Raw genomic sequence first — 115,343 nt, 5'->3', positions numbered from 1 at the left:
AAACTCAGCGGCCGCAGCCCTTTGCACTACCATGCCCTGCTGCTGGCTCCCGGCTGTATGCCCAACACTCTACCCAAGTTGCCCGGCCACGACCTGGCTGGCGTGCTGCCCTTGCGCTCCGCCCAGGATGCCGGACAGCTCCGGCAGGCCGCCGCCCAGGCCCGGCGGGTGGTCATCATCGGGAGCAGCTTTATTGGAATGGAGGCTGCGGCCAGCTTGGTAAGTGAGAAGCGGCAGGTAACAGTGGTAGCGCAGGAGGCCGAGCCGTTTGCCCGTATTCTGGGGCCAAAGATTGGCCGCATGTTCCGCAACCTGCACCGCCGCCACGGCGTGCGGTTTCGGGCTGAGGCGGAAGTGGTGAGCCTCGAAGGTGAAAACGGCCACGTCACGGCCGTGCGCCTGGCTTCGGGGCAGCGCCTACCCGCCGAGCTGGTGCTGCTGGCCGTAGGTGTGCGTCCTGCCACCGATTTTCTGACCCCCACCTTCGACCTGGAGAAAGATGGGGGCCTGCGCGTGGATGCTCACCTCTGTGCCGCCGAGCATGTGTACGCCGCCGGCGATATAGCCCTGTTTCCACTGCCCGGCGGCCTCGGCCAGCACCGCATCGAGCACTGGCGGGTGGCTCAGCAGCACGGGGCCTGCGCCGCCCGCAACATGCTGGGCCAGCATGTTGCTTTCCGGGAAATTCCGTTCTTCTGGACCCAGCAATTCGGTAAAAGCCTACGCTACGCTGGCCATGCTACCGTCTGGGACGAAATCATCTTCCACGGCGACGTGCGCCGCCATAAGTTCCTGGCCCTCTACGCCTACCAGAACCGGCTGGTGGCCGCCGCCGCCATGCAGCACGACGACGACATGATCTGCATCGAAGAGCTGTTGCGCACCGGCCGTATGCCCACGCCCACCGCCGCCCGCCGCAAGCTCAACTGGAGCAAACTACTGGCATAATGCAAGTTCCACCAATGAACCTACTGCCCAGAACGTCATTCCAGGCTTGCCGAGAAATATGGCGTGCTGAGGTTGCAGTGGTAGTCAGGCAGTGTCTGAAAATCCGCTTGCACTTCACTGTTCAGCGGGCTTTATCCGGCGTCTGCCTGTTGAAGCAGAACCGTTTTGAAGCTTTCAGACACAGTCTAACAAAGAGACAGAGGTAGTTCGATACGCGCAGATGGTATTCTGGTATTCCACCGCAAACACAAACGCCCATCCAACTTGGATGGGCGTTTGTGTTTGCGGTGGCAGATTGGCTAGTACTTGCCCTTGCCTTTTCCCTTGCCGTTACCGTAACCGAGCTTCTTAGCCTGGCCAGGGGGTAGGCCTTTTCCGCTTTCAAGACGCTTTACCTGGCCGGGGGGGAGGCTGGCTGGATACAGCTGGCGGTGCCGCCCGATGAGTACCCAGGGCTGAGCACCTACGTAATCAATAACCACCGGATGGAAATTGGCCGGATTATAGCCGCTGATGGTACGCACACGGGTCCAGCGGCCGTCCCGCTGCACAATGTACTGCTGGTCGCGCAGGTCGTAATAGCCCCCGTACTCGGGTACGTAATAGTACTGAGCAGTGGCGGGGGCCGCTGGCCCCCAGGAAGGTGGGTTTACATTGATGGTTACCTGCGCCTGGGCCGTTTCGGCCGCGCCAGCCAACGCCAGGGTCAGCAAGCCAGTCAGGGCAATTTTGGGAAGGAGCTGCATAAGGAAAATAGCGGTTTTGAGTGAAGGGTGGGAGAGGTACTGAACTGGTTGCAAGAACGGGGCCAAGTGGCCGTGGGTTTCTCATACAGTTCAGCTACAGAGTCCTGAACGCAGCCGCCTAACGTTTGGTTAAACGCTCACCTATTACCAAAAAAAGCGTCCGACTCGAAGCCGGACGCTTTTTGATTTCTGACAGGAAAAACAGGCTACTATTCCTGCACCCGGCCCCGACGGCCCCCGCCGTTGCCCCAGGCACCCGGTGCCGGCTGGTTCCCGTTGCTGGGCGCAACCTGACCCGGCCGGGGCGAATAGCCACCACCCTGGCTGTTACCGCCCTGGTTATCGTAGCGGCCGTTGCGGTTGTCGTCCCGGTCGTCGTTTCGGCCGTAGCGGTAGTCCCGGTCATTGCGCCCGTCCCGGTCGTTGCGGTAGTCCCGGTAACCGTTTTGCGCGTAGCCGCTCTGGCCGTAGGGACGGTTGCCATAGTAATCCGGACCATAGCCCCCACGTGGTGCGGCTGCGTAGCCGCGTCCGGGCCAGTTAGCTCCGTAATACCGGCCCGGGCGCACGCCCCACTGGTCGCAATACATTCGATGGTCGCGCAGGTAGCCCCAGGGCTGCCTGCCCACGTACTGAATTACCACGGGGTGGAAAAACCGCGGGTTGTAGCCGGCATACACGCGGGGCAGGACCGGCGAGCTGATCCAGGCTCCGTAGGCTGGGTCGAAAAACAGATACGATTGATTGTAGATATCATAATACCCGTCAATTTCCGGAATGTAGTAGTACTGTACGTTGGGAGGTACAGCGGGACCCCAGTAGGGAGTATGTATGTTCACCTGCACTTGCGCCTGGGCTGGGCTGCTGAACAGCAGAAATCCGAGGGCCAATACGAAGCCGGTTTTCAGGAGCGTTTTCATGGATCAGAGAGCAAAAGGAGTTCAGCTGCAGCCTGTGCAAAAGCCGCACCATAATGCGGCAGAAGTCGGTTGACTTCCCAAAGAACTTCAACTTCAGTCGGGACATTTCCGGCGTGGCCGTTGTTACGGACTATCTGCACCAGCCACGTTAAAAGGCGTGCTGGTGCAGGTAACGCTAAAATGACTGGCAATTAAACTAGTAAGGGTAGCCTGCCGGGCCTGTTTTACGTACTTTTGCAGACTTATCCGCTTCGCTGCCGCATGGCCAAGAAATCAACTGCTGCCTCTTCTTCCTCCATTGCCAAGCCGGCTGCCAAAGCGGCCCGGTCGGCCAAGGCATCCACAGCGGCTGCTCCGGTAGCATCCGAGGCTCCGGTTGCAGCTGCCGCATCCCGCAAGACACCAAAAAATACGAAAGCCCCAAAAGCGCCCACATCCACCGCGGCCGCCGTAGCCGATGGCACCAACCACCACGGCACCGCCGCCGTGCAGGCCGTGCCGCGCCAGGAGCAGGTGAGCGAGGCCGTGCTGGAAAACCAGGCCCGCATTACAGGGCAGCTGCTGGGCCCCGCCGACCTGGAAGCGCCCTACATCGAAGTATACGGGGCCCGGGAGCACAACCTCAAGAACGTATCGGTGCAGATTCCGCGGGGGCGGCTGGTGGTGTTTACCGGTATTTCGGGCTCGGGCAAGTCGTCGTTGGCATTTGATACCATCTACGCCGAGGGCCAGCGCCGCTACATGGAAACATTTTCGGCCTACGCCCGCAGCTTCATGGGCGGGCTGGAACGGCCCGACGTGGACAAGATTGAGGGCCTGTCGCCGGTTATCAGCATCGAGCAGAAAACCACCTCGCGCAACCCCCGCTCCACCGTCGGCACCATCACCGAGATTTACGACTTCCTGCGCCTGCTTTACGCCCGCACCGCCGAGGCGTTCAGCTACGCCACGGGCCAGAAGATGATCCGGCAGAGCGACGACCAGATCATCAACTATATCCTGAAAGAGTACGACGGCCGGAAGCTGGTGGTGCTGGCTCCGGTGGTAAAGGGCCGCAAAGGCCACTACCGGGAGCTGTTTCAGCAGGTGGCCAAGCTGGGCTTCACCAAAGTGCGGGTAGATGGCGAGCTGCTCGACCTCACGCCCAAGATGCAGGTGGACCGCTACAAAATTCACGACATCGAAATCGTCATCGACCGGCTGGTGGTGAAGGAGGAAGACCGGTTCCGCCTCTCCGGCTCGGTGCAGAATGCCCTCACCCAGGGCAAAGGCACCATGCTGGTACTGGATGCCGACAAGAAGAAGGACAACACCCAGTTCTTCTCCCGCTTCCTGATGGACCCGGCCACCGGTATTGCCTACGACGACCCGGCTCCCAACACGTTCAGCTTCAACTCGCCCTACGGCGCCTGCCCCACCTGCAACGGCCTGGGCGAGGTGCAGGAAATTACCGAGGAAACGGTGATGCCCGATAAGAAGCTCAGCATCAGCCGCGGCGGTATTGCGCCTCTGGGCGAGTACCGGGACATCTGGATTTTTCAGCAGCTGGGCCTCATCCTGAAAAAGCACAAAGCCAGCCTCAGCACGCCCATTGAAAAGCTGCCCGTTGACTTGGTGGAGCGGCTGCTGCATGGCGTGCCCGAGGACGAGGACGCCGACCCCAAAAAGGCCAATTACACCGAGCCCTTCGAGGGCATCATTCCGTTCCTGCGCCGTCAGATGGAGTCGGAGTCCGACAACATCCGGGAGTGGATTCAGCAGTACACCCAGGCCAAGGAGTGCCCCGAGTGTCACGGCTTCCGCCTCAAAAAGGAAAGCCTGCACTTCAAGATTGCCGACCACCACATCGGCGAGCTGTCGGTGATGGATTTGAGCGAGCTGGCCGCCTGGTTTGAAGGGCTGGAAGACCGCCTTTCGGAGCGCCAGAACCTGATTGCGCGCGAGCTGCTGAAGGAAATCCGCAAGCGCATCGGCTTTTTGCTGGAAGTGGGCCTCGACTACCTGAACCTGCACCGCTCGGTGCGCACGCTCTCAGGCGGCGAGTCGCAGCGCATCCGTCTGGCCACCCAAATCGGTACCCAGCTGGTGGGCGTGCTCTACATCATGGACGAGCCCAGCATCGGGTTGCACCAGCGCGACAACGAGCGGCTCATCAAGGCCCTACAGCATCTGCGCGACCTGGGCAACTCGGTGATTGTGGTGGAGCACGACAAAGACATGATCCTGCACGCCGACCACGTGCTGGACATCGGCCCCGGCGCGGGCATCCACGGTGGCCAGATTGTGGCTTCCGGCACACCCTCCGAAATCTTCACCAGCGGCTCGCTCACCTCCCAGTACCTCAGCGGGCAGAAGCACATTGAGCTGCGCAAGAAAAAGCGGGCCGGCGAAGGCAACGAGCTGGTGCTGCGCGGGGCCAAAGGCCACAACCTCAAAAATGTAACGGCCAAGTTTCCGCTGGGCAAGCTCATTGCCGTTACGGGCGTATCGGGCTCGGGCAAGTCCTCGCTCATTCACGATACGCTCTACCCGATTCTTAACCAGCACTTCTTCAACGCCAAGCGCGAGCCGCTAGCCTATGATAAGATTGAGGGCCTGGAGTTTATCGATAAGGTGATTGAGGTGGACCAGTCGCCGATTGGGCGCACGCCGCGCTCCAACCCGGCCACCTACACCGGCGTGTTCACCGAAATCCGCCAGCTGTTTGCCAACCTGCCCGAGGCCAAAATCCGCGGATACGGGCCGGGGCGCTTCTCCTTCAACGTGAAGGGCGGGCGCTGCGAAACCTGCGAGGGAGCCGGCATGCGTACCATCGAAATGAACTTCCTGCCCGACGTGCACGTGCCCTGCGAAACCTGCAAAGGCCGCCGCTACAACCGCGAAACGCTGGAAGTGCGCTTCAAAGGCAAGAGCATCACCGACGTGCTGGACATGACCGTGGAAAAAGCCGTGGAGTTCTTCGAGTTCCAGCCTCGCATCCTGCGCAAAATCCAGACCCTGAACGAAGTAGGTCTGGGTTACCTCACGCTGGGCCAGCAGGCCACCACGCTGTCGGGCGGTGAGGCCCAGCGCGTGAAGCTGGCCACCGAGCTCAGCAAAAAGGACACTGGCAAGACGTTCTACATCCTCGACGAGCCCACCACCGGCCTGCACTTCGAGGACATCAACCACCTTTCGGTAGTGCTGCACAAGCTCGCCGACAAAGGCAACACCGTTCTCATCATCGAGCACAACCTCGACCTGATCAAAGTAGCCGACCACCTGATTGATATTGGGCCTGAAGGTGGCGCGGGCGGTGGCACCATTGTGGCTCAGGGCACACCTGAGCAGGTAGCTAAAGCCGGCAAGGGCCACACCGGGCGCTTCCTAGCCGAGGAGTTGAAGATGAGCAAATACGCCGAGGTATAACTTGGACTATGAGTTGTGAAAGGGGCCGGAAAAATTTACTTTCCCGGCCCCTTTTTCTATGCTCTTATGCGTGCATTGCTGCTACCTCTGCTGCTGAGCCTGACGGCCAGCGTGCCTCCCAACGTACCCGCCGTGGGTACGCTTTTCAAGGGCAAAGTCCTTAATGGAATGAAAGGTGACAGCCTAAGCTTTGTGCTGGCACCCGATGGTAAAACCGTGAGCAACGTCACGTTTACAGGCTACTGGCCCTGCGACGGTAAGCTGGAGCAACAGAGGGCTGCTGGTCCTGCTAAAGGCACCTTTGCCGTAAGTGGTGGAACTATCTCAGGCCGCCTCTGCGAGCCGCCAAACGGTGGCGCTACGGCTTGGTGCTTCAGCCTGAGTGGCTAGGTTACCGGAAGAACGGCTAAAGGCCACTTCCGTATGAATATCAATGCCCTGCGTTGTGATTCGTATGAGTTGCAGTGGCAGGCAGTGGCAGTAGGGCCCGCGAAGTAATGAACCCAGGTTACGGGCTTTGCAGCCTGAGTCGGATTAAGCTGAGCCGGTACCGGCCGCAGTGGCTCAGGGAACGGCAGAATGAACAGTTTCTTATTGCTTCCTCAGATATTTCTATTTGGCCCGTAGCTAACCCTCTTGTTTATAGCAGACAGTTGGCAGAAGTCAGGATATTTTCTAGTTTAGGCCTTTCTCCCTCCCACGTTCCCGCGCATGAAAGTTCTCGTGTTTCCGGCACTGCTTGCCATTGCCATAGCTACCACCCCTCCCAAGCCATTTGCATCCGTCGAAACCGGCAAAGCCATAACCACCCAAACCAGGCTGCCTGAGGAGCACCGCGTCCCGCTTACCACTCCAACTGGCAAACACATTCATTCTCTTCCTGCTTCAACCTCCAGCTATACTGCCCGGCGCTAGGACAAACAGCCAGCTACCGGAACAAAAGGCCCCCCAGACACTTGGTCTGGGGGGCCTTTTGTTCCGGTAGCTGCTCCGGCATATTGGTAGTCAGGGTGGCACAGGCACACCACTGATAAGCATAGCATGGGTTACATGCCGCTGTGCTGCTTAAACATGGTCAGATGAGACTGTACAACGGGCAGCGTTTTGCCAATGAAGGCCTGTAAGTCAGCGTCCTGGGTCATGGTTTGATGGGCCACCATGGTGTTAGCCGTTTTTTGGTGGTCCAGTACCATCTGATCCATGTACTTTTTCTCCAGGTCTTTACCTGACAAGCTGCGCATCTGCTCGGCCAGCGTTTTGTGCTCGGCATCCATGTCAGTAGGAAGCGTTACGCCTTTTTTCTGAGCTATGGGCTTCAGATCAGCCGTTGATTTGGTGTGGTCGGTAATCATCTGGTTGGCGTGGTCTTTCGCCATACCAGTCACACCTTTTTCCAGGGCCAGCTTGCTGAGTTGAATTTCGTTCTGGTCGCTGTGCGCGGCAGATTGCATAAACTCCGCATCGGTAGCGTGCGGAGCGGTAGGACCAGCTTCCGTAGCCATAGCTGTGTCAGTGGAGGCCGGCATTTCGGTGCTGGTCGCGGTAGTGGTTTCAGCCGTAGTGCCCGAGGAGGTGGTATCGGTGGGAGTGGTGTTGCAGGCGCTAAGGCTAAGCAGGCCAATACACGAGACGGACAAAAGAATGCGTTTCATAGGAAAGTGGGTTGGGTAAGAAGCGAAAATGAGGGTAGGAAAAATTAGCGCGTGGCTGCTGAGTCGGCGGTAGCCACCGAATCGGCATCTGCCGTTACAGTAGGGCCGGCGTTATTATCAATTACCACTGCGTCGGCCTGTACACCGCCTTCATCAGCGGCTTTGTCCATGTCGCTTACAGCTTCGCCGGCTGTACCATCTGTGCGTTTCTCAGCGTCGCTGCAGCTGGCCAGCAGCAAGCCGGCACCAAGGGTGAGGAAAGGAAGGATGCGGAATTTCATGTTGGTTAAGAAAAGGTAAATGGAAAGAATAGGGGCAATCAGGGCGTAAGTTTATCGTGCAGTACCCCAGCGGCGCGGCCCAGGTCCTGAAGTACCGTCAGCTGCTGGGCCGCCAGCGTCCGGATGTCCGGGTCGTAGGCGTCGTCCTTCATATCATCGGCCGCATCTTCTTCCGTTTCCAGCAAAGAGCGTAGTCTCTTGCTGTATTCCTGGTCGAAAGCGGCGCCGGTGAGTCCGGTTAACTCGCCGGCCTGTGTGGCCTGCGTTTCCGCAAGACCAGTGGGAAGGGTAATATTTTTTTGCTGAGCCAGGGCTTTGAGAGTGGTCAGTAGCCCGGTAGTCTGGGCTGTTACATTCTGGGCGGTATACCTGGTATCGGCAGAAGTGGCTTTGCGTACGGCCAGCTGGCTGATTTCCAGCAACAGCATTTTCCGGCTGGCAGCATCTACCACAAACTCAGCGTCCCGGATCTGCCGCTTTGTAACAGCCTCCTCCCCGATCCGCCTCTCATTCTGGAATTTTGCTTCCTGTACCGGGTCTTTGTTGCTGGCCGCTTCGGTGCAGGCAGCCAGTGCAAGCAGCACAATAGCATAAATGCGCACGGAAACCAGCATAGGATCAGGGGGTTGGGTGGGGGTAGTTCCTCTTTCTATACGGGCGGGTAGGGGGTGGGTTGGGGAATAGATTTTTAAAAAAAGTTCCCATCCTCATTAAACTCTACAGTAGCTTTCTTCTCCAACCCAGCGAAAGAGCTCTTCACTACCCCATTTCGCCACGTCTTCACGTCTTACTTTTTTCTCTCATGAAACGCTCCGTATTCCGCACCCTCGGCTTTGCTGCACTGGCTTCTACCTCGCTTCTGCTGGCTTCCTGCGATAAATCCAACGACCCCCAATCAACCGTCGATGCGGCCGTATCGGCAGAAGACCAAAGTCTGGCAGAAGATGAAAATGCTACCGTAGCCGATCTGGTAGAAGCTGGCTCCCCCTCCGATGCCGCCGTATCCGGCAGCCCCGCCGCCGAACCCACCGACCTGAGCCGGGTGGCCGGCTCCTGTGTAACCCGCACTTATGATGCTGCTACCCGCACCCTTACGCTGGATTTCGGCACCACCAACTGCGTGGGCCCCAATGGAGTGGCGCGGCGCGGAAAAATTGTAGCGGTGTTCAATGGTGGCTACCGTCAGACCGGCTCTACAGTCACTATCACGCTGGTAAACTACTACCGCAACGATAATCTGCACACGGGTACCCGTACCATCACCAACCTGGGGCAGGGCTCCTGGAGCCTGGATGTGCAGAATGCCAGCATTACCACCACGGCCGGTACGCACTCCTGGACCTCCCAGCGTCAGTACACGCGCACCGCTGGTTTTGGCACCCGCACCATTGCCGATGATGAGTACAGCGTTACGGGGCAGGCTACGGGTACCAACCGCAAGGGCGTCAGCTACACGGCCACCGTGCAGCAGCCGCTGATCAAGAAGTTTCAGGCCGGATGCGCCCGCACTTTCGTGGCAGGCACGGTAAAGGTGTTGACCTCCAAGGAAAAAGAGCTTCTGCTGAACTACGACCCTACCGGTACCCAGGCTTGTGATAACATTGCCACTATTACGGTAAACGGTAATACGCGCACCATCCGGGTTGGCGGCCGACTGTAATACCACCAGTTACTGCGCCGCTAACAAAAAGCCGGCCCCATTCAGGGGCCGGCTTTTTGTTAGCGGCGCAGTAACGCTTCGGCCAGAAGCAAATCCTCCGGGGTTGTGATTTTGAGGTTGCGGTAGTCTCCTTCTACCAGATAAATAGGATGCAGATCTTCCACTACACTGGCGTCGTCGGTGAAAGTGGTTAGCTCCGGTAGCGTGTAGGCTCGCTGCAGGAGGCCCAGTTCAAAGCACTGTGGTGTTTGTACCAAACGTAAACGGCTACGGTTGAGCGCATAGGAACCCTGTTGGTTAAGTCCCCGCACCGAGTCTTTGGGTACAACTGCCGCCACGGCCGCGCCGTGGTTGTATGCCGCCTGGTAGGTGGCTTCAATAACAGGGAGTGGGGTAAGGGGCCGTACTCCGTCGTGCACCGCTACTACCCCGCCCTCGTGAGCGGCCAGATGTGCCAGGCCGTTGCGCACCGAAGCCCAGCGCGTAGCGCCGCCCGCCACTACCGCGTGCGGGATGGTTACCCGAAAGTCAGCACAAATACGCTCCCAGGCGGCAAACTGCTCCGCTGGCAGCACCACCACCAACTCCTGTACGCCTAGCTCGGGCGCCGCAAACCGCCGCAGCGTATGCACCAGCACCGGCTCCCCGGCCAGCTCCAGAAACTGCTTGGGACGGTCGGCGCCCATGCGCGTGCCGCTGCCTCCGGCTACAAGTATGGCGTATCGGTTTCGGGACATGAGGGTATAAAACGTGAAGAGTAGAGGGTAAGTCCGGGTCTGATCAGCAAAAAGCCCGGTCACCAAAGGTAACCGGGCCAGCCTAGCAAAACCGGACGAATATGCAGGTGGTTTGTCTTACAGAACCAGCATGGCGTCACCGTAGCTGAAAAACTTATACTTCTCCTTTATAGCCGTCTGGTAGGCTTCAATAAGCAACTCGTGCCCCGCAAAGGCCGAGGCCATCATCATCAGCGTGCTTTCGGGAGTATGAAAGTTCGTGAGCAGGCAATTAGCAATTTTGAAGTCGTAAGGCGGAAAGATAAACTTATCAGTCCAGCCTTCGGTGGGCTTCAGGCGCGAGTTGGCCGACACCGACGACTCCATGGCCCGCATGGAAGTCGTGCCGATGGCGCACACCCGCTTCTTGGCATCCAGGGCCTTGTTTACCACCACTGCCGACTCGGCCGGAACAATAAAGTTCTCGGAATCCATCTTGTGCTTGGTCAGATCTTCCACGTCCACGGTGCGGAAGGTGCCCAGGCCCACGTGCAGGGTTACCGGTACTACTTCTACGCCCTTGATTTCCAGACGCTTCATTACCTCGCGGGTGAAGTGCAAACCGGCCGAAGGCGCGGCCACGGCCCCGGTGTGCTTGGCGTAAATCGTCTGATACCGCTCTTTGTCGGCGGCCTCCGTTTCGCGGGTGATGAAATCTTTCGGAATGGGCGTCTCGCCCAAATCGTGCAGGGCTTTGTAGAACTCCTCGTCCGAGCCATCAAACAGGAACTTGATGGTACGGCCGCGGGAAGTGGTGTTGTCGATAACCTCGGCTACCATGTCCGACTCACCAAAGTACAGCTTATTGCCCACCCGGATTTTACGAGCCGGGTCAACCAGCACATCCCACAGGTGAATTTCCTTGTTCAGCTCACGCAGCAGAAACACCTCAATCTGCGCGCCGGTTTTTTCCTTATTGCCATACAGGCGGGCCGGAAACACCTTCGTGTCATTCACAACAAACACGTCGCCTTCCGTGAAATACTCCAGGATATCCTTGAAGGTACGGTGCTCGATTTTGCCACTGTCACGGTGCAGCACCATTAAGCGCGACTCGTCACGATTTTTGGCGGGATGCTGTGCCAACAGGTTTTCAGGCAGGTCAAATTTGAACTCAGAAAGCTTCATGGGCCAGACAGGGCAATAGGTGGGGAACCTAAGGGAAAAAATTGAGCCGCGAAATTACATAGAATAGTCGGAAGAATCGTTACTTTTCGCCCGAAATCTGCTTATTGCCCTTTCCACGCCCTTTCCTGACCCCCTTCGCCGCATGAAAGCACTGCGCCTCACGCTGGAAAGTTTTCGCTTCGCCTGGCAAGCCCTGAAAGCCAATCTGCTCCGCACCATTCTCTCGCTGCTGGGCGTTACGGTCGGTATTTTTGCCATCATTGCCGTATTCACCATCGTCGACTCCCTGGAGAAGAACATCCGCGACAGTATGAGCTTCGTGGGTGACAAGGTGATTTACGTGCAAAAGTGGCCCTGGGCCTTCGGCGGTGACTATCCGTGGTGGAAATACTTTAACCGGCCTGTACCCACGGTGCGGGAGTTTCGCGAAATCCAACGGACGCTGAACCCGGCCAGCCACAATGGGGTAGCCATTTTTGCGGCTACGGGAGGCAATACACTTAAAGCCGGCTCCAACTCCGTCAGCGACTGTGCCATTCAGGGTATCAGCTTCGATTACCGCCGGGTATCGGATGTGCCGGTAGCGGAGGGCCGCTATTTTACGCAGCAGGAGATGAATGCGGCTCGCAACGTAGCCATTGTCGGCTATGATATTGCGCACAATCTATTTCCGAACGGTTCGGCAGTTGGCCAGGTGTTCAAGGCAAAAGGGCAGCGCTACACCATTATAGGAGTAATGCAGAAGGAAGGCAAAAAGCTGCTCGATACGCCCAGCAACGATACGAACTGCTACATTCCGTTTACCTCTTTCACCAAGATCTTTCAGCTTAGCACCAATGGTATGGGCGGAGCGCAGCCAACCATTGCCATAAAGGGCCGCGACGACGACCCGGGGCTGCTGAATCTGGAGGCGGAAATTCAGGGCAACATGCGCGTTATCCGGGGCCTCAAACCCCGCGAAGACGATTCCTTTGCCCTAAACCGACCCGAGCTGCTGGCCAATGCCATTACCCAACTGTTCTCGGTTATTGGTATTGCCGGGTGGGTGATTGGGGGCTTTGCCATGCTGGTAGGCGGATTTGGCATTGCCAACATCATGTTCGTGTCGGTGAAGGAGCGTACCAATATCATTGGTATTCAGAAGTCGTTGGGGGCCAAAAACTACTTCGTGCTGTTCCAGTTTCTGTTTGAGGCAGTGTTTCTGTGTTTGCTGGGCGGCGGGGCCGGCATTTTGCTGGTGTTCCTGATTACGCTGCTGCCCCAGGATGCGCTGCCCTTGTTTCTGTCGGCCGGCAATATCTCCCTGGGCCTCACGGTATCGGTGGTGATTGGCGTGCTGGCTGGCATCATACCGGCTGTGCTGGCCTCTAACCTTGATCCGGTTATTGCCATTCGGGCGCAGTAAACGGTAATGTGCAGAATGCGGGAAATGTTCGGAATGTGTATCTAGTATTCTCACATTGAGTACATTTCTCTCATTCCGCACCTTGTTCACATTTCCCATATTCGTTTCTTAGCGCAGTGTTAACAAATTGTTAACTTGCCGGTCGCTACCTTGGGTCGCCCTCTTCTTCCGTGGGGGCGGCTTTCTTTTTGCCTTTTTTTCATTGTGTACCTGGTGCGGATAATTCCCACTCGGGCTGCCAGCGCCTGTGCGCAGGCGGCCGTCCGCGCCCAATTTTCACCAGTAGCTATTATGGCGAAGCTCAAAAAAACCAGTCGCACGAAGGTGGCTGACGAAGTCCTGAATGCTGGCAGCGGCCAGACCATCGTTCAGCCAAACGTTAACGATAACAAGGTTAAAACCATCAGTGATATCCGGGAGCAAACGCACGGCGAACGGACGGTACAGCTCGACGACGAGCAGCGCATTCGTAAGGCCTTCGTGGATAAGGACTGGAACGAAATCAAGATTGCCGACTCCTGGCAGATCTTCAAAGTAATGGCCGAGTTTGTGGAGGGCTTCGAGAAGATGACCAAGATTGGGCCCTGCGTGTCCATCTTCGGCTCGGCTCGTACCAAGCCCGATAACCCTTACTACCAGATGGCCGAAGAAATTGCCGCTAAGCTGGTGCGCCACGGCTACGGTGTTATTACGGGCGGTGGCCCCGGCATCATGGAGGCCGGTAACAAGGGCGCGCACTCCGAGGGCGGCAAATCGGTGGGCCTGAACATTGAGCTGCCCTTCGAGCAATTCCACAACGCCTACATCGACCCCGATAAGGTAATTAACTTCGACTACTTCTTCGTGCGGAAGGTGATGTTCGTGAAGTACGCTCAGGGCTTTATTGGTATGCCCGGTGGCTTTGGCACCCTGGATGAGCTGTTCGAGGCTATTACCCTGATTCAGACCAAGAAAATTGGCCGCTTCCCCATTGTGCTGGTGGGCACCAAGTACTGGCAGGGCATGTTCGACTGGATTCAGCAGGTAATGCTGGAAGATGAGCACAACATCTCGCCCGAGGATATGAACCTGGTGCAGCTGGTGGACGACGCCGAGTCGGCCGTGAAAATCATTGACGACTTCTACAGCAAGTATCTGTTGTCGCCGAACTTCTAATCACGGATTGAGACGGATTTATCGGATTGCACGGATTCGTTTTGGGCAGTCTGATTAATATGTCGGATGGACGTAAGAAAAAGCCGCTTCCAACGAAGCGGCTTTTTCGTTGTTCTTTAGTACCTCCCGTGTCGTATTGTGTGCTTCAATAGTCTGCTCCTCCCGTGTCTGCATCCGTGAAATCCAACGAATCCATTTCTGCCCGTGAGTTTGATTACCTGATTGTAGGCGGTGGGGCGGCAGGGCTGAGTCTGGCCTACCACATCAGCCAAGAGCCTCGGCTGACCAGCAAGCGGGTACTGCTGCTGGAGCCCGAGACGAAAAATCAGAATGACCGGACCTGGTCGTTCTGGGCCGATGCCCCCACGCTATTCGATGGTATTGTGGCTAAGGAGTGGACGCAGATTGCCTTCCGTAGCCCCACATTTGAGCGGGTAATTCCGCTGACGCGACACCGCTACAAGATGATTCGGGGGCTGGATTTCTACCGGTTTGTGCAGCGGGTCTTGGCCGATAATCCGCAGTTTACCTGCGTAGCTACCACCGTAACCGCTGTAAGCAATGTTGCTGGCGGAGCCGTAGCTCACACCCCGCAAGGCGAGTTTCGGGCACAATACGTCTTCGACAGCCGGCCGCCGGAACTGGCTAAGCTGCAGCGGCCGGAGCGGTACCGGTATCTGCTCCAGCACTTTGTGGGCTGGGAAGTAGAAACCGAGCAGGATGCCTTTGATCCGGAAACGGCGGAGTTTATGGACTTTCGGGGCGAGCAGCAGCGGGAGGCGCGGTTCATGTACGTGCTACCTTTCGATAAGCGCCGGGCGCTGGTGGAGTATACGCTGTTTTCAGCTGAAGTGCTGCCGAAAGCGCAGTACGAGGCAGAGCTACGCCGTTATCTACAGCAGCTATTGGGCGGGCGTACTTACCGTATTACGGCCGAGGAGGTAGGCGCTATTCCGATGACCGACCACCCGCTACCGGCCCGCGACGGTGCTCATATCATCAATCTGGGCACGCGGGCCGGGCGGGCCAAGGCCAGCACTGGTTATGCGTTCAAGCGCATTCAGGAGCACTCGGCACGGCTCATGGAGGCACTGGCTGCTACGGGCCACCCGCCCCAAAACCTCACCGGCGACAGGTGGCAATTCCGGCTGTTTGATACGCTGCTGCTGGATATTATGCAGCGCCAGGGCGAACAAACCCGGGAAATCTTCACCGACCTGTTCCGGCGCAACCCCGTAGAGCGAATTTTTGATTTCCTGGACGAGCGCACGTCCTGGATAGGCAATTTTCAGATTATGAATTCCGTCAAGCCTTGGCCGTTTCTGCGCTCCATTGGGCATGTACTACGGGGGCAGCCAGGAAAACGGTGAAGTGCTGAAATAGTAAGTGGTAACTGGTGACAGATAATGCTTCGGCTGCGCCTCTGCATGACATGCTTTACGTAACTCACTACCTCACCGCCAAGCTTTCCTCGCTTTCCAGGAAAGCACGCTCGGTCTGTACCGTGGCGGCCGAAAGCGGGAGCAGAGAAGGAGAGGGACGGGAAAGGTTGATGACGTAACCGGGCAGTTCCGCCAGGTTTTCCAGGTCGTGGGTAATGCAGAGGATGGTTTTGCCTTGCTCCTGCACCCAGCTTTCCAACAGGGCAAACACCTGCCGCCGGTAGTACACATCCAGCTGCTGGGTGGGCTCATCCAGCAAGTACAGGCTGGCATCCTGCAAACTGAGCTGAGCCAGCCACACCAGCTGCTGCTCCCCGCCCGAGAGCAGCGTAAAATCCTGCCGGGCCAGATGGGCGGCGCCCACGCGGGCCAGGGCCGCATCGGCCAGGGCGTAATCGTGGGCGGTGTAGGCTCCCAAAAACCGGTGGTGCCGGAAACGGCCCATTACTACCAGCTCGCGTACCGGCACCGAAAACTCCACGTTGGCCCGCTGGGGCAGGTGGGCCAGCAGACCCCCGGCCGCCGGCCGCCGGATGGTGCGCAGCTCCTGGCCTGCTACCTGCGCAGTACCCTGGTACGGGATGCGCCCGGTAAGCGCCCGGAACAGGGTGGTTTTTCCGCAGCCATTGTGGCCGATAACCGCCACAAAAGCCGGCCCCGGCACTCTGAAACACAAATTGCGGAGCAGGACGCGCTGTCCATACCCCGCAATCAGGTTATTGATGGCTAGTGCTTGGTGCATAGTGCTTGGTGCTTAGGCAAAAAGAGGCGTCACAACACTGCTAGGCACTAAGCACCAAGCATTAGGTACTAATATTCGTCTTCGTTGAACATGAAGTCTTCCTTGGTCGGATAGTCCGGCCATACTTCTTCGATGTTTTCGTAGGGCTGACCATCGTCTTCCAGAGCCTGCAGGTTTTCTACCACTTCCATGGGTGCGCCCGAACGGATAGAGTAATCAATGAGCTCGTCCTTGGTGGCGGGCCAGGGAGCATCTTCCAGGTACGAAGCAAGTTCTAGAGTCCAGTACATAGTCGTGTGTGCTACTAAAAAAAGTGGTCAAAAGGTGAAATGCCGACAGCAAAAACCCGGCCGATGCAGGCAGACTGACACCATTACCGGTTTCACGTTGCGCGGTTCGCTGTCGACAACGTAAAATACTGCGCAAGGTTGGGCTAGCCAACCTGCTGCTGCCGGAACATGGCAATCAGCTCGTTTTTGGTACGAATTTTTCGGTCGAACGCCCTGATTTTGCCCTCCAGCATTGTCCGGAAGGCCTCATTGCCGGGGGAGTCGTTGAGTTTGCCCAGATTCTCGCTCAGCACGTCCTGCTCCTGCTTGTCGTACTTGATGAACTCCTGCAGCGCCTGAATCCGCAGGGCGGCCTGGCTTTGCGTGGTGGCAGGCTCCGCCGATACCGGCCGCTTGCGCATGTAGTGCTCCAGGGCGCTCATCTCAAATACTTTGTCGCAGGCCAGGATAAACTGCTCCCATACCCGGTCCGATTCCTCTCCGCGCACGGGACCCACCTTTTTCCAGGCGGCCTGCAGCTCCTTGGCGCGGGACACGGCCTCCTGCATGGGGCGGTGCAGCAACGCCTGCGCCTCGGCCACCAGGGCCCGCTTGCGGCTGAGGTTATCCTCGCCGGTGGTGGCGCCGGGCGTGAATTGCTGTTCCTGCCGCTTGCTTTCGATGTGCACCTTCAGGCGCTCAAAAAAGTGATTGTGAGCCGCCCGGAAGCGTGTCCAGAGGTCGTTGGCTTGCTTGCGGGGCAGGGTGCCGTCAATTTCCTTCCACTGCTGCTGCAGCACTTTGAGCTTACGGGTGGTTTCCTCAAACTCAGTAGAATTCTGCAGTGCTTCTGATTTGTGGATCAGGTCTTTGTACTGGTCGTACACCCGGTTGGTCATGGCCTTCTTCTCGGCCAGAAACTCTTTCTTACGGGCAAAAAATGCATCGACTGCGCCTTGAAAGCGGGCCTCCAGATCATCAACCAGGTGCTTCTCCACGGGACCGGTTTTGATCCAGCCCTGGCGGAGGTCCTTCAGCTTTTCGCTGCCGGCCTGCCAGTCAATGGTATCGTGCAGCGCTTCCGCCTCCTGAATCAGCCCGATTTTGGTGGCCAGGTTCTTCTCCCGGTTGCGGTTGATGGTGACTTTGATGGATTCTTCGGCCTCGGTAAGACGGTGGTAGAGGCTCTCGAAGTCGCCCAGCGCATCGTAGCTGCCTACCTGCTCCTTTAGGTGCAAGGCTTTCATCAGGTAGGAGCCTTTGTTATCCGACTCCTCAATCTTCTGGAGCAGCTCTTCTACTTTGGCGCGAAAAAGGGAAAAGCGCTGGGCAAAATATACCAGCGACGCATCGGCGGATTCTTTTACCTGACCTACCTGGCGGGCTGGGAAGGTAAGGAGCGGGCGAAGCCACACCTGGTCGCCCTCGATGTAGCCATAACGGCGGGCTTCGGCCAGCAAGTGGTCTTGTGATTCCATAATCAGATAGCGGGGGAGCGAATAGGTGGAAAAGGTCGGAGTTCGGGCCGGAAAGATGTACAAGTTTACGGGTTGTCGGGTAATTCTTTGGCCGGGCCCGGGCTTCGGAATGTTAGCGCGGGCTACCTACCTTTGAGCGGGTAGCCTCCGGCCGCCGTGGCAGACTGCCAGATTGAGCACCGCGGTAATGGCCACCGTGGAGCTACGGACCACCTACCACCGCGGTTACCCTGGCGGAGCAGCCGGTTGCGCAGGGTAGCTATCCGTGCGCAACTGCCAACCGTTGGCCGTATACCATTCTGCAAAATAGAAAGCCCCGGCAAACCCGCAAGGCCACCGGCTCATATTCTGACTTCTGACACCCTTTCAACTATGTCTGACCAACCCACCATTATCTTCTCCATGGCGGGGGTAACCAAAGTGTACCCGCCTCAGAAACAGGTTCTCAAAAACATTTACCTCTCGTTTTTCTACGGGGCTAAAATCGGCGTGCTCGGCCTCAATGGCTCAGGTAAATCGTCGTTGCTAAAGATTATTGCCGGCCAGGACAAGCAGATTCAGGGCGACGTGGTCTGGTCGCCGGGCTACTCGGTGGGCTACCTAGAGCAGGAGCCCCAGCTGGACGCCACCAAAACCGTGCGCCAGGTGATTGAGGAAGGCGTGGCCGAAACGGTGGCCCTACTCAAGGAATTCGACGAAATCAACGAAGCCTTCGGGGCTGAGGACGCCGACTTCGATAAGCTGCTGGAGCGCCAGGGCACCGTACAGGAGCGCCTCGACCAGCTCGACGCCTGGAACCTCGATAACAAGCTGGAGCGGGCCATGGACGCTTTGCGCACGCCCCCCGAGGAAGCCATCATCGGCAACCTCTCGGGCGGGGAAAAGCGCCGGGTGGCCCTGTGCCGCCTGCTGCTGCAGGAGCCCGACGTGCTGCTGCTGGACGAACCCACCAACCACCTGGACGCCGAGAGCGTGCTGTGGCTGGAGCAGCACCTGCAGCAATACAAAGGCACCGTTATAGCCGTCACCCACGACCGGTACTTCCTCGATAATGTGGCCGGCTGGATTCTGGAGCTGGACCGGGGCGAGGGTATTCCGTGGAAGGGCAACTACAGCTCATGGCTGGAGCAGAAGTCCAACCGCTTGGCGCAGGAAGAAAAAACCGAGAGCAAACGCCAGAAAACCCTGCAGCGGGAGCTGGAGTGGGTGCGCATGGCTCCCAAGGCCCGTCAGGCCAAGAGCAAGGCCCGCCTGGCCGGCTACGACAAGATGGTAAATGAGGATTCCAAGGAGAAGGAGCAAAAGCTGGAGCTGTTCATTCCGGATGGTCCGCGCCTGGGCGCTCAGGTGATTGAGGCCGAGGGCCTGCGCAAAGCCTTCGGCGACAAGCTGCTGTTTGATAATCTGAGCTTCTCACTGCCCCAGGGCGGTATCGTGGGCATCATCGGGCCGAACGGCGCCGGTAAAACCACCCTGTTCCGTCTTATCACCGACCAAGTGCAGCCCGACGCGGGCACGTTCGTGGTGGGCCCCACGGTGCAAACGGCTTATGTTGATCAGCAGCACGACACGCTGGACCCCAACAAATCGGTATTCGAAACCATTTCGGGGGGCACCGAAACCATGCTGCTGGCCGGCCGGCAGGTGAACTCCCGGGCCTTTGTAAGCAACTTCAACTTCCGCGGTGGCGACCAGGAAAAGAAAGTGGGTAGCCTCTCGGGCGGGGAGCGGAACCGGGTGCACCTGGCCACCACGCTCAAGCAGGGCGCTAACCTGCTACTGCTGGATGAGCCCACCAATGACCTGGACGTGAATGCCATCCGGGCCCTGGAAGATGCCCTGGAGAACTTTGCTGGCTGCGCCGTAATTATCAGCCACGACCGGTGGTTCCTGGACCGCCTGGCCACCCACATCCTGGCCTTCGAGGGCGACTCGCAGGTGGTGTGGTTTGAGGGTAACTTCTCCGACTACGAGGAGGCTAAGCGCAAGCGCCTCGGCGACGTGGAGCCCAAGCGGGTGCGGTACCGGAGCCTGAACTAACCGGCTTTATTTCCTGTAAACGTCCTCTTCTGGCTCCGGCCGGAAGAGGACGTTTAGGTTTTGGAGGAGGGCGAAGGGAGATGCAACATCTTGCATCTTTCCTTCTTCCTCAGTGCGGCATGTGACTGATTTTAGCCTCGTCGAGGTCGAGTTGAGCTTCCTGGTGACGGAGCATTTCTTCCTCAAATACATCCTCACGGCGGAGCACAAACAGCTCCTCCCGCTGCACCTGCAGCACATCCAGCAGCACTTGGTGGTAGCGTTGCAGGGCCTGGCGCTTAGAGTCGTCGTAGTCCAGGGCTTCCAGCAGGTTGCCGGTGCGCTGGGCTTCGGCCTGCATACGGTGCTGCAGGGCGTTAATCATCTCATTATGTTGGATGTCTTCGGAGTAGTGCCGGGCCAGGTGCGCCAGAGCCACATGGCGCAGGCGGAGGCGGATACCGGCCTCCTGGGCGTCGGTGGGCATACGCTCTTCCTGGTGGGCCACGCCCGTAAAGCGAATGAGGGCCGGCAGCGTAAGTCCCTGAAATACCAGCGTAACCAAAATTACCACGAAGGTGATAAACAGAATAAGGTTGCGCTGGGGAAATGCCTCGCCGTTGGTGAGCAGCAGCGGCACCGACAGGGCCGAGGCCAACGATACCACGCCCCGCATACCGGCCCAACCGATAATCAGCGGCCCCTGCCAGCCGGGGCTGGCCTCCTGCGTACGAATGCTTCGGAACAGCCAGCGGGGCACAAACGCCGCCGGATACATCCACAGCAGCCGAATGAGGATGATGATGGCGCTGATGATGAGGGCATAGGCAATAGCCTGCTGCAGGGAGTAATTGCCCAGGCCCTGTACTGCCACTGGTAGCTCCAGCCCAATCAGAATAAATACCAGCCCGTTGAGGGCAAACCCCACACTGCTCCACACGCTGGTAGCCTGCAGGCGGGTGTCGGCGTCAAATATTCGGTGGGAGTGGTAGGACAGCATCAGCCCCCCGCTCACCACGGCCAGTACCCCCGAAAAATGAAACTCCTCGGCCAGCAGGTACATTACGTAGGGGGCCAGAAAGGTAAGCACCGTGTTGATGCTGGGCGTGGTGGGCAGGTGCTTATGAATCAGATAAAAGCCGTAGCCCACCACTAGTCCAATAACCAGGCCCAGGCAGCTGGCCAGCAAAAAGCTTGTAATAGCCTGGTGCCAGGAGAACGAGCCCGATACCACTGCCGCTAGCGCAAACCGGAACACAATTAGACTGCTGGCGTCATTAATCAGGCTTTCGCCTTCCAGAATGCTGGTCACGCGGCGGGGTACCTTGATGCCCTTGAGCACGGAAGTAGCCGCTACGGCATCGGGCGGGGAGATGATGCCACCCAGCAAAAAACCCAGGGCCAGCGTAAATCCTGGAATCATGGCCTGGGTTACGTAGGCAACAATGGTGGCCGTAAAGAACACCAGCCCAAAGGCCAGTAGCAAAATAGGTCGCTTCCAACGCCAGAAGTCCTGCCAGGAGGTGTCCCAGGCGGCTTGATAGAGCAGGGGCGGCAGGAAAATCAGGAAAATCAGGTTGGGGTCGATGATAAGAAGGGGCAGCCCGGGCACAAAACTGAGTGCCAGCCCGGCCAGCACCAGAAAAATCGGGTAGGAGATGCGCAGCTTCTGGCTCAGCATTACCAGCAGCAACATGGCAAACAGCAGCCCCAACACCAGCAGGATGGTTCCGTGTAAGTCAGTCTGGGGCATGGGCAGAGGCGGTTGGAGGGTGGCGGGCTGGTAAGGGCCCAAAGCCGGAAGGTAGCCGCTGCCGGGCAAAAACGCTACCGTTGTCTCAGAAGGGTAAACCGCCGGATAGTGGTAAGGTGGCCCCAGAGGTAAGGTTAGCGCGTAAATCAATACCTCATGCAGGATACAGGTGCATGGTTCTGGCTTTTACTGTTACTGTACCACCACTGAGCTTTATGCGCTTACCCACCCTTCGCGTACGGCCTGTACCACCAGTCCCACCAGGGTGCGGGCACCGGTTTTTTGAAGTAAGGCGCGGCGGTGACTTTCCACCGTGCGCACGCTCAGATACAGCTGATCTGCTATTTCCTGATTGCAATAATCCTGTACCACCAGGCGCAGTACTTCCAGCTCACGGCGGCTGAAGGCAGTAGCCGGACCACCAGTGGGAACTTTGCCTGCTATTTTCGGAGAACTAACCCCCGAAAGGTAAGGGCTGAGCACCTCCACAACCGACGCGGGCACTACGTGGCGGGGTAGCCAGGATAGCCACGGGCCAGCCTGCTGTAGGTACCGCCGCAGGGCTGGAGTCAGGCGTGGTCCCGTAAACAGCAGCAGGGGCTGGGTGCTTCGGATGGCTCGCAGCTGGCTCAGGTACAAGTCGGGTAGGCCATCCAGCAGCTCAGCATCCAGAATGACCACGGCAAAGGGCCGATGATACAGCAGTTGTGGTCCGCACTGGCTGTCGGTGGCCAGCGTAATGTGTATTCCCGGCCACGCCTCTCGTAGCATACCCTCCAACCCCTGCCGGTATAATGTGGGCGGCGCTAACAGTAGCACCTCATGCGACGGGACATACATAGCCTCCTGACGTAAAATGAATACGACACATTACACTAACCAGAACCGGCAATAGGAGGAGGGAGGCAGGGCCGGATAGGTGGCCCTGATTAGCATTAGCGCGAACAGAAGGCCAATATAGATTATTATTTATATAATTAATAGTATTTTTTTAATTCATACACACAATACCCTTGCAACCCAGCAGCCAATCAATGAGTTGTGGTATCTGGCGGAAGGCAGGAAGGCTGCAGTTGCTTCGGGTTGATGGAAGGTGCAAAAAGCAATAGCACTTCCGGCCTGATGGTGGGTTTGCGCACTTCAGGATAGGGTGGAGGAAGCTTATTGCACTCCCCGCACCTGCATGGGCAGCACGTACACCGCCTCGGAGGCGGTAATAAACAGGGTGTCACGCTTTTTGCCGCCGAAACATACATTGGCCGTCCACTTCTCGGGAATGGCAATCTGCTCAATCTGCTGGCCGGCGGGATTAAATACCGTTACGCCATTGCCGGTAAGGTACACGTTGCCTTGGTTGTCGATGGTCATGCCGTCGGAGCCTTGTTCTACGAACAGATGCCGGTTCCGGAGCTGTCCGTCGGGCGCAATATCGTAGCGGTAGGTCTTATTAGCTCCAATATCGGCTACGTACACATGCTGGCCATCGGGCGTACCGATGATACCATTGGGTTGCTGCAGGTGCTCATCCACAACTACGGCAGCGGTTTGTGACGCCGGCAGAAAATATAGCTTCTGCCCCCCAAGGCCAGGGTCGGGTGCCTGGCGCGTCCAGTAGGGCCGCTGGTAATAAGGGTCGGTGAAATAGATGCCACCGGTTGTGGGCTGTACCCACAGGTCGTTGGGCCCGTTGAGCGTGTGTCCCTGCACATCCCGGAGCAGTACCGTCACTTTCCCATTGGGGGCAATTGACCAGAGTTGATTGTGCTCATCGGCGCAGGCCAATAAATTGCCTTTGCGGTCGAAATACGTGCCATTGGCGCGGCCGGCCTGGTCCAGGAAAACGGTGAGCTTCCCCTTGGTGCTGTACTTCCAGATTTTGTTGTTGGGCTGATCGGTGAAAAAAACGTTGCCGGCTTTGTCTACGGCTGGTCCTTCAGTGAAGCTGAACTGTCGGGAAACAAGCTGGGGACGCGCTCCAGCGGCAACCACGGAGCTACCAGCACCCTGAGCGGGCTGCTGCGCCAGGCAGGTGGAGGTAGCAAAGCCTAGTATACCCAGCAGGCAACCGGTACACAGATAAGCAGGAGAAAGCATAAGAGCAGCAGAAACGAGTGAAACGGCCAGAGTCAGGCCGTTATCCTCCAAAACGGAAAACAGGGCGGTGGGATGCACCGCCCTGACGAATCCTTCCGGGTTCCCCGCATTTTCCTCGGCTGCCTGCTGCTGTAGCTAGCTGGGGTTGATGCTGCCTCTGCCGCCTATACGGCTGCCGGGCCACTGCTGCGAGCATTTTCGCCAAGGCATTCAGCCGTGAGTAGCACCTTAATCAACATACGATAGGTTAGGGTACCCCTGGCAAGCCTTGCTTCCAAGCGGCCAGGCAACCTACCGAAACAGCTCGTTGCGGCGCATTGCTTTGGCATAGGCCGATTCCTGCTGCCGTTTAGCGAACATCTTACCCAGTCCCTTCTTCTTGGCTGCTTTCGTTTCCGCCTTTGGGGGCTTGGGGACAGGGGCCGCTGTAGATGCGGGGGTATAGCAGCCAGCAGCTGCAATCAGTACCAGAAAAATAGCAGTAGCCTTCATAATAGTAAGCGTAACAAGGTGGAAACAGTACTAGCGCCGCGAGCGAAGACGCCGGTAAGCAGGGGTGTGGTGACGCTTTTTGCGCTTAAACCAGGTCGGTAGCTCTGAGGAATGTGCTTTGGCAACCGAAACCGTTACTGCACAGGCCAGAGGATTGATAGGAGTAGCAGTAGCATCAGTAATAACTAGCGCGGACACGACGAAGAGGGCCAGGAAAAGAGTTTTCATGGTTGTAAAGCGAGTTTTGATTGTGTTTGTGCAAGTATAAGTCAAAATATTTATTGTTAAAATTATAATTGAAAAAATACCATAAAAAAAGCCTCTCCCACGCGGGAGAGGCTTAGTACTGAGCAGCGTACGGCTAGTTCTCGTCGGAAGCGGCTTCGGCTATTTTGGCGGTAGCAAATACGGCCACGCTAGCCAGCACCGCAATACCAATAATCAGTTGCGTGGTGGTAAAGCGCTGGGAGGCTTTGCGCAATAAGGCCCCACCGTGCTTTAGCAGATCATCCAGCTGGTCTTGCTCCCCTTTGAATACGCTGTAGGCGCTTTGCAGGGTGTTAATAACATCTTCGGGAAGAATTTTTTCGACTTCCTGGGGGAGTTGGCTGCTCATAATAGGGAAAGGCAGAGAGGTGAAGAAATACAGTAAGCCGCCGGGAAGCGGCACCGAAGGCTCTGTACGGAGTTTACCAGAATTTTGATACTCTCCAGCTTACCCTATTATTTATTCATCTCTCCCGCCGGCCTTATTCCAGGGCCACCAGCTGCGAGCTGCTGCGACCCTCTTCCTGAATAAAGCAGTGGTAAGCGCCAGGAGCCAGACCGCTCATATCCAGCGGAAGCTCGCAGGCACCGGCCGGCAGGTTTCGGTCAAGCACCCGGGCCACCTCCCGGCCTAGGGCATCAAACAGCAGTACCTGTACGTGGCCCCCCTGGGCCTCAAATGCTAGTGTGGCCCGGCCTTCGCGCACCGGGTTTGGGAACACCCGGAAACCGGTTACGCTGAGGTGGGCCGGTGTGGTACCGTTGATAACACCAGGCCTAATCACGGGAACGTACGGGAAAGGGCCGCCTACCGACGGCAGCAGCGCGTTCAGGGTAGACTGTGGCACCTGAAACCAATCCTTCAGCAAACTGGCATATATAGCTCTGAAATCAAACTGAAGCGGAACGTTGTCGTTCACGCCGGCATTCTGGGGCAGTACCGGGTTGGTGCCATGAATGCGCGGATTTACGCTGGTGCCAAATACAAACAGCGGGGCTGCGGCCCCATGGTCGGTGCCTTTGCCGGAGTTGGCCTTAATGCGCCGCCCAAATTCCGAAAACGTCATGCCTACCACCCGATCCTGCACGCTGAGCCGCCGCAAATCGTCCTGAAAAGCAGCAATGGCCTCCGATACTTTGCCGAGCAGCGTGGCGTGGGTGCCGGTGGTAGTGCTGCCAGTAAGAGGTACTTGGGTTACGTGGGTGTCGAAGCCGCCTAGGTTGCACACGTACACGCGGGTTTGCAGGCCGCCGGCCACCAGCTGGGCCACAATCTTCAGCTGGTCGGAGAGGGAGTTCTGGCCGGCTGGGGGATAGAGCGGCGAGAGGTTGCGGGCCCGGCCGGCAGCGGCCTGAATTGCCGTAGTGTACACTTGGGTTTGCTGTACAACCTGCCGGATAAACGTTAGCTCGTGGCCGGCGGGCGTATTGGGCGCGGCGTCCACCACGCCATTCAGCAGCTGATAAAAGGAGGATGTACTGGCAATGGCCATACCCATGTTCACGCTGGGCCCCTGCACGCAGTTACTCACCACCGAGCCAATGCTGATAGCCAGCGGATCGGGGTTCTGGGCGTTGGGGTAGCCAGTGGGGTAGCCGGGGTACTCGCCGTTGAGGTAGCGCCCGGCCCAGCCCGAAGTAATGGTGACGTTGGAGTCGGAGCCGGAGGTCCAGATATCCGTAGCGCGGAAATGGCTGAAGTTCGGATTCGGGTAGCCCACACTCTGCACCACACCCAGCTGCGCATTATCGTAGAGGTTTTTCATGCCCGTCATGGCCGGGTGCAGACCCGTAAGGCTGGTAAGGCGTAAGGCCTGGGGCTCCGGAATGGCAATATCGGCCCGGGCATTCATCAGCGCCGAGTACTGATCCAGGGGCAGCACCATATTCAGGCCGTCATTGCCCCCGTTCAGCTGAATCAGCACCAGCACATGGTCGGTTTGCGTGGCCCCCCCGGTTAGCTCGTACAGCTCCGGCGAAAAACCATACGCCCCAATGGGCAGGCCACTCAGTAAAGCCGGTACTACCGTGGCCGCGGCCGTCGTCTGGAGGAAATGTCTGCGGTTCATTTTTTACGCTGTTAGCGGATGGCTCCGCGCGGTTAGCTGCGGCTACGTGGAGGGCAGGAGTAAACACTGCAGGAAAATGCCAACGGATGAAAAGCTAGCAGCCAACAGCCATCAGCCAAAAAACTAGGACAGATGATACTCCGCCAGGCCCATCATGGTGCGCAGCAGAGCCTGCAGCTTGGTTTGTACAGCGGCTTTCTTGGCGGTATTGGTGGGGTTGGCCACGTAATCCTGCCACTCCACGGTCCACTCAAAATCCGGCAGCCCCGGCAGCAGCACATCATTCAGGTAGCTGAGCTGGTTGGCCGTGAGCGGAATAGGAAACAGCAGCCGGGACAGCTCCCCAATCAAAAGGTTCGCATCAGAGGCAGTGGAAGCGGGCAGGGCCTGCACCAGCGCTACGGCGTCAATCCGGAGGGTAAAGCCACTGCGGGTAATGCCGCCGCTGCTAATAAGCGCATCCGTCAGCTGATTGCGGCGGGGCAGGGTTACTGCATTAATCCACAGCTCATAATACTGTGGTGTTTGCCAGTAAGCGGGCCAGCCGGCCACGTTGGGCGGGTCGCCCAGCACTTGCTGCTGCAGGTTAGTAATCCCGTTGATATAGTCCCAGACGCTGTACTGGGTAGGGAGGCTACTGCTAGTTGGGAAAGCAACCTGTAGCTGTCGGCCAACGGTAAGAGTAAAATCGAGCGGGCTTTTAATCAGGCAGCCCATGTTCACGGCATCAAAAAAATGCTCACTGCCCAGCAACGCCCGCAAGACCGGAGCCACCTCGTAGTTATTGCTGATGAGCAGCTGGGCCAGGGGCTCAATAATGTTCTGCTCAGTGGTTGCATCAATAACGTAGTACACAAACCACCGGTACAGCTTGCGGCACAGGAAGCGGGCCGTATCGGCCTGGGCAAAAATCATGTCTACCAGGGTTTTGTACTCCTGGTCGGCACCGTTGCTGATAACGCGGCTACCAAATGCGGCGCTGAACTGCTTGGTGCCGGTATCGTGGCGGCTGGCCGTAAAATAGCCCTGCAGGGTAGTGGCATTGTCGCGCCAGCCGGTGAGCACGCGGGCTGCCGCCTTCACATCGTCTTCGGTGTAAGTGGTGTAGTTGCCCGCACCAATCAGGGGGCCTTTGCCAATGGTAAATAGCTCCAGCAGCTCCCGGCCGTAGTTTTCGTTAGGCGCACCACCAGTGCTCTGGTTGCCGTTGAGGTAGCGGAGCATGGCCGGCGTAACGGTCACCTCCTTGGCCAGCTGGCGAATGTTTCCCAGTGCATACTGGCGCAGCAGGCGGCAATACTCGTAGCCGTAGCGGGCATCATTAATATCGCCCAGCTCTACTACAAAGTGGTTGTGCCAGAACAGCGTCATTTTTTCGGCCAACGATACACTCTGCTGCTGCAGCTGCCCCAGCCACCAGGCCCGCAGGGAGGAGCGCCGCACGCCCTCCACGTTCTGATCAAAGGGTTGCGTTACCCAGGTTTGCCCGATTGGTACGCTCGTATCCGTGGCCGATACGTTTACGGGTGGAGCCGGCGCAACTGGTGCGGCCAGCAACCCGTTGAGTACCTGCGTCAGCGACTGGCCAGCTGCGGTTAGAATTTCCTGCCGGGTGGGGCCAAACAGGCTGCGCCGCAGCAAGTGCGCCGCCTGCGAGTAACCCCAGGGCCCCGTGTAAGGAGCCAAGGTTGCCGTGGAGCGTGCGGTGCGCGGCAGTTCTTGGTTGGCAAAGCGGCTTATTTTCTCGTCGTCGCCCCCGCTGGCGGCCTCATACCGGGCCGCTGCTTCAGTGGGGGAAGCCGCAGCCAGCACCCCTGCAGCAGGTTTCTGAAGAAAAGCTCGGCGGTTCATGCAGGGTAGGAGTTAGGTCGAAGGCAGGCAAAATAATGAGAGAGGTAAGAAGCACATTTAGTGGAAGCAAAGCAACAGCTGCCACCAACTACTTCCGCCAATAAGCAGGAGGTAGGCTCTGTTTGTCAAATAGTTATAACTAGTTCTTGGCTTAATGCTGGGAAAGGTGCTCCCTGAAGCTGCCACTCCTTTGCCGGTGCGCCCGCTCTGGGTTACTGACCAACCTGAGCAACAGTGCCAGCACCGGTATAGTGCGGCGCTATAGCCACTAGGGTGTTCTACTTCACAGCGGGGCGCTTACCTGAAAAATAAGGGAGGAGTCTACGCAAAAAGCCCCGCCGTTTCCGGCAGGGCTTTAAAGTATTAGTGTTGCTAGCCAGGCTTATTCGTACACCTTCACAACAAACACGTAATCCTGAAGCTTACGGATTTGCTGGGGCCGCGAAGTGCCGCTAAGCAGGTTGGTGCGGGGCATGTTGTAGGGCTTACCCGCGTGGGCCGTGCCCAGCGAATCAACCAGCCGCATCAGGTACGACGACTTAGTGGCAAATGCGGCGCTTTGCACGTCCATCTGCCGGCCGCTGATAATACCAATCAGGTTGCCTTTATCATCCAGCAGCGGGCCACCCGAGTTGCCGGGGTTTACCGGAATGCTGATCTGGTAGAATCCCGTGTCGCCCTCAAAGCCGGAGCGGGCACTCAAAGAGCCGTCGTTGAACACCAAATCCTCGCGCGGGTAGCCTAGCGTGTACACCCGCTCGCCCAACTCCGACTGCCCCCGCTTGAATGCATAAGGCAGGCGGCCGAAGCCTTTAAAGCTTTTATCCTTAATCTGCAGAATTGCCAGGTCGTGGGCCACGTCGGTGAACACCGGCTCGGCCCGGTACCGCTGCCGCTCCCGGCTCTCAATCAGCAGCGAGTCGGCCCCCTGAATAACGTGGTAGCTGGTAACCAGATAGCCATCAGCCGTGAGGGCGAAGCCCGTGCCGCTGAACTTACCAGGATTGAGTTTGTCGGGCTGGGGCGCATCCATCTGGTTGAGGGTGCGGTTCATGCTGCGCTGGTTACGCTTGATGCGCTCCACCTCGCGGCGCAGCACCGTATAGCCATACAACGACGGTTTCTGGGAGGCCCGATACATTTCCATGCCCAGCAAAGTGGTAAACACAGCCAGCACCGCCACGGCGGCAGCTACCATCATGGTGGCCCGGTGACCCTGCCAGAACTGGCGCAGCTTTTCCTCGGTGCGCGAAATGCGCAATGCCGGCCGTGGAGCCCGGCCCGTGGCAAATTGCTCCAGTCGCTCGTCCTCCTCGGCCGCTTTGGCCAGGGGGGTAAGGCGTACGGCCCGCTCAGCGTCCATATCGGCATGGATGGCGTGGAGCTTACGGCGCAGGGCCAGCCGGCGGCCATAAGCCGTGAGCGTGCCCGTCAGTTCCTCAAACTCCTGGAGACGCCGGGCCAGTTCGGGGTCGGCGGCAAGGCGGTGCTCCAGGGTGGTGCGCTCCTCTTTAGCCAGCCCGCCGGAGCGGTAGGCGTCAAACAGAGCGTAATAGTCGGCTTCAGTTTTCATGTCTTCGAGAAGTGAGACGATGAGAAGCGAGAAGGAAGAGGATATTCAGGCGACACTTACGGTGGCCGAACATCGTCTCAGTTCTCATTTCTTACATCTCATATCTAAATAAGCTCCTGGTACTGATTGAAAAAGAGTTTTTTCAGGCGCACCAAGCACTTGTATTTCTGATTCTTGGCGTTGTCGGCGTTGGTGTAGCCAAACTCAGCCGTAAGCTGCTGCATCGACTTGTCGAGCAGGTAAAATCCTTCTAAAAGCGAGCGGCAGGGCTCCCCGATGCGGTCCAGGGCCTGGGCCATGGTGCCGAGGCGCCGGTCCCGCTCCTCAGCTTCTTCGAGGTCGGCTTCGGCGCCGGTTTCGAGGTAGGGCTCGTGGTCATCGAGGCGGCCGCCGAAGCGGGTTTTATCGGTGAGCCGTTTCAGCCACAAGCGGCGGCACACGGCGTAGAGGTAGGTTTTGATCTGGCAGCTCAGCTCTAAAGAACCATCACGCACCTTTTCATAGAATACCATTACGCCCTCCTGGTACACATCCTTGGCTTCGTCCTCGGTGCCGCTGTTCTGCAGCACATAGTGCGAAATCATGGGGAAGTGCAGCCGATAGAGCTGCGCCAGCGCCCGGTCGTCGTCGCGGCGGATGGCCGCTACAAACTCCTCGTCGGTGAAGGAAGGTTGTCCCTTACCCATTCGCTTTGTTGGTTAATACGTGGTGAGCGGCCGGGTAACCCGCCAAAAAAATATTTTTAGAAACTGGGTTACCATTTCCGGATATAGGTATCAAGGGCGTTTTTGGACAAAAAAATTTCAAACCTACTAGTACAATGAAGAACCTCCTGAAGGTATCCGCTCTGGCCGTTGTTTTCGCTGCTACCCTCGCTTCTTGCGAGTCGAAGAAAGCTGAAGAAACCACTACTACCACCGAAGCTACTTCGACTGAAGCTACTACGGCTACGACCGATACTACGGTTGCTGCTCCCGCTGCTGACACCGCTGCTGCTGCTACTGCTGCTCCGGCTGCTACCACCACGGAAGCTACCACCACTACCACTACGGCTACCGAAGCCAAGTAATTACGCGCCGGTGTAGCCGGCTTGTGCTTACGATAACCCGGATTTCGCTGCGGCGGAGTCCGGGTTATTTTTTGCCCGAAACCAGCCCGAAGATACGGCTATTCGACTTAGAGCTTTTCTTCCAGCCAGAGCAGCCCGGCTCCCGCCAGAAATACCAGCAGACCCACCCACCGTGGCCAGGTAGTGTGTTGCGCCCCGGCGGCGGCCCCAGCGGCAGCTCCGGCAACCGGCATGGAGTAGGGCTGCGCCGCCGCATACCAAGCCTGCTGTTGAGGCAAGTGCCAGGCCGCGGAATCAAACACGTAGAACCACTGCCGCGCGGCACCCAATCGGGCTTCGTGCCAACCAGCTACTGCCGGCCAGTAGGTAGCAGTAGCCCACTCCGGAATGCGGGCATCCTGCTGGGTCGCGGCCGTGGTGCCGGGGCCGGTGGGGCCGGTTACCGTGAAAGGACCTGCCCCCGCGCCCTCGGCCCGGAGCTGCAGCGGCTCGTTGGGCCGGGGGTAGGGCGTCAGCAGCCGGAGTTCCGGACCGCTAGCCTGGGCGGGGCGAATGGCCGAAAGTAAATGGCCCCAGTAGGCGGTGTACGCCGCGGTTTGCCGTTGCAGAAGCCAGGGAAAGGTTTCGGCGACGGTAGTAGCGGCTACCTGCCCCAGGCCCACGCGCCGCCCGGCCGCTACCAGCTGCTGGTTCGGGCCGGTAATCAGCGGCCGGAGCTGGGCGTTGGGTTGCAGCACGGCCGCTACCACAGAAGCCGGCCGCGGGGCATCAAGCCAGTAAAGAGCCATGGGCAGAGTGCTGGCGGCGGCCGGCCGCGGCAACACCCGGAAAGCCGCCCCGCCGGGCATAGACCGGGGAATAGCGGCGGCATCGGCGAGCAGGAGCACCCCGCAGCCGCCGCGCTGTACGGCTTGGCTCAGGGCCTGGCCTTCGGCGGGCGACAGGGCGGTGAGGGCTCCGGCATCGGCTATTACCACCTCAAAGCGAGCCAGCAGCTCCGGGCTGAGCCGGCTCAGGCTAAGCGAGGCCGGTAGGTTCAGTAGCTCGGTTTGGGTGAGGCCCCGGCTCAGACCAATACGCAGGGCTACGGCGTGCTGACGGGCGGCCAGTTCGTTTTTTAAAAAGCGAATTTCAAACGAGGGAGCTGCGGCCAGCACCAGTACGCGCAATACGCGGGTGGGCCGCACTTCCAGCGGTACCAGCTCCCGGGCCAGCAGCCGACTCTCGGCGCGGGCTTCCAGCCGGTACACGGCCCGGCCCTCGGCCCGGGGGGTAAAGCGCAGTCGGAAAAGCCCCCGGCCCGTCGGCAGCCGAACCGAGTCGCGGGGGGCGCCGGCCGCGTAGAGGCGTACCCAGACCGGTGCCGGTTGGGCCGACCGAAAGCTTCCTTCAAGAGTCCAAGCCTGACCCAGCTCGGGCTGGGTGGGCCAGCTGGCCAGCTGAAAGCCGGTCAACGGGGCATCCTGGTGGGGCAGCAGACGCAGACCCGCCAGCTCGGGCAGGTCGGCGGGCGGCAGGCCCTGGCCCAGCACATGCAAGGTGCGAAGCCGCGGAAACTGCTGCCGCAGGGCCGCCGGGCTACCAACGGCAGCGGTATCGGCCGACTCCGCTGGGCCGTAGCGCCGGACCGGAGTGGCCGGGCCGAGCTGGCGCAGCAGGTCCCGGAGCGTATCGGGGGAATACGAGGCGGTGAGCAGAATTGCCGTAGACGGCGCGGGTATCGTGGTAGTATGGGAGGGAGGAAACGCCATCAGCCCCAGCCCTAGTGCCGCTGCCAGCCCGGCTGCCACCCGCAAGGCCCGGCGTCGGGCATCGGGCCGCCGGAAAGCCAGCACCGTCAGAAGGGTGGCCAGCAGCAGGGTAAGGGCAAAAGCGTAGAGCATGAAAGAAGAGGACGAGAACAGTAGAAAATCAGCGACTTAACTCCTGCAAATACCGGCGGCTCAGCCGATTGCCGGGCAAGGGACGGGCTGTAGGCGCGGGGGATGGGGGCGGTAGCAACTCCGTTAGGGCCCGCTCGATACGGCCCAGATCCACTGACGGGGGAGGCTGCCCGGCCCGGATGCCGGATGCCAGCCGGCGCAGCTCCCGCAAGGCACCCAGATAAGCACCCGGCTGCCGCAGGGCCGCCCGCGCCAGCTCCTGCCCGGCCAGCTCCAGGGCCGCCGCGCTGCCCGCCGCTGCCCGGCCCGTGTGCTGGTATTGCCCCAGCGTGGCCAGCGCCGCCCGAATAGTGGGCTGCCGGGCCGGGGCTGGCAGCTGCTGGCGGCGGCTGGGGGCGGTGGCCCCGGCCAGCTCGCCGGTGAGGCGGGTGGTGGCTTCGGGCATGGGAGGGGGCGTAAAACCGGCTTTCTTGACGTAGGCCCGGGTTTGCTGCTGCACCTGTTTCAGCAGGCGCAGGGCGCGGTACTCGTAGGGCAGGGCCTCCCGGGGGCGGCCAGTACGCAGGCGCAGCTCGGCCTCCCACATTTCGCTCAGTACGGCCCGGAGCTTAGCCTTCACCGTGGGCTCCAGGAAATCGGCCGTTTCGGCATCGTCGTGATGATGGATGTAGGGGTCCATCAGCTCCGCCGTGAGGGCCTCGTGGTCGGAGGTGCCCGGGGCCACGGGCGGGGCGCCGTGGTCGTGGCCGTCGTCGGCGGAGTGCTGTTCGGGGGCGGCCGGGGTGGTTTCGGTGTGGTCCTCTGCTACCACCGAGCCCAAGCCCGGCTCCTCGGCGGGGGCATCGGCTACGGGCGGGCGGGTAGCGGCGCCAATGGTTTCATCGGCTTCTTCCCCCAGAAACTTCCCGTAGCGCATCCGCAATACTTTCTGATCGAAGCCAATGCCGTTGGAGCGGTCCAGCAGCACGGCCCCCGTCAGGCGCTTCTGCTCAGCCAGCAGCTTTTCGGTGTCGATGATAATCTGGCGCTGACTGCGGAAGTAGGCCGGGGCCGTATTCACGCCCAGCGAAACATCCAGCGTGCTTTCCTGCACGGTGGTATCTTCCCACTGCACCAGGTAGGTATCGGAGCGGGCGGCCTGCTGGTGGTTGTCCCAGGTCTGGAGGTAGAAGTACACCTCGTCGCCGTAGGTAAGGCCCAGGGCGGGCAGGTGCAGTACCGGGCGCAGCGTAGCCGCCTTGGGCTGCCCCGCCAGGCCGGCGCTTAGCTCCGTTACCACCTCCCGAAACTTCACGGCCTCGCCCTGGCCCTGGGCAATGGTAGCCACCAGCCGGGCACGGGTCAGGCCGTAGTCGTCGTGCAGCTGGGCCTGAATATTCACCTGCGGCGGCCGGCCAAACTCGACCAGCGTGTACGCTTTGGGGGTGATAATCCGGAGGGTAGGGGCTTGGTCGGGCTGCACCTCAATGGCATAATCGTCGGAGGTTTGCGCCCCCAGCCGCAGCCGGTACAGAGTGGTAGCCGTCAGCGGTTGGCTGACCATAAACTCGGTGGGCTGATTGGGTACCGGCTGCAGAGGAATGCGCCGGCCGCCCAGCTCCAGTACCGGGGCCTGGCGAGTGGCCCGGCTCACCGTTACCAACCACTGCACTTGGCTGCCCTGCGGGCAGCGGAACGAGGGCGTAGCGGGGCTAAACGCTGGCTGGCGGGTGTAGGCCGGCGGTAGCACCCGCAGCCGGGTTTGCCGGATGCGCGGCGCGGCGGCCGGTTGGGCCGGCTCTTCCGAAAAATGCAGGGCTACGGGGGCCGCCGTTGGTGCAACAGCTGGGGCAGTGCCCGGCCGCCCCCATCCGATACCTGCTGCCAGCAGCAGCAGCCCCAGCAGCGCCGCCGCTTCGGTTCGCCACCTGACCGGGAGCAACGGCCCCGCCGCCGCTAGTTCCGGCACCCGGGCCAGAAGCCGCTGCTGTTGCAGCTGCTCCAGCAGGTTTAGCTCGGGGGTAGGGCGCAGCAGCAGCGCGGCGCTGTCTTCCAGCTGCGGGTGCTGGCGGTTAAGGCGGCGCGCAATACCAGAAAGCGGCTCCTGCCAGATGCGCCAGAGCAGCCAGCCGACAACTCCGGCCAGTACCCCCGTCAGGCAACCCACGGCAACGCGGGCCGTGGGCCACACCAGCGCGGCCATCGCCAACACACTGCCTACCCCCAGCACCGGCAACAGCAGGACTACGGTACGGCGGCCTGCCCAGGCGCGGGCCGCCCTACGAATCGGCTCAGCAGTTGGGGCGGAAGTAGCAAGCAGGGGGCTCATTGCGGCGAGGATAAGGAGGAAGCTGCGGGTCGGCGGGCGGCCACCAGCCGTTCGGCCGCAAACAGCAGCCCGGCTACCAGCACCAGCCATGGTGCCAGCGCCCGGCGCGGCGCAGCCTGGCCCGCGGGGCCGTTAGGGGTTGCCGGGCGGGCACTTTGCAGTTGAGCTATAGCCAGAGGGCGGACATCCGGGGAGGGCGACGGGCCGGAGGAAGGCAATAGCAGCGGCAACAGTAGCCCGGGCAATTCCGGACTGTCGGCCAGGCCGCTCCAGGCCGGGTCGAGGCGGGTCCGGAGCCGGTATTGGCCCGCGGGCTGCTCCTGGAGTAAGGCGTGGCCCGAGGCGGTGTACCACCGGGTGCTGCCGGCCCGGGCAGTGGTATCGAGCCGCTGCACCGGTATTGGGTGCGGCAGGCCGGGGGGCTGAAAACGGGTAGCAAACACCGCTGCGCCGGCAGAGGCCTCCTGCCAGACTTGTGCCCCGGAAATAACAGGAGCCGGACCCTCACGGAGCCAGAATAGCCATTCCACCGAATCGGGGGGCAGGGAGGCAGAAACCGTGAGGCGGGGCGGCAGCGGCAGCGTTTCGCCCACGGCCCGCAAGGCCGCCACCAGCACCCGGGCCGAAGCGGTATGCGCGGCATCGGGGCTTACGTGCCAGCGCGGGCGGCGGCGAATGACGGCTAGCCGCTGCACGCGGCCTTGTTGGGTAACAAAGAGCTGCTGCGCCGCGTTGGTGCGCACCTCAACCCCGGGGGCTACCCGCAGCGTGCTTCCGGCAAAGGGCCAGCGCCGCCGAACCAGCTGCACCCGAACTCCGGCCTCGGTTCCGGTAGCCACCAGCACAGTCAGGCTGTCGGGCCGAGGCTGCCAGGCTGCTACCACCTGCCGGCTCGAATCGGGTAGGGGCAGGGGCAGCCACCGGACCTGGGGGGGCAGCGGTACCCGGGTGCCCGCAAAAGCCGCCAGCGTGAGCGGGGCTACTACCACCAACGGCCTTCCGGGCAGAGAGTCGGCCGCGGCTTGTACACTGTGCCAGAGGTTGCGGACCGGAACCGAATCGGGCCGCAAGGGCACTGTCTTGGTCGTGTCGCCGAGGCCCAGGCCCGACCAGGGTAGGGGGGCGCTTACCGGCTGGCGGGCGTGCAGCTGCCGTAGCTCGTAGCCTTGTTGCCGCAAAGAATCCAGCGCCGACTGCAGCGGCAGCAGGTCCGGGGCGGTGAGGGTGGGGGCCAGCAGTACCTGGCCCCGAAGCGGGGGCGGCGGCAGCAGCTGAAATGGCTCGGCTACGGCCAGTGCCAGCAGGGCCACCAGGGCCGCCCGCAGCAAAAATAGCAGGAGCTGCTCGGGGCGCAGGTTACGCAGACGGCGGTTGGCGGCAGCCTCCAGCCACCGCACGCTACCCACTCGCACTACCCGACCCGGCCGGCGGTTCCACAGGTAGATAGCCAAAGGCACGGCTACCCCCAGCAGGGCCAGCCAGCCGGCGGCGGCGTGCGAAAAAATCAGGAGAAGCAAACGGGGTGCAGGTTGAAAGTGCGGACGGGTTGAAGCCTCAACCTAATGAAGCCAGGCTACAGACACAACTTTCCCGGCCGGCGTTGCGGCAGCCCCATGCTCCCACTGGAAAGAACGTATACCCCGAACCTGTTTCGGCCGTCGTTGCCCTTGTACCCCGAAGCTGTGCTTCGGCTCGCACAAGAAGGTAATTAACGCAACTAGAAATTACCCTTTTACGCGGGCCGGAGCACAGCTCCGGAGTACAAGGGCAACGACGGCCGGAGCCCAGTTCCAGGGCACAACGGCTACGGCAGCGGCTGTTTCAGCCGTTGGCCAAGCGAGGCCAGCAGCGTCGTCATGGCGTTCTGAATACCCTGGCACTGCTGCACCATGCGGGGTTTGGGCTGGCCTTGGTCGGTGTACTGGTCGTAGTCGCGCAGCTCAATTTCCACTGGAGCGCGCCGGTTTTGGGCGTCCGTAGTGCCAATCTGGGAAAAATCGTCGGCGCGCTGCCAAAGGGCTAAGCCATTAACGGCCCGACCACTTTCAGCGCTATTCGATGCGTCGGTTTCAGGATAAGTAGGGTAGCTGATATCCGTCAGCTCGTAGTGCAGAGCGCCGGGCTGAGCCCGCAGCCGAAACCGGAACAGCAGCTTGAAGCTGCGGGAATCCTGGTTTTTCTGGGCCGGCGCCACGGCCCGCACTATGGCCTGCCCAATCAGCACGCCCCGGCCGGGGTCGGCCAGCTGCACCACCTCGGCGTAGTTTTCAAACTGTGTAGCCAGCCATTCCTGGGCCCGGCCGTACAGCTCGGCCTGGGGCACGCCTGGCACCACCAGATTTCCCTGGTAGCTGATTTGGTGCGTTACCGAGTCGATGGGTACGATGGGCAGAGGGCGTCGGTAGCCAGTAAGCAAGGGAGCAGTTTGGGCAGAAGCCACCGTCGGGAGGGTCAGCAGCACCGTAGCGAGTAGGATTCGAAGCATAGCAGAATAAGAAAAGAAGGAGACACCTGATTTTCCTGGCTGCACAACTATCGGGCCCAATTCGGGCACTCAGGCCGTAGCCCGCTGCTGCAAAAACCGGCGCAGGGCTCCGGTGAGGGGCTCAGCGGTGCTAAGCTGGTAGTAGTCGAAGCCGTGGGTGCGGGCCTGACGGGCCGTGTCGCGGAGCCACTGCTGCAACTGCTGCTGCCAGGCCCGGCGCTGCTGGCCGGCATCCAGCTGCAGCTGCTGCCCGGTCTCCAGGTCCTCGAAGGTAACGGCTCCTTTGAAGGTGAATTCCAGCTCGTTGCGGGCCAGCAGGTGCAGCAGCAGCACCTCGCCGGTGGCGGCGCGCAGGCGGGTGAGGAGCTGCTCAATCTCGCCGCTCTCCTCGTACAAGTCGCTCACGCACACCGTCAGGGCCGGCTGGCGGCGGGCCGTGAGCGGGGCCAGCGTAGCCGCATCCGGAAAGCGGCCGGCGGCTTCAATGCTCTCCAAAGTATGATAAATGCGGGGCAGCTGCCGGGAGTCGGCGCGGGGTGGCAGGTGCTGCAGGCCCTGGGGCAGCAGCACGGTAAGCGCCACGGCGTCGCCCTGTTGGGTAGCCACATAGGCCAGGGCGGCGCACAGCAGGCGGCCGTACTGTAGCTTGCTCAGGCCGTTGTCGTCCTGGTGGTTCATGCTGGCGGTAGCATCCAGCACCAGATGCACTACCAGACTGGTATCCACCTCCGATTCGCGCAAGTAGTACCGGTCGGAGCGGGCTGCCAGCCGCCAGTCGAGGCGGCGCAGGTCGTCGCCGGGCTGGTACGGGCGGTACTGGCTGAACTCCATGCCCGCACCCTTGCGCCGGCTGGCATGGGCCCCGTGCAGCACGCCCTCGGCCGCTTGCCTGGCGGCCAGCGGCAGATTATGCAGGGCATGAAGGTGTTCAGGCGTGAGCATGGGAAATAAGTTTCTGGTTTCTGGTTTCTAGTTGCTCGTTGCTGGTTATCAAGACTGAGCTAACAACCAGCAACGAGCAACCAGCAACTAAAACCCAGTAACACTTAAAGACTAATTCCTTTCAATAACGCTGCTACAGCATCATCCGGGGTCAGGCCTTCGGCTTCGGCACTGAAGTTCAGTAGCACGCGGTGGCGGAGCACGGCGGGGGCCAGGGCCTGCACATCGTCCAGGGTGGCAGCGAAGCGGCCGTGCAGCAGGGCCCGGGCTTTGGCGCACAGAATCAGGGCTTGCCCGGCCCGAGGGCCGGCCCCCCAGCGGCCATACTCCCGGATGAAGGCTACTTCGGAAGTGGCCGGGCGGGTGGCCCGCACCAGGCGGTTTACCAAGCTCAGCAGCTCAGCGCTAATGCTGACCTGGCGCGTGAGCAACTGCAGCTGGCGAATTTCCTCGCCGCCCAGCACCGGCTGCACCGCCTGCCGGCTGATGCCGGTGGTACCGCTGAGCACGGCCAACTCCTCCTGCTCGGTGGGGTAGCCAATGCGCACGTACAGCAGAAACCGGTCGAGCTGGGCCTCAGGCAGGGGGTAGGTACCGCTCTGCTCGATGGGGTTTTGGGTGGCCAGCAGAAAAAATGGCTTGGGCAGGGCGTGCTCCTGACCAGCGTAGGTTACGTGGCCTTCCTGCATGGCCTCCAGCAGGGCGGCCTGGGTTTTGGGTGGGGTCCGGTTGATTTCATCGGCCAGCACCAGACTGGCGAAGATGGGACCCGGATTGAACTTGAATGAACGGTGCCCCGTGCCGTGGTCCTCTTCCAGAATCTCGGTGCCCAGAATATCGGTGGGCATCAGGTCGGGGGTAAACTGGATGCGGCGGAAAGGCAGGTCGGTGGCCTGGGCCAGGGTGCGCACCAGCAGGGTTTTGGCCAGGCCCGGCACGCCTTCCAGCAGGGCGTGGCCCCCGGCCAGCAAAGCCACCAGCACTTCCTCCAGCACCTCCTGCTGGCCCACAATCACCTTTCCGATTTCCTGTTTGAGCAGCGGTATTTTTTGAAGCAGGCGGGTTACGTCTTGTTCAGTCACGGAAAACGGCGTTGAAAAGTCAGGGCGGAAGATAGAAGCAGAAGCGGTATAAAGTCAGCAGAACTGCGCCAAGGATGCTTGCGGCAGGAGTAGCTGCCGCATTTTTCTGCACCCCATAAAGTCTGAACCACCCGGAAGCTGGTTTGCCCCGCCCGCTGCCAACCGGCTACTTCAAGCCATGATACGCAACTCCTCCCGCATTTTTCGACCCGGCTGGTGGCTGGCCGCCTTGCTGCTCAGCGCCGTGCCGGCCCTACCCGCTCTGGCCCAGACGGCCCCCGATACCACCGCTCCGGCCCGGGTTGGCCTGCGGCACGCCCTACGGCTGGATGTAGGCGGAATACTGCTCCGTAATGTGGCGTATAATGCGCTTAATACCGATACCCGTTTGCTTCTGCCCGTATTGGTGGGCTACGAGCAGCAGCTGGGGCGGCGCAGCAGCGGCAGCGTTGAGGTGCTCCTGAACGGCGGGCAGCCCACTGAACGAACTTCCGGCGTTGCGCTACAGGGGCGCTACTACCTGTACCAAGGCCGCCAGACGGGGTTGGCAGGGGTGTACGTGGCTCCTACGCTGGGCTACCGGGGCGTGAAGCAGAATGCCTACTACAACGCCTACAACGAAAACCGGAAATTGGGCGGGGCAGGCGTACTGCTGGGCGCTCAGCTGCCATTGGGCCACCAGAGCCGCTTTCTGCTCGATGTAGCAGGCGGCATCATGACCTGGCGGCGCCTGAACAAGAGCCCCTACGCCGGCACACCCGGGTATTATGATACCGGCACGTACTACGAGGAAAACGGGGCTGTTTTTGATGGCCGCCTCAGCCTGGGCTACCGGTTCTAAGCCCCTACGCCGCCGGCCCGAAGAAGCGCGTCAGGTTTAGCTGAATGCTCCAGTTTTTGGCCTGAGGGCGGTAGCCGATGCAGGGGCTGGTGGCGTAATATATGGTACCGTTGTGCTTCTACGTCTATTATTATTTGGTGCAGTAGCCTTTCTGCGTGAATAGCAGCGCGGGCTGTACTGCCACCCTACATCCGGCTCGGCAGCAATGCCCGCCTGCCCGCCCGGATAGTTGGGCCGTAGCGGAATGTCCAAGTAATCAGGAGGTGGGCTAGTGAGCTTGGTCAGCTGCCCGCCTACGTGCACCCCGTACTCCTGCATAGACGCATGCAATGGGGCAAAGTTTACCTGTACCTGCGCCAGTGCAGAGAAGGCCAAGCCATAGAGAAGCTAAGCCGTAAGGGCGTATAGAATGATATTGACGCCGAATTTGGTGTTGTCTTCGGCTAAAAACCGCTTGTTGCGAAAGTCATAATCCCACTCGCAGCCGTAGTCTTTATTGGAATACAGCACCGCCAGCCGCCCGTTTATCTCAATGCCTTTCAGATAGTCATGCACCAGGTCGTCGCCCCAGCCGTTGAGCTCGAAGCCGGTGTTGGGCGGGCCGTCGGGGAACTTGAAAAACTGCGAGTAAATAGGGTGCGACTTGGGCAGCTTCTTTAGCGCCCCCGCCCCGAAGCACACCCGCATCTGCTCCTCAAACGAGCGGGCAAACAGCCCGTCGATGTCGTGGTTGCAGTCGTCCACAAACACGAAGCCCCCGCCCCGTACATACTGCTCGAAGTTGCGCCGCTCGGGGGCCGAAAACTGCACCAGCCGGTGGCCCGAGAGGTAGCAGAATGGGTAGCGAAACAGCTCCGGCGAGTCCAGGGCCACTACTTTCTCCTTGGCAATTACGGGCACTTTGGTGTACTGCACCAAGGAGTGAAGCAAGTTGGCGGGCATCCGCTCATCCACGGCGTCCCAGTCGCCGGAGTGGTATTGCAGGCGCACGAAGGTGAACGGAGCAGGCATGAAGGGGAGGAGAGAAAAGACAAAAATCGGGGCAAAGACGCAGCTACTTCCCTAAAGGTGGCTTGCCGCCTGCCCCAACCCGATGAATAGCCAGCCGGCCGCGGCCTCAAACAGGCATGATTTATGGCTGGTAAACATACACTTGAAACGCCGGTAGCCGTTAGCAGAGCCGGAGTATGTTGTTAACCCAGTGAGCCCCTGTTGTATGAAACGTTTTCTGTTCCTGCTGCCACTGCTGCTGTTGGCCGCGGCAGCCCACGCCCAGTTTGGTATAAAAGCCGGCCTCAATGCTGCCGTCCTTGATGGCGAGAACCTGGGTTCCACTTCCACCAGGTACAAAACCTACTACCACGCCGGCTTGCTGTATGAGGCCAAAGTGCTGGGCCCGGTTACCATTCAGCCGGAGCTGCTGTATTCCCTGCAGGGCAGCTCTTTCCGCACAGCCATTGGAAACTACGATGCCAAGCTGCACTACCTCAACCTGCCCGTACTGGCCAAGGTAACGGTAGGGCCGGTGTTTGTGGAGGCCGGCCCGCAACTGGGGTTTATGGTGTCCCGCCAGGACGATAATGTGGTGGGCGGCAACAGCAGCTACACCTTCAAACGCACCGATTTTACCCTGGCGGCCGGGGGCGGCCTCAAGCTGGGCAACCTGCTGCTGGGGGCCCGCTTCAATGCCGGCCTCAACGACATCAACGACACCCGCAACCTGAGCGGCCCCAACGACCCGCGCTTTAAGAATCGGGTGATACAGGGCTACGTGGCCTACCAGTTCGACAACGACTAGCTACCCGGCCGGACCGAGCTTTTCTGGGCGGCAGTGGCCCCCGATAGGGTGTTGGCTTGCTGGGCGTGAGCCTGCCAGCCTACTCCTAACAGCACCAGCATTCTGTATATACGCTTCATCAGCCAGATGAAAATGATATGTGGCCTCTGGTAACAAGCGTACCAGAGGCCACATATCTGCCACCAGGCCGGGTAGTTACACCGCGTCGGAGAGGCTGGTAAACGTGAAGTCCCGGATTTTTAGGGGCGGCACCAGGTTGCCGCCCAGGCGCACGGGCTTGCCAATGGCCTCCACGTTGTTGAGCATGATAATGGGCGACTCGTTGAAGCGGAAGTTCTTGATAGGAAACTTGATTTTGCCGTTTTCGATGTAGAACGTTCCGTCCCGGGTAAGGCCGGTGTACAGCAGCGTCTGGGGGTCCACGTCGCGGATGTACCACAGGCGCGTAACCAGAATACCCTTGGCAGTGCTCTTAATCAGGTCCTGTACGCTCTGGGTGCCGCCTTCCATGATGAAGTTGCCGGGAAAAGCCGTGGCTGCTTTGCCTGTTTTCTGGGCCCAGTAGCGGGAGTAGTACAGGTTTTTAACCACGCCTTTCTCAATCCAGTTCATGCGCTTCACCGGCAGGCCTTCGTAGTCGAATACGCCGCTGGGAGCCTGGGCATTGAGGGGGTCAGAGTAAATGGTAATGCGCGGGTCAAAGAGCTTGTCACCCAGCTTATTACCCCCACCTTTTTTGCTCAGAAAGGAGCGCCCCTCGTCGGCCTCCCGGGCCCCGAGGCTGTACATCAGGTTGTTGAGCAGCCCCTCATCCGATACCAGAGCGGCGGGCTCCAGAATCACGGTGTACTTGCCGGGCTCCAGCGCCCGGGCATTGCGGGAGCCGGCGGCCTTATCGGCGGCCAGCTGGGTGAGGCTTTTGGCGTTGAATTTGGCCACATCGGTGTAGTCGGCCACGGCATAACCCGAACCGGTACCATCGGGGGTGCGCACTGTCACCGAGAAATCCAGGCTGGTACTCTGCTGGTAGGCTTCCAGCCCCTTGTTGTTGCGCAGGGCCTGAAAGTAGGCGCCATCTTCGAGGTAACCAGCCGCCGTGAGGCTCTTGGCACTGCACAGCGCAATACTGTCGCCGGCGGCCTGGGCGCGCAGATCAGGGGTAATGGCAGCCGTGCTGGCGGCGTAGCTCACGGGCGTGAGGTACTGCTGGGGGCCCAGCAGGGGCATGTACTCGGGGTCTTCGGGGGCCAGGCGGGCAATTTCCTCGGCTCGCTGCACGCAGCGGCGTAGGGTAGCATCGTCGAACTCGTTGCAGGTGGCTATGCCCGAGCGTTTGCCAAACCGCGCTTCTACGGCCAGGCTCACGTTGTCCTGGGCCCCGGCCGTACTCACCGAGTTGCGGGCGTAGCGAATATTACCGGTGGTGCGCCCGTTCAGGTTGGCCTGGCACTCGTCGGCGGTGCTGAACCCAATGACTTTTTTGAGGATTGCCTGCGCTTCGTCTTTGGAAAGAATAGCCATGTCTTTTTGAGCTATTAGCTGTTGGCTGTTAGCCGTTAGCTGCTGGCTGATAGCTTCCTGCACGGAAGCGAACAGCCAGCAGCTAACGGCTAACAGCTTAAATTTTCCGGGCGGTGTTGATGACGTTGACCGAGTTGAAGCGGCTAGTACTGGAACCGTGGCTCACGGCCGAGGACTGGCTGGGCTGGCCCTTGCCGTCGTTAAAGAAGCCTGCAAACCGGTAATCCGACTGGTCGCACACGGCCGCACAGGAGTTCCAGAACTCCAGGGTGTTGGTCTGGTAAGCCACGTCCTCGAGCATGCCCGTAATTTTGCCCTTCTCAATGGCATAGAACACCTGCCCGCCAAACTGGGAGTTGTAGCGCTGCTGGTCGATGCTGAAGGAGCCATTGCCGGCAATGTAGATGCCTTTTTCCACGTTCTTCACCATGTCGTCTACGCTCAGCTTGGCTGCGCCGGGCTTGAGGCTGATGTTGGGCATACGCTGGAACTGCACATCCTGCCACGACTGGGAGTAGCAGCATCCGTCGGACTCCTGCTGGCCCACAATGTGCGCCTGGTCCCGGATTTTCTCATAATCCACCAAGATGCCCTCCTTGATGAGGTTCCACTCTTTGGTCTTCACGCCCTCATCATCGTAGCCTACGGCACCTAGGGAGCCGGGCTGCAGCTTGTCGGCCACAATATTCACTTGTTTGGAGCCGTAAGGCTGACCTTTGGCTTTCCACTCCAGCGTGGCGAAGGAGGTGCCGGCATAGTTGGCCTCGTAGCCCAGCACCCGGTCCAGCTCCAGCGGGTGCCCCACCGATTCGTGAATAGTGAGGCCCAGGTGGTGAGGGTCCAGTACCAGGTCGTACTTACCGGGTACCACGCTTTTGCAGGTGAGCTTTTCCTTGGCCTGACGGGCAGCCAGGGCGGCATCTTCCAGCATATCATAGCTGTACTTGTAGCCGATAACGCCCGAGCCCTGAGGGCCGGCCACTTTGTCCTCGGCCTTGGGCGTGAGGTACTCGTAGCCCAGGCCCATGGGCGAGCTGAGCGCCTGCCGACTCCGGAACTTGCCCGAGGCCCGGTCTACCACCGTCACCCCGAACGTGGGGAAAATGCGGTGAATGTCCTGGTCGATGTAAGAGCCGTCGGTGCTGGCAAAATACTTCTGCTCATTCACCTGAAACAGCACCGAGTTTACGAAGGAGGCCCCGTTTTCCAGGGCTTTGGCGTTGGTAGCCAGTAGCAAATCCACCTTGTCCTTGATGGGTACCTCGAAGGCATTCTGCTTGATGGGGGCTTTCCACTCTACCTCCCCGAAGCCTTTCTGGGGAGCCAGCTTCACCTGCTCTTTCTGTACTTTTGAGTTAGCCTTGGCAATCTGCACGGCCAGCTGGGCCGCTTTGGCAATACCGGCTTCGGTTACCTGGTTGGTAGAGGCAAAGCCCCAGGTGCCATTGGCAATTACCCGCACCCCCGCGCCGTAGCTTTCTGTACTTACAATGTTCTGCACCTGCTTCTCGCGGGTGAACACGCCCTGGTTGAGGTAGCGGCCAATGCGCACATCGGCGTAGGTGGCTCCGGCGGCTTTAGCAGCGTTCAGGGCCGCATCGGCCATGCGCTTCTTCAGGGCTACATCGGGGCCGGGTTCCAGCAGGCGCAAGGGGTCCACGGCGTCGCCAGCGGCGAAACCCGGCACGGAAGGCAGCCACAAGGCCCCGGCCGCCAGGCCGGTAATGCCCACAAAGTCACGTCTTTTCATATTACAGATAGTGCAGATGGTTCAGATGCCACAGATTCGTTCTGATGACTGGGAAAATCACAGATGGTGCTGATGCCGCCGCAGGTGCCGCAGATTCGTGCTGGTGACTGGGATGCCATAGCCAAGAGGGGTGCCAGATGAAATTATGCTGCTCTGCCGACTACACTTTGTTAGTCTTTAGCATCCTTTTTCATCCACCATCAGAACAAATCTGCGGCACCTGCGGCGGCATCTGCACCATCTATGATTTACACCGCGTCGGAGAGGCTGGTAAACGTGAAGTCCCGGATTTTCAGGGGCGGCACCAGGTTGCCGTTCACGCGCACCGGCTTGCCAATGGCTTCCAGGTTGTTGAGCATGATAATGGGCGACTCGTTGAAGCGGAAGTTCTTCACCGGATGCTTGATTTTGCCGTTTTCGATGTAGAACGTTCCGTCCCGGGTGAGGCCGGTGTACAGCAGCGTCTGGGGGTCGACGGGACGGATGTACCACAGGCGCGTAACCAGAATACCGCGCTGGGTGCCTTTGATGAGGTCGGCAGTGCTTTGGGTACCGCCTTCCATAATCCAGCCACCGGGCCGCGGAATATCCGGAATGCCAGCCTTCTGCGCCCAGAAACGGGAGGTATAGAGGTTTTTTACCACGCCCTTCTCAATCCAGGTAATTTTCTGCTGGGGGCGGCCGTCACCTGAGAAGGTAAGGTCGGCAATTTCCGGGTTCAAAGGATCGGAGTAGATGGTTACCCGCTCATCGAACAGCTTTTCACCCTTGCGGTTGCCGCCACCCTTCTTGCTCAGGAAGGAGCGTCCTTCGTCGGCGTTGCGGGCATCCAGGGCGCTCATCAGGGCCTGCATTAGCGAGGCGTCGGAGTTGGCTACCAGCGCGGCCGGTTCCAGAATAACGGTGTACTTGCCGGGCTCCAGGGCCTGGGCATTGCGGGAGCCGGCCGCTTTATCGGCGGCAATCTGAGTGAGGCGGCGGGCGTCGAACTTGCTGGCGTCGTTGTAGTCGGCGGTGGCGTAGCCTGAGCCGGTGCCATCCGGCGTACGCACCGTAATGCTGAACTCCAGGCCGGAGGTCTGCTGGTAGGCTTCGAGGCCCTTGCTGTTGCGCTTGGCCACAAAACCGGCCCCATCGTTGAGGAAAGCCGCCGAAGTCAGTTTCTTCTCGTCGCAGAGTTTCATGCTGGCCCCCACCTGAGCGGCCCGGTAGTCGGGCGTGATGTCGGCGGTGGCTTTGGCGAAGCTGCCTGGGGAGGCGAGGTACTTCTGGGGGCCCAGGAAAGGCATGTACTCGGGGCTTTCGGGGGCCAGACGGGCAATTTCCTCGGCCCGCTGCACGCAGCTGCGCAGCGTGGCGTCATCAAACTGGTTGCAGGTAGCTACGCCCGAGCGTTTACCGAACCGGGACTCTACCGTCAGGCTCACGTTATCCACGGCGCCGCTGGTGCTGATGGCGTTGCGGGCCGAGCGTACGTTGCCGCCGGTCTGGCCGTTGAGTGTGGCCTCGCACTCGTCGGCCTTGCTGAAGCTGAGCACCTTTTGCAGAATACCCTGCGCTTCGGATTGGGAAAGAATCATATCAAATGTGCGGAATGTGGATAAATGAGAGAAGAATGTGAGAAATGAATGGGGTGCAGACTTAAATAACGAGCCTAAGGGTCAGCCAATGCGTGGTCAAGACCAAGCACATTACTCACATTCTGCACATTTCTCACATTCAAATTCTATCCGATTTTGCGGGCGGTGTTGATGACGTTGACCGAGTTGAAGCGCGTGGTGCTGGAGCCGTGGCTCACGGCCGATACCTGCGGAGGCTGGCCTTTGCCGTCGAAGAAGGAGCCAAACAACCGGTAGTCCGACTGGTCGCAGATAGCCGCGCAGGAGTTCCAGAACTCCACGGTATTGGTCTGGTAGGCTACGTCCTCCAGAATGCCGGCAATTTTGCCCTTCTCAATGGCGTAGAACACGGTACCGCCAAACTGGGAGTTGTAGCGCTGCTGGTCGATGCTGAACGAGCCCCGGCCGGCAATGTAAATGCCCTTCTCCACCTTGCTGATCATGTCGTCCACGCTCATTTTTTCGGTGCCGGGCTTGAGGCTGATGTTGGCCATGCGCTGGAACTGCACATCCTGCCACGACTGGGAGTAGCAGCACCCATCGGACTTGGTCTGGCCCACGATGTGCGCCTGGTCCCGGATTTTCTGGTAGTCAACCAGCTTGCCATCTTTAATAATGTCCCATTCGCCGGTTTTCACGCCTTCATCATCGAAGCCTACGGCACCCAGGGAGCCGGGCTGGGTTTTGTCGGCAATAATGTTCACCAGCTTGGAGCCGTAGGGCTGGCCCTTGGCTTTCCAGTCGAGAGTGGCGAAGGAAGTACCAGCGTAGTTGGCCTCGTAGCCCAGCACCCGGTCCAGCTCGGTGGCGTGGCCAATGCTTTCGTGGATGGTAAGGCCCAGGTGGTTGGGGTCCAGTACCAAGTCGTATTTACCAGGTACCACGCTTTTCGCAGTGAGCTTCTCCTTGGCCTGCTTGGCGGCCAGGGCGGCATCCTCCAGGATGTCGTAGCTGTACTTGTAGCCTACCAGCCCGGTGCCGGCGGGGCCGGCAATTTTGTCCTGGGCCTTGGGCTGCATGTACTCGTAGCCCATGCCCATGGGCGAGCTGAGCGCCTCCCGAGTGCGGAACTTGCCTGAAGCCCGGTCAATGGCCGTAACTGAGAAATTGGGCCAGATGCGGTGAATGTCCTGGTCGATGTAAGAGCCGTCGGTGCTGGCGAAATACTTCTGCTCGTTGATCTGAAACAGGGCCGAGTTTACGAAGGAGGCCCCGTTTTCCAGGGCCTTGGCGTTGGCGGCCAGTAGCAGGTCCACCTTGTCCTTTACCGGCACCTCAAAGGCGTTTACCTGAATGGGCGTTTTCCAGGAAACCTCCCCAAAACCCTGCTGGGGAGCCAATTTTACGGGCTCTTTCTGCACTTTGGCGTTGGCCTTGGCAATCTGCACGGCCAGCTGGGCGGCCTTGGCCATGCCGGCTTCGGTTACCTGGTTGGTAGAGGCAAAGCCCCAGGTGCCGTTGGCAATTACCCGGATGCCGGCCCCGAAACTCTCCCCGCTGGCAATGTTCTGCACCTGCTTCTCGCGGGTGAACACGCTCTGGTTAAGGTAGCGGCCAATGCGCACATCGGCGTAGGTGGCTCCAGCCGATTTGGCGGCATTCAGGGCCGCATCGGACAGGCGTTTTTTTACGGCGGGGTCGAGGCCGGGCTCCAGCAGGCGGGCGGGGTCAACCAGGGAGCCGCCCAGGGCCGGCACCGAGGGCAGCCAGATGGCGCCGGCCGCCAGACCAGTCAGGCCTACAAAGTCGCGTCTGTTCAAAGAAGTAAAGGTTTGGGTGATGAGGAAGGAGTAAGCCGAGGAAGTTTAGGCAGAAGTGCTGCCAATTGCAACCTACCGACGTAAATCCCGTAGCGAGGCTGCATAAATGCAAAAAACACTCGGCTTTATTGCCGATTCGTTAAGCAGCCAATGCCAGCAGGGCGGCGGCAATCTGGGGCCAGGGCTGAGTTAGGTCCAGCGTGACGATACGAACCGGATGGCCCCCCAGCGAGTAGCGCACATCCAGGGCCTGGGTAGCGGCCGGATACAGCAGAATACCTTCCAGTTGCTGCCCGGGCAGTGCCGGCTGGTTCTGCAGATAGGCATATAGCTGGTACAGGTGCGGGGCAATCAGCTTTTGCTGATTATAGCGCTGGCGCAGGGCTGCCGCATAGTACTTGGTATCAAGGATAATTTTCCGCGTCGGACTTTCCAGGGTGGTATCCGTAATCATGGCGGGCAGCAGGTCCAGGCCGGTGGCGTCCTCGGCGGTAGCCTGCCACTGAATCGTTTCACTCAGCACCCGAAAGTGGCGCTGCTCCAGCCGGTAGAAGTTGCGCACAAACTGCTCGAACAGGCGGGCCATCAGCACCTCGTCGCGGCGAAAGTCGCGGAAGCGGCTGGTACCGGCTGCGTCGGGAGTGGGCAGGGCGCTTTGCTGAATCAGCTCGCATACGTTCAGCAGGAAAGCGGCAAGTCCGGTTGGGCGGTGCCGCCGCAGTGCCCGGAGGCCAGCGGCACTGGGCAGCTCCGGTAGCACCTCGGCCGGAAACCGGTGCACAAGGGCGCGTACCTCCTGGCGTAGCGCAGCGGGCAGGCTACGGGTGCGGGCAAGGAGCTGCAGCGTGCCCAGCAGCAAACGCGCCCCGGCCGTATTCGGGCCCAGCTCGTCGAAGGCGCACAGGGCCCGGCCTTGTTGGAGCAGGTTGCGGCGCAGGGTAGGGGTGAGTTGCAGGCGGCCCCGCAATTCCGTCAGCTCAGCCACGTGCTCCGTATAGGCCACGGGCAGGCCCTGGCGCAGCTGCCGGCGTGCCGCCACAAGCAGCACATGCGTGAGCAGCTCCAGGGGGCGGTGGAAGGCCTGTGGGTTCACTGCCTGGAGCTCCTGCTGGTCCGGCAGCCGGTTCCAGGCGTAGCAAAGCAGGTAGTACAGGTTTTGGATGGGAATCACCTGGACGGTTGAATGGGTAGACTGGTGAATGGGTAAATCAGCAAATGAGTTGGGCCCTGGCGCACCCATTCATCCAGGGCAATATTTACCCCAGCAGCTTTTTCTTCTGCTGGCTTGCTTTGGCCGGCTGATCGAGCCAGTAGTCTTCCAGCAGCGGGGCTATTTCCTGTTCCAGAATCAGCTGCAGCCAGGCCGGCGCATCGGTAGGGTGCAGGGGCGGCTGGCAGAAGTAGCTGTGGCCGATGCAGTACGCGGGCCCAAGCTCCGGGTCGTCGGTGATGACCTGGTTGAGGCCGGTGAGACGGGCCACCAAGCGGGCAATGGTGGCGGCCGGTACGCCCCGGGTCGCCAGAAACTGCTGCAAGGGCGGGCCAAATTCCGGAGCCAGCGCCACGTACGCAAACCGACGGCGCAGGGCATAGTCCAGGGGGGCTAGGCTCCGGTCGGCCAGATTCATGGTGCCAATGAAGTACACATTCTCCGGCACGAAAAAGGGGGCGCTGCCGGCCGGGGCATAGGGCAGGCGCACGGCCTGCGCGGGCCCGCGCTTATCGGCCTCCAGCAGGAGCAGCAGCTCCCCGAAAATACGGGCCACGTTGCCCCGGTTCAGCTCATCTATCAGCAGGAAGTAAGGCCGGTCCGGGTCCTGGGCAGCACGCTGGCAAAAGTTCAGCAGAATGCCGTTCTGAAGCTGGAAGGTGCCGTGGGCATCGGGCCGGAAACCCTGCACAAAATCTTCATAGCTGTAGCTGGGGTGAAACTGCACCAGCTCAATGCGGTGGGCATCGGTTGCCCCCAGCTCCAGCCAGGCCAGCCGCCGCGCCAGAAACGTTTTGCCCGTACCGGGTGGTCCCTGCAGAATCAGGTTGCGCCGCCGCTGCAAAGCGGCCCGGGCCGCCGCCAGCTGCCGCTCCGATACAAATAGCTCCTGCAGGGCCATTTCCTGGGTGTAGGGCTGGGGCGTCTGGTAGGTGCCGGCTGGTTCCTGCACGGCCGGCGGCGCCAGAGCAGCGGCCGGAGCACGAGCGGCCGTAGCGGCCCGCGCGGAACCGGTGTACAACTCCTGCATGGCATCCTGGGCAGCTACTTCCCCATCCAGAACCGGGGAACTGGCCAGGGTGGGACGCTTGGTGGTGATGGTAAAATCGAGGTGTTCCAGCACCTGGTTGGTGGGCGCCCCGGCGGGCAGGGGCCAAGTTGCAGCAGGCTGACCCAGCGCCAAGCGGTACGCCAGCTGTGCCACGGCCCGGGGAGCGTAGCGCTTCCCCCGGTATACCAGGTCATACACGGTACTTAGTGGCATACGTGGCCCTTCCTTATCGAGGTGGCGCAGGGCGCGGAGCACCTGCTCGCGGGTGAGCTGGGGAGGGTCGGGAAGGGAGGTGGCCATGCAGGTTAAATGTACGCGCAAAACCCGGGAAACGCCTGTTTAGCTCCCGCAGTTGTAGACAAACAGCAAACCCCTGAGAAATGCAGAACGAGGAAAATGCTATATAGAAGTTAATTTATTTTATACAGTACCTTGTTTTGCACAGTACCACTATATATGTTTGTAACGATGCTTTGCTACTGGGCATCAGGTTTCACTACTACCACTACCACCACTATGAACAAACTTCTCACCGTTGCCATTTGTGCGCTGAGCACAACGGCCCTGGCCCAACAAACACCCCCGGCTCCGGCCCCCGCAGAGCCCAAACCCTACCGCGCCTCCGCTACCAAAGTAAACGACCTGGTGCACACCAAGCTGGATGTGCGCTTTGATTATGCCAAGCGCTACCTCTATGGTAAGGAATGGGTTACGCTCAAGCCCCATGCGTACGCCACCGACTCGCTGCGGCTAGACGCCAAAGGCATGGATATCAGGAGTGTGGCCCTGGTAAGCGGGGAGCAGCTGCAGCCCCTGCAGTACGCCTACACCGACAATAACAACCTGCGCATTAACCTGGGTAAAACCATGGCCCCGGGTACCAGCTACGTGGTGTATATTGAGTACGTGGCCAAGCCCGATGAGCTGAAGGTAAAGGGTAGCGCGGCCATTTCCGATGCCAAGGGGCTGTACTTCATCAACCCCGACAGCACGGAGGCCGGCAAGCCCCGCCAGATCTGGACCCAGGGCGAGACGGAAGGCAGCTCCTGCTGGTTTCCAACCATTGACCGGCCCAATCAGAAAACCACTTCGGAAATCAGCCTGACGGTACCCAGCCGCTACGTGACGCTGAGCAACGGGGCCCTGGTGAGCCAGACGCCCGCCGGCGCTGGTTTGCGCACCGACACTTGGAAAATGGACCTGCCCCACGCCCCCTACCTGTTTATGCTGGCCGTGGGCGACTTCAAGATTACCAAGGACACCTGGCGGGGCAAGGAAGTGAGCTACTACCTGGAGCCTAAATACGCGCCTTTCGCCCGGCAGATTTTCGGCAACACCACCGATATGCTGGAGTTTTTCTCCAACCGCCTGGGCGTGGAGTTTCCGTGGAACAAATACGCCCAGGTGGTGGTGCGCGACTACGTGAGCGGGGCCATGGAAAATACCTCGGCCACCCTGCACGGCGAGTTCCTGCAGATGACGGACAAGCAGCTGCCGGACCGGGAGTACCAGACCGAATCCGTTATTGCCCACGAGCTGTTTCACCAGTGGTTTGGCGACTACGTAACGGCCGAAAGCTGGAGCAACCTGACGGTAAACGAGTCGTTTGCCGACTTCTCCGAGGGCCTCTACGCCGAGCATAAATACGGGGCCGACGTAGCCGATGCCCACAACCACCGTAACCTGCGCAGCTACCTGCGCAGCGCCCAGGATGCCCAGAAGCAGCTGGTGCGCTTCCACTACGCCGACAAGGAAGACATGTTTGACCTGGTGAGCTACCAGAAGGGTGGGGCCATCCTGGACATGCTGCGCACCTACCTCTCCGACGACGTGTTTTTTGCGGGCTTGAAAAAGTACCTCTCCGATAATGCCTTCGGCAATGGCGAAGCCCATCAGCTGCGCCTGGCTATGGAGGCCGTATCGGGCCAGGATCTGAACTGGTTTTTCGACCAGTGGTACTACGGCACCGGCCACCCCGTAGCCACCATCGACTACAGCTGGGACGCCGCCAAAAAAGTGCAGTCCGTGACCGTAAAGCAGACGCAGCCCGGCCAGGTGTTTCAATTGCCTTTTGCCATCGACTACTGGGTGAATGGCAAGCCTCAGCGCCAGCGCGTGCTGATGACCGGGGCCTCCCAGACCTTTACCATGCCGCTGGCTGCCAAGCCGGACCTGGTGGATGTGGATGCGGAGAAAACCCTGGTGTGGCAGCAGACGGATAATAAGCCCCTGGCCGAGTTTGCCTACCAGTACGCCCACGCCCCGCTCTATGTGGCCCGCCGCGAGGCTTTGGTAGCCGCTGCCGCCACCCAAACCACCGACCCCGCCGCCCTGAAGCTGCTGGTGGCCGGTTTGCGTGACAACTCATTCAACCTGCGCATGGTGGCAGCCGAGCGGCTGAAACTGGCCGATAAAGGTGTGGCGAAAGTAGCGGCCCCGGTGCTGCGCAAGCAGGCCGCCGCCGAGAAAGAGGTACACGCCCTGGCCTTCGAGCTGGCGGCGCTGGCCAAGCTGGCTGATAAGAAGGACGAAAAGCTATTCACGCAACAGCTGAGCAGCTCTTCCTACGCCGTGCAGGCCGCCGCCCTGAAAGCCCTGGCCGCCGTAAATCCGAAGCTGGCCCTGGCCAAGGCCCAGGCCCTGGAAAATACCGACGAAAACACCCTGGCCCAGGCCGTAGTGAGTGTGTATGCGGCCCAGGGCGGCGTGCCTCAGTGGTCCTACGTGCGGAATAAGTTTGATGCCGCAGCAGGTCAGGCTAAAGGCAATTACTTTGAAAGCATGGGCGCTATGCTAGCCCGCCTGAACGACCCCACCGCCTTTGCCGAAGATGTAGAGCGCATCAAAAGCCTGGCCATAACCTACAAGCGGTACGGGGCCGATGAGCCCGCCATTGCCATGATTCAGGGGGCGGTGAAAGCCCAGGCCGGTAGTGCCAGCGCCGCCACCAACCAGGCCGTAGCCGAAAAAGCCGTTGCCGAAATTCAGGCCGCCAAATAGGGTGTAACGGCCGCTTTTGCAGCTACACCAAGCCCTCTGAGCCAGGGCATGAGGACACGCATATTCATATAGAAAGAGCGTCATTCCGAGCGAAGCCGAGGAATCTCGCGTACTGACGTCAGGGTTACTGCCACAGCGTCAGCACGCGAGATTCCTCGGCTTCGCTCGGAATGACGCTTCCTTGAGGACAGTTTGCCACTTGTCCACACGCCCTGGCTCAGAAGGGCTGGTGTAGTTGAGCGTGGCAGCTGCTGACCTGGTTATTCACCAATTGTTACCGTCCGCTGAATACCCAGTTTTTTCATGCGCGCTTCCAGGGTTTTGGGGTTGATGTCGAGGAGCACGGCGGCACCGTTGGGGCCACTTACCCGGCCACCAGTGCGGCGCAGGGCCAGCATAATATGGTCACGCTCCTGCTCCTTCAGTGTCTTCACGGGGCCCGCTGTTTCTGCCAGCACCGGCGCGGCCTGGGCAGCAGCGGCAAACCCCTGGAACTCCAGGAAAGGGCCCTGGCTCACTATCACGGCCTGCTCTACCACGTGCTCCAACTCCCGCACATTGCCGGGCCAGCCGTACTGCTGCAAGGCCCGCAGGTCCCGCTCGCGCAGGCCCCGTACGGGCTTGCCCATTTGTTTGGTAAAGCGCTCCAGAAAGTAGCGCATCAGGGGTTCCACATCTTCGGGCCGCTCCCGCAGAGCTGGCAGCCGGATGGGAAACACGTTGAGGCGGTAGTACAAATCGGCGCGGAAACGGCCGGCGGCTACTTCCTCCTCCAGCACCCGGTTGGTAGCCGTAATTACCCGTACATCGGTCCGGATAACGCGGCGCCCCCCGATACGCTCAAACTCTTTTTCCTGCAGCACCCGCAGCAGCTTGGCCTGCAAATCCAGCGGCAGCTCGCCCACCTCATCCAGGAAAATAGTGCCGCCGTCGGCCAGCTCAAACTTCCCAATTCGCCGGTCGTGGGCTCCGGTAAAAGCCCCTTTCTCGTGCCCGAACAGCTCACTTTCTATAAGCTGTGCGGGCAAAGCGGCGCAGTTTATTTTGATGAGGGCCCGCTCTTTGCGCGGTGAAAGGTTGTGCAGGGCCCGGGCTACCAGTTCCTTGCCGGTGCCGGTTTCGCCGGTTATCAGCACGGTGGTATCGGTGGGGGCTACCTGCGCCAGGCGGGTATATACCTGCTGCATCACGGCGCTGCCGCCCACAAAATCGTCGAGGCGGGCGGCGGCCGTGGTGTTGATTTCGTCGATGAGGTAGGTGCGCTCCTGCTCCAGTTGGGCCCGCAGGGCGTCAATCTGCTCGAAGGCCAGCACGTTCTGAATAGCCAGCCGAATCTGGGGCACCAGCGTCTGAATCAGCTCCAGGTTTTCCTCGGTGAACCCAAAGGGCTCGTGGCTGGCCAGAATCAGAGCTACGGTGGTCTGCTCGCCGGTTTTGAGCGGAGTGCACAGCAACGACCGGGTGCCCCGCTCATCCCGGATGAAGCGCAGCAGCTCGTAACGCTGGGCCAGCGCCTCAAAATCGGGGCCCACGTAGATGCCCGGCGTCGCAAAAACTTCCAGCACGGCCTCCTGAGCGGCGGGCCAGTTGGGCAGCTGGTCATGGCGGTTTTCAGGCAGCAGGGCAAAGCTGCCGTCGGGCTGCCGGTTGAACTCAGCCAGGGCCCGTACCGGCGAGTCTGGTTTGCGCACCCGCACCCCAAAATAGTCGCAGGGCACTACGTGGCTGATTTCGGTAGCAATGGTGCGAAACAACTCCTCCCGCTCCTTAATGCTGAGCAGAGCATTGTTGAGAGCCAGCTGCATGGATTTTTCCTGCTCCCGCCGGGCCATGTCCTCGAAGGCCAGCGTGTTGGTAACAGCCACGGCTACCAGACTACCAATTTTCTCCAGCAGGTCGACATCCGTGGGCGAAAAATCCGGCCGCCGCCGCGCCACCAACGACATCAGCCCGATAAGGTGGCCCCCCGTGCGTAGCGGTACCACCACAAAGTAGCGCATACCTCGATCCAGCAAAGCGCAAAAGGGCAGGTACTGCGGGTAGGTTGCCAGCAGCTCCTCCAGGTTGTATTGGTGCAGGTGAGGCTGCCGTACAAACAGCTCAATGGGCGTACCTTCAATGGGCATCCGGCCCAGAGGTTTGTGCCCTGGCTGGTCGGGTAACAGCATTTCGCCCAGGTAGTCGCGCAGAAATACCCGGCGGTACTGATGCTCTACATCCAGGGTAAGAATGGTAATAGCATCGAACGGAAAAATCAGGCGAAGCTTCTCTGTTACGCTCCGGAATAGGTCCTCCTTGTTGCGTGTGGTGGCAATAGCCTCATTCAGATACAGTAGTAAGGAGTCGTCCTGGTCGGGCATGGCGGAAGCGTTGAATACAGGCTATTTTCCTCAAATATCAGGAGTGAATATGAGGATTTGCTGTTATATCAGGAATTGTGTGGAAGAGGGCGCAAACAATTTGGGGCGGAGTGGTAGCAAGTAATTAGTGTTTAGGGCTACTGGGGGCCGGTTTTAAGGCAGATTAAAATAATTTTAACGAGTTGGCACGGGGTTAGGTATAAGGCAGACACTCATAAGCCGTTGACCATATGCTTTTCCGACCACACTATTCCGTGCCACTACTCACAACCCTGGGGTTGTTGCTGGGTGGGGCGGTGCACGCGCAGGTGCCCATTGCCGCCGCTACTGCCGGCGACTCCCTGACGCTGGATACAACCGTTCGGGCGGTGCTGGATGCTAACCCGGCCATCAATGCCCTGCAGGAAGAAGTGAACCAGGCCCAGAGTCGCCTCGATGAAACCCGCACGTACCTGAAGCCGGTAGTAGATGGTACTGCCAGCTACACCCGCATCGACCCGGTAGTCAAAATTCCGCTGGGCGACGCTACGTTTCAGCTGGCTCCGGCCAACAACTACGATACCCACGTAACGGCTCGCTACACGGTGCTGGATTTCGGGCGGGCCAATGCGGCCATCAACGCGGCCAAATCCCGCGCCCTTACCGCCGCCGACCAAATCAATGTAACCCGCCGCGACTTGGCCTACGCCGCCGCTCAGAGCTACTACAGCATTCTGTTTGCCCGCGAAGCTATCCGGGTGCAGGATGCCCAGATTGCCTCCTTGCGGCAGCACCAGCGCGAAATGGAGAAGCGGGTGGAAGGGGGCGTAAGCACTAACTTCGACGTGACTACCACGCAGGTGCGCATTGCCCAGGCCCAGGACCGCAAAATTGACCTGCAGAGTCAGCTGCGCAACCAGGAAATTCAGCTGGCCCGCCTGCTGCACCGCCCCGAAAGCGCCGCAACGCCCGTACGGGGCCGCTTTGAATACAACCCCCAGTCCGTGGATGTAGCTGCCGCCCTGACCCGGGCCGCCGAAAACCGCCCGGAGGTAAAGCTGGCCAAGGATGCGGAGGAAACGGCGGCTTCCCAGCTGCGGGTAGCCGAAACCAGTAACAAACCCACCCTGAACCTGGTGGCCCAGGCCGGGGGCAAGAACGGGTACATTGTGCCCAATCTGGAGCGGTTTCGCTTTAACACGGTGGCCGGGGCCCAGCTCAGCATTCCAATTTACGACGGTGACCGGAACAAGTATCAGCGGGCCACGGCGCAGTCGGCTATAAAAGGAGCCCAGGCCCGCACCCAGGATACCCAGGAGCAGATACGCGCCGATGTGCTGCAGGCCGTGAACAACATGCAAACCAGCACCGCCCGCTACGACAACTCGCAGGTGCAGATTGCCCAGGCTACCGACGCGCTTACCCGCGCCAAAGCCCGCTACCGCTACGGGGTGGGCTCCAACCTCGATGTACTGGATGCCGAAACCCAGCTGGCACAGTCGCGCCTTTCGCGCCTGCAGTCCATCTATAACTACACCCTAGGCCAGTACCAGCTCCGCCGCGCCACCGGCGAGCAGATTTGGTAGCATCGGGTAAGCGGGTATGAAGGAAAGAGGGTAAAGGTTTTCAGGGGTCGACTTTGATTCCTTCCTCACTTCTCCTTCCGGACTCTTTCCCTCACACCCTACAACCCTCATACCCTAACTCCAGATGACCATCCTGTGCCCTGTTGACTTTTCTGCCGCTTCCGAGGCGGTAGTTACGTACTCGGCTGCGCTGGCGGCCGGTATCGGGGCCGAGCTCCGGCTGTTACATGTGCTGGAGCCGGAGCCCCGCCCCGCCGGGCTGCCCGCCCCCGATGTGGAGCTGGCCCGGCAGCTGGCCCGGTACCGGGAAGCGGCTCAGGCCATCGGCGCTCAGGTGAGTACTGCCGTTCTGGTAGGTAATGCCGCGCACGAAATTGTGGCCGAAGCGCACCGTCACCCGGCCGATATCATTGTAATTGGGGCGCACGGTCAAACCGGCCTCACCCGCTTTCTGATGGGCAGCACCGCCGAGACAGTAGTTCGGACCGCCTCCTGCGCCACGCTATTAGTGAAACCCGGACAGCCCCGGGCATACCGTCAATCAGCGTAATCTTCAAACATTCAGTTAGGTAGCTGCTTTTGGTAGCCGGCTGCCTGCTCTCCTCTCCTCAACTCCCGACAACGAACAACTTACTATGGCAACTCCCGTGCAACACGATCCGGCTGTAGCGCCCACCCAGGCTGCGGCGTACGAGCCAGCGGTGGAAGAACAAGAAGGTCGCTCCAAGCGGCCCATTATCCTCATCATTCTGGCCCTGGTACTGCTGGTGGGCGCGTATTTTGGCTGGCAGCGTTACCAGTTTGGCCAAACCCACGAAGAAACTGACGACGCTCAGGTAGAAGGCGACGTGTACCCGATTCTGCCCCGCGTGGCCGGCCCCGTGCTGGAAGTGAAGGTAGACGAAAACCAGCCGGTTAAAAAAGGCGACGTGCTGGTTACTATTGACCCCGCCGACCAGCAGCAGCGTGTGAATGCCGCGGAGGCCGCCCTAGCCGCCGCTCAGGCCAACGTAGTGGCCGCCCGCGCCGCTGTGGGCACGGCTGCGGCCACTGTAAGCACGGCTCAAACTACCATTGGAGTAAGTGAGGCCAACCGTGCGCGTTTGGAGAAAGACCTGAAGCGCAGCGAGTTTTTGCGCAAGGAGGATATCATTCCCCAGAGCGAGTACGACGCTGTGCAGGCCAACCTGAAATCGACCAGCGCCCAGCGCGCCACGGCGCAGCAGCAGGTGCGCGTGGCCCAGCAGCAGGTAACGGCCGCCCGCCAGCAGGTAGCCGTGGCGGAAGCCGTAGTAAAGCAGCGCCAGGCCGACCTGGATAATGCCAAGCTGCAGCTCAGCTATACCACCATTACAGCGCCCGGTACTGGTATTGTGAGCAAGAAAAACGTGCAGCCCGGCCAGGTAGTGGGTCCCAACCAGCAGCTGATGGGCATTGTAGCCAGCGGCAACACCTGGGTAATTGCCAACTTCAAGGAAACCCAGCTGGAAAACATGAAAGTGGGCCAGCCCGTGGAGGTAGAAGTAGATGCTTATCCCAATGAGGAGTTTCAGGGACACATCGAGTCGCTCTCGGCGGCCACCGGCGCCCGCTTCGCCCTGCTTCCTCCCGATAACGCCAGCGGCAACTTCGTAAAGGTGACCCAGCGTGTCCCCGTCAAAATCGTCCTCGACAAGGTTGACCCCGAGCACCCTCTGCGGGCCGGTATGAGCGTGACGGCGACGGTGAAGGTGAAATAGTGAGATGGTGAAGGGTGAAATTGTGAATTGTTCTAGCGGGCTTCCCTGACCTAACAACTTCACCCTTCACAATCTTGTCTTTGCCTTTTTGCGGATGCTGGCTAGGATAGATACGATTTCTTGGTACTCCTTTTCCAGATCTGCCAGACGCGGCTTGGCCATGATGCCTGCATCACCGAGGAGTTCCAGCCAGAACAGTGTTTCATCGGCCTCTTCCACGCAGATGCACAGCTTGGCATACCATTCGGCTGGTGAGCGGCCCCGGCAGGCAGCCCGAAAATTGGCTGCTACTGAAGTAGCGGAACGCAACAGTTGCTTGCCTAACACAGCGGCCTCACCCATGCGGGGCAGCTGCTGAAATAACCTGATTATTCGCAAAGACGCTTGTTTCGTTCGCACTCGGATGTCCTCGTTAAAAGACAGCTGAGCAGCTGATTGAGGTAGCTCGTCATTCATAACATGCTGTGGACTGAGAATAGCCGGTAAGCTACAAAAGCCGGTCATTTCACAACTTCACAACTTCACAATTTCACCGCATGGAAACCGGATTTACCAAGTGGATCATCGTCATTACAGTGGTGATGTGCTGCTTGCTGGAGCTCATTGATACCAGCATCGTGAATGTGGCCCTGACCCAGATGATGGGCAACCTCTCGGCCACGCAGCAGGAAGTCAGCTGGGTGGTGGCCTCCTACGGCATTGCCAACGTCATCGTCATTCCGATGACGGGCTTTCTGGCCGAGCAGTTCGGTCGCCGCAACTACTACCTGTTCTCGGTGGTGCTGTTTACCATTGCCTCCATGCTCTGCGGGCAAAGCACCAATATTTGGGAGCTGGTGGCCTTCCGCTTTATTCAGGGTATTGGCGGCGGGGCCCTTATGGCCACCTCCCAGGCCATCCTCATCGATACGTTTCCGCCCAAGCAACTGCCCCTGGGGCAGGCCCTGTTCGGCATGGGCGTGATTATCGGCCCCACCATCGGGCCCACACTCGGCGGCTGGATTGTGACCAACTACCAGTGGCCCTGGATTTTCTACGTAAACGTGCCGGTGGGTATTCTGGCTACTATTTTCACCGTGCTGTTCATCCGCGACCCGGAGCGCATCAAAAACGCCATTCCGCGCCCCCTGCGCGAAATTGACTGGCTGGGGATTTTCCTGCTGATTCTGGGCGTGGGCTCCCTGCAGCTGGTGCTGGAGCAGGGCGAAACCGAAGACTGGTTCGAGAGCCTGTACATCAACTTCTTCACCCTGATGTCGGTAGTCGGCGTGGTGGGCTTTATCTGGCGCGAGCTGACAGCCCGCCACCCTATCGTAGACCTGCGCGTGCTCACGCGCAGCCGCAATCTGGCCATCGGGGCGTTTCTGTCGTTTATTCTGGGGTTTGGGTTGTTTGCCTCGGTGTTTGTCTTCCCGATTTTCTGCCAGCGGATTCTGGGCTTCACGGCCGAGCAAACCGGCTACCTGCTGCTGCCGGGCGCCCTGCTCTCGGGCTTTATGATGCCGGTAGTGGGCAAGATGATTCAGAGCGGCGTGCCGCAGAAGTTTATCCTGCCGGTGGGCTTTGCTACTTTCTTCATCTTCTCGTACTGGATGAGCACCCAGATTTCGCCCACGGCCGGCGAGAGTGACTTTTTCTGGCCCCTGATTCTGCGCGGCTTCGGGCTGGCCCTGCTGTTTTTGCCCATTACCACTATGTCGCTCAGCGGCATCAGCGGTAAAGACGCGGGCCAGGCCGCCGGCCTCACCGGCATGATTCGCCAGCTTGGGGGCTCGTTTGGGGTGGCGCTGGTGGGCACTTACCTGGAGCGCTCCATTGCCCAGAACCGGGTGGGCATTGCCTCCCACGTGTCGCTCTACGACCCCGAAACCCAGCAGCGTCTGCAGGGCCTCACGGCCAGCTTCATGAGCAAAGGCGCCAGCCTGCTCGATGCCCAGCAGCAGGCCTACGCCGCCCTCAGCGGCATGATTATGAAGCAGACCTCCATTGTCACCTACGGCCAGACCTTCCTGATGATTGGCACTTTCTTCCTGCTCTGCCTGCCCCTGATTCTGCTGGTGCAGCGCCCCAAGCCCGGCGAGAAAGTAGACCTCAACGCCGCGCACTAAGTGGTGAAATTGTGGAGGGTGAAGTTGTGAAAAGCTGGTTTTGACCATATCATCACGCAAAAGCCCCGACCGTAGCTTACGGTCGGGGCTTTTGCGTGGTGCAATTCGGACAGATGTCATTTCACAACTTCACCCTTCACAATTTCACCGCTACTGATACTGAATGTACAGGGGCTTGGGGGTCAGCTCGGTTAACACCTCCTTGGGAGTCATGATGTGGTGGGGTTTGGGGCGGGCGTCGTACTCGTAGAATAGCTTGAAGCCCGTGTACTGCACCGGCTCGGTCTGGATGTAGTCGTGGTACGAGTCCTTTTTCAGGGTGGGCTCCCCGTGCCCGTCCATGTGCATTACTACCTGCACGCGCGGGTCCAGCTTGATGTTTTTGTAGTTGGTGAGCATCTTCCGGGTGAAACGGTGCACCGTCAGCACTTTGGGCGGCAGCTTGTTTTCGCTCACCAGCTTCGACAGATAGTTGATGGTCCAGTTCACGTCCTTAGCGTCCAGCGTGCCGATTTTCTGATTGGGACGTACGCCGGGCATCGTGGACAGCGAAAACTCCGGGTCGATGCCCAGGTGAATGTCGGGCTGTTTGAGGTATTGCTCCAGCTTGGGCACTTCTACCTGCAAAGTGCTGTGGCCAGGCTGCACGTCCAGAAACAGAATGCACTTATGCTCCCGGGCCCAGGAAATAACTTCCTCGATAGTGGCTTTGGAGTTCATCAGGCGCCACTTACCATCCTTGCCGGGCGTGCCCTGGGCCGTAATGGTGACGTTGTGCAGGGCCGGCTGCACCGGAATGGAGGGGTCGGCGGCCTGCCACTCCTTCAATACGCCCTCAAACTTGCGGAACATCTGCTCCTTCGGCTCCCGGCCCAGAATACCCATGCCCTTGGAGCGGATGTTGCCATAAAACGCAATAATGCGGTGGCCCGGCAGGATAGCGCCCGGCAGCTGCCCGTTCTTCTTGGCAATGGAGTCGGCCTTGAGCGAGTCGCGGCGCATGGCTTCCAGTTTCAGCTTCACCGTGTCTACCACAGCAGGCTTGGTGGTATCAGCTACGGCAGCCGGATTCTCAGTGTCAGTACCGGAGCGGGAGCCGCAGCCGGGAAGCGTGGTAAGAGTGAAGGCGAGGCCCAGGGAAGCCAGCGCGGGGGCCGTCAGGCGGGTGAAGGTCCGGAAATAAGACACTGAGTGGAAACAGGTTGAAGTCAGAAAACGCAGCGAAGGTACGGGTTTTCCCCCGACCCCTATTCGTAAATATTTCCGGGGCAACTGGCCGGAATCAGCGCCGAGGGCGCTATTTTTCGGAATCTATTCTTTGTAATATCATGTCATATTTGATTCGTGCCAGCGTGTTGCTGGGCACTGTGCTGGGGCTGGCACACGCTACACACGCCCAACAGGTAACGGTTGATAGTATTAAGCTGGCGCGCCTGGGTGGGCTGTATCTGCCAGCTTCCCATCGGGCCCTGATGTTTTCATTACAGCCCGAAACCGGCAATACCACCCGGCTCCGGCACTACGTGTTTGATGCCAGCCTGCGCCGCCGGGCCCGCCAGGATGTGTATCTGCCGGGGCGGGTAACCATGGTAAACGCCGCCACCAGCCGCCACCATTTGCTCTACCAGTTCCGGCGGCGCGGCACCGACTCCCTGCTGACCCTGGTAGTGGATACCACGGGCCGGGTGGTACACAAGCAGGCCGAGCGTCAGCGCGGCCTGCCCTGGCAGGAGCTGCGCGGTGCGCTGGCACCCCTGTCGGCAGGGTTTCTGACGGAAGAGCCCAGCCGCCGTCATGATAAAACCATGGTACGCTACCTAACCCCTGATTTGAAGCAACAGTGGGAGCATCGCTTTACCTCCACTCAAGGTAAAGTAGCCATTGAGCAGGCCGTGCTGGACAGCACCCACCTGTGGCTGGTGGTGAGCACCAATGCCCAAAGCCGCCGGGCCACGGCCAAAGCCTACTGCCTGGAGCTGGCCACCGGCCGGGTGCTGTGCCGTATGCCACTTGACTACAATAATGAGCGGCGGGTGCCGGGCGTGGGTGCCATGGGCCCCGGGCACAGCCTGCTGCTGGCGGGCTACACGTTTGCCGGCAACCGCCCCAGCCGCACTAGCACCGGCCAGCTGTTCTACACCCGCATCAACCCCGATAGTACCCGGCAGTTCGACCGGCGTATTGCTCTTTCGCAGGAAGCGCGGCTGCTTTCGGCCCAGGGCCGGAAAGTATTCTGGGAAGCGCTGCAGCCCGATGCGGCCGGCAACGTGCGGCTGGTGGGCGAAACCTACACCAGCACCTCGTTCGGCGGGCATATGGCCATTGCCATGGTTACGGCCTTTGCCACTCTGGGCATTGCCTACCTCAACACAACCACCCTGCGCCCCCGCGACGTAGTAACGCTGAAAATGATGGCCGATGGCCAGGTAGCCGAGGTACGGAGCCTGCCATTGCCTGAGGCGGGCAGCTACACCGTGGGTGGCTACCTGCAGGCCCGCCGCATGGCGGAGGCGGCGGCCCGGGCCGGCGTGTTCCGGCTGCGCGGCTTCACTCCCGACAGCAACCGCATTGTGCTTCGCTCGGCTCGCCGGGTGCTCACCTATGACCTGCGTACCGGCCAGCCGGTAACCGTGCGGGAGGTGCCTGCCAATGGATATTTTGACGTCTGGTTTGCGGAACAGAACCAGATGCTGCTCTACCACGAGCAGCGGATGCCCCAGCGCGTTACTCTGCAGCAGGCTGCTTATTGAGGCGGGAGTGGCTTGTGGAGTTCTGGTCACAGCCACCGCTGCGCCCCTGACGCAGTTGTATAAAAGGTAATAGGTTTCGAGCCGCCACGGGTGGGCATATTTGCTTACCCGTGGCGGCTCGAAACCTTTTGCCGACGTTTGCTCCGCGCACCTAGCACCCGCGTAATCAAGCCCGAACCAGTAGTCGGCTTCAACCCAAGCCCGTTAAACTCATCATCTCACCATTTCACCACCTCACTGATACTGCACGTACAGCGGGCTGGGTGAGAGGTTTACGACTTCCTGGGGCGTCATGAGGCGGGAGCCGGGGCGCTGGTCGTGGCGCAGGAACAGCTTGAAACCGGCATATTCCACGGGTTCCTTTTTGATGTATTTGCGGTAGGAGCTGCGCTTGATGCTGGGCGTACCCCAACCATCCATGTGCATTACAATTTGCACGCGCGGGTCCAGCCGGATGTTTTGGTAGTTGGTAACCATATCCTGGCGGAAGCGGTGTACCACCAGCACTTTCGGGGGCAGCTGGTTCTCGCTTACCAATCGGGCCAGGAAACTCCGGGCATAATTGATGTCGGTGGCATCAAACTCCCCCACCTCCGTACCGGGCCGCCGCCCCGATTTCATGGAAAACTCGGGGTCGATGCCCAAGTGTACGAAGGGCAGGCGCAGGTATTTGGCCAGAGGCGGCAGCTCGTGCTGCAGGTCCGAAAGGCCTACCTGCACATCCAGAAACACCAGCGTCTGGTGCTCCTGGCCCCACCGGATTACCCGCCGAATGGTACTGTCGGGCAAGGGTAGGCGGTATTTACCGTCGGCCCCGGAGTCGCGCTGGGCAATAACGGTAATCAGGTGCAGGGCGGGGCGTACTGGTAAGCTGTCGGCCTGCTGCCAGCGGGCAGTTTGCACGCGCAGGCGGCGCAGCATCTCATCTTTTGGGTACTGGCCCAGAATGCCCATGGTTTTGTACTGCGGGTTGCCATAGAACGCCACAATACGGCTGTCGGGCAACACGGCGCCTGGCAGCTGCCCGCCGGCCCGCGCCACGGAGTCGGCCCGCAGCGAGTCGCGGTGTATAAGGGTTGATTTCTGCCGGGCTACTTGGGCGGCACTAAGCTGTTGGGGTGCCTGCTCGCAGCCGGCCAGCATACTGCTCAGTAAAATCAGCCATCCAACCAGCCCCCAGCCAGCCCCCTTACCCGGAAAAATACGCACTTCCTGCTGCATTACATCACACATCAAGCAGCCAGACCAGCAAAAAACTGGTTGCCGCTACCCACTTATTTGCCCGCTACTTATCGGGCGCTCAGGCCTAATATACGGCCCGAAACGCAAAACCGCTGCCCACCCAGCGGTGCGCAGCGGCTTGAGAGATGGTAGGCAAGCGGTTTACTTCAAAGCAAACTGAACAGGTATAGTATAGCGGGTAGCTACGGCCTGCCCGTTGCGCTGGCAGGGTGTCCAACGACCGGGTAACGTTTTCACGGCTGTGAGGGCTTCTGATTTCAGCGCCTCCACTGCCCCATTGGAGCCACTGGGGGCTTTTAGTACCTCAGCATCCTGAATTCGACCCTGCTCATTTACTACAAACCGAACGAAGACAGTGCCGCTCAGTTTGGCTTTCTTAGCGGCCAGCGGGTACTTCAGCTGCTTTAGTACATCTGCCATCAGCTGTGCCTGCCCGCCCGGATAGCCAGGAGACTGTTCATCCGCGGTGTACAAAGCAGGTGGAGGTGGGGGTGGCACAAGAGAGGCTTCGGCCACGGTGGGCGGCGGGGGAGGAGGTAATTCGCCAGCTTTTTCGCAGGCGGCTACCCCGGCCAGCAGAGCCGTGCCTAGGGGCAGGAGCAGCCATTGCTTCCAGTGGCGTGCGGAGGAAGATTGAGTAAGCATACGGATACGGGCAAGAGTGAGGGACTGAGTAAAGGATTGGGTAAGCGGTACGTTGGGTTGGTAGGGGCGCAGGGCCAGGCGGGCCAGTAGGCTGGCATAGATGGTGGGTGAAGCCGTAGCCGGGGAGGTAGTGCGGAGGGCCTGGGCATCGGCCATAAACTCCTGCACCTGCGCCAATGCCCGCGGGAACAGATGTACAACCGGGTTGGGCCAGAGCAATGCCCGCACCAGCTCCAGGCGCAGCTTCTCGGCGGTATGGCCCTGCTGCACATGGGCTATTTCGTGGGCCAGCACTGCCTGGGCTTCGGCCGGGGTGAGCGGTACGGTTTCATCCCACAGAATCCAGCGCCCGAATGAGCTGGTGGGTAGCTGCCCGCCGGTGCGCACCAGCACGTAGCCAGTGCGAAGCTCCCGGGGCAGGTGGCGGGTGCGCAACCACAGGCGCAGCACCCGGGCCCCCAGCAAGGCCAGCATCAGCAGCACCCCGGTGTAATACAGCAGCGGCAGCCACTGGGGCAGACTGTATAGGGCGCTGCCCACGGCCTGCACCGTGGGGCCAGGTAGCAGCCCGCCGCTTAGCACGGCCCCGGCTTTACCCGAAGCGGGCTCGGCGGGCCAGTATTCCAGTCCTGCGCTTACTAGCCGGGGCAGCAGCAGGGCCAGCCAGGGCGTAAACTGCAGAAAGCGGCGGTTGTAATGAAAAAACCGCTCCTGTCGGAGCACGTAGCGGTACAGCAGCCAGCAGGCTCCCAGGCAGAGGGTGCTTTGCAGCAGCCAGCTCAGCAGGTCAGGCGTGGTGCTCGGCAGTAGGGTCGGGCTCATCGGCGGGTGGGGGTGAGGTAGCAGTCTGAGCGTGGCGCAACAGCTCATCCAGCTGGGCCGCATCCAGGTTTTCATCCTGGGCAAAAAAAGAAACCAGCCGGGTGAAGGAGCCCCCGAAATAGCCTCCCAGCAGCTTGCGCAAAGAGAAGCGCCGGTACTCATCCTGGGCCACCAGGGCGTGGTAGCGGTGGGTGCGGCCGAAAGCCTCGTGACCCACAAAGCCCTTTTGCTCCAGAATGCGGATGATGGTGGAAACCGTGGTGATGGCTGGAGTCGGTGGGGGTAGCGCGGGCACCACGTCCTTCACGAAGGAAGGGCCGCGCTGCCATAGTACCTGCATTACCTGTTCCTCGGCCCGAGTCAGTTCCGGGAAATTTGTGTCGGCCATTGATATTTTGGTATAGTAGTGAACAAGTATAACTAATTATTTAGTTAATAAACTAATTTTTTAGCTAAAATATTTCTCCTCGGCATAACTCTGGTTTTGCCCGGAACAAGCAACCCGGTTTATACTGTTGTACAGGCAGATTCAGGATTCAGCTAATCAACTGCTTGTGATATTGATTTCCCGCTTACGCCATCTGACGCACTTGTATAAGCTGGGCCTGCTGGGTCTGGTAACTACTTTACTGCTGGGTGCCGGCTGCCAAAGCTCTGCCACCCCTGACCCTGCACCGGCTACCACGCCCGATGTCACGGCTCCTGCTACGGTACTTACGGGCAGCACCCTGCTGGGTGAGTATACCCCGGCCCAGCTAGCAGCCCGGGTGCAGGATATTCCGCTGGTAGGCTCTCTGGCCCGCTACCCGGTGCGGGTGTACCGCCTCACCTACACCACCCGCAACCCCGATGGACAGCCGGTAACGGCTTCCGGGGCCCTGCTAGTGCCGGTTTCCTCTACTGCCCTGCCGGTCATCAGCTACCAGCACGGTACCATCAGGCCTGCTGATGAAGACCGGGCGCCATCCTATTACAGCCAGAACAGTGAGCTATGGTCGGCGGTATCGGTGCTGGCTTCCACGGGCTACGTGGTATCAGCCCCCGACTACATTGGGTACGGAGCCAGTAAGGCCCTGCCTCACCCGTATGAGCACGCCGGTTCCCTGGCCTCGGCTTCGGCCGATATGCTGCGGGCGACCCGGGAGTTCTGCAAAAAGGAGAATATCAGCGTGAATCAGAAGAACTTCCTGCTGGGCTATTCCGAGGGTGGCTACGCTACAATGGCCCTGCACAAGTATCTGGAAGAGAAGTACGCCACTGACTTGCCCGTTACGGCCAGTGCGCCAGGAGCGGGGGCTTACCATAAGTCGGAGTTTGCGAAGTACATCATGAACTCCACGCAGCCGCTCAACTTCCTGAGTACTTACGTGTGGGTGCTGGATACCTACAACCGGGTGTATAAGCTGAACCGGCCCACCACCTACTACTACCAGGAGCCGTACGCTACGCGGCTGCAGGCCAATCCTTTCAGTGAGGTGCCCACGCAAGCCACGGCGCTATTTGCTCCGGGTTTCCGGCAGGCAGTACTATCTGGGTCCGATGCGGCCTTGCGTGCATCCCTGACCGATAACGACATCTTCGACTGGAAGCCGAAAGCTCCCACAGCCCTGTTTCACGGCACGGCTGATGATTACGTACCGTTCTTCAACTCCCAGGATGCCTACAACGCCATGCGGGCCCGGGGTGCTGCGCAGGTAGAGCTACGGCCCATTCAGGGCGGCAACCACTTTACCTCCGTAACGGCCTACACGCTGCAGGCCTTTGCGTTCATCTCGCAGTTTTAGGAAAAGCAATCTGCCGAACCAGACTGTGTTTGAAAAGTTGGTTCTGATCCGCGAAATGTCCTGCTCATCTGGCATCCGCTTGTCGAAGCATCTCTCCCGCTTCGTTTAACGGCTCAGACGAAGCGGGAGAGATGCTTCGACTCCGCTCAGCATGACGGTTCTGGAGTTTTCAGACTCAGCCTAGTTAATGGATTATGTTCAGGCCTTTGCCGGGGCTGCGGGCCGGGGCGCAAATGCCCATCGGAACAGGGCGCCACTAAGCGCCGCCAGCCCGCCTGCCAGCCCCAGCAGCAGCCCGCTCACCAAAACCAGCAGCCCGGTATTGCCGCCCAGGGGAATGAGGGTAGCCACGCGGGTGGCCAGCAAACCGGCCCCATGGGTATTCAGCCATACCGCCGGCAGCCACCAGCTCAGGCCCGCACCCAGCAGCCCCGCCAGAAACGCGCCGCCAATAGAGGTGCTGCGCCAGGCCGCCAGCCCCAGGCACAGCGGTACAACGCTCCACCACGGCAAGAAAAGCTGCGCCAGCACAGCGGAAACCAGAATCAGCAGCAGCAGTACACTGAAAGATTTCATGGACGACAGAACGGGGGGTTAGTCTTGAATGGTGCCGGGCTTGCGGCTTAGCTCCGGTGCAGGCATCGGAATAATGACGCTTTGCCGCACGGCAATGGCCTGGCCGGAAGCATCGTGGGCGGGTGTCCAGGTGGGCATACTACGCACCAGGCGCAGGGCTTCTTCGTCGCAGCTGCGGCAAAGGGGACGCACTACTTCGGCGGCCCCGATTTTGCCATCGGGCAGCACCACAAAGCGCACTTCCACGGCTCCGCGTAGATTCTCTTTGGCCAGCACTTTCGGCTCCCGCAGCTTGGTGGTGAAATACTGCCGCAGGGCCATGCCGCCGCCGGCAAACGTAGCCTGAGTAGCGGCCTCGCGCGGCTCAAACACATGGGTCGGGCTGTAGAGCTGCACCAATTGGGTGGTTTGCACCCGCACAGCCTGACCGTTTTGCCGGCCGGGCTCCAGGCGTGGCAGCTTCGCCACGGCGGCCAGGGCGGCGGCGTCGCAGGCGGGGCTGAGGCTCCGGACGACTCTGGCCTCTTCCACCTGCCCCTCCCGGCCCACCACAAAGCTCACGTACACCCGGCCTTCGGTGGTGCCTTGTGCTACCTCTTTGGGCAGCACCACAGCTGCCTGCAGGGCCGAGGCAATGGTGGCATCAGTGGTGCCGGCCAGCCGGGGCATCTGCTCCACGTAGGTATATACTTTGTCCTCCGGTTTGGGCAAGCTAGGCACTGGCGGAATGGCCACACCCGGTGCCCCTGGCGTGGTTTGCAAACTGAATGTAACCGGCACCGTGTACGATACCGACACGGTGCGGCCGTTTTGCTTGCCGGGCTCAAAGGGCGGCAGCGCCCGAATCACCCGCAGTACTTCTTCGTCGCAGCCGGCTCCCAGGCCTTTTATGATTTCCGGGTTGATGGCTCTGCCGCTGGGCTCCACCGTGAATTTCACGAATACCCGCCCCTCCACCTTTTTCTCCACGGCCTCGGCCGGGTAGCGCAGACTGGCCTGGATATAGCTGATCAGCCCTTCCTGCCCGCCCGGAAATACCGGCATCTGCTCCACGTAGGTGTACACTTTGTTTTCTACTACTTCCACCACCACCGGGTCGCCCAGGCCGCTCAGCTCAACCGCCTCACTGTTGCCCTTCACGGTAACGGAGCGCTGTGGTTTGGGGGCTGGCTCAAACATCACGGGCAGCAGAACGCGGGCTGCTACGGCTTCGTTGGAGCGGCGGGCGGGGCGCCAGCGGGGCATGGCTTTCACCAGCCGAAGTGCCTCCGCGTTGCATTCGGCGCTCAAGCCCCGCAGCACAAACGCATCGGTCAGGCGGCCGTCGGGCTGCACGGTGGCGGAAATCTGCACCAGCCCGCGTACCTGGCCGCTTTGTACTGTTGGGGGCCGCTGCACTTTCGTGAGCAGATACTGCTGCAGCGCGTACTGGCCCTCTGCGTACTCCGGCTGAATCTGGACTTCGTATTGCTCATACACGCGCGGCGCGGGCACCGCCGGCCGGTCGGCACTTTTGGCGCTGGTTTTGGCGCTGGTTTTCTGCGCCAGCGCAGGTGCCGTCAGGCTAACTGCCAGACCGCAAAGAAGAATTGGCCGGGCTAACGGAGAAGCGGGAAACAACGACATTTCACAGAAATAGGGAACACGCAAGCGGGTGGGGTAGCTGACAAGTTACACAGGAAACGAAAGCATCAGTCCTCTTACTGCTCCAGCCGCCAGGCAGCCCGCAGGCGGGGGTGGTTTTCGTCGGCGGCGCGCAGAAACACCAGCTCATCCAGCTTGCCCACGCGCCAGCTTTCCAGCATATCGTCATAATAGCGGGAGGCCGGGTTGCCGCTTTGCCCGCCGGGGAAGATGCCGTAGGCCTTCACCTGCGGCCCCAGCGCCACCACCATGCGCCAGGAGGGGCCGTTGCGCGGACCGGTGGCATTCACGGTGCCGGGGCTGCCGGCGCACACAATATCCTGGTGCCCGAAGCCCGGCAGCTGGGCCAGGTGATTGATATCGGTGCTTTTCTGGTTGGCCCAGCCCCACTTCGGCCCCAGCGGGCCAAACTTGCGGGTCAGCGAATCCACGGCGAAGTGTAGGGAAGCTGCCAGCAGGTCGTGCACGTTTTCCTTCTTGGGGGTGCGCCGGTCGTCAATCCAGGGGCTGGCGGGGTAACTGCCGTAGCGTGCAGCAAAAGGTTGACTTAGCAACAGTTGATTGGTTCGGTCCCGCGAAGGATAGCGCATTTCCAGGCCGGTGGCAGCTTTGCTGAAATCATCCTCCCATAGCCGCTTTACCAAATCCTGGTACCACAGTTCGAAAATGGTTGCGGCTATAGCCTCGGTGGTATAGTGATAGTCCCAGTTTCTTAATACGCCAAGCGCTTCACCATTGGGTGTATTTGGTAACGGCGGTGGAAATTCTCGGTCTGTCATCTTATTACCAACCATCGTTTCCAGCATCCACGGCAGCATGGTCTGGGCGTTGATGCCGAGGTTGTCGTTCTGCAACAGGCGCAGCGTATCGGCCGTGGCGCGGCGCATTTTGGCCAGTTGCTGGTTGATGCGGTGGCCCCGGTCCCAGGGCGCGTAGTCCCAACCGATGTAGTAGGGGTAGTCGGGCCCGGCCGAGTGCTGGTTGGCCGATGATACAAAGCCCCGGGCCGGGTTCTGCACCCGCGGCGTCTGCGTCATCGGTATCCAGCCCTGCCAGTCGGCGCGGGCATCGGAGCCGTCCAGAATAAACTTGCCCTGCTCGGGCCACTTCAGCGGGTAGCGGCCGTTGGGCCGGATGGCAATGTCGTTCTGGTTGCTGGCGAAGATAAAGTTCTGGGCCGGGGAGCCGTAGGTATGCAGGGCCCGGTCATAATCCTGGTAGGTGCGGGCGTGGTTAAGCTTCACAAAGGCCAGCACCTCGTCGGCACCTTCGTGGGCGGTCCAGCGCATGGCGTGCTGGGTGGGCGTCTGGGGGTTGAAGGGTTTTTCCTGCTGGTCGTACACCACGGGGCCGTGGTGGGTGTAGAGCACGGTATCGAGGCGGTCGGGGAGGCCGCGCACCACAATGCGCTCCACCACCCGGCGCACCGGTTTCCAGCGCCCAGCGTGCCAGTACTCGCGCTTCGAGCTATTCTTGAATTTGAGCTGGTACCAGTCCAGCACGTCGCCGCCCACGTTGGTTACGCCCCAGGCCACCTGCTCCGTAAACCCGATAATGACGGCCGGCGCGCCCGGAATGGTTACGCCGTACACGTTCTGGCCGGGGGCGTGCAGCTGTACCTGGTACCAGATGCTGGGCAAATTCAGCTGCAGGTGCGGGTCGTTGGCCAGCAGCGGCAGGCCCGAGGCCGAGCGGCGGCCCGCCACGGCAAAGTTGTTGGAGCCCAGCTCGGCATCCGGCTCCCGCTGCGGCACCTTCCCCGACAGCGCCGCCGTGAACGAGGGTGGTGTGGCCGGCACCGGCAGCGGCTTGAAATCCAGGGGCGTACCCACGGGCACAATCGGGTCTTCACGGAAGGGGTAGTCCGGGAACAGGTCCCGCGTCACTTCCGATCCGTACTTGCTTAGGATGTTGCTCAGGCGCAGGTCGTCGGAGCGGCCGCTCAGGTCCCAGGCCATCAGCTTCAGCAGCAGGGCGCACTTGAGCGGCTGCCAGGGCTCGGGGGCGTAATCGAGCAGCTTGTACTCAAACGGGTAATCCTTGGGCGAAAGGCTGCTGATGTAGGCATTCACGCCCGCCGAATACGACTCCAGCACCAGCCGCGTCGTGTCGTTTTTCAGCATGGACCGTAGGGAGTTTTCGGCCCCAAAAGGTAGGCCCATGCGCCGTTGAAACCGGTCGTACTCCAGTGCTTTCGGCCCCACTACTTCCGAAATGCGGCCGGCCGCCACCCGGGTCATAAACTCCATCTGCCAGAGCCGGTCGCGGGCCGTGAGGTAGCCCTGGGCGTAGTACAGGTCGTGGTCGTTGAGGGCGAAAATGTGCGGCACCCGCCGGTCGTCGAACCGTACGCGCACGGGCTGGCGCAGGCCGGGCAGGTGCAGGGTCTGCTGCTCGGGGAAGTCTGCCTCCGTTTCGCCGTTCTGCCAGAAGCCCCGGTAGGGGCTCAGCAACCGGGCCACGGGCGGCACGTCGCCCTGCTTGGTATTCAGAACCCAGGTAAGAGTAAGCGTAACGAGGAGCACCAAGGTGCCGGGAAGAAAACGAAGCATATACAGGAAGCACAAAAGCCAGGTCAACATCCGACAAAAAAAGGCGGCACGCAACTACCCCGCGCGTTGCGTGCCGCTCAGATGCTGACTGCGGCAGATTGTGCTATCGAGTGGAGATGATGCTGCTTATTTAATGCTGGGTAAAAGTAGAGCAAACCCGGCCTGAACGTCAAGGTTGCCATTGGTGCGGTCAGGGCCCAGGGTGCTACGCTTGTAACCGGCAGTCAGCTCCAATGCCGCGCTCGGAGTGATAAAATAATTATAGCCCAGTCCGGCACCATACTCCTGATAATCTATCGTCCTTTCACGCCTAGTCTTATAGCGACCCGAATACGTGTTCTGTTGCCGGTTCCTTAGCCACCCCAGGCCACCTGAAATCTGCCCGAAGAACCGGTGAGAACCAGTGCCCGGCAGGTAGTACCGCACGAAGGGAGATACGCCAAACGTAACGTCACTGGCCGAGAACTTCTCGTCGGAGCCGATTGTTCCGGAGAAAACATACTCGTATCGGTAGTGAGAGTAGCCAAGGGGCACCTCTGCGCCTACCAGAAAGTTGGTAGTTATAAAGTGTCCGGCCGCTGGCAGTAGCGCACCACTAATGCTGCGAAAATTGTCTTCCGCCCGCTGAGTGTAGCTGATATTGCCCGCGTTGATGCGCAGGTAGGTAGTTCCCTGTGAGGTTTGCGCTTGAGCAGCGGCAGCTGTTAATAGTCCTAGTGCTAGTGTAGCCGGTATAATTTTCATGATTGAAATGAGACAAGGTATGGCTCATCAACGGTTCCCGTAAATAGCCTAGTATACAGTCGGACTGAACTATATAAAAACTCCGCTATTTTCTTGTGTATACCTTCTTTCAACCCTGCTACTTATCAAGCAGTACATAAAAGCAAAAAAGCAGCTGATCCAGAAGGATTAGCTGCTTTTTTTTTAAACAGAATAACTACTTACAGATTCTCGCCCTGGCGTACCAAACCAGCCACACCCACACGGGCCAGCCGGAGCCGTACCTCATCGGCCTCGGCCTGGGTGGCGAAGCGGCCCACCACCACGCGGTTCAGGGCCTTGCCCTCGGCGGTGGTAGTGGCTATGGTAGTTACCAGAAGCTTGGGCTCCACGCTCTGGATTTTGTCCATAATGGCGCGGGCATTGCGTGGGTCACCGAAGGTGCCAGCCTGGATAACAAAGGTGGCGGCAGGTTCCGCTTTCAGGGCTACATCGGCTGCTTCCGTTGCGCCGGCCTGAATATCGGTATGCACAGCGGCCAGTACGGTGGAGTCGGCGGCCAGCAGGGCCAGGTCCTCGGGAGCATCGGTGGGGCCGAGGGGAGTGGAGGGGTCAACCACCTGGGCCACTACCGATACTGCGCCGGCACTGATGATGCCCAGCGGGCGGGCCGCTACTTCGGCCAGGTCCAGAATGCGCTGGTGGCGGAACGGGCCCCGGTCGGTTACGCGCACCACCACAGCCTTGCCGGTTTGGGGGTTGGTAACCCGCAGTCGGGTACCGAACGGCAGGGTTTTGTGGGCGCAGGTATACTTGTTCCGGTCGAACCGCTCCCCATTGCTGGTGCGGTGACCCTGGTGTTCACGGCCGTACCAGGAGGCGCGGCCACGTAAAACAGTAGCCTTTTTAGCGGCCGCTGCGGGGGCTTTTTCATCGTCACATGCCCGCCGCAGGCGAGCCGAGGCCGAGAAGGCCGTCAGCAGCACGAGAAGCAGGCCCATCATCAAGCCCGAGAGATGCAGTCGTAGAGTCAACTTCATGAAGTCTCTTGGTTGGTGAGTCCGACAAATCTAGAAGCCGCCCCCCAAACCACTGCCCGGAAGTCAGGCGTACAAGCGGAGTACGCAGGGTAATAATTGACCTTTTTAAATAATTTTTGCATTTAAATTATTGAATGGTCCTTCGCGAAATGATTGATTGTGTTTGATTAAGATGGTTTTTGCACTCTTTTTATACGTATGACTGCAAGCGTAAAAAATTAGAATATCTGCCGCTTAAAAAATTTTGGCCTTTGCGCCCTCCCGGGGGATAAAAGCAGGTTGCAAAAGTCACGGAAATGTGCTAAGACCTGGAAGAGGTGGCCGGCTAAGTAGCACACGTTGAAGCAATAACCGTGGTCCTGTGTTTTGCCGTACCTTCGGGTATGGATTTTGGCCGTCTTTCCGACCTGCGTTACGTCAACTTTCGCCTGCCCCCCGACCACCCCGATACGGCCCGGGTACTGGCCCGGGCGCTGCCGGTCCAGCCGGCTCCGCCCGCCCTGTTTGTGGGTTGCCCCATCTGGACCAACAAGGCCTGGGTAGGCAACTATTTTCCGGCTGGTATCCGCGAGACGGATTACCTGCACCATTATGCCCGGCAATTCAATAGCATTGAGCTGAATACGACCCACTACCGGATTCCGGATGCGCCTACCGTGCGCAAGTGGCGCGAGGCAGTGCCCCCAACTTTCCGGTTCTGCCCCAAGCTGCCCCAATCCATCAGCCACGACCGGGCCCTCTACAATGCCGACGACCTGACCACGAGCTTCTGCCGGGCTATTGAGGGGCTGGGGCCTACGCTGGGCCACGCCTTTCTGCAGCTGCCGCCCACTTTTGGGCCTGAGCACCTGCCACGCCTGGAGCGGTATCTGCTGGATTTTCCGGACTATGTGCCCCTGGCCGTGGAGCTGCGGCATCCGGCGTGGTTTTCCGATAGGGGGCTACTGGATTCGGTAGCGGCTATGCTGGAGGCACTAGGCAAGCCCCTGGTGCTAAGTGATGTGGCTGGCCGGCGCGACGTGCTGCACATGCGCCTGACCTCTCCTGTGGCCTTCCTGCGCATTAATGGCCACGGCCTGATAGACTCTGATTTCAAGCGCGCCGACGACTGGGCAGCGCGTATTGCCAGCTGGCTGGAAGCGGGCCTGCATACGGCCTACGTGTTCATCCACCAGAAGGACATCCTGCATTCCCCCATCTGGGCGGAGCATTTTATGCGCCGCCTGCACGAGTTGACGGGTATGGTCGTGCAGCCGCCCCGCGTAATTCCGCAGGCCGTGCAAGGCAGTCTGTTCTAAGCCAGCCCACCCCCACAGATGGGGCCCCTGAACACTATTCTCGGGTGCCCCATCTGTGGGGGTAGTGCCTGCGGGTTAGTGACTGGTGAGGCGGCTGCCTAAACTAAACTTAATGCCCAACTCCGGGGCAAAGCCAAACCAGGCAGCTTGTTTGGTGGGGCCATAGTACCCGTTGTAGGTATACCCCGGCTCCCGACCGATACCTCCACCCACGTAGGCTTCAAACCAGCCATATTTACCAATGCGGCGTTGCATGCCCCACACTACCGTCAGGGTAGAATACCGATAGGTACGGTAGGCGTCGGGATTGAAGGTGGAGTTGCTGTGCAGAGCTAGGTAGTTGCCCTCGAAAGACCCGGTGACCCGGCCCTTCTGCCGGCGCTTTTCCTGGTTGTAGTAATACTTCACGCCCAGGTCAAGGCCGTAGTCGCCAATAAAGGATGTTGGGGGGCCGTCGAAATAAGTGCGGCGGCCAAGCTCCATTCCGCCAAAGGCATTGGCGTACACCGAAACCGCCGACGATACATGGTGCTCCAGGCCCAGTACCAGCGGTACCGAAAGGCCACGGTAGCCGCCCAGCTCAAACCCCCGGGTAAGGCCCGTGCCCAGCCGGACCAGGGTGCCCGACCCCGCTGCGGCGGGCTGGGCCTGCTGGGTGGCAGTGGTGGTGTCGGTGGTTTGGGCAGTAACCAGATGGGGGGCCAGCATGGCCAGCACAGCCGGCATAGCCGCGGCAGCTAAAGGTGCAGTACGCATAAGAATAGATGAAAAAGGTAGATGCTGCCAACAAGAGGCCAAGGGCCGAAGAACGGTTGCGCGGCATTTGGCAGAGAAGCGGAAAAAAGCGAGGCAGGCACTTAACCGGAACGCAATAATTGGAGTACCTTACCTGCGGCCCTGTTGGCCACTCCGTAGCCCTATGTACCCCAAAAATATCCTCTGGCTTCCTCTGCTGCTAAGCTGCGGGCTGGCTACCCTGCCCGCAGCCGCGCAGGTAGCTGCCTCCTCCGAAACGCACTGCCTGCTGCTGCCCCTGGACCCGGCGCTGCGGGCGGCCCGGGCCACCCGTATTGTAGAAGCACAGGTGCTGGACGCTCACAGCTTCCGGGGGCCCCAGGGTCGAATTTATACCCGGCACCAGCTGCAGGTATTCAAGCAGCTGAAAGGGCCTGCCGGGCCTACCCTAACCCTAGTAACGGAGGGTGGTACTCTGGGCCTGGAGCGGCAGGAGCTTACCAATACGCTACGCCTGGAGCCCGGAGAGCAGGGAATTTTCTTTCTGGAGCCAGCTACGGTGGCAGAAGGAGCCTGGCAGGCATATGGCAGCCAGCAGGGCTTTATCCGCTATGTGCTCACCGACGGAACGGCCACCGAACCCTTCCGGCAGTACCGGCAGCTCAACGCCGGCTTCTATCAGCAGGTTGGGCTGGGGGCACCCCGGCTGGTGCAGCCCAACCGGGCACTGGAGGCCGCGCTGCACCGTTTGGACCAGCCTGTGGCGGCGAAGGGGCAGGCGCCGGTAATTACCACCCTGGCACCAACCAGCCTCACGGCCGGTACCAATTCGGTCCTGACCATTTCGGGTACGGGTTTTGGCGCAACGCGGGGTGCCGGCAGCGTGGAGTTTCGCAATGCCGATGATGGCGGCGCTTCCTATACCAAAGCCAACGCCGATGATTACCTGAGCTGGTCGGATACCCGGGTGCAGGTGCGCGTGCCATCGTTGAGCGCCACGCGCAATCCGGCTGGTACCGGCACCGTGCGCATCACCACCGATGGGCAGGTGCAGGCCACCAGCCCCGGAATTGTAACGGTTGTATTTGCCGCCTCCAATGTGCTGGATACCAACACCGGCCAACGCGCAGTGCCGGCTCACCGCAACTTCGACGGTGCCGGGGGCATGACGTTTCGTTTTGAGTCCGACTTTGCCGCCAATGCTGCCGCCGCGGCCTCGTGGCAGCGGGCACTGGTTACCTGGCGTTGTCAAACAGGCGTGAACTGGACGGTAGGGGCAACCCGCACAAAGACCGGCGTGGCCGAAGACGGCGAAAACTCGGTGGGGTTTGATGCCAGCAGCCAACTGCCTACCGGGGTGCTGGGGCGCACCACCAGCTACTACCGGGGCTGCTACCGCCCCGATGGCACAGTGGTATTTTATGTGCAGGAGGTGGACACGCAGTTTGATGATGCCACCAACTGGCAGTTCGGCACGGCTTCTCCTTCGCTCACGCAGGTGGATTTTGAGTCGGTGGCGGTGCATGAGCTGGGACACGCCCAGCAACTCTCCCATCTGATTTTGCCCACCGCCATTATGCACTACGCCATTGCCCGGGGCCAGCGCAGCCGTACACTGGCTGCCGGCAGCGACGTGGCCGGGGGCCGCTACGTGCTGCGTACCCGCAGCTTCCAGACGGCTGTGTGCGGACCTGCTCCTATGCTGCCGGCCCCGCTCACTACCCAAAGCGCCAGCTTTGCGGCCGGGGCCGGCGTAACGGTGCGCTGGACCACCCGCGACGAGTGCCTAGTAAGTGGGTTTGTAGTGGAGCGTGCCCCGGCCGATACTACGGCGGGCTGGCAAACAGTGGCTACCGTAGCGGCAGGAGCAAGCAGCAACCAATATACCCTAACCGACCCCCAGCCTCTGGGAGGCATAAGCTACTACCGCTTACGTGTGCGGCGCCCCGATGCCACAACCGATGCCGCTGTGCCCATCGGTATTACCGACGATGCCTCGGCGGCCAACTCGGTGCAGCTGTTTCCCAACCCAGTGAAAGGCAATGGCCCAGTTAGCCTGCAGTTTGTAGGTGGGGCGGCAGCAGGGGGGCTAATCGTGCGCTTTTACGATGCCGTGGGCCGCTACCTGGGGGGCTCCCGCTCCGAATATCTGCCCGGACTAAACGTGTTGCGCGTAACACCGCCCTCGTTGCGGGCCGGCTATTACCTCATCCGCTGGACGGATACCAACGGCCGGGAGGGCACTACTCCGTTTGTAGTAGCCGAGTAGCCCCCGACCTGTAACGGGCTTGCTGGAGCGGTAGCGCCACGTGCTGCGCTACCGCTCCAGCAGCATGGCACCGTAGGAGTAGCCGCCACCAAATACCGTAACCACAATGTGGTTGCCGGGCTGCAGCTGCGGCCACATATCGGCCAGGGCAATGGCGGCACCGGCGCAGCCAGTGTTGCCCAGCTCTTCGATATTGGATACCCCTTTCTCCTCGGGGAGGCCCAGCTGCTGTAGCACGTTCCTGGTAATGCGCAGGTTAGCCTGGTGCGGAATCAGGTAAGTGACATCTTCCACCGCCAGGTTGTTCTGCTCCAGTAGCTGCTGGGTAACCCGCGTCATGTAGGTGCAGGCGTGCATAAACACATCCTTACCAAACGGCATGATAATTCCCCGCTCCACTGGTTTCAGTGTTACGGCCTGGTCGGCTTTGCCAATGTTGCCGGCCCCACCCGTGCGGATGGATTGTACGCGCAGGTCGGCGGGGCTGAGGCGCTCCTGGGAGATAAGCAGAACAGCGGCCCCGTCGCCCCAGAGGTGGCCGGCTACAGTATCCAGGTCGTTGTTATAGGCCGTATTATGCTCGCTTACAACCACCAGGGCGCGTTTCGATTTGCCTAAGGCAAAATAGCCTTCCACAATTTCTACCGCATTCAGCAGGGACGAACAGGCCGAAGAAATGCTGACAACCGGCACATCCGATACATTCAGCTCCCGCTGTACGGCGTGGGCCAGGGTATAGATGGTATCGTGCGGAGTGTAGGTGCCGCCCACAATCAGGTCTACTTCGGTCGGCTGAAAATCGGAGGTCTGGGCAAAGGCCCGACGGGTGGCCTCCAGAGCCATGGTATTGGTGTTTTCGCCGGGGCCGGCCTTGCGGCGCGCCCGGATGCCGGTACGTTCTGTTATCCACTCGTGGGACAGGCCATTCAGACGAGTGAAGTGTTCGTTGGTAACAATGCTGGTCGGCAGATAGGCCGCCACTTGGTGAATGTACACGGGAGCGAGTGGAAGGAGGTAGGCAATGCAGAAACTGGCGGGCAAGGTACGGCGTTCCGGGCAAGTTGCGGGCTGATCCGGCCCTGGCCCGCACTTTGCACACGCGCTGTTCGTGCAACGCTCGTCACAAAGTCAGATTCGGGGGCTCGTAAGGCTCCTGTTTACGTTGGCGCGTGAACTTAGGTACACAACAGCCGCATAATGCCCCGGCCCGCACCACCCGGCTGGCACTGGCGCACGATACTCTGCCCGCTCCCAGGCCGGGAATAGTGTCAAGCCTGTCTGTAGTTGAAAAGACTGGCACCGCCCTCAAGTATAGAGGTTTGCGTATCGAGGGCAGCCGGGCACCGTTGCCACGTCTTCGTTCAACGCGAGGACGTGGCAACGGCGCCCGGCTGCAAATCAGTACGTTACAAACCTGCTATACCGTTACGGGGCACCAGCATCCGCTATTCTGGTGCCGTGTCCAGCGGCGGCAGGGCCGAATTTGACTTACGACCGAAGGCCCAGTACAGCGCTGGCATACCCACCAGGTTGAGCACGGTAGAGGTAATCACCCCGCCTAAAATCACCACCGACATGGGGTGCTCGATTTCCGCGCCCGGCTCGTTGCCGGCCACGATAATGGGCAGCAGCGCCAGCACCGAGGTGAGGGCCGTCATGATAATAGGCGACACCCGCTCCAGCGAGCCGCGAATGATGAGGTCCTTGCCAAACGGGACGCCCTCCTCGCGCTCCAGGTGCTGATAATGGCTCACGAGCATAATGCTGTTGCGGGCCGCCACGCCCAGCACCGTAATAAAGCCCACGATGGAACCCAGTGACAGCACCCCACCCGCCAGAAACGCCGCCAGCAAACAGCCCGACACGGCAAAAAACAAACTCAGAATACCCAGCACGGCCAGCCGGATGGTGCCGAAATCGGTGTAGAGCACCAGGAAGATGCCGACGAGCGAAAGACACACCAGCAGGGCCATGCGGTTCTGCGAGGCCTGCCGCTCGGCGTATTCGCCCAGAATTTCGGGGTGGTAGCCGGCTCCGAAGGCCACGCCGTCCACCTGAGCCTGCACGTCGCGGGCCACCGAGCCCAGGTCCCGGCCGCGCACGTTCAGGGTCACGTCGATGCGGCGGGAAGAGGCTTCGCGGGTAATTTCGTTGGGCGTAGGTACGATGCGCACATCGGCCACCTCACGCAGGGGCACGGCCCCGCCGCCGGGCAGGCCCACCAGCAGTTCACGCACGGCTCCAAAGTCGGCGCGCACGGCCGGCTGGCCCCACACGGCCACATCAAAAATCTTTTGCTCTTGGTAGATTTCGCCCACCTTGCGGCCCTTCACCAGCGTGCTGATGGCTTGCAGCACCGTACCCGGGCTAAGCCCAAACCGGGCCGCTGCTTCGGGCTTCATCTTCACCTGAATCTGGGGCACCAGCGTCTGCTGCTGCACTTTTAGGTCCACTACGCCTTCCACGCCCTCCAGCTTGCTGCCTACCTCTTTGGCCTTCGTGTAGAGCTGGTCGAGGTCGGGGCCGAAGATGCGCACCACGATGGTGGCCGAGGTGCCGGTCAGCACTTCCTTAATTCGCTCCCGCAGGTAGGTCAGCAGGTCGCGGTACAGGCCGGGGTAGCCGTCCACCACGGTCTGAATTTTGGCCACCGTCTGCTCATAGTCTACGTTCGGGTCCACCGAAATCCACAGTTCCGTGAAATTCGGTCCTACCACTTCGTCCGCCACCTCGGCCCGGCCAATGTGGGCCCCGAAGTTGCGCACGCCCGGAATGGCGCGCAGCTCGTTGCTGGCCCGCACCGTAATGCGCGACATGGCCTGCAAGGATGTACCGGGCTTTTCCACCCAGTGCATCAGAAAGTCGTATTCCTTGAAGTTGGGCAGAAACTCCTGGCCCAGCAAGGGTACCAGCAGCAAAGAGGCCACGGCCACCCCCGTCAGCGACCAGGCCACCCGCTTGGGCCGGGCCAGCAAGCCGGGCAGCATACGGGCATAGTGGCGCTTCAGCCAGGCTACCACCGGCGCATCCTTCGAGGCCTTCTCGGCCGCCCTAGGCAGCAGAATCAGGGCCAGCGCGGGCGTCAGCGTCAGGGCCACGAACAGGGAGGCTAGGATGGCCAGCACGTAGGCAAAGGCCAGGGGCTGGAAAAATGCCCCCGACAGGCCCGGCAACAGGAAAATGGGCAGCAGGACCAGCGCCACAATAACGGAGCCGAAAATTACGGCCGAGCGCACCTCCATGCTGGCCTCGTACACCACCGCAAAGGCCGTTTTGGGCGAGCCGGCCGCGTGGTTGAGCCGCAGCCGCCGCATGATGTTCTCCACGTCGATAATGGCGTCGTCCACCACCTCGCCCAGGGCAATGATAAGGCCGGCCAGCACCATGGTATCGATGGTTTTGCCGGAGTAGCGCAGGGCCAGCGCCGCCGCAATGAGCGAGGTAGGTAAGGCCAGGGCGCTGATCAGGGCCGTACGCCACTCGTATAAAAAGAACAGCAGCACCAGCACCACCAGCACGCAGCCAATGAGCAGGGATTTGTTGAGGTTGCTCAGCGACATTTCAATAAAGGTCGCGGGACGGAAGATAGTCGAGTCGATTTCCAGGCCTTTCAGGCCGGGCCGCATGGCGTTCAGGGCCGCCTCCACTTGCCGGGTCACGTCCAGGGTATTGGCGCCGGGCTGCTTTTCCACGATGAGCAGTAGCCCGGGGCCGTCGTTAATTACCGCGTCGCCAATGGGGGCCGGAAAGCCCTCTACCACCTGCGCCACTTCGCCCAGCTTCAAGCTCACGCCGTTGCGAAAGGTCACGGGCATCTGGGCCAAATCGGCGGCGGTCTGGATGGCGGAGCTCTGCGACACGGCCAACCGCTGGTTGGGCGAATCGATGAAGCCGCCGCCGGCCAGCGCGGTAGCATCGGCGGCGGCCTTTTCCACTTCGGCCAGGGTAAGGCCCAGGGTGCGTAGCTGCTCGGGGTTCACCAGCACCTGCAGCTGCCGGTCGCGCTGCCCCCAGATGGCCACATTGGCCACGCCGGGCACGGCCATCAGCCGGGGCCGGATGCTCCAGCGGGCCAGCGTGGTCATTTCCACCTGCGTGAGGCTATCAGAAGAAACCCCAATTTTCAGCACCCGGCTGGTGGACGACAGCGGGGAAAGCATAACCGGGGGCCGGGCCACGCCGGGCAGCGTGGGCGCCACCCGCGCCAGCCGCTCCTGCACGGCCTGCCGGGCGTTATTAATATCGATGCCCTGCGGGAAGTACAGCACCACCGACGAGAGACCCAGCACCGATTTGGAGCGGATTTTCTTGACGTCGGGCGTGCCGTTCAGCGCGTTTTCCAGCGGCACGCTCACCAGGGCTTCCACCTCGGCCGTGCTCAGGCCGGGCGCCTCGGTCTGCACTTCCACGTAGGGCGGGGCAAATTCCGGAAACACATCCAGCGGCGTATTGCGCACCACTTGCAGGCCTGCCACCAGCAGTACGCCAAACAAGACCACCACCACCAGCCGCAGCCGCAGCGCCGATTCTATTATCCACTTCATAGGGTGAAATTGTGAAATGGCGAAAGGGTGAGTCTGCTGTTTTGGTGGCACGTTTTGCGCGAGGGACGCAGCTTGAACGATAACTCACCATTTCGCCACCTCACCACCTCACCGTTAGTGGCTACCGCCAAACTCTGTCCCGAATAGCTCTGCCGCACCATCCGTCACCACTTCGGCCCCTGCCTGCACGCCCCGCAACACAACCACCTGCTCACCTACGGCGCGTTGCACTTCTACTCGCTGGCGGGTGTACTGCAAGGGCTTGGTGCGCACGTACACCCACTGCCCGCCCGAAGCATCGTAGAGCAGCGCGGCGGCCGGTATGGTCAGGGCCGGGGTAGCGGGGGCAGGCTGGCCTGCGCCACCTACGGCGAGGTTGCCGCTACCCAGCGCCACATCCACGGCCACTCGCTCGCCCGGCCGGAAGGCCTGGTCGGCATTGTCCAGCTCATAGAATACATCGGCCGTACCCGTACCGGCCGTGGCCCCGAGCAAAGGTGCTTCAACCGGGCGGGCGGGGCGGGCCGGGCCACCATTCAGAGGGCGCACGGTTACCGTTTGTTCTTTTCCCAGCCGGCGCAAGTCGCCCACAAACAGCGGCACGCGCACCCACACTTTATTGAGAGCGGCCAGCTCCAGTAATACCGTGTTGGCGGTTACTACCGAGCCGGATGCCACATTCACTCGCTGTACCACGCCGCTTAGCGGAGCCTTAATGAGCAGGGCCTGGCCGCCATTAGTATTGCCGCTGAGTGCGCCCTGCCGGGCGCGGGCGTCGGCCAGGGCGCGCTGTGCCAGGGCCACGTCGGCGCGGGCATCGTCGCGGGCCCGTACGCTGCCCGCGCGGTCGGCCAGCAATTCCTCGGCCCGTTGCAAGCGGGCCTGCGCTACCTGCAGCTGGGTGCGGGCCTGGGCCGTGCCCTGGTTGAGGGTAAGCAAGTCGCGCTCCGGGGGAAGGGGCACCAGTTGGTAGAGTGTCTGGCCCTGGCTCACCTGCCGGCCAGCCGTTATGCTGGCCCCGCCGCGGAGTGTGCCCTGCACCGGGGCCACAATTGTTACGGCCTGACCTGGCACGGCCTGGATTTCGCCCCCCACTTCACGGGTAGCCCGCACGTTATCGGCTTTAATAGCCACCGTTTTGATACCCAGCCGCTTCTCGGCGTCGGCGGTGAGGGTTACGGTAGTCAGGTCCGACTCCTTAACCGGGTTTTCTATCTCGGCGGGGCTGGCAGGCTTCGGCTTTTCGGCCTTGCCGCAGGCTACCGCGCCGCCCAGCAAACCGGCCAGCGCTAGGCAACGCGAAACCGCCGGCAGAAAGAGGGCAACTTTTGATGAGTGCATAACGAACGAAAAAACGGCTACAGTTTAAAAACGCCCGCCCGCAGCATACCGCAACCGGGCCAGGGCGCGGCGCTGGTCGGCGCGGGCCTCGGCGGCGCGCTGCTGGGCATCGAGCAGCTGGCGGGTAGTTTCGGCCACCTGCACGTAGGGAAAGTCGCCGTTGATGAAGGCATTGGTGGAGCGACGCAGCGCATCGCGCAGACTGGGCAGGTAGCTCCGTTCCCACAAAGCCACGCTTTGGCTGGCCTGCTCGTACTGGGCATAGGCTTCGCGCACGTCCAGGCTCACGGTCTGGCGCAGGGCCAGATACTGCCAGGACGCCTGTTCCAGCTCCGCCTGCACTCGGGCAATGCGGCCCTGGTTGCGGTTGAACAGGGGCAGGCCAATGGTTGCCCCCGGTCCCAGGTGCACCGGGTTAGGGTTGTTGAAGCGGGCATCCAGCGAAACAATGAACGCAAACACCCGGCTCCGTTCCCACCGCAGCCGCTGGCCAATACCTTCAATGCTTACCCGCGCTGCCCATACGTCGGGGCGGGTTGCGTAGGCTGAATCCAGCAGGACCGGTAAGGAAGGTACTGAAACAGCCGCCGCGGGAGCGGTAGTAAACCGTACGGAATCGGCATTCACGGAATCCAGGCCCAGGGAGGCCAGCAGGCGCAGGCGGGCCACCCGGTTGTCGCGGCGGGCCCGGTAGTAGTCGTCTACGGCGCGCAACGAATCGGCGCTGGGAGCCACGGTTTCCAGCTCGCTGGCCTCACCCACCCGGTAGCGGGCCCGCACAATGCGCGCCACTTCGGCCCGCATCACAATGGCCTCGCGGGCAATGCGTACCCGCTCATCGGCCAGCGTAACATCAGTGTAAGAAACCTGCGCGTCGCGGCTCACGAGCAGGCCGCGGCTGACGAGGCTTTCGGCCACGCGCTGGGTTTCGAGTTGAGCGGCGCCCACCCGGGCCGGCCGCTGCCAAAGCAGGTCAGCAGCCAGATTGAGAGCCAGGGAGAAGGGTGCGGTGCCGTGGGCCGTCATCAGGTTTAGTACGGGGTTGGGCAGCAAGCCGGCATCCTGCAAATCGGCCTGGGCCAGGGCCAGGGTGCTAAGGTCGGCCTGAAAGGCCGGGTTGCGGGTCAGGGCCAGGCTCACGGTTTCAGCTTCACTCAGGCCGTCCTGCAAATTGGGCAGCGCCGGAGCCGGGGCGGCCGCCCGGCGGGCAGGGCCCAGTTCGTAGCCGCCGCGGCGCTGCAGGCGCCGGGCCACATGGTCGCGGGTATACACCGACTTAGTGCTGACGCAACTGGCGAGTAACAATGGCAAAGCCAGCAGCCAAATATGGCGCCGGCAACGTACAGTGACCGTAATATTTGTAAACTGATTCAGGCGGAAAAAAGTCACGGCAACTAAAATGAGTGCAACAGAGCGAAGAACGTAGAGTTAGCGCATATGGAGGTGGTAAACGGGAGTATTTATCGGCTGTCATTCTCTGCTCTGCCGTGAAAGTGCGAGGCAGTTAGGAGAGTGGCTGTTTAGGTAGTAATGAAGAATGCGTGAAGCCTGCATCGGGCACAAGAATACATTCTGTTTCTGAAGCAATTCTGAGTATACCGTTACCAGATAAAAACTATCTGCCACAAAACAAAGCAGTCCGTAGCCCGCCTGGAAGCGGGCTGCGGACTGCTTTGTTGGCGTAGATGCGGTGTAGCCGCCCACGCCGCTCCAGCCGCAGGCAGGCAGCAGCCAGGCGCTGCTGGTCGTAGGTGGCGGGGGCTTAGCTCATCGGGCAGACGGGTACGGGCGGTGAGGCCCATCATTGAGCTGAACTAAGGCGGGCGTTGTGGCCGTAGCGCGTAACAATGGTGCCTAATGCAAGCGGGAGAATAGGTTGGTTGGAGCTACTAGCTGCTGCCCTAAGCGGAATAGATTCTTCAGGGTAGTGCCGGCCCCCCAGATGCTACTGCCCCAACCCGGATGCGGCTGGGAAGTGAAGGATGCCTCCCGGCTACCCGGCCGCCGTTCCCGGTTGGAGCAGCCTGGTGCGGTAATGGAGCCGCCGGAAACCTGAGGCAGGCAATACATACGGTAACGAATACTAAAGGCTGATACGACGGTAAGCCCACCAATGGCTGCCAGGGCCGGACCCAGCCCAAAAGCGTCGGCCAACACGCCCGTGAGCAAGGCCCCGAGGGCATAGCCGGCGTCGCGCCAGAAGCGGAAAATCCCCACGCTGCGTGCCCGTTGTGGGGCCGGGGCGTACTCGCCCACTGCCGCCAGAAAGGTAGGGTATACCAGCGCCGTGCCCGCGCCCAGCAGTGTCGCCAGTGTCAGAAATGCGGAGTAGCTGCTGGTGAACAGCATGGCCAGCAGCACCGCTCCCTGCAGCAGCATACCCCAGAACAGCAGGGTTTTTTTGCAGAGCCGGTCGGCTAAGGGGCCGGTTAGCAGCTGGCCCAGGCCCCACACGGCCGGATACACGGCGGCTACGGTGCCAATCTGGATAAGGGTAAAGCCTTTGGAGGTCAGCAGCAAGGGCAGCAGGCCCCAGACCATCCCGTCGTTAAGGTTGTTGACCAGGCCGGCCTGCGTGACCGAACCCAGGTTGGGGTGCCGCCAGGTTACGTCCCAGAAGGAGAGGGAAGAGCCCGGGCAACCGGTTGGTATCTGCGCTGCTTCCAGCGCCAGGTGGTGGCGGGTATCGTGCACCAGCAGGCTGCTGAGCAGGCCCAGCACGGCCAGCACGATGCCCAGGTAAAATGGGTAGGGGCGCAGGCCGTATGCGGTGGCCAGCCAGCCGGAAGCAAATGCCGTGGCGGCCATGGCCAGGTAGCCCGCCGACTCGTTCAGGCCCATGGCCAGCCCGCGTTGCCTGGGGCCTGCGAGGTCAATTTTCATCACCACCGTGCTCGACCAGGCCAGGCCCTGATTCAGACCCAGCAGCACATTGGCGAAAATCACCCAGCCCCAGGTTGGTGCCCACAGCAGTAGTAGCGGCACCGGCAAACCAATGATCCAGCCGATGACCAGCAGGTTCTTACGGCCTACCGTATTGGCCCAGGCCCCCGCGTAGTAATTAGCCACGGCTTTTGTCAGGCCGAACACCACAATAAAGGCGAGAATAGCTGAGCGGGCCACCAAATGAAACTCCTGCTCTGCCAGCCGGGGCAGAATTGTGCGCTCCAGCCCTACCATGCCGCCCACGAAGGCATTTACCAGCACCAGCAGGCCGAACTGGGGCCAGTTTTCACGCAAACCAAGACGCGGAGTTGTCATTGCCAGTAGCCTAACAGTAGTGAAGTGCCGTTAAAAACAGCTTCCGGGTCAGCACGATGGACACCACCAGCACCAGCGCGGCCGTAACCAGCAGCAGCACCCGTACCAGCCCCGAGAGGCGCGCGACGATGGAGTCCTCAGAAGGCACCATAACAGGCGTAGGCTAGAAGATTGAAAAGTAAGGAACCGGTTGGCCAGCCAGTTCTACATGGGCAGTTTGTCGCGCAGGGCGCTATAGGTCCAGGTGCCGGCCAGGGCTGCCAGAATCAGCACCGCCGCGCCGGCCACCCCGCTGCCCAGCTGGGCGAACATGGGGCCGGGGCAGGCTCCGGTCAGGGCCCAGCCCAGCCCGAAAATGATGCCCCCGATCCAGGTGCCGTGGGTATACTTTTTGTCGGCCAGGGTAATTTCCTCGCCATTAATGGTTTTGAGGCGGTTGCGCTTGATAAGCTGAATGGAAATCAGGCCTACTACAATGGCCGAGCCGATGATGCCGTACATGTGGAAGCTCTGGAAGCGGAACATTTCCTGAATGCGCCACCAGCTTACTACTTCGCTTTTCGTGAGAATGATGCCGAACAGTACGCCCAGCACCAGGTATTTCAGGTTTTTCATATCAGGGTAGAAGAGGTTGAAAGTAAGCGCGGGTGCCCAGCAGGCGTACCACCTGGGCCGGCCCGGCATAGAAGCGGCTTTCGTGGAGTACCAGGCCTGACTCCTGGTTTCCGGGCAAGTGCAGTCCGGCAAATTCATGGGCCAGATCGGCTGGCTTGTAAGGCAGTTCTGCTGCCTGGGGGCCGCCCCCGGCCACGCCCAGCTGCCGGGGGCTAAAAGGAGGACAGGCTGGTTAAAACAGCATCGGGTAGAATACCCACGTCATGAGCAGGCCACCCACAAAGAAGCCGATGACGGCTACCAGTGACACCCACTGCAGGTTGGAAAGGCCCGAAATAGCGTGGCCCGAGGTGCAGCCTCCGGCGTAGCGCGTACCAAAACCCACCAGGAAGCCGCCCAGCACCAGAAACACCCAGCCTTTCCAGTTGGAAAGGTTTTCCAGCGCAAACAACTCTTTGGGTAACAGGCCCGAGAAATCGGTCAGGTGCAGCTGCGCTTTCAGGTCGCGTACCGTTTCCGTAGAAATGGCAACGGCATCGGGGTGGCCCAGCAAGTGGTAGCCAATAAAACCGCCAATACCGATGCCCAGCACAAAAAACAGGTTCCAAAGCTCGGTCCGCCAGTTATAAGTCAGGAAGGGGATGCCGGCAGGCACGCAGGCGGCGCATATGTGCCGCAGCGAGGAGCTGATACCCAGGGCTTTGTTGCCTATCAGCAGCAGGGCGGGCACAGTCAGCCCAATCAGGGGGCCCGCCACGTACCAGGGCCAAGGCTGGCGAAGTAACTCAAGCATAAAAAGCAGTCAAAGAAAAACACTAGGAAAAAAGGACGCCCGTGAGCGGCGGCAACTGGAGGGAAAAGCCCCGGAAAGCGCCACCCGCAGAAGCCACAGACCTTACTGCCGGACCAGCTTTTCGGGCCAGTCCAGTACACCGCCCAGCAGGTTGGCAACCTGCTCAAATCCGGCTGTGGTAAGCTGGCTGGCGGCGTTGGCCGAGCGGGCGCCGCTGCGGCAGTACACGTACAGCGGCCTGGTTTTATCCAGGGCCGCCACGCGCTGGGCGAAGCCGGGCGCAGTAACGTCGATGTTTATGGCTCCGGGCAGGTGGCCACCGGCAAACTCATCGGGGCGGCGCACATCCAGCAGCACCGCGCCGGGCTGGCGCAGTGCCTGCGCAAACTGGGTGGGAGTGAGATTTTGATACGCGGGCGTACTGCCCTGGAACAAACCAAACATGGCAAAAAGAAAAAGCAACTGGGTAAGAGGAAACCTGAAACAAGCCCGTTGGGCAACCGGAGCGCCGCCATATGCGGCGGCGCTCCGGTTGGCCGGCTGGGGGTTAGTGCTGGGCAGCTGCGGACTGGAAGGACTTGACCGCCTCGCCCAGGTCCAGCACCGGGGTGCCGGGCAGGGCCGGGGCCACAATGCTGCTGCCCGCGGCCGAGCGGTAACCGCCGGCACAATGCACTACCACTGGCTTGTCGGTAGGAATTTCGGTAGCCCGCTCCCGGAGCTCAGGCAGCGGAATGCTGAGGGAACCGGCAAACAGGGGCTCGTCGCGGTGCTCCGTGGCAGAGCGGATATCCACAATGGTATACTGCCCGGGATGCTGGCGAAACTGTTCCACGTCCAGCTTCGGCAGCGTAGCTTCCGCAGAAGGTGAGCCCACCAGGGCACCCTTAATCAGGGTTTCGTAGCCGATTTTAGCCGTTTTCTGGATCAAATCTTCCAGCGTGGCCTCATCGGCACCCACCAGGTAAAACGGCTCCTCAGGACCAATAATCGAGCCCAGCCAGGTTTCAAATTTGCCGCCCTGCTGAATGTTGAAGGCACCTGCCACGTGGCCCTTCTTGAACTCGGCTTCAGGACGGGTGTCAACCACTACTACACCAGGCGCCAGCGGGGCATTGGCGGCCAGCCGCTTCACCTGCTGCACGCTGGGTGCGTAGGCCGGGGCCCCGGCTTTGTTCAGGGCCACATCGTGGCCGAAATACTTGGGAATGAAAGGCTGGTCCTGGAGCAGCTCCTGCACGAATGCCTCTTCGCTGAGCTCCCGCAGCATGGGGTTGCCAAACTTCTCGTCGGCCATAGTGCTGCTGCTGGCCCCGCTCAGGGCCTTACCACAGAGGCTACCCGCCCCGTGGGCCGGGTATACGAGCACCTCGCCGGCCAGGGGCATAAGCTTGTTGCGCAGCGAGTGGTACATCTGCCGGGCCAGCTCTTCACGTTTGGCGGTGAGGTTGCCGGCGCTTTCGCGCAGGTCGGGGCGGCCTACATCCCCGATGAAAAGTGTGTCACCGGTGAATACGGCCACATCCTGGCCTTCGCGGCTGAGCACGATGCTGATGGAATCGGGCGAGTGACCGGGCGTGTTCAGGGCACGAAAGGTAAGCTTGCCGCTGGTAAAGGAGTCGCCTTCGTCAAACGCCTCATGCGGGTAGTCGGCTCCCAGTAGCTTACTCACGCGGATAACGGCCCCGGTAGTTTGGGCCAGCTCCAGGTGGCTGCTCACAAAGTCGGCGTGGGGGTGGGTTTCAATAACGCTGATAATTTTGGCGTCGTGGGCCTGGGCGTAGTCGTAGTAGGGCTGGGGGTTGCGGGCTGGGTCGATGAGCACGATTTCGCGGGCACACTCGCTGAAAATGGCGTAAGAGAAATGAGCCAGGCCCTTGTCTTCGAACTGTTCGATTTTCATGACGGGAAGCGGTTGGATGGTGAGTGGAAGCGGAAAAAGAGGATAAGCAGGGGTGAGCAGGGCACACAAGAAATACGGGGGAGCCAGTTACTCAGGGCGCGAAAACCATCTCTCGGAGCAGAATAAACCCGCCCATGGCCAGGATAAACCAGCCAAAGGCCGGCTTAAGCCTGGCCCCCGGAATGAAGCGGGCCAGGTAGGTGCCCGCCACAATGCCGGCTAAGGCAAAGGCCAGGAAACCGAGCAGAAAATTCCAGGCAATGGGAGTGCCCGCGCTGATATCTCCGGTAAAACCAATCAGTGAGTTCAGCGCAATAATGGCCAGAGAGGTGCCTACGGCCAGTTTCATGGGCAGGCGGGCACCCAGTACCAGGGCCGGAATAATCAGGAAGCCCCCGCCCGCTCCCACAAAGCCTGTAAGCGTGCCTACCACTAAGCCAATGCCCAGAATCAGGGGATACCTGAAGGTGTGCTGTTGGTGCAGCTCTTCGGCAAGTACCTCCTCGGCCTGCTTGCTGCGAATCATGGAGGTAGCGGCCACCACCATCAGTACGGCAAAGGCCACCAGCACCAGCCGGTCTTTGGTGAACACAAGATGGCCGATGGTAAACAGCTCATGCGGAATGGCGGGCATCAGCAGCTTGCGCACGGCAAACACGGCCAGCAAGGAAGGAAGCAGGAAAACAATGGCCGTCTTCAGCGAGACTAGCCCCTTGCGGAAGTAGCCCGAAGCGCCCACGACCGAGGTAGTGCCCACCACGAACAGCGAATAGGCCGTACTCAGCACCGGACTCACGCCCATCAGGTACACCAGCACCGGCACGGTAAGAATGGAGCCGCCCCCGCCCAGTATGCCGAGGGAAAGGCCAATGAAAATGGCCGCAAAGTAGCCGAGATAGTATAGCATGAATGAACGTATGTAGTTATGAAAAGGTGTTCATGTATTTTCGAAAAAAAAAGCAGCTTTCCTTACAGGAACGTGCAGCCGGCCAGGCACTGAATCACATCAACTACCTCACGCATCTTCAGCGCATAGAAGATGTTTTTGCCGTCGCGGTGGGAGCTCAGAATACCTTTCAGTTTCATGCCCGTCAGGTGATGGGAAAGCAAGCTCTGCTCTACGCTGAGCTTTTCACTGATGTCCGTCACCGACAGGCTCTCGTGGTTGGACAGCAGCTGCACAATGGCAATGCGCGTAGGATGGGCCGTAGTTTTCAGAATAAAGGCCACCTTCTCCATCTTCTCAGTGGTCAGGTTCAGATCGGGGGAGGTGGTTGTCGGGGCCATAAGATGTTGCAAATATATGATCATTTATTCATGTATACGAATTTATCCCTTTCTTTGGTTCCGAAATATTCCACATTCTCCTGCCGGCTCTCCTCCTGCTGGTAGTATTGCCAACTCAATGCGCATTTCGGGTTCCGTGGCCTTGGGCTCTCCACGGCTGCCAGCCGCATCGGGCGGTTGTCTGCAGTGCCAACCCCTTCATGCAGTTGGCTGGTGAGCTGCTACGCAAAGCCGCCGGGTGGTCAGTTAACGGCCAGCGCCCCAGGGTAGTGCAAACGAAGCGCGCTCAAGTCAGATACATGAACGTTTTTTCATTTGTTGGGTGTTGCCGGCATACATTCTTTGCCTATGAACCGTAAAAATCTGTTGCAGTGGTTGCCCTTGGCCATATTGGCCCTTGTTCTGTTTAGCCCGCTACGTACGCCGGTGCTGGGCGCCCTGCAGCGCGGCCTGCTGGCTACGGGCTTGTGGAAAGCAGATGCGCCTGTAGCTGCCTCATCCCCGGCGGCGGCCCCTGCTGTACCAACGGGTAGCAATGGGTATCCGCATAACCTGCCCTTAACCACGCTCGACGGGAAGTCGGTTAACCTGCGGGATTTAAAAGGCAAGGTGGTATTCGTGAATCTGTGGGCCAGCTGGTGTCCGCCCTGCGTAGCTGAGATGCCCGGCATCCAGGCTCTCTATACCAAAGTGGACCCCCGGAAGGTAGCATTCGTCATGATTTCCCTGGATGAGAATCCGGCCAAGGCGCAGGCTATGCTCAGGCGCCAGAACTACACGTTTCCGGTGTATTTCCCCGCCGGTCCGCTGGCACCGCCCTTCGATTCTAACTCGATTCCTTCCACGATTATTCTGGACCCGGATGGGCAGGTAGCCGCCCGCCATGATGGAATGGCCGAGTATGATACCCCGGAGTTTAAGGCAGCCCTGGAAAAGCTGGCCCACTGAGCTTTGCTGGCAGCCTACACTCTCCCCTCACATCTGCCCCTGCTACACCCGCAGGGTTGGGGAAAGTGCAGACTGGCGGCAAGCAGCCGGTTATCCGGCACCCTGGAATCTGCCGCTGATGGTGCCTCGACATGATGGGGTAGCAGCTCTCCGGACGCCCACCTGCGTTACTGTATTGCCCGGGGCATTAGGTAGGTTTCATTAACCCCAACCCAGGCCGACGCACCGTATTGATATGCAGCCGGTGAGGCGACTGGGGCTGCGTCACGCTGCATCCGGGCGTGGCAATCAGCTGATTATTTGGGAGGAGAAGCCTGTCCCTCTGGACCGCCCAGGCCACACAGTGCAGTACGGCCTGGGCAGTCCGGAGGGCCGGCCACGCTATTGTTTTACTTCCCGGCCGTCGGCATCAAAGAGCAGATCCATCTTTTGGCCGTTTCTTGTTACTTCGGCCTCGTATGTAGTGGCGCCCGTGCCGGCCGTTACAATTTTGGCCGCTTCCGTGACTTTATAGGTAGGGTAGGCGCGGGTCAGCCGGTCCCGCACGGCGGGCGGCAGTTGCGAAGGAGGTAATTCCGATTCAGTTTCCAACAGCTTACCGCCAGCACTCAGCAAGGCCGACATTGACACGAGGCCCTGCCTGAAGCCGGCTTCGTACTTGTCACCTTCCTTTTCCCATTCTACTTTCCTGACCTGAGGAAATGTTTGTTTAAATCCCGCTACAACAGCCGCGGGAACCTGAGCGGCGTTCAGTTTCTGGGCCCGGGCGGGGGCCGCCAACGCCAGCGCGAAGGCAGCCAACACGAGATACTGTTTCATGAGAGTGTTTTGCAAAGTGAATAGCCGAAACTACTCCCCGTTTCTGTCGATATTCTGAAATCAGGAACCATCCGCAAAAAAGGAGGCTGCCCGTACCCGTCCAGCTCCCATGGCCTTGGCCGCGTAGCGGGGCCGCCGCATAGTCGGGCTTTTTAGCCGACAGCTCGGGACCAAATGGTGCGCTTATTCCGGCTCCTGTGCCCACCTGCCCAGTGAAATTCTGCGGGCGGAACGGGCAGAGTGCCTGGCAGAAAGTGCTATAGCTGCCGCAACTTGGCTGGCTGGTAGCCGGCAACACCGGCCGATGCAGGTGCGCTGCCTTATCCGGCGGCCGGCGGTGCTGCCGGAGCCGGTACGGTGGTTGGTGGCGTAAACTCAACCCGCAGCGTGTGCAGGCTTGTTTCCGGCTCGAAATAATAGCGGGCCGCAAAGCCGTAATACTGGCAGATTTGCTGCACAATTGACAAACCCAGACCCGGCGAATCGGAGGCTGCATTGTGTTTGCGGAAACGCTCGAAAAAGCGGGCCGGGTCGCCGCTGACCATGGGGCCCGTATTGCACACCTCCAGGTGCGTTGGGGTCAGGGTCAGGTCGATAGTGCCGCCCCGGTGGTTGTGCTTGATGGCATTCTGCAATAAGTTATGCACCAGCGAGTCGGCCAGGCCGGGGTGCATGTGCAGGGCTGGTACCCCATGAATGTGGGTGCGTAAGCGTACGTGCCGTACCTCGGCCAACGACTCAAATTGCGCTGTTTTTTCGGCCACCAGTTGATCCAGCTTCACCGGGGTGGCATCTGCAAACTGGTGGTTTTCGATTTTGCTGAGCAGCGTGAGGGCCTGGTGCAGGCGCGAAAGGCGTAGCGTGGCCCCGTACAGCTCCGATACCAGGGTAGCCAGCACCGGGTTTTCCAGTTCCGGGAGTTGCAGCATCTGCTCCAGCTGGGCCTGCATGATGGCCAGTGGGGTTTGGGTTTCATGGGCGGCGTTGGCCGTAAATTCCCGCATGGCCTCATACTCAGCTACCAGCCGGTGGCTCAGCAAAGTCAGGGCCTGGTTGAGTTCGGCAAACTCATCGGTGCTCGTTGGCGGAAACGACAGGACCTGATCCTGCTGTACGCCGTAGTTGCGCAATACCTCCAGCGTGGTGCGAAACGGTGCCCACAGCCACTGCCCCAGCCACCGGTTCAGCAGAACAACGCCCAGGAGCAGCAGCCCCAGTACGCTCACCATCACCCCCAGCACCACCGCCAGCACATCTTCGGTTTCTACCAATGACTTGCGCAGCGTCACCCAAACCAGTTGCCCCTGTACCCGCAACGGAAACGTAAGCTGGCGGTGTGGTACCATTTCCTGTTCCTGCGGGTCCAGCAGCAGCGTATCGGCGTAGCCAACGCGCCGGGGCCGGGCACTTACTGCCATCTGGTACTCGAAAGGGGAAGTGGGTAGGTCGGCCCCACGTTGTACGCGCCGTTGCAGATATACCTGCCGGTTGAACAGCTGCTCCTCTACTTCGTGCTGCAAGGCACCATACAGCCCATAGTAGAGCAACGCGCTGGCCGCCACAAACAGTACCGTAGTCAGCAGCAGGTAATAGCGGTTGGTTTTGGTTAGTAGCTTCACTCGGTGCTGAGTTTATAGCCTACCCCGTACATGGTACGGATATAGTTGTCGGCTCCTTTTTCCTGCAGCTTTTTGCGCAGGTTTTTCAGGTGAGTGTAAATAAAGTCAAATGAGTCGGCGCTATCCACGGCATCTCCGCACAAGTGCTCGGCAATTGCTTCCTTGGTGAGCACCCGGTTGGGGTTGGCCAATAGAAACAGCAACAAGTCATATTCCTTGCGCGTGAGCACCAGCGGCTGCTCCCGCACAAATACCTCGGCCTGCTCGGGCCATACCAGCAGGTCGCGGAAGGCAATGTGGTGGCTGCCCTGAAACTGGCGCCGTCGAATAATGGCCCGCAGCCGCGCGTTCAGCTCGGCCAAATGAAAGGGCTTGGTCAGGTAATCGTCGGCGCCCAGGTCCAGGCCCACAAGCCGGTCGTCGAGGGCCGCGCGGGCCGAAATAATAAGTACGCCGGCGCGGGAGCCGTCGGCCTTTAACTCCCGCAGAAGGTTCAGCCCGTTGCCGTCGGGTAACGTCAGATCCAGCACTACGCAGTCGTACTGATAAAGCTTGACCTTCTCCAGCGCCTGCTGATAGTTGCCGGCTACTTCGCACACGTACCCCCCCTGCCGCAGGTAGTCGACCAGGGTGTTGCGCAGGGCCACTTCGTCCTCAATCAGCAGCAGTTTCATAGGGAGCAGAACGGGGCGCGCCTACGTTGGCTAACCCGCTGGGGCGAAATAAGCACCCAAAATCTGAAGCAAATCTGGTGGGCTGGTTTCCCCTGGGCAGCGGCCAAAACACGCCGCCTAGCTCACAGGCAAGTAACAACTTCCGCCACGTCCGGCAGCGCCGTGCCCCTATGCGTTGCACGGTGCGCTACTACTTCCTGAACGGCGGCTAAATTTGTAGCACTGGATTTGCTAGCGCGCACCCGGCGTGAGGAAGAAAAACAGCTCCGGACCTCGGGCAGGCCTGTAAGCAGACCTTTCTGTCGGGGTACTTCCTCGGCCCGATGCAAGGCCCACTTCCTGCGCAGCTGGGGTAGTACTCCCGCCTTTCACCCCTAAGGAGAAAGAACGGGAGTAATGCTGCTGGTTGAGTAGGGGGGCAGAAGCTGGTTCCGGCCTCGGCCTCTTACCGCCTCTGGTACCTTGGGTTACTGCTTGTCAGTAAAATATTGCGCTGATTTTCAGGTTAGTCCGTGACCGGGGCCATATGGCATTCCAACCAACTCAAACCGCTTTTTATACAAGTATGATGCTTCCCTTTGCGCTGCGCATAATTAGGCTGCTGGTTGTGCTGGCGGTGAGTGGGGCCGGGCTGGCTCCGGCTGCCCAGGCTCAGAAATACCACACGGCCGCTGGCCTGCGCCTGGGCAAAAACAACTACGGCCTCACCGTTCAGCAGAAAATCTTCAACAAGACCACGCTGGAAGGGTTGGGCCTGGTGGGCTCCCGGGAAGTAAGCGCCACGCTGCTGGCCGAGCGGCACTTTGGCATTCTGGGCCCTAGTCTTAACTACTACCTGGGAGCAGGTGGCCATTTGGGCAGAAACAAAGATACCGGCGGTTTTGGCGGCTTCGATGCGCTGGCCGGCGTGGAGTACAAAGTAGCTTTTATTCCCCTGGTGCTCAGCCTGGATGTTAAACCAACCGTGGAAATCAACTCCGCCGATTGGGCTCGTTTCCCAACGGCGTTTTCTATCCGGTACGTGCTTATCAAGGATAAGTCGAGTGTATTCGACGGGCTGTTCGGGGATGGTAAAAAGAAGAAAGCTAAACCCCGTTCCGGCCCCCGCAAAGGGTTGTTCGACTGGTAGGCTCACGCGCCCGGGTTTGTCCCGCAGGTAACATGGTTACGCCTAGCTCCGGTGCCCGCACCGGGGCTTTTTTTATGTATGTACAGAAGTAAGGACGTATGAAAAAGATGCGAGGCACACGCCTGGTGGGCTGGGCAGTGTGGCCGCTGGTAACTACACGTAACCAGGAATAATGAAACCTTGCTTGTTTAATTAATACAATTAAAAATAAAATATTTGCAATAATCAAAAATCCTCTTACATTTATTAGTAGGAATTGTATTGTCTTAATTATATAAAATCATCCTAAGATGAAAAACTGCTCTACTTTCGAGAAGTGGCTTCGGCTTGGATGGGTACTAGCCATAGCATGGATGTTGTCAGTGAGTCAGGTACTGGCGCAGCCAGGCACTTGCACAGGCACCGATCCTGGTGGAACTGCCGCCGCCAATGGTCTGTACGCAGAGTACTTCAGCGGGTATTTTGAGGATACGCCGTCCTTTTTCTCTGACAACAGCAACCCGCCCGGCCTGGTGCGCACGGAAGCGGACGTAAACTTTGCCAGCAGTAGCAGCTTTGGCAATCTGCTGCCGGTGGCCGGCGGTACAGCCCAGGACCCCGACCGGTTCAGTGTCCGTCTGCGGGGAAGCATATACATTGCCACGGCCGGCAGCTATACCTTCCACCTCACCGCCGACGATGCCGCCTACCTCTGGCTGGATAACTCGGCTCTGGCCCTGCCCCCCGACATCGGCAGTGCACTGATTGACAACGGGGGGCGCCACGCGGCGCTTACCCGCTCGGTTACGGTAACGCTGGCCACCGGCCGCCACAATGTGCTCATACTGTACGGGGAGGACTGCTGCGACAATGCACTGGTGTGGGAATATGAGGGGCCTGGAATTGCGCGCCAGGTAGTACCCACCACGACATTGTGCACTGCCGTGGTGCCCTTGCCGCCCGCCCCCCAGGGCATCAGCTACAGTCCGGCCAGCAAAGCCCTGCCTACCGGAGCCAGTGGCAGCTCCGGGGCACCCACCGTGCAGGATGGGGGCTCCCCCGTAACGGGGTTTGCGCTGGGCAATGCCAGCAGCCTGCCCGCTGGTATCAGCATTGATGCTGCCACGGGCATATTAACGGCTGCGGCCACGGTGCCCCAGGGTACATATAATGTAGATGTGGCCGTTCGTAACGCCAACGGTACCAGTACTTTCAGCAATGTATTTCAGTTCCGGGTTACGGCCCCGCTGCCCGGCGGCTGCGGGGGCACCGACCCCGCCGGGCAGCCCACCTCTGCCGGGCTGTACGCGGAATATTACAGCGGCTATTTTGCCGATGATGCTGCCTTCTTTACAAATGCCACGCCGGGGTTAGTCCGGACGGATGTGCAGGTCAATTTTCCGGATAACGACAGCTTTGGCAATCTGCTGCCGGTGGCAAGCGGCACAGCCCAGGACCCCGACGAATTCAGCCTTCGCCTGCGGGGAAGCATATACATTGCCACGGCCGGCAGCTATACCTTCTACCTCACCGCCGACGATGCCGCCTACCTCTGGCTGGATAACCCGGCCTTGGCCTCGCCCCCCGTGCGCACCGATGCTGCCATTGACAATGGTGGGTATCACCCGGCCGTTACTCAGGCCGTTACCCTCACCCTAACGGCCGGCCTCCACAACCTGCTGCTGCTGTACGGCGACAATGGGTTTGGTAACAGTCTGGTGCTGGAGTACGAGAGTGTTAGCCTGGGCATTGCCCGGCAGGTGGTGCCCGGCAGTATGTTCTGCACCTCCGTGCAGGCCCCTATACCGGTAGCCTCTGCCCTCAGCTACTCGCCTAAAGTACTACGGGTGCTGGTAGGTTCGGCTGCTACCTCGGCTTCTCCTACCGTTACCAGTGCCTCACCGGTAACGGCGTATGCGCTCAGCAATGCGGCTGCTCTGCCGGCTGGTATCGGCATTAACACCAGTACAGGCCAGATAAGCCTGGATACCACCGTACCCGAAGACACGTACTCGCTGGATGTTTCGGCCCGCAATGCGGGGGGGGTAGCCGTGTTTGCCCGTTCCCTTACCGTGCAGGTAATTCCGCCGGCACCCTCGGGCTGCTCCGGCCTGGATGGAGGGGGTAAGCCCGCTTCATCAGGATTATTTGCCGAGTATTTCCCAGGGTATTTTAATGATGATCCGGCCTTCTTTTCGACGGCCTCGCCCACTCAGAGCCGTAACGTGCAGGTACTGAATTTTGGCAGTCCCGAAAGCTGGGGCGACCTGACCGGCGCTGCCAGTGGTACCCCCCAGGACCCCGACGGGTTCAGTGCCCGCTTCAAAGGCCGCATTAACATTACCACAGCCGGTACTTACACCTTCTACCTCACCGCCGACGACGGCGCATTCATGTGGCTGGATAATGCTGCCCTGGCTACTACGCCTACTCTGGCCTCTGCCCTGATTCAGAACGGTGGCCAGCACCCGCCTACCACCGTAGCGGCCACGGTTACCCTGTCGGCCGGCCTCCACGATATACTGGTGCTGTACGGGGAAAGTGTGGGCCTCAACGAGCTACAGCTGGAGTACGCCAGCACCGATGCCGGCGTGCCCCGGCAGCTGCTGCCTGCTACCGGCTTGTGCTCCTCCAGCTCCAACGCTCCGTTGCCCGTTACGCTTACCAGGTTTAGCGCCACCTCTCAAAACACAATGGTGGCGGTATTCTGGGAAACGGCTCAGGAGCTGAACAGCGCCTATTTTGTAGTGGAGCGCTCTGCCAATGGGCAATTGTTTGAAACGGCAGGTCAAGTGGCCGCCGCGGGCACTACCCAGCAACAACAGCAGTATTCCTTTATCGACCACACCCCCCTATCGGGGCTGAGCTATTACCGCCTGCGGCAGGTAGACACCGATGGTTCGGTGCATTTTTCCTCGGTTGTGGCCGTGCAGGTTGTAAAGCAGGGTACAGCTGCCCGCGTGGTGCTCTCGCCCAACCCCAGCAAGGGGCAGCTGGTTGCCAGCCTGGAGCAGGAAATACCGGAAGCAGCAACCCTGGAAATCCTGGACATGCGCGGGCAGGTAGTACACCGGCAGCAGGTACCGGCCATTGCGTCGCAGCAGCTGCCCCTGAATCTTTCGTCCGTGCCGGTGGGCGTGTACATCGTCAGGCTGGTTACCGCACACGGTATTCTCATCCAGCGGCTGCTAATAGAATAGCGGCCGGCAGCTTACCGGCTACTTTCCTCTACATACAAAAAGCCCCTCTGCCTGCGCGGCCTGAGGGGCTTTTTGTATGTAGAGGAAAGTAGCCGGAGCTATTCGCGGTGGACACGCCCGCTACCGATTACCGAGCTTTTTACCTGCGGGTTGCCCGTCACATACACGTCGCCGGAGCCCACAATACTGGCTTCCAGGAGCTGGCTGGCCTGCAGGCGGCAGCTACCCGAACCACTGATGCTCACGCTGCAGGTTTTGCTTTGCAGCTTGGGAGCCTGCACGTCGCCCGAGCCACTCACGCTGATTTCCTGGGTGGGAGCCACGCCAGCCGCCTGAATAGAGCCGGAGCCGGAAAGCGCGGAGCTGATTTTATTGGCCGTAACGCTGCTGAGCATAATGCTGCCCGAGCCGCTAACAGCCAGGTCCAGCTGCTCCGCGGTAATGGCGTCGGTGGCTTTCAGGCTGCCCGAGCCGCTCACGGCCAGCGCCTTGATGGTAGGTACCGTTACGTACACGGTTACGGGTCCTTTGTACTTGTACCAGTTCATCCCGCTTTCCTTTTTGGTATTAATGCGCAGCTTGCCGTTGGAAACTACTGTTTCTAGGTGGGCCAGGTCTTCTGCTTCGCCTTCCACTTCCACCTTCTGCGGACTACCCTGGCGTAGCACCACTTTCATGGAGCCGCCCAGGCCAATTGCCGAAAAAGCACCAACCGTACGGGTTTCGCGGGTGGCTGCCACCCGGAAGGCCGACAGTACCACCAGCAGGGCCACTACAAAGCCAGACAACAGAAATCGGGTAGTTTTCATGATACAACAAGGGTGAAGGTGGATGTATAGTAAGTAAGATGAGCAGTACGGGGCAACCGTTGCCTGCTACGGCAAAATAGTAATCCTGCTGTCGGTTATCAGGCACCAGGCAGCTTAGCGCGTTAACCGGCTGCCGGGGGCTTTCCGTAGCCGGGGCTACTTGCACAGGGGGCCGGCGGCGTGCCTGGGTACAGCGCCGGCTATAGGAAGGTAGGCCTAGCGGTTCCGTTGGGCCGGGGGCAGGCTGGCCGGAAGTGGAGGGGCTCCGGTGCGGGTAAGGTAGCCCTGCCCCCAATTCACCAGCGCAGCCATCATGGGCTGCACGCGCTGGCCCTGCTCAGTGAGGGAGTACTCTACTTTGGGTGGTACCTGCTGGTACACCACCCGTTGCACAATACCATCCAGCTCCAACTCCCGTAGCTCTTGAATCAGCATCTTCTCCGTTATTTCCGGGAGCAGGCGGCGCAGCTCGCCGTAGCGGCGGGAGCCTTCAAAAAGGGTGCTCAGCACCAGCAGCTTCCACTTCCCGCCCAACACGTTGAGAGTGGTACGCACGGGGCAAAAATCAAAGGGGCCTAACTCGGCGTTACGCTGCCAAGCCGACTCAACGGTTTGCTGTTTGGTGAGTTTGCTCATATTTATTCTGGCTGATAATCAGCAATTCTGGTGAAAAAGTAGGTAGCCTACTTTTTAGTAGGTACTTGCTATTTGTAAAGGTAGTAGATTTCCTTTGTGCTGTACCAGCGCCGGAATTAGCCCACCAGAAAAGGAGGGTATCCGGGGCAGCGGGCCGCCGGAGTGGCGGCCGGTTTTTCTCTTTTTCCCCAACTCACTTCTTATGGCAAAGCATATTGTAGTAACCGGTGCTACCGGCAACATTGGTACCGTCCTCGTGCACACACTGCTGCAGCAGGGCCACCGCGTAACGGCCGTAGCCCGGCCCAGCTCCCGCCTCGATGCGCTGGCTCAGGCCGGGGCTACCACTCGTGCCGGCAACCTCCACGACGTGGCCTTCCTGACCGAAACCCTGCACGGAGCCGATGCCGCTTTCCTCATGATTCCGCCCAACGTAACGGCCCCCGATGTGCTGGAACATATGCGCCAGACCGGCGAGGCCATTGCCGAAGCCGTGCGGGCCTCAGGTTTGCGCCAGGCTGTGCACCTGAGTAGTATTGGGGCCGATTTGCCGGCCGGCACCGGGCCGGTAGTGGGTGTGCACCACCAGGAAGCCCGCCTCAACGCCATTGCAGGGCTGAGCGTACTGCACCTGCGGCCGGCCTACTTCATGGAAAATCTGCTGGCCAACATTGGCCTGATTCAGCACATGGGTATTGCCGGCTCGGCCATGCGGGCCGATTTGCGGTTCCCGCTGATTGCCACCCGCGACATTGCCGCCCGTGCCGCTGAGGCACTCCAGGCCGGCATTAGCGGCCAGAGCAGCCAGCTGCTGCTGGGAGCCCGCAACCATACCATGCAGGAGGTAACGGCCGCCCTGGGCGCGGCCATCGGCCGCCCCGGGCTGGCCTACGTGCAATTCCCGTACGACGACGCTAAAAAAGGGATGATGCAGGCCGGTCTGTCGGAGAGCATGGCCAGCCTCTACGACGAAATGACGCGCAATATGAATGAGGAGAAGGTGATGGTAAATGACGTGCGTACCCCGGAAGCTACCACGCCTACCACCATCGAGGAATTTGCCCGCACCGTGTTTGCCCCGGCCTTTCAGGGAGCCGCTGCCGCCCAGCCCGCGTAGGTACACGGTTAGCAGCCGCTAACTGCCCCGACTCGGTCCGTTCCGGAAAGAGTCGGGGCATTTTTGGGTAGCTTTAGCGGCCTTTACTTATGGGCCGCCTCGTTTTATGCATCCGCACCAGGAATTACTGCACCGCTTCTATCAGGCTTTTCAGCGCCGCGACTATGCCGGCATGGCCGCGTGCTACCACCCCGAAGCCACCTTCGAGGACGCCGCTTTCCAATTGAAAGGAGCCGAAATCGGGCAGATGTGGCGCATGCTCTGCGAGCGGGGCCGCGACCTGCGCCTGGCCTACAACGACGTGGCCGCCGACGAGCACGCCGGCCGCGCCACCTGGGATGCCCGCTACACCTTCTCGCAAACCCGCCGCAAGGTGCACAACCACATTCAGGCCCACTTCACCTTCCAGGACGGCCTCATCCGCACCCACCGCGACGAATTCAGCTTCTGGCGCTGGTCGCGGCAGGCGCTGGGGCCGGTGGGCTGGCTGCTGGGCTGGTCGGCGTTTCTGCAGAACAAAGTGCGCGCCACCGCCCGGCAGGGCCTGGAGCAGTTTATGGCCCGCCCGAAGCAGTAAGTGGACAGCGGTGCCCGCATGAAAGCACCCGCATCAATAGCACGTCATTCCGAGCTTGCCGAGGAATCTCGCGTGCTGACGTTGTGAGGGTAATCATTATGTAGAGGCTAGGCTTCCTGCTAGAATTGTTGAGTCATTGAGTTAGTTTGACAACATCAGCACGCGAGATTCCTCGGTAAGCTCGGAATGACGTGCTATATGCCGCAAGTGAAGCAAGAAAGGCTTTCTGCACTGCGCAGAAAGCCTTTCTTGCTTCATTTCTGATAAGTCAACCTACCAGATTTTCACCCGCGCCGAATCGGGGAGGTAGAGTTTCTGGCCGGGTTTTACGTTGAAGGCTTCGTAGAACTCGGGCACGTCGGCGAAGGGGCCGTTGATGCGGAACTGGGCCGGGGAGTGCACGTCGGTGAGGATGGCCTGGGCCAGGCGCTCGTCGCGCTGGTGGGTTTGCCAGCCCAGCGCGTAGCCCAGGAAATAGCGTTGGGTGGGCGTGAGGCCGCCAATCTTCTCGCCCTTCTTGTACTGCTCCGTCTTTTTGAAGGCATCCAGGGCAATGACGATGCCGCCCAGGTCGGCAATGTTTTCGCCGGCCGTGGCCTTGCCGTTGATGTGCAGCGAATCGAGCACCGTGTAGCCGTTGAACTGGCGCACGATGCCGTTTACGCGCTGCTGGAAGGCGGCCCGGTCCTTTTTGCTCCACCAGTTGCGCAAGTTGCCCTTCTCATCGAACTGACTGCCCTCGTCGTCGAAGCCGTGGGTCAGCTCGTGGCCGATGGTGCTGGCCCCGGCGTAGCCGTAGATAATGGCGTCGTCGGCGTTGGCGTCAATCAGGCCCGGAATAGCAAAAATGGCCGCCGGCAGCACAATTTCGTTGTTGCTGGGGTTGTAGTAGGCGTTGTAGGTCTGGGGCGTCATGCCCCACTCGGTGCGGTCCACGGGCTTGCCCAGCTTGCTGAGGTTGTAGCGGTAGGCCCACTCGTTGGCGCGCATCACGTTGGCGGCGTAGGAGCTGCGGTCCACTTTCAGGGTGGAGTAATCTTTCCACTTATCGGGGTAGCCTACTTTGCGCGTGATTTTGGTGAGCTTCGCCAGGGCCTTCTGCTTGGTGGAGTCGCTCATCCAGTCCAGCTTCTGGATATGCTCGCGGAAGGAGGCCACCACGTTTTCGGTGAGGTCCTCGTAGCGCTTCTTGGTGGCGGGGGTGAAGTATTCCTGCACGAACAGCTGGCCCAGGGCCTCGCCCATGGCGTTTTCCTCGGCGTCGAGCACGCGCTTCCAGCGGGGGCGCTGCTGCTTGGCACCTTGCAGCACGGTGCCGTAGAAGCGGAAATTCTCGTTATCGAAGTCCTGGCTGAGCGTGCTGGCAAAGGCGTGTACCAGCTGCCACTGCAGGTAAGCTTTCCAGTCGGCCAGGGGCGCGGTGGTGAGCAGGCGGCCGGCTTCGCGGTAAAACTCGGGCTGACCCACAATTACCGTATCTACCTTGGCAAGCTGCATCTGCGCCAGCCAGGGCTTCCAGCTGAGGCCGGGCGTGAGTTTATCCAGTCCTGAAACGGCCATCTTGTTGTAGTTGGCGTAGGGGTCGCGCAGGGCTTCGAGCTTGCGCGAGGAGGCCGCCAGCTTGGTTTCCAGCTGCACCACGCGCCGGGCATTGGCCTGGGCCGTGGCGGCATCCTGGCCCAGCAGCCCGAACATCTTCACGAGGTGACTATCGTACTCCTGCCGGATGTTTTTGGTGCGGGCGTCCTTGTTGAAGTAGTAGTCACGATTGGGCAGGCCCAGGCCCGACTGCCACAGCTGCAGGGCCATTTTGTCGCTGTTTTTGGCGTCCTGCCCCACGTAGTAGCCAATGAGGGCATTCACGCCCAGCGGCTGCAGGCGGGCAATGGCGGCCTGCACATCGGCTACCGACTGCATAGACTGAATTCGGTCCAGCTCCTGTTTCAGCGGCGCTATGCCCTGCTTGTTGATGGTGGCGCTGTCCATGCCCGTGGCCCAGAAGTCGCCGATTTTCTGCTGCACCGAGCCAGCGGCGGCGCTGGTTTTGGCGGCGTCCTCGTTGAGCTTGCGCAGGCGGGCGTACACCTCGTTCTGCACCTCTTTGCCGATGCCCCAGTTGCTTTCCGACGCCGGAATAGGGTGACTTTTAAACCAGGCCCCGTTGGCGTAACTGTAAAAATCGTCGCCGGGGCGCACGGTGGTATCCAGGTTGGCCTGGATGAGGTCGGGGCCAGTGGCCTGGGACTTGCCGCCGGGCTGGCAGGCGGTAAACACGAGGCCCAGCAGCGGGGCCGCCAGTAGCCAAGGCCGAAGAGTAGGGGAGAGGGTCATAGGGGAAATTTCGTCTAAGGGAGGACGAATGTAGCGCGAATGGGTTGTTTCGCGTAGCGGCAAGGACGCCGCCACCTCATCAGTCGTTGCCTGCCCATGAAACTCCCCCACCTGCTGCTGCTCAACTGTGCCGTGGCCGCCTACCTCACCGGCCTGATCTGGACGGTGCAGCTGGTGCATTACCCCGGTTTCGCCTATGTAGCCCCCGAAAAATTTGCGGCGTTCCATCAGCACCACACCCGCACCATGAGCTGGGTGGTGCTGGCCCCCATGGTGCTGGAGCTGGGCTTGGCCGGGTGGCTGGCCTGGGCCGCCCCGGAGCTGGGCCCGGCCCGCTGGGGGCAGCTGGGGCTGGTGCTGCTGATCTGGGCCAGCACGTTTCTCATCTCCGTACCTTTCCACAACCGCCTGGCCGCCCACGGTTACGACTACGTGGCCATCGACGGGCTGGTGCGCACCAACTGGCCCCGCACCCTGGCCTGGACCATCCGGAGCGGCCTGCTGGGCTGGCTGCTGTGGAAGATTTTGTAGCGCGAAGCCTTTGCTTCGCGTATCGTTGCAAAGTGGTTTGGCGCGGGCGTCCCAGGGCGGAAGCTCTGGGCTAGTCAGCGAAGAAACCAACGAAGTATAGCGCCTCTCCGTAGCCCAAGGCTTCCGCCCTGGGACGCCTGCGCCGCCACAATTACCAACTGTATACCGAGGCGCGAAGCAAAGGCTTCGCGCTACAACCTGCCTCACAATGCTTCCCGCCGCCGCCGATTTTTTGCCCGAACTTCAGTTTCAAACCAGCCGCAGCAGCGGGCCGGGCGGCCAGAATGTGAACAAAGTGGAAAGCCGGGTGGAACTGCGCTTCCGCCTGTTTGATTCCCAACTGCTCACCGACGAACAGAAGCAGACGCTGCTTCAGAAACTGGCGTCCAAGCTCACCACTGAAGGCGAGCTGCTGGTGGTGGCCCAGGAAGACCGGAGCCAGCTGCGCAACAAGGAAACCGCCTTGCGCAAATTCCACGAGCTGCTCAGCAAAGCCCTATACAAGCCCAAAGCCCGCCGCGCCACCAAGCCCAGCAAGGGCGCTGTGCGCCAGCGGCTGGAATCCAAGAAGAAGCACGGCGACAAAAAAGCCAACCGCGGCCGGGTGGATTTTTAGTTGGCAGTTGTTCGTTGCTAGCTGTCAGAACAAATTAGCAACTGACAACGAACAACTAACCACTAATTCAAATCCAGGCCAAAGAGCACACCAATCCAGGGGCGGTTTTGGTAAGCCCAATAGCGGGCATCGGGACCCAGTAAATGGTCGACGCCCGCGGCCAGACCAATGTTGAGCAAGCGGGCATCATAAATAAAGGCTGCCCCGCCGTGCAGCGTAAAGCCCTCGTAATCTGTTACGGCGTGCTGGCCAGTAAGGTCGGGGGTGATGATGCTGGAACCTAGCCCCCCGAACAGACCGTAGCCAAACCCGTTGCTGCGAATAAACGGCCGGGCCCGAAAAGGGGTAAGCCGCCGGTTGCGCAGCCGGTAAAAATCGAGGCGGCGCCCTACGTACAGAGCAGCATTAAAGTTGGTATTTAGCTGCACCGGAAACCCCTGGCGCGGAGGAAGCGCCTTAAACGGAATCGAGAAAATATCCAGGTCGAAGCTGCGGTGTAGCAGCCGCACCTCCTCAAGGCCCCGTAGCTGGTAGAGCAGCGTGGGCGGCACGGCCGCCGTGGTGGCCGGGGGGGTAAAGGCTAGGGTGTCGGTACGCTGCTGCACGTACATGCGGGGCATAGTCAGCTGTTGGCGCAGCGTATCGTTGCTGACTGCACGGATGGAGTAATAGCCATCGGGGAGCTGACTAAGCTGGGCAAACCGGGCGCAGCCGCTTAGGGCCACAGTAGCCACGCTGCTCACAATCAGGCGCTGCAACATACCTTTCTGTTTGTGATGAGGCAGCCGGGAGCACCCTCCGCCCGCTCTTCCTCACCAGATAGTTACTCTCTGCTACAGCAGTGTGCCGCTGAGAAACAGAGTGGCAAAGGAAAAATAAATTACCAGCCCCGTCACGTCTACCAGCGTAGCCACAAATGGTGCCGACGACGTGGCCGGGTCGAAGCCCAGCTTCTTGAGCAGCAAGGGTAGCATGGAGCCCGCCAGAGAGCCCCACAGCACAATACCCAGCAAGGAGAAGCTAACCGTAAGGCCAATCAGTGGCCAGTGCGTGCCGTAGTCCTTCAGGCCCGAGAGCTGCCACACCAGAATGCGCAGAAAGCCTACCAGCCCCAGAATACCACCCAACGCCAGCCCCGAAAAAATCTCCCGGCGCATTACCCGCCACCATTCACCAATGGTAATTTCTCCCAGGCTCATGGCCCGGATAATCAGCGAAGTGGCCTGGGAGCCAGCATTGCCGCCGGAGCTGATAATCAGGGGCACAAACAGCGCCAGAACCACTGCCTTCTCAATTTCTCCCTCAAAAAAGCCCATGGCCGTAGCCGTGAACATTTCACCCAGAAACAAAATAACCAGCCAGCCGGCCCGCTTCTGAATCATTTTGGGCAGGGCAATGGTCAGGTAGGGCTCATCCAGCGCCTCCGAGCCGCCCAGCTTCTGAATATCCTCCGTGTCTTCTTCCTCCCGGATGCTGAGAATGTCGTCGATGGTCACGATGCCGAACAGCACGCCCTCGTCGTTCACCACGGGTAGGGCTACCCGGTCGTTGCGCCGGAATACCTCAATGGCCTCCTCCTGGTCCTGCATGGCCGTAAGCTGCACGTAGCGCCGGTCCATCAGCTCACTCACGCGCTTCTGCGGGTCGGAAAGCAGAAACTCCCGGATGCGGATATCGTCAATCAGCACTCCCCGCTCGTCGGTCACGTACAGCACGCTTAGGGTTTCCGACTGCCCGCCGTGGCGGCGGATGTAGTCGAGCACCTGCTGCACCGTCCAGTTCTCCCGGATGGCAATGTAGTCGGGCGTCATCAGGCGGCCCACCGAGTACTCGGGGTAGCCCAGCAGCTCCAGCGTAACCTTGCGCTCTGGCTCCGACAGGGTCTGAATCAGCTCCCGCACCAGGTCGTCGGGCAGAAACTCCAGCAGCGCCGTCCGGTCGTCGGGCGACATTTCGTTGAGGATGTCCGAAATTTTATCCTGGGAGAGGTTGGCCAGGAAGTGCTTCTGAATGTCGAGGTCGAGATATTCGAACACCTCCGTGGCCAGCTGTAGGGGCAGCAGCCGGAAAATGATGAGCTGCTCCCGCTCCTCTTCCTGCTCCAGCAGCTCTACTACTTCGTTGGGCTCAAACGATTTGAGTGCCTCCTTGAGTTTGAAAAACTCGCCCTCCTGAATCAGGGACGTGATGTGGTCGGTAGTCGGGTGCTGATTCATGAACTACAAGAGGGGTGTTTTTTCGCTAGGCAAACGGGAGTTGGTGAGACGGCAAAAACCGGCGCGCAAAAGTAGCTGTTTCGGGCCCGGATTCCGTGCCCCGGCCCCAACTTTCTGCGCGGTCCGGAAGCCTATACGCGAAACTCAACCGTGCGGCTGGTTTGCTTCCCGGGCAGTTCGGGCTTCGGTGCAGGGTAACTGGGTAGGTTCGTTACCAAATACTGCCTGGCCCGTACATTTGGCCTACATTCCTTTTCGCCTGCTATGTCCCATACTTCTGCCGCGCCGCCGCTCGGTACGCTCGTTGCCCTTGGGGGTGGCGACGATGATGCCCTGCTGGCCTTGCTTTGCGACCTGCTGCCGAAGCCCGGGCTACCGGTCGAAATTATTACCGTAGCCTCCCGCGACGATACCCGCTCGGCCCGGGCCTACGAGCGGGCCCTGCACGAACTGGGGTGTACCGGAGCCCGCCACCTGCGCATCAGTGAGCACCACCCCGCCGATGCCCCCGACACCCTGCGCCGCCTGCGCCGGGCCAGTCTGGTATTCTTCTCCGGTGGCGACCAGGAGCGCATCACCGATTTTCTCTTGGGTACCGAGTTTCTGCGGGTGTTGCAGGAGCGGTATCAGCAGGAGCCGGAGTTTATCATTGCCGGTACCAGCGCCGGGGCCGCTGTGATGCCCGAATACATGGTGGTGCAGGGCTACGGCTGGCGGGCCCTGCGTAAGGGCGGGATGCTCACCAGCCACGGCCTGGGCCTGCTGCCCCGCCTGCTCATCGATCAGCATTTTGTGGAACGGGGCCGCTTCGGGCGGCTGGCTCACGCCTTGCTGGCCCATCCGATGTGCCTGGGGGTAGGCCTGGCCGAAGAAACCGGCGTGATTATCCGGCAGGGCCGCTACGCCGAAGTGTTCGGCGACGGGGTAGTGATGGTAGTAGATGGCCGCCACCTGCAGGGCAACAACCTGGGCCGCATCGGGCGGGGTGAGCCGGTAAGCGGCCAGAACTTTATTGTGCATCTGCTGGTGGCCGGGCAAGTGCTGGACCTGCACTCCCGGCAAATACCTGCCACAACAGAAGAGGAAACGGAAGCAACAAAGAGATGATGCGTCCGCTACGAGTAGTTACTGAGCAAGTACTCACAAACGCAAATTATCCAACGCAGAAATTTATTCGGCACGCCGAATAAACAAAGTCATTTTGCCTACATTTAGGGCATAAACCCCACAAATTCTCACTCACTCTTCTTTCGTATGAATCTAAAATCTCTACTCCTCGTGGGAGGGGCACTGCTCTCGGGCACGGCTGCTTCGGCGGGTGGCTTCCAGGTAACGCTGGCCGGGCAGAAGAACAACGGCATGGGCGGCGTAGGCGTAGGCCTTTCTCTGGACCAGGCCGCCATGTTCTACAACCCCGGTGCGCTGGCCATGGTGCGGGAGCGGGGCGTGCAGATCGGCGGCAACGTCACGCTGGCTCGCCAGTCGTTTCGGGGGCAGTTTGGCTCCGATGAGCGTACGCTGCGTAACAGCATTGTAACGCCCTTCAACCTGTACGCCGGCTTTGGGCCGGAGGAGGGCAAATGGCGCCTGGGTATTGCTGTATACACGCCTTTTGGCAGCAAGCTGCAGTACGCCAGCGGCTGGGAAGGCCGCTACAGCCTCACGGACATTGACCTGAAGTCGGTTTTTGTGCAGCCCACTGTCAGCTACGCCCTTACCGATCAGCTGAGCATTGGTGGTGGTCCCGTTATTTTGGCCTATGGTGCCGTAAACCTGCAGAAGGATATCAGCATCGGTAACTATCCGGATGGCCACGTGGAGCTGGACGGCAAGGCTGAAACCAAGGTCGGCTTCAATGCCGGGGTATTCTTCAAGCCTTCGGACAAGCTGAGCCTGGGCATCAGCTACCGCTCCCACATTGATGCGCAGGTAAAGGATGGTACGGTAACCATCACCAACACGCCTACCGCCCTGGCCTCGTCGTTTGCCGCCACCAAGTTCGACGTAACGCTGCCGCTGCCGGCTACCACCAGCCTTGGACTGGGCGTAATGCCCAACGACAAGCTGACCCTGGGCTTCGACGTAAACTTTGTGCAGTGGAGCCGCTACAAAACCCTGGATTTTACCTTCGATAAGAACCTGGGCACCAGCAACCAATCTACTTCCAAGCGCTACTACCAGGACGCCCTCACGTTCCGCCTGGGTGGACAGTACAAACTCACGGATGGCCTGACCGTGCGCGCCGGTGGTGCCTACGACAACACGCCGGTGAAGGATGGCTACGTAACGCCGGAAACGCCCGATGCTGACCGCGTAAGCGGCACGCTGGGAGCCACCTACTCCTTCGGCAAGTTTGGGGTGGATCTTTCGGCTCAGTACGTGAGCCTCAAGAAGCGCACCCAGACCCAGAATGATCTGCTGAACAATGGTACCTCGCTGGACCGCGTAGCGGGTACTTACAAGACGAACATTGTGATTCCCGGCATCGGCTTCAATTACAACTTCTAATTCCCACCTCTGCCTCTCCTCTTGTATATGAATACTTCTGCTCTGAAAAAGGCGCTGCCCGCGCTGGCGCTGCTGGGCCTGGCTGCCTGCCAGCCCGAGTTGGATGCTCCGGCTCCGGCTACCAGCGGCTCGGCCAACTTCACGCGCTACATTGCGGTGGGTAACTCGCTCACAGCGGGCTTTTCCGATGGTGGCCTCTACCTGGAAGGCCAACAGAACTCTTATCCCAACATTCTGGCCGGGCAATTCAAGCTGGCTGGTGGGGGCGACTTTGCCCAGCCCTTGTTTACGGATGCGCAGCGCAACGGCTCCGGCTACCTGCGTCTGGCCGGTTTCGATGCCAATGGCTCCCCCATTACGGCCCCGGTAACAACCAACCTGGCTATCCGGGGAGCCTCGCCCACTGGCGGTGCCCTGTACACCCGCTACGATGCAGCCGTGAACAACCTGGGGGTGCCCGGTATCCGGATGGACAACGTGCAGACGGTTGGGTACGGCAGCGTGGCCGGTAACCCTTACTTTGAGCGGATTACCCCCACTACCAATCCTCTGGAAACGTACTTCCAGCGCGTGAAGCGGGAAGCGGCTACGGCCACCTTCTTCACCTCCTGGCTGGGCAACAACGACGTGCTGGGCTACTCCACCAGCGGCGGCGCCTCCACGGCAGCCACCAACACCATCACCCGTACCGATACATTCGCGCTGAAAGCTACCCGCATTATTAATGTCCTGACGGCCGGGGGCGCAAAGGGTGTTATTGCCACTGTTCCGGATGTGTCGGGCATTCCGTTCTTCACGACGGTAGGGCCGCGTCTGCGCACCAACCTGAGCGCCGCAGGCGTACCGGGTCTGGTAATTACAACCGGCTCTGCTTTCGGTGGGCCAACCTCGGCTAACCGCAAAACCATTGCAGTGGCCGACATCCGGGACGCCGGTGGCAGTGGCCGCCAGCTGTTTACCCTTACCTCGTCGCCCTTCGTGGGCCTGATTGGCCGGCCCGGTGGGCGTGTATGGCGCTACCTCTACGCACAGTCGGGGCAGCCAGCGGCGGGCTTTCCTGCATTTCTGACGGCTTATGGTGTTGATACCACTAAAGCCCTGGGCGTAACGCCCGAAAATCCCTTCCCCAGCGCTTTTGTGCTGGATGATGTGGAGCAGGCAGCCGTGGCCACGGCTACGCTGGCATACAATACCACCCTGCGTAACCTGGCCGCTACCAGAGGCCTGGCGCTGTTCGATGCCAATACTTTTTTCAACCAGGTAGCTACCAGCGGCTTTGGTACCAACGGCGTGGCCAACACTGCCGGCTACATTTCGGGTAACCTGTTCTCGCTCGACGGCGTGCACCCCACGCCTCGGGGCTATGCAGTGGTGGCCAATGAAATGATTAAGGCCATCAACGCGCAGTACGGCGCTACACTGCCGTATGTGAACCCCAATACCTACCGGGGCGTAACGCTGCCCTAAGTAGCCATACAGAAGTAAGCGTATAGTGCGCAATTGGTAGCTTGCGGCATGCGACGACCTGCCACCGAGTTGAGTTCGGAAGAAGTGACGTGTTTGGAAGCGTGCAGTCAGCACGGACCGCACC

At 60.3% G+C, this 115,343-nt stretch carries 94 protein-coding genes (1 of these 94 running past the window's edge); 30 read left to right on the top strand and 64 right to left on the bottom strand.

Features of this window, described 5'->3' with window-relative positions:
• On the top strand, nucleotides 1–948 hold the 3' portion of the coding sequence (locus EI290_RS14055) for an FAD-dependent oxidoreductase (RefSeq protein ID WP_125431545.1). It extends 672 nt beyond the left edge of the window; only the last 948 of its 1,620 coding nucleotides appear in the window; the start codon falls outside the window, past its left edge; its stop codon occupies nucleotides 946–948.
• 299 nt (nucleotides 949–1,247) lie between these two features.
• On the opposite strand, the gene EI290_RS14050 is transcribed toward EI290_RS14055, so the two are convergent.
• Nucleotides 1,248–1,694, bottom strand: a complete 447-nt coding sequence (locus tag EI290_RS14050) for a hypothetical protein (RefSeq protein ID WP_125431542.1) — start codon at nucleotides 1,692–1,694, stop codon at nucleotides 1,248–1,250.
• A gap of 209 nt (nucleotides 1,695–1,903) precedes the next feature.
• The gene (locus EI290_RS14045) at nucleotides 1,904–2,614 is read right to left on the bottom strand and encodes a hypothetical protein (protein ID WP_125431539.1); all 711 of its coding nucleotides are present in this window, start codon (nucleotides 2,612–2,614) and stop codon (nucleotides 1,904–1,906) included.
• A gap of 261 nt (nucleotides 2,615–2,875) precedes the next feature.
• Between EI290_RS14045 and uvrA the strand changes: the two genes are divergently transcribed.
• Nucleotides 2,876–6,022, top strand: coding sequence for an excinuclease ABC subunit UvrA (gene uvrA / locus EI290_RS14040; RefSeq protein ID WP_125431536.1), 3,147 nt, complete (start codon nucleotides 2,876–2,878; stop codon nucleotides 6,020–6,022).
• 66 nt (nucleotides 6,023–6,088) lie between these two features.
• Entirely contained in the window at nucleotides 6,089–6,412 is a 324-nt protein-coding gene (locus EI290_RS14035; protein ID WP_125431533.1) for a hypothetical protein, read from the top strand.
• Between the two features lie 656 nt (nucleotides 6,413–7,068).
• On the opposite strand, the gene EI290_RS14025 is transcribed toward EI290_RS14035, so the two are convergent.
• The 3 genes from EI290_RS14025 to EI290_RS14015 are packed head-to-tail and all read right to left on the bottom strand — an operon-like array spanning nucleotide 7,069 to nucleotide 8,569.
• Entirely contained in the window at nucleotides 7,069–7,674 is a 606-nt protein-coding gene (locus EI290_RS14025) for a DUF4142 domain-containing protein (protein WP_125431527.1), read from the bottom strand.
• Between the two features lie 44 nt (nucleotides 7,675–7,718).
• Nucleotides 7,719–7,955, bottom strand: a complete 237-nt coding sequence (locus EI290_RS14020; protein WP_125431524.1) for a hypothetical protein — start codon at nucleotides 7,953–7,955, stop codon at nucleotides 7,719–7,721.
• A gap of 38 nt (nucleotides 7,956–7,993) precedes the next feature.
• On the bottom strand, nucleotides 7,994–8,569 hold the full coding sequence (locus EI290_RS14015) for a DUF4142 domain-containing protein (RefSeq protein ID WP_125431520.1): 576 nt from the start codon (nucleotides 8,567–8,569) through the stop codon (nucleotides 7,994–7,996).
• 188 nt (nucleotides 8,570–8,757) lie between these two features.
• Here EI290_RS14015 and EI290_RS14010 point away from each other — a divergent pair, with 188 nt between their 5' ends.
• A complete protein-coding gene (locus EI290_RS14010) occupies nucleotides 8,758–9,615 on the top strand; it encodes a hypothetical protein (protein WP_125431517.1) in 858 nt (285 codons plus the stop codon).
• A 59-nt stretch (nucleotides 9,616–9,674) separates the two neighbouring features.
• Here the strand turns inward: EI290_RS14010 and EI290_RS14005 are convergent, their stop codons facing one another.
• Entirely contained in the window at nucleotides 9,675–10,352 is a 678-nt protein-coding gene (locus EI290_RS14005) for a 2-C-methyl-D-erythritol 4-phosphate cytidylyltransferase (RefSeq protein ID WP_125431514.1), read from the bottom strand.
• A 117-nt stretch (nucleotides 10,353–10,469) separates the two neighbouring features.
• Nucleotides 10,470–11,519, bottom strand: a complete 1,050-nt coding sequence (gene queA / locus EI290_RS14000; RefSeq protein WP_125431511.1) for a tRNA preQ1(34) S-adenosylmethionine ribosyltransferase-isomerase QueA — start codon at nucleotides 11,517–11,519, stop codon at nucleotides 10,470–10,472.
• 142 nt (nucleotides 11,520–11,661) lie between these two features.
• Here queA and EI290_RS13995 point away from each other — a divergent pair, with 142 nt between their 5' ends.
• From EI290_RS13995 to EI290_RS13985, 3 genes are all read left to right on the top strand, one after another.
• Nucleotides 11,662–12,924, top strand: a complete 1,263-nt coding sequence (locus EI290_RS13995) for an ABC transporter permease (protein WP_125431508.1) — start codon at nucleotides 11,662–11,664, stop codon at nucleotides 12,922–12,924.
• Nucleotides 12,925–13,215: 291 nt separating this feature from the next.
• Complete coding sequence (locus tag EI290_RS13990) at nucleotides 13,216–14,079, top strand: LOG family protein (RefSeq protein ID WP_125431505.1); 864 nt, start codon at nucleotides 13,216–13,218, stop codon at nucleotides 14,077–14,079.
• A 164-nt stretch (nucleotides 14,080–14,243) separates the two neighbouring features.
• Nucleotides 14,244–15,449, top strand: coding sequence for a lycopene cyclase family protein (locus EI290_RS13985; RefSeq protein WP_125431502.1), 1,206 nt, complete (start codon nucleotides 14,244–14,246; stop codon nucleotides 15,447–15,449).
• A 79-nt stretch (nucleotides 15,450–15,528) separates the two neighbouring features.
• Here the strand turns inward: EI290_RS13985 and EI290_RS13980 are convergent, their stop codons facing one another.
• From EI290_RS13980 to EI290_RS13970, 3 genes are all read right to left on the bottom strand, one after another.
• A complete protein-coding gene (locus EI290_RS13980; RefSeq protein WP_246008956.1) occupies nucleotides 15,529–16,263 on the bottom strand; it encodes an ABC transporter ATP-binding protein in 735 nt (244 codons plus the stop codon).
• Nucleotides 16,264–16,331: 68 nt separating this feature from the next.
• A complete protein-coding gene (locus tag EI290_RS13975) occupies nucleotides 16,332–16,553 on the bottom strand; it encodes a DUF2795 domain-containing protein (protein WP_019948259.1) in 222 nt (73 codons plus the stop codon).
• Nucleotides 16,554–16,696: 143 nt separating this feature from the next.
• On the bottom strand, nucleotides 16,697–18,010 hold the full coding sequence (locus tag EI290_RS13970) for a DUF349 domain-containing protein (RefSeq protein WP_125431499.1): 1,314 nt from the start codon (nucleotides 18,008–18,010) through the stop codon (nucleotides 16,697–16,699).
• 372 nt (nucleotides 18,011–18,382) lie between these two features.
• Here EI290_RS13970 and ettA point away from each other — a divergent pair, with 372 nt between their 5' ends.
• Nucleotides 18,383–20,050, top strand: a complete 1,668-nt coding sequence (ettA, locus tag EI290_RS13965) for an energy-dependent translational throttle protein EttA (protein ID WP_125431496.1) — start codon at nucleotides 18,383–18,385, stop codon at nucleotides 20,048–20,050.
• A 109-nt stretch (nucleotides 20,051–20,159) separates the two neighbouring features.
• On the opposite strand, the gene EI290_RS13960 is transcribed toward ettA, so the two are convergent.
• The 8 genes from EI290_RS13960 to EI290_RS13920 form a co-directional block, all read right to left on the bottom strand.
• Nucleotides 20,160–21,782, bottom strand: coding sequence for a Na+/H+ antiporter (locus tag EI290_RS13960; protein ID WP_125431493.1), 1,623 nt, complete (start codon nucleotides 21,780–21,782; stop codon nucleotides 20,160–20,162).
• 213 nt (nucleotides 21,783–21,995) lie between these two features.
• On the bottom strand, nucleotides 21,996–22,622 hold the full coding sequence (locus EI290_RS13955; RefSeq protein WP_125431490.1) for a response regulator transcription factor: 627 nt from the start codon (nucleotides 22,620–22,622) through the stop codon (nucleotides 21,996–21,998).
• Nucleotides 22,623–22,943: 321 nt separating this feature from the next.
• Nucleotides 22,944–23,876 (bottom strand): SMP-30/gluconolactonase/LRE family protein, encoded by a 933-nt coding sequence (locus EI290_RS13950; RefSeq protein WP_125431487.1) that lies wholly within the window; start codon nucleotides 23,874–23,876, stop codon nucleotides 22,944–22,946.
• A gap of 853 nt (nucleotides 23,877–24,729) precedes the next feature.
• Complete coding sequence (locus EI290_RS13940) at nucleotides 24,730–24,984, bottom strand: hypothetical protein (protein WP_125431481.1); 255 nt, start codon at nucleotides 24,982–24,984, stop codon at nucleotides 24,730–24,732.
• A gap of 133 nt (nucleotides 24,985–25,117) precedes the next feature.
• The gene (locus EI290_RS13935) at nucleotides 25,118–26,704 is read right to left on the bottom strand and encodes a DUF1501 domain-containing protein (RefSeq protein ID WP_125431478.1); all 1,587 of its coding nucleotides are present in this window, start codon (nucleotides 26,702–26,704) and stop codon (nucleotides 25,118–25,120) included.
• Between the two features lie 123 nt (nucleotides 26,705–26,827).
• Nucleotides 26,828–28,555 carry a DUF1800 domain-containing protein gene (locus tag EI290_RS13930; RefSeq protein WP_125431475.1) on the bottom strand — a complete coding sequence of 576 codons (1,728 nt, stop codon included), beginning with the start codon at nucleotides 28,553–28,555 and terminating at the stop codon, nucleotides 26,828–26,830.
• 382 nt (nucleotides 28,556–28,937) lie between these two features.
• Nucleotides 28,938–30,128, bottom strand: a complete 1,191-nt coding sequence (locus tag EI290_RS13925; protein ID WP_125431472.1) for a S1 family peptidase — start codon at nucleotides 30,126–30,128, stop codon at nucleotides 28,938–28,940.
• A gap of 104 nt (nucleotides 30,129–30,232) precedes the next feature.
• Nucleotides 30,233–30,814 carry an RNA polymerase sigma factor gene (locus tag EI290_RS13920; protein ID WP_125431469.1) on the bottom strand — a complete coding sequence of 194 codons (582 nt, stop codon included), beginning with the start codon at nucleotides 30,812–30,814 and terminating at the stop codon, nucleotides 30,233–30,235.
• Between the two features lie 134 nt (nucleotides 30,815–30,948).
• On the opposite strand from EI290_RS13920, the gene EI290_RS13915 reads away from it, so the two are divergent.
• A complete protein-coding gene (locus EI290_RS13915) occupies nucleotides 30,949–31,197 on the top strand; it encodes a hypothetical protein (RefSeq protein WP_125431466.1) in 249 nt (82 codons plus the stop codon).
• Between the two features lie 107 nt (nucleotides 31,198–31,304).
• Here the strand turns inward: EI290_RS13915 and EI290_RS13910 are convergent, their stop codons facing one another.
• From EI290_RS13910 to EI290_RS13885, 6 genes are all read right to left on the bottom strand, one after another.
• Entirely contained in the window at nucleotides 31,305–33,080 is a 1,776-nt protein-coding gene (locus EI290_RS13910) for a hypothetical protein (RefSeq protein ID WP_125431464.1), read from the bottom strand.
• Between the two features lie 28 nt (nucleotides 33,081–33,108).
• Nucleotides 33,109–35,388 carry a hypothetical protein gene (locus EI290_RS13905; protein ID WP_125431461.1) on the bottom strand — a complete coding sequence of 760 codons (2,280 nt, stop codon included), beginning with the start codon at nucleotides 35,386–35,388 and terminating at the stop codon, nucleotides 33,109–33,111.
• Nucleotides 35,385–36,905: a BatA domain-containing protein gene (locus EI290_RS13900; protein WP_125431458.1), complete on the bottom strand. Its 1,521-nt coding sequence runs from the start codon at nucleotides 36,903–36,905 to the stop codon at nucleotides 35,385–35,387. The genes EI290_RS13905 and EI290_RS13900 overlap by 4 nt, the downstream gene beginning before the upstream one ends.
• A 287-nt stretch (nucleotides 36,906–37,192) precedes the next feature.
• Nucleotides 37,193–37,873, bottom strand: a complete 681-nt coding sequence (locus EI290_RS13895; protein WP_125431455.1) for a DUF4468 domain-containing protein — start codon at nucleotides 37,871–37,873, stop codon at nucleotides 37,193–37,195.
• A 69-nt stretch (nucleotides 37,874–37,942) separates the two neighbouring features.
• Nucleotides 37,943–38,815 (bottom strand): DUF58 domain-containing protein, encoded by an 873-nt coding sequence (locus tag EI290_RS13890; protein WP_125431452.1) that lies wholly within the window; start codon nucleotides 38,813–38,815, stop codon nucleotides 37,943–37,945.
• A gap of 104 nt (nucleotides 38,816–38,919) precedes the next feature.
• The gene (locus tag EI290_RS13885) at nucleotides 38,920–39,897 is read right to left on the bottom strand and encodes an AAA family ATPase (protein ID WP_125431449.1); all 978 of its coding nucleotides are present in this window, start codon (nucleotides 39,895–39,897) and stop codon (nucleotides 38,920–38,922) included.
• Nucleotides 39,898–40,075: 178 nt separating this feature from the next.
• Between EI290_RS13885 and EI290_RS13880 the strand changes: the two genes are divergently transcribed.
• Nucleotides 40,076–40,738, top strand: coding sequence for a hypothetical protein (locus EI290_RS13880; protein ID WP_125431446.1), 663 nt, complete (start codon nucleotides 40,076–40,078; stop codon nucleotides 40,736–40,738).
• Between the two features lie 387 nt (nucleotides 40,739–41,125).
• On the opposite strand, the gene EI290_RS13875 is transcribed toward EI290_RS13880, so the two are convergent.
• A complete protein-coding gene (locus EI290_RS13875; RefSeq protein ID WP_125431443.1) occupies nucleotides 41,126–41,749 on the bottom strand; it encodes a DUF4159 domain-containing protein in 624 nt (207 codons plus the stop codon).
• 205 nt (nucleotides 41,750–41,954) lie between these two features.
• Here EI290_RS13875 and EI290_RS13870 point away from each other — a divergent pair, with 205 nt between their 5' ends.
• Nucleotides 41,955–42,536: a porin family protein gene (locus EI290_RS13870; RefSeq protein WP_125431440.1), complete on the top strand. Its 582-nt coding sequence runs from the start codon at nucleotides 41,955–41,957 to the stop codon at nucleotides 42,534–42,536.
• Here the strand turns inward: EI290_RS13870 and EI290_RS22865 are convergent.
• The 7 genes from EI290_RS22865 to EI290_RS13840 form a co-directional block, all read right to left on the bottom strand.
• Nucleotides 42,533–42,655: a hypothetical protein gene (locus EI290_RS22865; protein ID WP_262706456.1), complete on the bottom strand. Its 123-nt coding sequence runs from the start codon at nucleotides 42,653–42,655 to the stop codon at nucleotides 42,533–42,535. The genes EI290_RS13870 and EI290_RS22865 overlap by 4 nt on opposite strands.
• 76 nt (nucleotides 42,656–42,731) lie before the next feature.
• Nucleotides 42,732–44,057 carry a TldD/PmbA family protein gene (locus EI290_RS13865; protein ID WP_125431437.1) on the bottom strand — a complete coding sequence of 442 codons (1,326 nt, stop codon included), beginning with the start codon at nucleotides 44,055–44,057 and terminating at the stop codon, nucleotides 42,732–42,734.
• 97 nt (nucleotides 44,058–44,154) lie between these two features.
• Nucleotides 44,155–45,807 carry a TldD/PmbA family protein gene (locus EI290_RS13860; RefSeq protein ID WP_125431434.1) on the bottom strand — a complete coding sequence of 551 codons (1,653 nt, stop codon included), beginning with the start codon at nucleotides 45,805–45,807 and terminating at the stop codon, nucleotides 44,155–44,157.
• 248 nt (nucleotides 45,808–46,055) lie between these two features.
• Entirely contained in the window at nucleotides 46,056–47,387 is a 1,332-nt protein-coding gene (locus tag EI290_RS13855; protein ID WP_125431431.1) for a TldD/PmbA family protein, read from the bottom strand.
• 146 nt (nucleotides 47,388–47,533) lie between these two features.
• Nucleotides 47,534–49,186, bottom strand: a complete 1,653-nt coding sequence (locus EI290_RS13850) for a TldD/PmbA family protein (RefSeq protein WP_125431428.1) — start codon at nucleotides 49,184–49,186, stop codon at nucleotides 47,534–47,536.
• Between the two features lie 139 nt (nucleotides 49,187–49,325).
• Nucleotides 49,326–50,357, bottom strand: coding sequence for a 5-methylcytosine restriction system specificity protein McrC (locus EI290_RS13845; RefSeq protein WP_185816998.1), 1,032 nt, complete (start codon nucleotides 50,355–50,357; stop codon nucleotides 49,326–49,328).
• 85 nt (nucleotides 50,358–50,442) lie between these two features.
• Nucleotides 50,443–51,747, bottom strand: a complete 1,305-nt coding sequence (locus EI290_RS13840) for an AAA family ATPase (protein ID WP_125431422.1) — start codon at nucleotides 51,745–51,747, stop codon at nucleotides 50,443–50,445.
• A gap of 216 nt (nucleotides 51,748–51,963) precedes the next feature.
• Between EI290_RS13840 and EI290_RS13835 the strand changes: the two genes are divergently transcribed.
• Nucleotides 51,964–54,447 carry a M1 family metallopeptidase gene (locus EI290_RS13835; RefSeq protein WP_125431419.1) on the top strand — a complete coding sequence of 828 codons (2,484 nt, stop codon included), beginning with the start codon at nucleotides 51,964–51,966 and terminating at the stop codon, nucleotides 54,445–54,447.
• A gap of 260 nt (nucleotides 54,448–54,707) precedes the next feature.
• On the opposite strand, the gene EI290_RS13830 is transcribed toward EI290_RS13835, so the two are convergent.
• Nucleotides 54,708–56,807 carry a sigma 54-interacting transcriptional regulator gene (locus EI290_RS13830; RefSeq protein WP_125431416.1) on the bottom strand — a complete coding sequence of 700 codons (2,100 nt, stop codon included), beginning with the start codon at nucleotides 56,805–56,807 and terminating at the stop codon, nucleotides 54,708–54,710.
• Between the two features lie 230 nt (nucleotides 56,808–57,037).
• Here EI290_RS13830 and EI290_RS13825 point away from each other — a divergent pair, with 230 nt between their 5' ends.
• From EI290_RS13825 to EI290_RS13815, 3 genes are all read left to right on the top strand, one after another.
• Nucleotides 57,038–58,372, top strand: coding sequence for a TolC family protein (locus EI290_RS13825; RefSeq protein ID WP_125431413.1), 1,335 nt, complete (start codon nucleotides 57,038–57,040; stop codon nucleotides 58,370–58,372).
• 124 nt (nucleotides 58,373–58,496) lie between these two features.
• Nucleotides 58,497–58,922 carry a universal stress protein gene (locus EI290_RS13820; RefSeq protein WP_125431410.1) on the top strand — a complete coding sequence of 142 codons (426 nt, stop codon included), beginning with the start codon at nucleotides 58,497–58,499 and terminating at the stop codon, nucleotides 58,920–58,922.
• 85 nt (nucleotides 58,923–59,007) lie between these two features.
• Nucleotides 59,008–60,111: an HlyD family secretion protein gene (locus tag EI290_RS13815; RefSeq protein WP_125431407.1), complete on the top strand. Its 1,104-nt coding sequence runs from the start codon at nucleotides 59,008–59,010 to the stop codon at nucleotides 60,109–60,111.
• Between the two features lie 66 nt (nucleotides 60,112–60,177).
• On the opposite strand, the gene EI290_RS13810 is transcribed toward EI290_RS13815, so the two are convergent.
• Nucleotides 60,178–60,567, bottom strand: coding sequence for a four helix bundle protein (locus EI290_RS13810; protein WP_125431404.1), 390 nt, complete (start codon nucleotides 60,565–60,567; stop codon nucleotides 60,178–60,180).
• An 80-nt stretch (nucleotides 60,568–60,647) separates the two neighbouring features.
• Between EI290_RS13810 and EI290_RS13805 the strand changes: the two genes are divergently transcribed.
• Nucleotides 60,648–62,219, top strand: a complete 1,572-nt coding sequence (locus EI290_RS13805) for a DHA2 family efflux MFS transporter permease subunit (protein ID WP_125431401.1) — start codon at nucleotides 60,648–60,650, stop codon at nucleotides 62,217–62,219.
• 150 nt (nucleotides 62,220–62,369) lie between these two features.
• Here the strand turns inward: EI290_RS13805 and EI290_RS13800 are convergent, their stop codons facing one another.
• Nucleotides 62,370–63,407 carry a hypothetical protein gene (locus tag EI290_RS13800; protein ID WP_125431398.1) on the bottom strand — a complete coding sequence of 346 codons (1,038 nt, stop codon included), beginning with the start codon at nucleotides 63,405–63,407 and terminating at the stop codon, nucleotides 62,370–62,372.
• 140 nt (nucleotides 63,408–63,547) lie between these two features.
• Between EI290_RS13800 and EI290_RS13795 the strand changes: the two genes are divergently transcribed.
• Nucleotides 63,548–64,969, top strand: a complete 1,422-nt coding sequence (locus EI290_RS13795) for a hypothetical protein (protein ID WP_125431395.1) — start codon at nucleotides 63,548–63,550, stop codon at nucleotides 64,967–64,969.
• A 234-nt stretch (nucleotides 64,970–65,203) separates the two neighbouring features.
• Here the strand turns inward: EI290_RS13795 and EI290_RS13790 are convergent, their stop codons facing one another.
• The 3 genes from EI290_RS13790 to EI290_RS13780 all read right to left on the bottom strand — a co-directional run bounded on the left by EI290_RS13790 (nucleotide 65,204) and on the right by EI290_RS13780 (nucleotide 68,066).
• A complete protein-coding gene (locus EI290_RS13790; protein WP_125431392.1) occupies nucleotides 65,204–66,202 on the bottom strand; it encodes a hypothetical protein in 999 nt (332 codons plus the stop codon).
• A gap of 150 nt (nucleotides 66,203–66,352) precedes the next feature.
• Entirely contained in the window at nucleotides 66,353–67,678 is a 1,326-nt protein-coding gene (locus EI290_RS13785) for a TonB family protein (protein ID WP_185816997.1), read from the bottom strand.
• Nucleotides 67,644–68,066 carry a BlaI/MecI/CopY family transcriptional regulator gene (locus tag EI290_RS13780; protein WP_125431386.1) on the bottom strand — a complete coding sequence of 141 codons (423 nt, stop codon included), beginning with the start codon at nucleotides 68,064–68,066 and terminating at the stop codon, nucleotides 67,644–67,646. The genes EI290_RS13785 and EI290_RS13780 overlap by 35 nt, the downstream gene beginning before the upstream one ends.
• Nucleotides 68,067–68,238: 172 nt before the next feature.
• On the opposite strand from EI290_RS13780, the gene EI290_RS13775 reads away from it, so the two are divergent.
• A complete protein-coding gene (locus EI290_RS13775; protein WP_125431383.1) occupies nucleotides 68,239–69,462 on the top strand; it encodes an alpha/beta hydrolase family protein in 1,224 nt (407 codons plus the stop codon).
• A 198-nt stretch (nucleotides 69,463–69,660) separates the two neighbouring features.
• On the opposite strand, the gene EI290_RS13770 is transcribed toward EI290_RS13775, so the two are convergent.
• From EI290_RS13770 to EI290_RS13750, 5 genes are all read right to left on the bottom strand, one after another.
• Nucleotides 69,661–70,038 (bottom strand): hypothetical protein, encoded by a 378-nt coding sequence (locus EI290_RS13770; RefSeq protein WP_125431380.1) that lies wholly within the window; start codon nucleotides 70,036–70,038, stop codon nucleotides 69,661–69,663.
• A gap of 18 nt (nucleotides 70,039–70,056) precedes the next feature.
• Nucleotides 70,057–71,664: a TonB family protein gene (locus EI290_RS13765; RefSeq protein ID WP_125431377.1), complete on the bottom strand. Its 1,608-nt coding sequence runs from the start codon at nucleotides 71,662–71,664 to the stop codon at nucleotides 70,057–70,059.
• Between the two features lie 74 nt (nucleotides 71,665–71,738).
• Complete coding sequence (locus EI290_RS13760) at nucleotides 71,739–74,234, bottom strand: penicillin acylase family protein (protein WP_125431374.1); 2,496 nt, start codon at nucleotides 74,232–74,234, stop codon at nucleotides 71,739–71,741.
• 126 nt (nucleotides 74,235–74,360) lie between these two features.
• Nucleotides 74,361–74,978 (bottom strand): outer membrane beta-barrel protein, encoded by a 618-nt coding sequence (locus tag EI290_RS13755; protein ID WP_125431371.1) that lies wholly within the window; start codon nucleotides 74,976–74,978, stop codon nucleotides 74,361–74,363.
• 200 nt (nucleotides 74,979–75,178) lie between these two features.
• Complete coding sequence (locus tag EI290_RS13750) at nucleotides 75,179–75,997, bottom strand: septal ring lytic transglycosylase RlpA family protein (RefSeq protein ID WP_221766265.1); 819 nt, start codon at nucleotides 75,995–75,997, stop codon at nucleotides 75,179–75,181.
• A 383-nt stretch (nucleotides 75,998–76,380) separates the two neighbouring features.
• Between EI290_RS13750 and EI290_RS13745 the strand changes: the two genes are divergently transcribed.
• Nucleotides 76,381–77,295 carry a DUF72 domain-containing protein gene (locus tag EI290_RS13745; RefSeq protein ID WP_125431368.1) on the top strand — a complete coding sequence of 305 codons (915 nt, stop codon included), beginning with the start codon at nucleotides 76,381–76,383 and terminating at the stop codon, nucleotides 77,293–77,295.
• 75 nt (nucleotides 77,296–77,370) lie between these two features.
• On the opposite strand, the gene EI290_RS13740 is transcribed toward EI290_RS13745, so the two are convergent.
• Nucleotides 77,371–78,051 (bottom strand): hypothetical protein, encoded by a 681-nt coding sequence (locus tag EI290_RS13740; RefSeq protein WP_125431365.1) that lies wholly within the window; start codon nucleotides 78,049–78,051, stop codon nucleotides 77,371–77,373.
• 163 nt (nucleotides 78,052–78,214) lie between these two features.
• Here EI290_RS13740 and EI290_RS13735 point away from each other — a divergent pair, with 163 nt between their 5' ends.
• Nucleotides 78,215–80,299: a matrixin family metalloprotease gene (locus EI290_RS13735; RefSeq protein WP_185816996.1), complete on the top strand. Its 2,085-nt coding sequence runs from the start codon at nucleotides 78,215–78,217 to the stop codon at nucleotides 80,297–80,299.
• A 48-nt stretch (nucleotides 80,300–80,347) separates the two neighbouring features.
• On the opposite strand, the gene EI290_RS13730 is transcribed toward EI290_RS13735, so the two are convergent.
• The 12 genes from EI290_RS13730 to EI290_RS13680 form a co-directional block, all read right to left on the bottom strand.
• Nucleotides 80,348–81,295: a 3-oxoacyl-ACP synthase III family protein gene (locus EI290_RS13730; RefSeq protein WP_125431359.1), complete on the bottom strand. Its 948-nt coding sequence runs from the start codon at nucleotides 81,293–81,295 to the stop codon at nucleotides 80,348–80,350.
• Between the two features lie 449 nt (nucleotides 81,296–81,744).
• Complete coding sequence (locus tag EI290_RS13725) at nucleotides 81,745–84,843, bottom strand: efflux RND transporter permease subunit (RefSeq protein ID WP_125431356.1); 3,099 nt, start codon at nucleotides 84,841–84,843, stop codon at nucleotides 81,745–81,747.
• A 114-nt stretch (nucleotides 84,844–84,957) separates the two neighbouring features.
• Nucleotides 84,958–86,184 carry an efflux RND transporter periplasmic adaptor subunit gene (locus EI290_RS13720; protein ID WP_125431353.1) on the bottom strand — a complete coding sequence of 409 codons (1,227 nt, stop codon included), beginning with the start codon at nucleotides 86,182–86,184 and terminating at the stop codon, nucleotides 84,958–84,960.
• A 24-nt stretch (nucleotides 86,185–86,208) separates the two neighbouring features.
• Nucleotides 86,209–87,495, bottom strand: coding sequence for a TolC family protein (locus tag EI290_RS13715; RefSeq protein ID WP_125431350.1), 1,287 nt, complete (start codon nucleotides 87,493–87,495; stop codon nucleotides 86,209–86,211).
• Nucleotides 87,496–88,038: 543 nt separating this feature from the next.
• Nucleotides 88,039–89,445, bottom strand: a complete 1,407-nt coding sequence (locus EI290_RS13710; protein ID WP_125431347.1) for an MFS transporter — start codon at nucleotides 89,443–89,445, stop codon at nucleotides 88,039–88,041.
• A gap of 10 nt (nucleotides 89,446–89,455) precedes the next feature.
• Nucleotides 89,456–89,596: a hypothetical protein gene (locus tag EI290_RS22470; RefSeq protein ID WP_185816995.1), complete on the bottom strand. Its 141-nt coding sequence runs from the start codon at nucleotides 89,594–89,596 to the stop codon at nucleotides 89,456–89,458.
• 53 nt (nucleotides 89,597–89,649) lie between these two features.
• Entirely contained in the window at nucleotides 89,650–90,060 is a 411-nt protein-coding gene (locus EI290_RS13705) for a DUF6691 family protein (protein WP_125431344.1), read from the bottom strand.
• A 232-nt stretch (nucleotides 90,061–90,292) separates the two neighbouring features.
• A complete protein-coding gene (locus EI290_RS13700; RefSeq protein ID WP_185816994.1) occupies nucleotides 90,293–90,853 on the bottom strand; it encodes a YeeE/YedE family protein in 561 nt (186 codons plus the stop codon).
• A gap of 102 nt (nucleotides 90,854–90,955) precedes the next feature.
• Entirely contained in the window at nucleotides 90,956–91,297 is a 342-nt protein-coding gene (locus EI290_RS13695; RefSeq protein ID WP_125431338.1) for a rhodanese-like domain-containing protein, read from the bottom strand.
• Between the two features lie 103 nt (nucleotides 91,298–91,400).
• A complete protein-coding gene (locus EI290_RS13690) occupies nucleotides 91,401–92,756 on the bottom strand; it encodes an MBL fold metallo-hydrolase (protein ID WP_125431336.1) in 1,356 nt (451 codons plus the stop codon).
• A 91-nt stretch (nucleotides 92,757–92,847) separates the two neighbouring features.
• Complete coding sequence (locus tag EI290_RS13685) at nucleotides 92,848–93,663, bottom strand: sulfite exporter TauE/SafE family protein (RefSeq protein WP_125431333.1); 816 nt, start codon at nucleotides 93,661–93,663, stop codon at nucleotides 92,848–92,850.
• Between the two features lie 62 nt (nucleotides 93,664–93,725).
• Nucleotides 93,726–94,043, bottom strand: a complete 318-nt coding sequence (locus EI290_RS13680; protein WP_246008955.1) for an ArsR/SmtB family transcription factor — start codon at nucleotides 94,041–94,043, stop codon at nucleotides 93,726–93,728.
• Between the two features lie 348 nt (nucleotides 94,044–94,391).
• On the opposite strand from EI290_RS13680, the gene EI290_RS13675 reads away from it, so the two are divergent.
• Nucleotides 94,392–94,991 (top strand): TlpA family protein disulfide reductase, encoded by a 600-nt coding sequence (locus EI290_RS13675; RefSeq protein ID WP_185816993.1) that lies wholly within the window; start codon nucleotides 94,392–94,394, stop codon nucleotides 94,989–94,991.
• 381 nt (nucleotides 94,992–95,372) lie between these two features.
• On the opposite strand, the gene EI290_RS13670 is transcribed toward EI290_RS13675, so the two are convergent.
• From EI290_RS13670 to EI290_RS13660, 3 genes are all read right to left on the bottom strand, one after another.
• Nucleotides 95,373–95,810, bottom strand: a complete 438-nt coding sequence (locus EI290_RS13670; RefSeq protein ID WP_125431330.1) for a PepSY-like domain-containing protein — start codon at nucleotides 95,808–95,810, stop codon at nucleotides 95,373–95,375.
• Between the two features lie 320 nt (nucleotides 95,811–96,130).
• Nucleotides 96,131–97,429 (bottom strand): sensor histidine kinase, encoded by a 1,299-nt coding sequence (locus tag EI290_RS13665; protein ID WP_125431327.1) that lies wholly within the window; start codon nucleotides 97,427–97,429, stop codon nucleotides 96,131–96,133.
• Entirely contained in the window at nucleotides 97,426–98,103 is a 678-nt protein-coding gene (locus tag EI290_RS13660) for a response regulator transcription factor (RefSeq protein ID WP_125431324.1), read from the bottom strand. The genes EI290_RS13665 and EI290_RS13660 overlap by 4 nt, the downstream gene beginning before the upstream one ends.
• Before the next feature lie 565 nt (nucleotides 98,104–98,668).
• On the opposite strand from EI290_RS13660, the gene EI290_RS13655 reads away from it, so the two are divergent.
• Both EI290_RS13655 and EI290_RS13650 read left to right on the top strand, forming a co-directional pair.
• Nucleotides 98,669–99,232 carry a hypothetical protein gene (locus tag EI290_RS13655; RefSeq protein WP_125431321.1) on the top strand — a complete coding sequence of 188 codons (564 nt, stop codon included), beginning with the start codon at nucleotides 98,669–98,671 and terminating at the stop codon, nucleotides 99,230–99,232.
• 353 nt (nucleotides 99,233–99,585) lie between these two features.
• Nucleotides 99,586–102,411 carry a PA14 domain-containing protein gene (locus EI290_RS13650; RefSeq protein ID WP_185816992.1) on the top strand — a complete coding sequence of 942 codons (2,826 nt, stop codon included), beginning with the start codon at nucleotides 99,586–99,588 and terminating at the stop codon, nucleotides 102,409–102,411.
• 98 nt (nucleotides 102,412–102,509) lie between these two features.
• Here the strand turns inward: EI290_RS13650 and EI290_RS13645 are convergent, their stop codons facing one another.
• Both EI290_RS13645 and EI290_RS13640 read right to left on the bottom strand, forming a co-directional pair.
• Nucleotides 102,510–103,220, bottom strand: a complete 711-nt coding sequence (locus tag EI290_RS13645; RefSeq protein WP_125431315.1) for a head GIN domain-containing protein — start codon at nucleotides 103,218–103,220, stop codon at nucleotides 102,510–102,512.
• A gap of 216 nt (nucleotides 103,221–103,436) precedes the next feature.
• A complete protein-coding gene (locus EI290_RS13640; RefSeq protein ID WP_125431312.1) occupies nucleotides 103,437–103,856 on the bottom strand; it encodes a winged helix-turn-helix transcriptional regulator in 420 nt (139 codons plus the stop codon).
• Between the two features lie 202 nt (nucleotides 103,857–104,058).
• On the opposite strand from EI290_RS13640, the gene EI290_RS13635 reads away from it, so the two are divergent.
• Nucleotides 104,059–104,973, top strand: coding sequence for an NmrA family NAD(P)-binding protein (locus tag EI290_RS13635; protein ID WP_125431309.1), 915 nt, complete (start codon nucleotides 104,059–104,061; stop codon nucleotides 104,971–104,973).
• A 106-nt stretch (nucleotides 104,974–105,079) separates the two neighbouring features.
• Nucleotides 105,080–105,550 carry a nuclear transport factor 2 family protein gene (locus EI290_RS13630; protein WP_125431306.1) on the top strand — a complete coding sequence of 157 codons (471 nt, stop codon included), beginning with the start codon at nucleotides 105,080–105,082 and terminating at the stop codon, nucleotides 105,548–105,550.
• A gap of 273 nt (nucleotides 105,551–105,823) precedes the next feature.
• On the opposite strand, the gene EI290_RS13625 is transcribed toward EI290_RS13630, so the two are convergent.
• Nucleotides 105,824–107,881 (bottom strand): M13 family metallopeptidase, encoded by a 2,058-nt coding sequence (locus tag EI290_RS13625; RefSeq protein WP_125431303.1) that lies wholly within the window; start codon nucleotides 107,879–107,881, stop codon nucleotides 105,824–105,826.
• Between the two features lie 96 nt (nucleotides 107,882–107,977).
• Between EI290_RS13625 and EI290_RS13620 the strand changes: the two genes are divergently transcribed.
• Nucleotides 107,978–108,412, top strand: a complete 435-nt coding sequence (locus EI290_RS13620) for a hypothetical protein (RefSeq protein ID WP_125431298.1) — start codon at nucleotides 107,978–107,980, stop codon at nucleotides 108,410–108,412.
• A gap of 208 nt (nucleotides 108,413–108,620) precedes the next feature.
• Nucleotides 108,621–109,028, top strand: coding sequence for an alternative ribosome rescue aminoacyl-tRNA hydrolase ArfB (gene arfB / locus EI290_RS13615; protein WP_125431295.1), 408 nt, complete (start codon nucleotides 108,621–108,623; stop codon nucleotides 109,026–109,028).
• Nucleotides 109,029–109,090: 62 nt separating this feature from the next.
• On the opposite strand, the gene EI290_RS13610 is transcribed toward arfB, so the two are convergent.
• A complete protein-coding gene (locus tag EI290_RS13610) occupies nucleotides 109,091–109,789 on the bottom strand; it encodes a hypothetical protein (RefSeq protein ID WP_125431292.1) in 699 nt (232 codons plus the stop codon).
• Between the two features lie 72 nt (nucleotides 109,790–109,861).
• A complete protein-coding gene (gene mgtE, locus EI290_RS13605; protein ID WP_125431289.1) occupies nucleotides 109,862–111,244 on the bottom strand; it encodes a magnesium transporter in 1,383 nt (460 codons plus the stop codon).
• Nucleotides 111,245–111,508: 264 nt separating this feature from the next.
• Here mgtE and EI290_RS13600 point away from each other — a divergent pair, with 264 nt between their 5' ends.
• The 3 genes from EI290_RS13600 (at nucleotide 111,509) to EI290_RS13590 (ending at nucleotide 115,219) form a co-directional block, all read left to right on the top strand.
• Entirely contained in the window at nucleotides 111,509–112,351 is an 843-nt protein-coding gene (locus EI290_RS13600; protein WP_125431286.1) for a cyanophycinase, read from the top strand.
• 147 nt (nucleotides 112,352–112,498) lie between these two features.
• Nucleotides 112,499–113,752, top strand: coding sequence for an OmpP1/FadL family transporter (locus EI290_RS13595; protein WP_125431283.1), 1,254 nt, complete (start codon nucleotides 112,499–112,501; stop codon nucleotides 113,750–113,752).
• A gap of 27 nt (nucleotides 113,753–113,779) precedes the next feature.
• Nucleotides 113,780–115,219: a G-D-S-L family lipolytic protein gene (locus EI290_RS13590; protein WP_125431280.1), complete on the top strand. Its 1,440-nt coding sequence runs from the start codon at nucleotides 113,780–113,782 to the stop codon at nucleotides 115,217–115,219.
• Nucleotides 115,220–115,343: the final 124 nt, after the last annotated feature.

Origin of the sequence: Hymenobacter metallilatus, assembly GCF_003944705.1 — a bacterium.
Classification (GTDB): Bacteria; Bacteroidota; Bacteroidia; order Cytophagales; family Hymenobacteraceae; genus Hymenobacter; species Hymenobacter metallilatus.
The sequence above is the reverse complement of the archived record's forward strand: the minus strand, read 5'-3'. Positions and strand labels throughout refer to the sequence as shown.

Excerpts from the sequence above, each read along its gene's own strand:
- EI290_RS14010 (WP_125431517.1), top strand. The coding sequence starts at position 8,758 with ATGAAACGCTCCGTATTCCGCACCCTCGGCTTTGCTGCACTGGCTTCT.
- EI290_RS13640 (WP_125431312.1), bottom strand. The coding sequence starts at position 103,856 with ATGAGCAAACTCACCAAACAGCAAACCGTTGAGTCGGCTTGGCAGCGT.
- EI290_RS13930 (WP_125431475.1), bottom strand. The coding sequence starts at position 28,555 with ATGAACCGCCGAGCTTTTCTTCAGAAACCTGCTGCAGGGGTGCTGGCT.
- EI290_RS14035 (WP_125431533.1), top strand. The coding sequence starts at position 6,089 with ATGCGTGCATTGCTGCTACCTCTGCTGCTGAGCCTGACGGCCAGCGTG.
- EI290_RS13955 (WP_125431490.1), bottom strand. The coding sequence starts at position 22,622 with ATGTATGTCCCGTCGCATGAGGTGCTACTGTTAGCGCCGCCCACATTA.
- EI290_RS13630 (WP_125431306.1), top strand. The coding sequence starts at position 105,080 with ATGCATCCGCACCAGGAATTACTGCACCGCTTCTATCAGGCTTTTCAG.
- EI290_RS13700 (WP_185816994.1), bottom strand. The coding sequence starts at position 90,853 with ATGCTTGAGTTACTTCGCCAGCCTTGGCCCTGGTACGTGGCGGGCCCC.
- EI290_RS13650 (WP_185816992.1), top strand. The coding sequence starts at position 99,586 with ATGTTGTCAGTGAGTCAGGTACTGGCGCAGCCAGGCACTTGCACAGGC.
- EI290_RS13710 (WP_125431347.1), bottom strand. The coding sequence starts at position 89,445 with ATGACAACTCCGCGTCTTGGTTTGCGTGAAAACTGGCCCCAGTTCGGC.
- EI290_RS13935 (WP_125431478.1), bottom strand. The coding sequence starts at position 26,704 with ATGAACCGCAGACATTTCCTCCAGACGACGGCCGCGGCCACGGTAGTA.
- EI290_RS13915 (WP_125431466.1), top strand. The coding sequence starts at position 30,949 with ATGAAGAACCTCCTGAAGGTATCCGCTCTGGCCGTTGTTTTCGCTGCT.
- EI290_RS13675 (WP_185816993.1), top strand. The coding sequence starts at position 94,392 with ATGAACCGTAAAAATCTGTTGCAGTGGTTGCCCTTGGCCATATTGGCC.
- EI290_RS13905 (WP_125431461.1), bottom strand. The coding sequence starts at position 35,388 with ATGAGCCCCCTGCTTGCTACTTCCGCCCCAACTGCTGAGCCGATTCGT.
- EI290_RS13815 (WP_125431407.1), top strand. The coding sequence starts at position 59,008 with ATGGCAACTCCCGTGCAACACGATCCGGCTGTAGCGCCCACCCAGGCT.
- EI290_RS22865 (WP_262706456.1), bottom strand. The coding sequence starts at position 42,655 with ATGAAGCGTATATACAGAATGCTGGTGCTGTTAGGAGTAGGCTGGCAG.
- ettA (WP_125431496.1), top strand. The coding sequence starts at position 18,383 with ATGTCTGACCAACCCACCATTATCTTCTCCATGGCGGGGGTAACCAAA.
- EI290_RS22470 (WP_185816995.1), bottom strand. The coding sequence starts at position 89,596 with ATGGTGCCTTCTGAGGACTCCATCGTCGCGCGCCTCTCGGGGCTGGTA.
- EI290_RS13595 (WP_125431283.1), top strand. The coding sequence starts at position 112,499 with ATGAATCTAAAATCTCTACTCCTCGTGGGAGGGGCACTGCTCTCGGGC.
- EI290_RS13600 (WP_125431286.1), top strand. The coding sequence starts at position 111,509 with ATGTCCCATACTTCTGCCGCGCCGCCGCTCGGTACGCTCGTTGCCCTT.
- EI290_RS13820 (WP_125431410.1), top strand. The coding sequence starts at position 58,497 with ATGACCATCCTGTGCCCTGTTGACTTTTCTGCCGCTTCCGAGGCGGTA.
- EI290_RS14015 (WP_125431520.1), bottom strand. The coding sequence starts at position 8,569 with ATGCTGGTTTCCGTGCGCATTTATGCTATTGTGCTGCTTGCACTGGCT.
- EI290_RS14045 (WP_125431539.1), bottom strand. The coding sequence starts at position 2,614 with ATGAAAACGCTCCTGAAAACCGGCTTCGTATTGGCCCTCGGATTTCTG.
- EI290_RS13870 (WP_125431440.1), top strand. The coding sequence starts at position 41,955 with ATGAAACGTTTTCTGTTCCTGCTGCCACTGCTGCTGTTGGCCGCGGCA.
- EI290_RS13980 (WP_246008956.1), bottom strand. The coding sequence starts at position 16,263 with ATGCACCAAGCACTAGCCATCAATAACCTGATTGCGGGGTATGGACAG.
- EI290_RS13735 (WP_185816996.1), top strand. The coding sequence starts at position 78,215 with ATGTACCCCAAAAATATCCTCTGGCTTCCTCTGCTGCTAAGCTGCGGG.
- EI290_RS14005 (WP_125431514.1), bottom strand. The coding sequence starts at position 10,352 with ATGTCCCGAAACCGATACGCCATACTTGTAGCCGGAGGCAGCGGCACG.
- EI290_RS13760 (WP_125431374.1), bottom strand. The coding sequence starts at position 74,234 with ATGCTTCGTTTTCTTCCCGGCACCTTGGTGCTCCTCGTTACGCTTACT.
- EI290_RS13770 (WP_125431380.1), bottom strand. The coding sequence starts at position 70,038 with ATGAAATCTTTCAGTGTACTGCTGCTGCTGATTCTGGTTTCCGCTGTG.
- EI290_RS14025 (WP_125431527.1), bottom strand. The coding sequence starts at position 7,674 with ATGAAACGCATTCTTTTGTCCGTCTCGTGTATTGGCCTGCTTAGCCTT.
- EI290_RS13975 (WP_019948259.1), bottom strand. The coding sequence starts at position 16,553 with ATGTACTGGACTCTAGAACTTGCTTCGTACCTGGAAGATGCTCCCTGG.
- EI290_RS13970 (WP_125431499.1), bottom strand. The coding sequence starts at position 18,010 with ATGGAATCACAAGACCACTTGCTGGCCGAAGCCCGCCGTTATGGCTAC.
- EI290_RS13840 (WP_125431422.1), bottom strand. The coding sequence starts at position 51,747 with ATGGCCACCTCCCTTCCCGACCCTCCCCAGCTCACCCGCGAGCAGGTG.
- EI290_RS13950 (WP_125431487.1), bottom strand. The coding sequence starts at position 23,876 with ATGCTTTCTCCTGCTTATCTGTGTACCGGTTGCCTGCTGGGTATACTA.
- arfB (WP_125431295.1), top strand. The coding sequence starts at position 108,621 with ATGCTTCCCGCCGCCGCCGATTTTTTGCCCGAACTTCAGTTTCAAACC.
- mgtE (WP_125431289.1), bottom strand. The coding sequence starts at position 111,244 with ATGAATCAGCACCCGACTACCGACCACATCACGTCCCTGATTCAGGAG.
- EI290_RS13670 (WP_125431330.1), bottom strand. The coding sequence starts at position 95,810 with ATGAAACAGTATCTCGTGTTGGCTGCCTTCGCGCTGGCGTTGGCGGCC.
- EI290_RS13890 (WP_125431452.1), bottom strand. The coding sequence starts at position 38,815 with ATGCTCACGCCTGAACACCTTCATGCCCTGCATAATCTGCCGCTGGCC.
- EI290_RS13740 (WP_125431365.1), bottom strand. The coding sequence starts at position 78,051 with ATGCGTACTGCACCTTTAGCTGCCGCGGCTATGCCGGCTGTGCTGGCC.
- EI290_RS13810 (WP_125431404.1), bottom strand. The coding sequence starts at position 60,567 with ATGAATGACGAGCTACCTCAATCAGCTGCTCAGCTGTCTTTTAACGAG.
- EI290_RS13680 (WP_246008955.1), bottom strand. The coding sequence starts at position 94,043 with ATGGCCCCGACAACCACCTCCCCCGATCTGAACCTGACCACTGAGAAG.
- EI290_RS13875 (WP_125431443.1), bottom strand. The coding sequence starts at position 41,749 with ATGCCTGCTCCGTTCACCTTCGTGCGCCTGCAATACCACTCCGGCGAC.
- EI290_RS13685 (WP_125431333.1), bottom strand. The coding sequence starts at position 93,663 with ATGCTATACTATCTCGGCTACTTTGCGGCCATTTTCATTGGCCTTTCC.
- EI290_RS13590 (WP_125431280.1), top strand. The coding sequence starts at position 113,780 with ATGAATACTTCTGCTCTGAAAAAGGCGCTGCCCGCGCTGGCGCTGCTG.
- EI290_RS13655 (WP_125431321.1), top strand. The coding sequence starts at position 98,669 with ATGATGCTTCCCTTTGCGCTGCGCATAATTAGGCTGCTGGTTGTGCTG.
- EI290_RS13790 (WP_125431392.1), bottom strand. The coding sequence starts at position 66,202 with ATGTGTGATGTAATGCAGCAGGAAGTGCGTATTTTTCCGGGTAAGGGG.
- EI290_RS13830 (WP_125431416.1), bottom strand. The coding sequence starts at position 56,807 with ATGCCCGACCAGGACGACTCCTTACTACTGTATCTGAATGAGGCTATT.
- EI290_RS13825 (WP_125431413.1), top strand. The coding sequence starts at position 57,038 with ATGCTTTTCCGACCACACTATTCCGTGCCACTACTCACAACCCTGGGG.
- EI290_RS13925 (WP_125431472.1), bottom strand. The coding sequence starts at position 30,128 with ATGAAAACTGAAGCCGACTATTACGCTCTGTTTGACGCCTACCGCTCC.
- EI290_RS13865 (WP_125431437.1), bottom strand. The coding sequence starts at position 44,057 with ATGGCTATTCTTTCCAAAGACGAAGCGCAGGCAATCCTCAAAAAAGTC.
- EI290_RS13910 (WP_125431464.1), bottom strand. The coding sequence starts at position 33,080 with ATGCTCTACGCTTTTGCCCTTACCCTGCTGCTGGCCACCCTTCTGACG.
- EI290_RS13720 (WP_125431353.1), bottom strand. The coding sequence starts at position 86,184 with ATGCACTCATCAAAAGTTGCCCTCTTTCTGCCGGCGGTTTCGCGTTGC.
- queA (WP_125431511.1), bottom strand. The coding sequence starts at position 11,519 with ATGAAGCTTTCTGAGTTCAAATTTGACCTGCCTGAAAACCTGTTGGCA.
- EI290_RS13960 (WP_125431493.1), bottom strand. The coding sequence starts at position 21,782 with ATGCCCCAGACTGACTTACACGGAACCATCCTGCTGGTGTTGGGGCTG.
- EI290_RS13755 (WP_125431371.1), bottom strand. The coding sequence starts at position 74,978 with ATGAAAATTATACCGGCTACACTAGCACTAGGACTATTAACAGCTGCC.
- EI290_RS13625 (WP_125431303.1), bottom strand. The coding sequence starts at position 107,881 with ATGACCCTCTCCCCTACTCTTCGGCCTTGGCTACTGGCGGCCCCGCTG.
- EI290_RS13695 (WP_125431338.1), bottom strand. The coding sequence starts at position 91,297 with ATGTTTGGTTTGTTCCAGGGCAGTACGCCCGCGTATCAAAATCTCACT.
- EI290_RS13765 (WP_125431377.1), bottom strand. The coding sequence starts at position 71,664 with ATGTCGTTGTTTCCCGCTTCTCCGTTAGCCCGGCCAATTCTTCTTTGC.
- EI290_RS13990 (WP_125431505.1), top strand. The coding sequence starts at position 13,216 with ATGGCGAAGCTCAAAAAAACCAGTCGCACGAAGGTGGCTGACGAAGTC.
- EI290_RS13725 (WP_125431356.1), bottom strand. The coding sequence starts at position 84,843 with ATGAAGTGGATAATAGAATCGGCGCTGCGGCTGCGGCTGGTGGTGGTG.
- EI290_RS13895 (WP_125431455.1), bottom strand. The coding sequence starts at position 37,873 with ATGCTTCGAATCCTACTCGCTACGGTGCTGCTGACCCTCCCGACGGTG.
- EI290_RS13880 (WP_125431446.1), top strand. The coding sequence starts at position 40,076 with ATGATACGCAACTCCTCCCGCATTTTTCGACCCGGCTGGTGGCTGGCC.
- EI290_RS13645 (WP_125431315.1), bottom strand. The coding sequence starts at position 103,220 with ATGAAAACTACCCGATTTCTGTTGTCTGGCTTTGTAGTGGCCCTGCTG.
- EI290_RS13995 (WP_125431508.1), top strand. The coding sequence starts at position 11,662 with ATGAAAGCACTGCGCCTCACGCTGGAAAGTTTTCGCTTCGCCTGGCAA.
- EI290_RS13855 (WP_125431431.1), bottom strand. The coding sequence starts at position 47,387 with ATGATTCTTTCCCAATCCGAAGCGCAGGGTATTCTGCAAAAGGTGCTC.
- EI290_RS13745 (WP_125431368.1), top strand. The coding sequence starts at position 76,381 with ATGGATTTTGGCCGTCTTTCCGACCTGCGTTACGTCAACTTTCGCCTG.
- EI290_RS13940 (WP_125431481.1), bottom strand. The coding sequence starts at position 24,984 with ATGAGCAGCCAACTCCCCCAGGAAGTCGAAAAAATTCTTCCCGAAGAT.
- EI290_RS14020 (WP_125431524.1), bottom strand. The coding sequence starts at position 7,955 with ATGAAATTCCGCATCCTTCCTTTCCTCACCCTTGGTGCCGGCTTGCTG.
- EI290_RS13690 (WP_125431336.1), bottom strand. The coding sequence starts at position 92,756 with ATGAAAATCGAACAGTTCGAAGACAAGGGCCTGGCTCATTTCTCTTAC.
- EI290_RS13635 (WP_125431309.1), top strand. The coding sequence starts at position 104,059 with ATGGCAAAGCATATTGTAGTAACCGGTGCTACCGGCAACATTGGTACC.
- EI290_RS13795 (WP_125431395.1), top strand. The coding sequence starts at position 63,548 with ATGTCATATTTGATTCGTGCCAGCGTGTTGCTGGGCACTGTGCTGGGG.
- EI290_RS13785 (WP_185816997.1), bottom strand. The coding sequence starts at position 67,678 with ATGAGCCCGACCCTACTGCCGAGCACCACGCCTGACCTGCTGAGCTGG.
- EI290_RS13705 (WP_125431344.1), bottom strand. The coding sequence starts at position 90,060 with ATGAAAAACCTGAAATACCTGGTGCTGGGCGTACTGTTCGGCATCATT.
- EI290_RS13920 (WP_125431469.1), bottom strand. The coding sequence starts at position 30,814 with ATGGGTAAGGGACAACCTTCCTTCACCGACGAGGAGTTTGTAGCGGCC.
- uvrA (WP_125431536.1), top strand. The coding sequence starts at position 2,876 with ATGGCCAAGAAATCAACTGCTGCCTCTTCTTCCTCCATTGCCAAGCCG.
- EI290_RS13660 (WP_125431324.1), bottom strand. The coding sequence starts at position 98,103 with ATGAAACTGCTGCTGATTGAGGACGAAGTGGCCCTGCGCAACACCCTG.
- EI290_RS13610 (WP_125431292.1), bottom strand. The coding sequence starts at position 109,789 with ATGTTGCAGCGCCTGATTGTGAGCAGCGTGGCTACTGTGGCCCTAAGC.
- EI290_RS13835 (WP_125431419.1), top strand. The coding sequence starts at position 51,964 with ATGAACAAACTTCTCACCGTTGCCATTTGTGCGCTGAGCACAACGGCC.
- EI290_RS13860 (WP_125431434.1), bottom strand. The coding sequence starts at position 45,807 with ATGAAAAGACGTGACTTTGTGGGCATTACCGGCCTGGCGGCCGGGGCC.
- EI290_RS13780 (WP_125431386.1), bottom strand. The coding sequence starts at position 68,066 with ATGGCCGACACAAATTTCCCGGAACTGACTCGGGCCGAGGAACAGGTA.
- EI290_RS14050 (WP_125431542.1), bottom strand. The coding sequence starts at position 1,694 with ATGCAGCTCCTTCCCAAAATTGCCCTGACTGGCTTGCTGACCCTGGCG.
- EI290_RS13620 (WP_125431298.1), top strand. The coding sequence starts at position 107,978 with ATGAAACTCCCCCACCTGCTGCTGCTCAACTGTGCCGTGGCCGCCTAC.
- EI290_RS13805 (WP_125431401.1), top strand. The coding sequence starts at position 60,648 with ATGGAAACCGGATTTACCAAGTGGATCATCGTCATTACAGTGGTGATG.
- EI290_RS13750 (WP_221766265.1), bottom strand. The coding sequence starts at position 75,997 with ATGAAGTTGACTCTACGACTGCATCTCTCGGGCTTGATGATGGGCCTG.